This window comes from Polaribacter batillariae, from assembly GCF_017498485.1.
GTDB lineage: Bacteria > Bacteroidota > Bacteroidia > Flavobacteriales > Flavobacteriaceae > Polaribacter > Polaribacter batillariae.
In genome coordinates this window covers 1,787,415-1,902,757 of sequence record NZ_CP071795.1, presented here as the reverse complement: position 1 = coordinate 1,902,757, position 115,343 = coordinate 1,787,415, and the positions used below count along the sequence as shown (strand labels likewise).

Sequence of the window (115,343 nt, the reverse complement as noted above, 5' to 3'; positions counted from 1 at the left end):
CACCATATCCATATTTATCATATAAGATACTTTTTTGGTATTAATTGTGGGGTTTTTCACAAAGTAGTTAGAACCTAAAAGGCCCATTTCTTCGCCAGAAAATGCCATGAATAAATAGTTATTATTGGTGTTTTTCTTTTTCAATTTAGAAGCTAAATTTAGCAGAATTGCAACACCAGAAGCATTATCATCTGCACCATTATGCACCATTTTTATAGCATCTTTGTACAAAGAACCTTTGCCACCAAACCCCAAATGATCGTAATGAGCGCCAATAATTATGGTGTTTTCAGCTTTGTTATCAATATAACCAATCACATTATTACCAGTAATGGTTCCATCTCCATTTACATTAAACTTAACTTCGTCATGAGGATTTGTTTTTGGCTTAAAAGTAAAAGGTTGTAAATATTCTTGTGTTCCTTTAGGCTGTAAACCCAATTCTCTAAAACGGTTAGCAATATATTTGGCGGCTTTTTTTTCGCCTTGAGTTCCTGTTTGTCTTCCTTCTAATTGATCCGAAGCCAAAAAAGTAACATCTTCTTTAATTCGGTTTTTGGGGTCGATTTCTGATTTACAAGAAATTAAATAGCTTAAAAAGATTAAAAATAGAATGTTTCTCATGACAATAAATATTATTTCTACAAAGTTAAATAATAAAACAGAACACCAGAGTTGTTTACCTAATTGCATTAGGGCAAGCTCGTACTTTTATTTTTAACACTTTAAGCGAATCCTGATTATCTTAGTCTGCTTTTAGCCTTTTCCCTTTAATTCCCTGCTTCTTGGTTTTTTCATTTTTTTAAGAGATTTAAAGCGATTTTTAATAATAGAGGGTAGTTTTGCGAAGTGTTTGCTACTCTTTTTCTTGATGCAACTTCATTTCTCCCTGAAGATCTATCTGTTTCTTGATTGTTTAAGGTAAACTTTATGAATAAATCACTTGATTCTATGGCTACATGCCATTGCTCTAATAGTGCAGCCTCTGATTTCTTATTCTTTGCCATTTTTTTATTTTTTTTTAGCGTTTTCCTTCTTCTTTTTCTAACTTTTCTCCCTTACTCTTTGTTGGTTTTCTATTCCTACTTGTTTATTTTGTGTTCCTACTGGTTTGTTTTGTGTTCCTACTGGTTTGTTTTGTGTTCCTACTGGTTTGTTTGCTATTCCTACTCGTTCGTTTTGCATTCCTACTTGTTGGTTTTGTGTTCCTACTCATTAGTTTCGCGCTCCTACTGGTTGGTTTTGTGTTCCTACCAGCTTTTTTTGCTGTTTTGTTAGCCTATTTTACCTTTTTGCTTCTAAATAACTTTAGTGTTATGATGATGGAGGTGGTGGTATGATACTCTTGGGTTGTTTTGCTCCTCTTTTTTCTGTTTTTAAATTGGTTTTTATTAAACTCATATTTAATGTTGTTTTAATTTTTTATTCTTTCCTTTGTTTTTACTAGTAAGAAGTTCTCGCTATTAGAGAAATTAAGTAATCCATACAACTTGTACTCCATCTTGCTCTATAACTGTAGCCAAGTTTTGTAATTCTTGGTTATCTCTATTTTGGTTATATTCTAACTCTTCTAAGGTATGCCCTGTCCATCTAGAATGTACTTCTATATCATATCTTTTTTTATCTGTTAAATTATCGTAGTAGGTGCGATTTTTAAGATAAATCGATTCTATAGATACATTGATAGTAGCTAACTTATCTCGTATGTTTTGGTACCTTTCTATGGTACTTACTCCACCACTTATTTGAACATTTTCTCCTATATTGACTTCAATAAAACTTTTTATCAATTCTGGAATATCAACCTCTGTTGATGGGTTTTCTTGACGAAATTGCCTTTGTAAAATAGGTAACCTTGTTTTTATAAAACCTGTTAAAAAATCAAAATAGTTTTCTGACTCTCCACCTGATGTTAAAATTATTCTCATATAACTTATTCTTACCATCAAGAAATCATGAGGGAGGTGGGGGTATAATATTTATAAACTGTTTCATAATTGCTGTTTTAAAATTGATTTCTATATTTTTTGTTTTTCTGTTACAACTATTTTTAACTATTATAAAATAGAAAAGTTATTCTTCATCGTATAAATCATCACCTTCGATAAAATCTTCTAAAAACTGACTAAAAGTAGGAGACATATCTTGAAGTAACCCTTCTGAAAACATTACCTTAATATTACCATAACTATTATCATTTTCTAGAGACATTAATATTGTTCCCCTCCTCTAGTTCTACCTATTGGTATATGATTATTAGGTAAAGCAGAACCTAAAGCAGTCATAGCAGTTTCAATTGTTCCTGTACTATGATTTATAGGGAACAAATCTGATAAACCATAATCTGGATGTTCTGGAAAATTTATATGTTCTAAACTATCTTGAAGTACTATACCTCCATTCCAATCAAGCATATGTTGTCTATAATCATCAGGCAAAGTTTTGCCTATTTGTGTTTCAAAATCATTCAAATCTGTGTTTGTGGGTTTTTCGTTTGTTTCTAAATAAAATTCAATAATCATGTTTTAGTTACTTATTCCTCAATCTCTACCATATCATTGATAAGGTCAGTAAATGAGGGAGATAAATCTAAAATTGTACCATCTTCATACCAGGATTTTGTGTTCCCGTAAGTAGCATCATTATTAAGAGATATTATAATTTCACCTCCACCACTCATAACTCCAATAGCCAAATACCCCGAGGGTATTTTGTTATTCAAACTAGCATAAGTATTTTCCATTGTATCATACCCATACTTAATCGGATAGAAATAGCTAATACCAAATTCATCTCCTCGATAGTTAACATGCTCTATATCATCTTGTTCTACCACACCTCCATTGTTTGCAAGCATATGTTGACGATAATCCTCTGGCAATACAAGATTTATCATATCTTGAAAGACATCTAATTCTGTTAATGTAATCTTTTGTGAATCTGCATCCATATCAAATGTTAATTCCATATTTATTATATTTAAAAGTTATAAATCATTTATTAAGTCAAACATTTTTTTTGTTTGTCTTACACTACCAGAATGGTTTAGTGTAAGTTTATGTGCTTTACGAGTAATTAATTGCATTGTAGAGGTCATATTTTTATCTAAATCATCTACATGGTGCCAAGTTAACTTTAATTTTTTTAAAATTTTTTCACCATCTTTTGGATTAACTCCAATACTTATCCAGCTATTAGTAAAATCTGATTTTGTACTTTTCAATCCTGAAACAGGTATATTTGTTTGCGCATTAGCAGTATTTATTTTTGTAATAATATCATCTAAAGGTTCTGTTAGTTCTAAATTTAATGCATCTAATTCAATATCGGTTAATGAATTATCCCCTAATTTAAAAGGAGGTGTAGGTTGTTGCCAACGTAACCCCGTATTTTCAAAATCTGGAGATATACCATTTCCACCACGGGTTCTAGGCACTTCAATTTCTTCAAAAACCCTTAAAGGATCATCAATATAAGCATTACCAGCCGCATTGTCTACAAACTTTTGATATGCTGTAGTTAAATGTAGATTTTGTTGATCTGGAGAAAGTTTTTTAAATTTCACAAGATTCTCTATATTAATTGTAGGCGGTGGTATGATACTCCTGGGTTGTTTTGCTCCTCTTTTTTCTGTTTTTAAATTGGTTTTTACGATGTTCATATTGTATTAATTATTTAATGTCCACCTTAAAATTTTTGCGATGTTTTTTGCATCATCTACACCTCTGTGATGTGTACCTTCTAGTGGGATATTTAATTTTTGCAAGGCTTTGTCCATGCCTAAACCTCTTCTTATACCCAATTTTTTGGATAATGCTACCTTAACATTAGTATAGCTATGATGCATAGGGTAAAAAATATTCTTTTTTTTACACTGTTCTCTAAAGAATCTTTGATCGTAAGCACCATAACCTGCAAATTGATAATACTCTGATTGGTATTCTTTCATTAAAATATTACAAGCTTCTGTTAAAGAAACTCCTTCTTCTTCTATCATTTTTGGTGTTATAGAGGTAAGCTGTGTACAAAAAGGACTTATTTCTGAATGTTCTGGTTTTACCAATATGCCTATGCTTTTTGTTATTTCTCCTGTGGTTACTGATAGTTCACAAACACCAACTTCTATAATTTCTGAATGTTCTTTTTGATAATCTCCATCTACCTCCCAGCAGGTGGCTTCTAGATCTATGACTATAATTTTATCTATTAATTTATTTTTACTCATTTTATTTTTACTTATGTTATTTCAAAACCTGTAGGGTCTAAATCTACGGTTCTGAAATATTCTATTTTTATAGGCATTTCACTTTCTTCTGGAAACTCTATGTCTTCAAAAACCGTGTAATAACCTTCTTCTTCTCTACCCCAAGGGCTATCATCTACTACTCCACAATCATAAAAACTACCATCATCATTGTATCTAAAATAGTACTCTAAATCGTTGTATTCAAATTGTTTGTATTTTAAAATAGTATCTGGTTCAAAACCATCCTTGTCATAAATATGATGTTTATATAGGTTATAGAAAACATCTTCAATAAAAACTCTATCGCTTTCATAATATAGTTCTTCATCATAGTATGTTCTCTCTCTCTACAAAATAAGGGCCTGTGGTATTGCTAACTACCATAGATACTGAGTTATTTTGTTTGGTATATTCTTTTACCAAAGCCGCTTCATCATCACCATCTTTTAAGTAGTGACTTATATGAGATAATGTGCCATCGCTTTTGATTATCTCTTTCTTTACTCTTATATCATCGATATAATAAATTTTTCTATAACTACTTGATGAAATCAAAGCTTGTTGTTCGGTAATAATACCTGTGTAATTTCTATATTCTATACGTGTACTCATCTTTGTTAATTAAAAAAGTCAAACTTATATGTGGTTTCTGGCGGTATGCTACGCCCATTGCGTGCTTGTTCTTCTAGGAAAAATACCACATCCATTCTTTTTTCTATATTATCTGTTAAATTCATATCGTTTAAAATAGACATATTTTTATACTCTTTGTCTAAAAAATGTACCACTTTTTTACCATCTATTTCTACAATAGTAGCAATTTCATGGCTTTTAACAACTCTAGAACTCTTGTTACTTTTTTCATTATTCTATTTATAAAATTCCTCCTTAATAATTATCATCATCAACCTCACTATAATCCTCTAAAAATTGACTAAAGGATGGGGACATATCTATAATATAGCCATCCGAAAACATTACACTTATTTCTCCATAGTCATTATCTTTTAAAGACATAATAACCTTTGCAGCATTGGTGGAACCTATTAATATAAAATCCTTGGGCATGGCATCTCCTAAATATCCCATTAAAGATTCAATTGTAGTAACATCATAATCTATGGCATAAAAATATGATAAACTCATATCTCCATCATCCGGATGATTCTTGTGCTCCAAATTTAACTGGCGTACCCTCCCCCCATTCCATTTAAGCATATGTTGTTTATAATCTTCGGGCAAAATCTTACCAATACGCCCCTCAAAGGCTTCAATATCGGCAGAGGTAAGGGGCTGATTTGCTTCAAACTCAAAATCTATTATCATAATTATTATTTATTAATTTATTTTTACTCATTTTATTTTTACTTATGTTATTTCAAAACCTGTAGGGTCTAAATCTACGGTTCTGAAATATTCTATTTTTATAGGCATTTCACTTTCTTCTGGAAACTCTATGTCTTCAAAAACCGTATAAAATCCTGCCTCCTCTAAGCCCCAAGGGGTATCATCTACTACACCACAATTAAAAAAACTACCATCTTCATTATATAAAAAATTGTATTCTAGATCTTTATATTCTAATCTTTTGTACCTCAAAATAGTATTTGGTTCAAAACCATCCTTTTTATAAATATTATGTGTATATAAATCATAAAAAAAACCTTCTATAAAAACGCTATCACTTTCATAATACAATTCTCCATTATTATATTCTCTCTCTCTCTCTCTACAAAATAAGGATCTATGCTATTACTAACTAGCATGGATACTGAGTTGTTTTGTTTGGTATATTCTTCTACTAAAGCTACTTCATCATCACCATCTTTTAAATAATGACTTATATGAGATAATGTGCCATCTCTTTTGATAATCTCTTTCTTTACTCTTACATCATCGACATAATAAATTTTTCGATAACTATTTGATGAAATTAAAGCTTGCTGCTCTGTAATAATGCCCGTGTAATTTCTATATTCTATACGTGTACTCATCTTTGTTAATTAAAAAAGTCAAACTTATATGTGGTTTCTGGCGGTATGCTACGCCCATTGCGTGCTTGTTCTTCTAGGAAAAATACCACATCCATTCTTTTTTCTATATTATCTGTTAAATTCATATCGTTTAAAATAGGCATGTAATTATATTCTTCGTTTAAAAAATGTACTACTTTTTTACCATCTACCATTCCAACAAGTAGCTTCTACATCTACAACAATTATTTTATCTAATTTTTTCTTTGGCATAATTATTTTTTATTAAAAAGGAGGTACTAATGGTTCTAGGTTTGTAAAATAATTTAATACTGGTGTAGGCATCATATGATCTATAAATATTTCTTGTGCATCAAACTGAAAACTCGACAGGCTGTCCCAATTCTCATTATCCTTTATTGCATCTATATTAAAATAAATATGTTCTAACTGACCATTTTCATCAAATGTAAATTCTCCTTCTGCATCTTCTTGCCAATACACTGGAAAATCTGGACCATCAGAAGTAAAGGGATCTAACTGTCCGCCAAAAAGAAAGTATTTTACTCCAGTTATTGGTTGGTTCGTTTGTGGGTCAATATCTATGAGAGCTATTGTTTTTTCATCACTATTTATTACTTTTTTAAAAGTTTCTCTTGGAGTAAAATCTGAATGATAACTTCTATACTCTATAACTGTATAACCATTGATAATTTCTTGATTTACTATAAAAGTCCATGATAAATGTGTACCTAATTGTTGAAAAACTTCTATATCTACTTCTCCATCAGATAGAAAATACCCTCCCCCTATTAGTATATTACCTTTATAATACTCTCTCTTTTTTAAAAAATTATCTTCATAATATAGTTTTAAAAATTCATCTGAACTATTAGCTTGTTGTTCTGTAATAAATTGCTTTGATAAATTCTGATATTTTATGTTTGTACTCATGTTTTCTTTGGCATAATATTTTTTTATTTACGTTATTTCAAAGCCTGTTGGATCAGGGTTTCCTGTTTCAAAATATGCCGCTTTTATAGGCATCTCATTCTCAGGTGGAAACTCAATTTCGGTAAAAGAATTAAAACCTATATACTCATCTTTAGCAAACCCTCCCGTTATTTTTAGGCTGCAACTAGCAAAACTATCATCTTCATTATAAAAAAATGTATATTCTTGAAAACCGTCATATTCAAACTTTTTAACCTTTCTTGAAGGAACAATCTCTCCTTTTCTATTTTTTACTTCTCGGTAACTAAAAAAATTATAATTGTATAACAAATAATGAAGATTTTCGGGCCATACGTAGTCTCCTTCATACATAAGCCCTATTCCTTTTTTATACTCTCTCTCTACAAAATAAGGTTCTACGATAGTAGATTCTATTATACTTACCCTGTCTATTTGTTGCATTAATTGTTCTACCAGTTGCTCCTCGTTATCTCCGGGTTTTAAATAATAAGTTATGCTATGTAAATTACCTTTATAAAAAAGCTCTTTTCTTAACCTTATATCATTATCATCATAGTATATTTTGTAATACATATTTGAAAGCGAGGCTTGCTGTTCTGTAATTATGACATTAATATCTCTATACTCTATACGTGTGCTCATTTTTTTCTACTTTTTTCTTACTCATTATGTCACGAGCGTGATGCTCAAGTTAGCAGGGTATATTTTGTTTTTTTGTTAATGCATCTAATGTTTTTAGAATAGTTGGTATTCTATACTCTCCTTTCATACTTTGTATTTTCTTTGATGCAATACTATTATCTATACCTACTGATGATATATGTAAAGGTGTTTTACTTTTCCCTCTGAGTATTTCTATAACTGTTTCCTTATTGTTATAAAACCCTCTTTTTGCTACACCAATGATTGGAACTTTCTCTTTTAATGCCTGCCAAACATAACCGCCTAAACCAAATTTTTTATCATTATCTACATAGATATGCCCATCAATAATAATTACCTCAATTTCTCTTATATCTATTTTTTCTACTATTTTTAGAATACTTGGCAATTCTCTTTTATAAAATTGCCCTGACACATAAGGTTTCACATCTTCTATATATTCTATAATGATTTCTTTAGGTTCCTCATCTTCCCAATTACATAAAACACCTACAGCCTTAGCAGTACCAACTACTTCATTATATTTTACATCAATTGCTAAAATCATTCTTCTAAATTTGGGTCTGGATGTTTTATGATTCTTAACTCATTACCAAAATCATCATAGGTTATATAGTAAGTCAAATTACCTTCTTCATCCCATTCTTTAACATGCTTATAACCCCCCCTTGTCTCCTATACCATTCGCTTTGCTTTTTACCATTTGGCCAATACTCTATCTGTAAACCTTCTACTCGACCGTTTATAATCTGCGTTTCATGTTCAAGTACATCAGTACTTGGAAAATACGCATAAATTATTCCTGTAAACCATTCTCCATTATACGTATATATATTACCTCCATCTTCTGCTGGATAATCATCTATATCTATTTCATTGTCATCTACTCTTAACATAATTCTTTATATTCTATTACATCAAGATTACTATTTACTCGACAGCTTCTACTTGATCATTTAATAATTGTGTAAAAGAGGTAGATAAATCATTTATAGTTCCATCTGGATACCATTCTTTAGTATTACCATAAGTTCCATCATTATTTAGAGAGATAATAATTTTCCCTCCTCCTCGTGTTCTACCAATTATTAAGTATCCTAAAGGAATTATATCATTTAATATTTCATTTACCTCTTCAATTGTATTCCCTCCATACTTAATAGGATAAAAATCTGATATTCCACTTCCACCTTCTGGATTACTAATATGTGCTGCATCTAATTCAATAGCATCACCTCCATTGTAGATAAGCATATGTTGTCTATAATCTTCAGGTAATGGATTCCCAACTATGGCTTGAAATTCATTAAGCTCATCTACTGTGATGAGTTGTGAATCTAATTGTATTTCAAAGTTTATTTGCATATTATTATAAGTTATTAATTATATCGAAAAAAATCTCATTAAGCTTTACGCTACCAGAGTGATGTTTAGTAATATTATGTGCCTTATCACTCACTACTTGCAAAGTAGTATTTAAATTAAGGTCTACTTCACTATATTTTACATCTATTGCTAAAATCATTCTTCTAAATTTGGGTCTGGATGTTTTATGATTCTTAACTTGTTACCATAATCATCGTAGGTAACATGGTAAATTAAATTACCTTGTTCATCCCATTCTTTAAAATACTTATAAACTCCTCCGTTTTTACTATACCATTCTTTTTCTTTGTTACCATTTTCCCAAAACTCTACTTGTAAACCATCTATATAACCATCTATATAGCTATACTCAACTATAGGTTGTGTTGTTCCATTATAATTTTCATATTCTATGCCTGTAAAAGGAAGTCCATTAAATGAAAATCTCCCCCTCCCCATGGTGTAGGATAAGGCATAAGTTCTAAGTCATTTGTTTCTACTCTTAACATAATTGTTTTTATATTCCACTACATTGGATTTCTTCCATCTCTTACTCTATCAATTCCTATACTTATAAAACTACTTAATGTTTGCCCCAATGACCTATCTAAAGAAGTACCTCGCTCTAATGCACCAACATAATATTCATGAACTATAGGATCTATTTGATCTCCATCCAAATACACAAATAAAAACTGATATACACTTCCCCCAGCATAATTATCAATAATATAAAAGGGACGAGAGAATGAATGTCCTTTACTCTGCATTACATCTCTTAATTCTTCTTGCATTTCTTGTTGATCTTCCCAAAGATTATAATCTAAAACATAACAATAATCTCCAGCTAGAAATAATAGTTCACGTAATGCTTTAGGAAATGGATTGCCATTATTCCAATTTTGCTCTAATTGTTCTATATTAGAAAGTGAAATTCCTTCTATTGCAAATGAATTCCCTGTTCTGTTTGGAAATTTAGCTGGATTATTTCTTAATTTAGTTAAAACTTCTATGTTCATAATTAATTTAATTTTCTTAAATCTCGTAATTTAGTAACATCAGGATGTGCGTTAAACTTAATGTTTATTGTTTTACCATTTTCGACAAGCATTGCCAAATATCTTTGACATGAATGGCAAGCATAGAGCAATGAGTCTAACTCTATATCAAATTTATTCCCACGATGCCATTGGGTGTTCAAAAACCAATTTATAAACTTTACTTCAGTATCGTTCGATCTAAAGTAATTTTTGACACTATCATGAGCGGAATCCGTAAATGTTTTATAAGCATTCTGCTCCAAAACATCTGATGTATTATGAAACTTATTTTTTATATTCTGTGGAACCAAGGTATTGTTAAAAAAATCAGTATTTAGCTCTTCCATTTTACCAGAAATAAAATTGATATTACTTGTATCCACATCCTCAATCAAATCTGCATTATTAAACACTTTGCATTGTTTTGTATATAGTTTATTTGCCTGTTTGAAAACTCTTCTGGCACTTTTTGCTAGTGCAGTATTTCCCATTTGTTCCAAATCATCTATATATCTTGCACTTATTTCTAACACTTCTGAATTTGTAATAGATATTAAATCAGCATTTTGTCTATATAAACTTGTAATATCACTCCAAGCTACATTAGGTTTTTGAAGTTCAATAAGTAAACCTGTATGTACTGGATTATTATTAAAGACAACAAAATCAAAGACTTGATCATCTCTCATTAAATATAAAGCTCCTTCAGGCCTTCTATAAGAAGCTATATGCAAGTTAATTGCAACGGGGTTTAATTTTAGTTTATCAAAGTAAGAAGGATCTACATCTCCTCTTCTTACTAAAAACACCCACCTCTTTTCAAAACTTAATCCTTCTAATACATTTTTTAAAACGTCTTCTCCATAATACCTAACAATAGCATTAACTCTTGTAATATCTTCTAAAATATTAAGGTTTCTGCGTTCTGTAATACCTAATTCTGCCATTTGTTGCCATCTATTAAGCACATCTGTATTGTTAAGTCTATTCCAAAGATTTATGTCTGTTAACTCGTTAAAATCTCTGTAAAATAGGTCTTTAATTTCTGGTAAATTATTTAGAGCGTCGTAGAATGTTCCTAAAATATTTGGCGATGTTACTCCTAAACTATCTAAAGTTGTGCCAAAATTAAGTAAAAGATTTGTTTTCTTAGTTCTTAAATCTCTCAATATATCTATTACATCATCAGGAAATTGACTAAGTACACTTGGACTTGTGTTATCTAAAACATCATCTGCAATTTTATTTGCTTTTGCTCTTGAAAGCCCCGAACCAACCCCTGTAGCTATTGCCATATACATAAATACATTGGCTATTTTTCTGCACGCTTCAGCTTCAGCGGAATCATTTGTTTGTGCTTCTTTAAATGTAAAAAACGACATTAAAATACTTGCTGAGACTGATACTACTTCTGTAGCACTACTAAATGCTTTAAAAACAATTAAAGAATCATTTACAGTAACACCAGCGCTAGCAACAAATTCTAATGCTATTGGAAAACCCTCTGCATTAAGAGTTGGTCTTAAATGTCTTAGCTTGGTTAATTTTCTGAAGTGTTGTAGATGTCTTAAGGTTCCTGCACCACCAAATAAAAAGAAAAAACCAACCTCTAACACCACTTCTCCAACAAAGTTAATTGTAGCGTCTATATCGTAAATACGATCGAATTCTTCTGCATAGTAGAATAAAAATACTGGTATAGCATCTACATCAGGTACTTTTAAATTTAGGTTTTCTTCATAGCCTAATAAAGAAATGGGTTGGTATAAATGGTATTCTCCAAATTTTTGACTTGTTGTAAATTGACTAATGCCATCTCCTCCGCTATTTATACCAGTAAATGCATTAAACGTTTTTTCTGTTGTTAACTTATTTAAAGTGACAATATATCTATCTAAAGTTTCATTAGGTTTATAGCAAATCGTTGTTGACAAGTGTGTAGTAAGAATACTAGAACTTGTAGAACCTGGTAATGTTTTAAATTCTAACAGCGTTTCTGCTCCACGAGTTAATTCTCCTTCTTCATTATATTGAGGCATATATTGCTCTCCTCCATTAGTTCCGGTAGGAAGAAAAAAGCCATTGGGATTAAAACCTTCAAAAGTTGGTAATTCCCCATCTGGAACATACGAAAAATTATATTTAGATATTTTCCATGTTTCATATAATAGATATATGAAAAACTTTTTATTTTAGAACGACAAAGTTAAGAGTTGGATTTCGTAAAAATTATTTTTAAATTACATAAACTTGCATTTTTATAGAAAACAAGAATCTAAAAATTAAGAAAATGGGCACAAAAGAAAAAATATTACAAAAAATACACAATTTAATAACTACGAAATTTAAAAGTGCTCAAGAAGCCTTTTATTTTTATGATAAAGACAAAGATGGAAGTTTAAACAGAGACGAAATAAAAACCTTGTTAAAAGCTGCAGAAATAAGCGGACTTTTACGAGGTGTTGTTGCTGGAGAATTAATAAAAGGCTACGATAAATCTGGAGACGAAGCCATCAATTTAGAAGAATTTAAAGTTGCAATTACAGAGTTAGAAAGAGATTTGTAATTTTTTTACGAATACGATAAAATTCCCTTCATAATTTTAGGGACACACTTTTTGGTTTGATACCCTTTTAGTGTTTTTATTTTATAGGCTTTTGTTTTGTGCCTCGAAAGGTAATGATTTCTCGAACAGACATTTTTATTTTTATACACATCTTTTTTTTATTTGAGAAGGTTTGTAAATAGCATATCTTTGTCGATTGAAAGTAGTTAGAAAACGAAGTATGAAGAACATTAGAAACTTTTGCATTATCGCACATATCGATCATGGGAAAAGTACATTGGCAGATAGATTGTTAGATTTTACGGGTTCTGTAACTTCTCGTGAGAAAAAAGAACAATTATTAGATAATATGGATTTGGAGCGCGAACGTGGTATTACCATAAAATCGCATGCCATTCAAATGGATTATATTCATAATGGAGAACCATATATTTTAAATTTAATAGATACTCCAGGTCACGTAGATTTCTCTTACGAAGTTTCGAGATCGATTGCAGCCTGTGAAGGTGCTTTGCTAATTGTAGATGCTGCACAAAGCATACAAGCGCAAACTATTTCTAATTTATACTTGGCTTTAGAGAACGATTTAGAAATTATTCCTGTTTTAAATAAAGTAGATTTACCTTCTGCAAATCCAGAAGAAGTCACAGACGATATTGTAGATTTATTGGGTTGCGACCCAGAAGAAGTAATTCACGCAAGCGGAAAAACAGGTTTTGGAGTCGAAAATATTTTAGAAGCAATTATCGAGAGAATTCCTGCTCCAAAAGGAGATCCAGACGCCCCTTTACAAGCACTAATTTTCGATTCTGTGTATAATTCTTACAGAGGAATTGAAACGTATTTTAGAGTTTTTAATGGCGAAATAAAAAAAGGACAAGAAATTAAATTTGTTGCCACAGGTAAAAATTATTTTGCAGACGAAGTGGGTACATTAAAATTAAATCAAGTTGTAAAAAAATCTGTAAAAACGGGTGATGTTGGCTATTTAATTACAGGAATAAAAACCGCAAAAGAAGTAAAAGTAGGAGACACCATTACAGATTTTGCAAACCCCACCAAAGAAATTATTGGAGGTTTCGAAGATGTAAAACCAATGGTTTTCGCAGGAATTTATCCTGTAGATACAGAAGATTACGAAGAATTGCGTAGTTCTATGGAAAAACTACAATTAAATGATGCTTCTTTGGTTTTTCAGCCAGAAAGTTCTGCAGCTTTAGGTTTTGGTTTTCGTTGCGGATTCTTAGGAATGTTGCACATGGAAATTATTCAAGAACGATTAGAGCGTGAGTTTAATATGACTGTAATTACAACAGTTCCTAACGTTTCTTACTACGCATATACAAAGAAAAATCCAGATGATATTATCATCTTAAACAACCCAACAGATTTACCAGATCCATCTAGGTTAGATCGAGTAGAAGAGCCATTTATTAAGGCTTCTATCATTACAAAGGCCGATTTTGTAGGGCAAGTAATGAGTCTGTGTATCGAAAAAAGAGGACAAATTATCAATCAGACTTATTTAACAACAGAACGTGTAGAGTTAATTTTCGAAATGCCATTGGCAGAAATTGTATTCGATTTTTACGACCGTTTAAAAACTGTTTCTAAAGGATATGCTTCTTTCGATTACCATCCAATTGGCATGAAAGAGTCGAAATTGGTTCGTGTAGATATATTGTTAAATGGAGATCCTGTAGATGCACTTTCTGCACTTTTACATGCCGACAATGCGTATTCTATAGGTAAAAAAATTGTAGAAAAATTAAAGCAATTAATACCAAGACAACAGTTCGATATTCCTATTCAGGCTGCAATTGGTGCAAAAATTATTGCACGTGAAACTACAAAAGCCTTACGAAAAGACGTAACAGCAAAATGTTATGGAGGAGATATTTCCAGAAAACGTAAGCTGTTAGAAAAGCAGAAAAAAGGAAAGAAAAGAATGCGTCAAGTAGGTAATGTAGAAATTCCGCAAGAAGCATTTATGGCTGTTTTAAAGTTGAATGATTAATTTTTGTGATTATGAAAAAATATGATGTTATAATTATTGGTGGAGGTACTGCTGGCTTAATGTTAGCAAGAGAATTAGGTAAACAAAAACACGCTACGTTAATCTTAGATAGAAAAACCAATCTACTTGAATTTTCTTTTAATACTTTAGGTAGTTTTATGAAAGTAGAAGATTTTGGCTTGTCTGAAAATGTGATTGCACAAAAAATTGATTCGGGTATAATTCACTCAAAATCTTTAAAAGAAAATATAAAATTAGAGGCATGTATCTTAGACAAAAAGATTGTGCATCAAGAATTATTAGAATCTTTACATAAAGATTTTGTAGATATTGTTTTAGATGTACACATCAAAAATATAGTTTCAGATTCTAAAGAAAATTACACATCAATTACAGATAAAAACGGAAATGTTTACAAGGCTTCAATTTTTGTAGATGCTTCTGGAACAAATGGTGTTTTTAGTAAAAAAGTTGGTTTAACGCAAAAGAAACCAGCTCTAGCTGTTGGGGTAGAATATAATGTAAAGTATCTTGGAAAAGTTAATGAAGCCCACTTAATGATTGGTAAAGATTATAAAGGAGGTTATGGTTGGATTTTTCCTCTAAAAAACAACAGAGCTATTATTGGTTTCGGTTCTTTTGATGAAAGCATGGTAAAAGGGTTAAAAGACAAATTAAATAGTATATTAGAATTGCCCAAAATTAAAGCTTTAGTTTTAAAAGATAACGAAAATGTTGAAGGAGGTAGCATACCCATAACACCAGTTTTAGACAAATTTGTAGATAAAAATTTAGTTTGTGTTGGAGATAGTGTTTCTCAAGTAAATCCTATCGTCGGAGAAGGATATAAATTTATTTTTGAAGCTGCGATTATGGCAAGTAAAGCTATAGATAAAGCACTTAAAAATAATGATTTGAGTTTGCTTTTTGAGTATGAAGACAACTGGAAAAATAGATTTTTGTCTAACTATAAACGTTCCAAAATTGCTCAAACAAGAATTTTTAAATTATCTAAAAAAGATTTTTTAACAGATATTGGAATGATTTTACTAAAATTAAGATCCAATAAAAAGAATGTACAAACACTTTCTGGTGAATATAATTGATTTTAATTTTCTAACCACTTCCAAAAATCAGCAGTAATAGAAGAACGGGTCATTACTTTTTCTTTTTAATTTTGTAAAGAATTTAAGAATTGGTTTTTGAAATGAGATTCTATATTTTTCAATAAAATCGATATTTACAATTTCACTTCTATTGATTTTAAAAAAATCAGCAAGGTTTAATTGCAAGACAATACTTCCTAAATTTTGGGCAATAGGTTTTGGCTGTTGGAGTACTGGTAATATTACTGATAAAATGGTAAATGAGTATTTAGAACATCATCGTAAATCAAGTAATGATAATGATGATTTTATACTTGAGTAAATACGTTCAGACTTCGAACGGCTGCCTTTAGTCAGATTTTAAAAACCTATGGACTTCAAAGTCTATAGTGGTTTAGTCTTTCCAAAGATTTTCCATTTCCTCTAAAGTTTTCCCTTTTGTTTCTGGTACAAATTTTATAATAAATAACGTTGCTAAAATGCTCATAATACCATAAACCCAATAAGCAAAACCATGGTTAAATTGTTCTGTTAAATAAGAATTATCGTTCATCATTGGAAAAGTTAAAGATACCAAATAGTTAGAAATCCACTGTGCAGCTACTGCAATTGCCAAAGCTCTTCCTCTAATTTTATTCGGAAAAATTTCTGATAATAAAACCCAAGTTACAGGTCCCCAACTCATGGCAAAACTGGCCACATACAACATCATACAAAACAGTGCTAAATAACCTGTGGCTCCAGAGAAAAAGACGAAACCTAAAGAAATCATCGCCAATGCCATTCCTAATGCTCCAATAATCATTAGTGGTTTTCTACCATATTTATCGACTGTTCTTATTGCAATTATTGTAAATAAGAAGTTTACAACTCCAACAATAATTGTCATTAATAACGCACTATCTGTACCTGCAGAAATTGTTTTAAAAATTTCTGGAGCATAATATAAAACAACGTTTATGCCCACAAATTGCTGAAAAATGGAAAGCAATACTCCTATTATAATTACTAGCCAACCAAAAGACAAAAGATGCTCAGAAGTTTTTTCTTTAATGGAGCCTTCTATTTCTGCGAGCACTCTATTCCCTTCTTCTTTGCCATTTACTTTTATTAAAATATCTAAGGCTTTTTTAGGTTTGTTTCTTAACATTAGAGAACGAGGCGTGTCTGGTACAAAAAACAATAATCCTAAAAATAAACCTGCAGGCACTATTTCTGAAGCAAACATCCATCTCCATCCAATTTCATTCAACCATTCATCTGAACCACCACTTCTAGAAATAAAATAATTAACGAAATATACTACCATAAAACCACCAATAATGGCTAGTTGATTAAAGGAAACCAATTTTCCTCTACTTTTTGCCGGTGCAATTTCTGCAATATAAAGTGGAGATAGCATAGAGGCTAAACCGACTCCAATTCCTCCAATAATTCTGTAAATAATAAATGCAGTTGCATAGGTATGGTCTAACTCGCCAAAAGTTCCAATAAACATTTCTGGCATTGCAGAACCTAAAGCCGATATTAAAAATAGAATGGCAGCAAGTACCAACCCTTTTTTTCTTCCTAACTTTTTACTTACAATTCCTCCAAAAACCCCACCAATTATACAACCTATTAAGGCACTTGAAACTAAAAAACCTTTAAATGCACTAGCAGCTGTTTCCGACAATTCTTTTGGAATCACAAAAAAACTATCTAAAGAACTTACGGTTCCAGAAATAACTCCTGTATCGTACCCAAACAATAAACCGCCCAAAGTGGCTACTAATATAAGTTTAATTAAATATTTTGAGTTGGTTGCTTGTGCCATAACTATGTTTTTTTATTGGTTGATAATAATATATTATTAAGACGCTTCTGGTTTTTAAAACCCGAAGCGTCTTGTAATTTTAGATATATTGATTAATGATATTCTCAAATAACTCTTGTTTACCACTTTGTAGTGTTAATTCGCCATTTTCTTTTGCGATGTTATACAAATCTAAAAGCTCTAATTTTCCTGCTTCAAAATCTTTGCCTTTTCCAGAATCAAAAGAACGATACCTTTTTTCTCTTAACGATTTGTAGGCAGATGAAGTAATAATTTTATCTGCCGTAATTAAAGCTCTTGCAAAGGTATCTGCTCCTCCAATATGAGCAAGAAAAACATCTTCTGTATCTGTGGAATTTCTTCTAATTTTTGCATCAAAATTAATACCTCCACCTTGCAAACCTCCAGCTTCTAAGAACACCAACATTGCTTCTGTTGTTTCTTGAATGTTGTTTGGAAATTGGTCTGTATCCCAACCATTTTGGTAGTCTCCTCTATTGGCATCGATACTTCCTAACATACCTGCTTTGGCTGCAACCGCTAATTCGTGTTGCATGGTGTGTTGTGCTAAGGTTGCGTGATTAACTTCGATATTTAATTTAAAATCTTTGTCTAAACCATATTCTTTTAAAAAACCAATGGCTGTTGCAGCATCGAAATCGTATTGATGTTTCATGGGTTCCATTGGCTTTGGTTCTATAAAGAAAGTTCCTTTAAAACCTTGTGCTCTTGCATAATCTCTTGCCATGGTTAAAAACTGCCCCATATGATCTAATTCGCGAGCCATATTTGTATTTAATAAAGACATGTAACCTTCTCTACCTCCCCAAAAAACGTAATTTTCGCCACCCAATTTAATAGTTGCATCTAATGCCAGTTTTATTTGGCCGCCAGCTCTTGCAACTACATTAAAATCGGGATTGGTAGCAGCACCATTCATGTAACGTGGATTTGAAAAACAGTTGGCTGTACCCCATAATAATTTTACACCAGTTTCTGCTTGTTTTTGTTTGATGTAATTTGTAATTGTATTTAATCTTGTTTCAGATTCTGTAAAGGTTGCACCTTCTTGAATTAAATCGAAATCGTGAAAACAAAAATAATCGAACCCTATTTTATTAATAAATTCAAAAGCGGCATCTGCTTTGTCTTTTGCTGCCTGAATTGGATCTGCTGCTTGATCCCAAGGAAAGTTTTGTGTTCCTGGTCCAAAAGGATCCGATCCTTGTCCGCAGAACGTATGCCAATATGCAATTGCAAATTTAAAGTGCTCGCGCATTGTTTTTCCTGCTACTACTTGCTCTGGATTGTAATATTTAAAAGCCAATGGATTGTTTGATTCTTTTCCTTCGAATTGTATTTTGTTGATTCCTTTGAAATATTCTTTATTTGCCATGGTTTAAATGTGTAATTGTTTATTTGTGTAATCGTGTAATTGTTTTGAGTGCTGCTTTTGCGTTAGGGATTGCAGTGGAAATCCTTTTTATGAGGTACGAATAAAAAGATTGGAATGTAAAGCCCGACCTTTAGGGAACGCCCAAATTCTATTTATTTAAAACAAGTTCTAATTCTTTTTTCCATTTTTGATATGCTTTTAAGTACGGTTTTTTGTCTTTAAGAGGTGTAAAAGTTGTTATATAATCGTTGTTTATAATTGTTTTTCCGAAAGATTTAAAGTCGCCTTTGTGCAATTTTACTGCTCTTGCTGCGCCAATTGCACCAGTTGTGTTGTAAATTTCTATTTCTTGATTTATTAAAGTTGCGACTGTATTTGTAAAAATTTCTGAACGAAATAAATTATCATTTCCTGCTCTAATAACACTTGGTTTTACGCCATCTAGTTTTAAGATGTCCATACCATAAACAAATGAAAATGCGATGCCTTCTAAAGCGGCTCTACAGAGATATCCTTTGTGATGATTGTTTAGGTTTAGGTTTACAATTCGAGTACCAATTTCTTTATTATTTAGCATGCGTTCTGCTCCATTTCCAAAGGGAATTAAGCAAATGCCATCTGAACCTACTGGAATTTCTGAGGCCAAATGATTCATTTCTTCGTAAGAGTTTACGGCTAAATTTTTTAACAACCATCGATATTGAATTCCTGCGCCGTTTATATTTAGTAATTTTCCAATTTTTGGGTTCGATTTTGTGTAATTTACATGTGCAAAATTATTAATACGTGTGCTTTCTTTTCCAGATAAATTATCTGTAACTGCATACACCACTCCAGATGTACCACCAGTTGCAGCAACTTCTCCGGGTTTAAATACGTTTAAAGAAAGTGCATTGTTGGGCTGGTCTCCAGCTCTGTAGAAAATTGGGGTTCCTGCTGCAATGCCACTTTCTTTTTCTCCTTTTTTATTTACTTTAGATTGAATGCCAAAAGTATCGACAATGTCTGGAACTAAATTTTTGTCGATTCCGTAATATTCTAATAAAAAATGGGCAATTGTATCTTTTTTAAAATCCCATAAGATGCCTTCAGATAAGCCTGAGATTGTGGTATTTATTTTATCAGAAAATTTATATGCTATAAAATCTCCTGGTAACATAAATTTGTAAATTTTTTTGTAAATATTGGGTTCGTTCTCTTTTACCCATTTTAATTTTGAAGCCGTAAAATTGGCTGGTGAGTTTAAAAGATGCGATATACATTTTTTATTTCCAATTTCGTTAAAAGCATTATTGCCAATTTTTACTGCTCTACTGTCGCACCAAATAATACTTTTACGTAATGGATTTCCTTTTTTATCTACAATTACCAAACCGTGCATTTGGTAAGAAATACCAATTCCTTTTATTTGGGTTTTATTAATATTATATTTCTTTTTTAATTTTAAAATGGCATTGCAAACATGCAACCACCAGTCGTTTGGATCTTGTGTTGCCCATCCATTTTTTTGAGCAAACATGCCCATTTCTTCTTTGGGTTCTTGAATAACTCCTAAGCTTTTACCAGTTTCTATTTCTACAAGTGCGGCTTTTATAGAAGAACTTCCGATGTCTAATCCTAAATGATAATTCATTATAACGATGCTCTTAGTATTAATTTTGTAGGAACATAATATTGCATTGGCTGGTTGGTAAGAACAAACTCTGCTGCTTTAAGTCCTAATTTTTTAAAATCTGTTGATATAACAGAAATTCCTTTATAAATAAACTTTTTCATTGGTGTTTCGTTATAAGAAAGAAAACCTACGTTCGTTCCTGGTTCTAAATTTTTAACTTTGCACTGTTCTAAAAAAACACCCAACATTCTATCACTCGTGCTTATATATGCTACATTTTCTTCGGCAGAAAATAAACGAGGATTTGTAATTATTTTGTAGTTAAATTGATACTCTTTGCAAAATTTTTTAAAATATGTAATTGATTCTTTAGGATGATAGGTATATGTTGGATATAAAAAAACAAGCTTTTTATACTTTCTAAAAAGTTGTACAGCTTCTTTTAAGCCTTCATAAAAAGATTTCCCAAAATCTTGAAAAACATAATTGTTGGTTTTATTAGAATGAATGTTCCAATCTACTAATAAAAGTTTGTTGTTATCGATATCAGAAAGTATTGCTGGAACCTCTTCGTTTTGAAATGGCATTACAATATATTTATAGTATTTACCTTTGCTATTATTTAAAATAATTTTAAAATTATTAATATTATAATGATGAAATTGTACGTCTGTAATAATTGTATTGGGTAAATTATTTACAAAAGAATGATACAAAACCTCCTTATAAGCTTTAAAAGTATCTAAAACTAACAAAACTTTTTTGGTATCGTTCGCAACATAATATCCTTTATTGGGTACTGCGTTTATAGTACCATTTTCACTTAAAATGGAATAAGCCTTAAAAACAGTGTCTCTAGACACTTTGCAAGACTTACAGGTTTTATTAACAGAAGGTATGGCATCTCCTTTTTTTAAAATATTTTCGGCAATTGCATTGTTTATTTCATTTACTAATTGCTGATATTTTGGAATATCGCTCTCGTGATCGATTGTTAAAGAAATTTTATGCTTATAGGTTTCCATGCTGTTCTGTTCCGGTATGTAAATATATAAAAATTTTTTATTTTTTAAAGATTGGTCTTTTTAGCAATAGCAAGTGTTTTAGCAATAGCAAGTGTTAAATTAACATAGCTTTGTGGGTTTTTTAAAAGTATTCAAAAAATGTTAGTTCGAGTGATTTTGAGGAACGAAAAATGGTATCGAGAACTATTTAAAACCTAAAATTTGTATTCTCGATACAAATTTTATCCATTTTAATCGTAAAATTTACTCGAATTGATAGAATTTTATCAAAATACACAAAAGTTTAAAATTATTTTTTGTAGCAATTTCTAGAGTTTAAAAACGTTTATTTAATTAGGGTATAATCGTTCTTACACAGAAGAATTTTTTTCTTAAAAAAATCTTAATTTTTATGATATTTGTCATAAAAATTATTCGAATATGACAGTATTTTTGTCGTATATTAAACGATTTTAGAGTAATTTCATAAAAAACACAAAGTAAAATCCTTTTTTTAGAGAGAAGGTTGAGGGAAGAAAAACTATTTCAAAAAAAGACCTTGTATTTTTATTAAAATTTAAAGCATTGAAAACCAAATTTAAAATATTACCAAAAGAATCTAAATGGCGAAAAACCGCTCTATTTTTTATTGCGGTTATTATTGGTTTGGGTTTATTTATGGCAAAAGAAGCGAAAGTGTTTTCTTATCTTTCAGACGATCCGCAAGCCTGTGTAAACTGTCATGTAATGACGCCTGTTTACAATAGCTGGATGAAAAGTTCTCATAGAGAATGGGCAAAATGTAACGATTGCCATGTGCCACATAACAATGTTTTCGAAAAATATTATTTTAAAGCAAAAGATGGTTTGTATCATGCATCAGTATTTACAGCACGTGCAGAACCCGATGTTATCGAAATGAAAGAAGCATCACAAAAAGTGGTTCAAGAAAATTGCATTCGTTGCCATGTTCAACAAGTTACACAAACAAAATATGTTGGTTTTATCGACGATCATAAAAACAATAGAACACAAAGAAAATGTTGGAGCTGTCATCAACATGTTCCTCATGGAGATATTCACGGGCTATTAACAATCAAATACAACCTAGCACCATTACCAACAGATCAAGAAGAAACCGTAATTCCTTCTTGGTTAGCAAAAGAAATTAAAAAATAATAAATTTAAATAAGATGAAAAACAAAGTACTATTCGTTATTACAATTGTTGTCGTTTTTCTATTAGGACTTCTAGCATCAAGTATTGTAAACAGAAAATCTGAAGCAAAATATAAATATGTTCCACAGGTAAATATTTCTGAAAATGAACCACGAAATGAAGTTTGGGGGCAAAATTTCCCATTAGAATATCAATCTTCGCTTCAAACTTTAGACACTACTTTTAGCTCTTTTCAAGGAGGTTCCGAAATGCGCGATGTTTTAGAAGAAGATCCTAATTTAGTAATTCTCTTTGCGGGTTATGGTTTTTCTAAAGATTACAACCAAGGAAGAGGGCATGCTTATGCGATAGAAGATATTCAAAATACATTAAGAACTGGTGGTCCAAAAGGAAAAGGAGATGGGCCAATGCCAGCCACTTGTTGGACCTGTAAAAGTCCAGATGTACCACGTTTAATGAACGAAATTGGGGTTGCCGAATTTTATAAGGGAAAATGGGCAGACAAAGGTTCGGAAGTTGTAAATAATATTGGTTGTGCAGATTGCCACAATCCAAAAACAATGAAACTTACCATTACAAGACCTGCTTTAGTTGAGGCCTTTGATGCCATGGGTAAAGATATTAACAAAGCAACACACAACGAAATGCGTTCTTTAGTTTGTGCACAATGCCACGTAGAATATTATTTTGATAAAAATAAACCAGGAAAAGAAGGAATTGCTTATTTAACATTTCCGTGGAAAGATGGAATGTCGGTTGAAGCTATGGAAAATTATTACGATAATTTAAAATTTAAAGATTGGACACACAAAATTAGTAGAGCACCAATGTTAAAAGCACAGCACCCAGGTTACGAAACTTTTGTAACAGGAGTCCATGCAGATAGAGGAGTTTCTTGTGCAGATTGTCATATGCCTTACAAGAGCGAAGGTGGGCAAAAATTTACAGATCACCATATTCAATCGCCTTTAAATAATACTTCTAATGCTTGCCAGGTTTGTCATAGAGAAGATTCTAAAAAGCTAATTGCAAACGTGTATGAAAGACAAAGCAAAGCAAAAGAAAACAGACTAAAATTAGAAGATTTATTAGTAAGAGCACATTTAGAAGCTAAAAAATGTTGGGATTTAGGTGCAACAGAAACACAAATGAAAGACATCTTAACAGACATTCGTCATGCACAATGGCGTTGGGATTATGCTGCAGCATCTCATGGAGCATCTTTTCATTCGCCAGTTGAAACAGCAAGAGTTATTGGTAGTGGTTTGGTAAAAGCACAAGAGGCAAGAGTAAAACTAGCTAGATTATTAGCAACACTTGGTTTTAACAAACCAATAGATATGCCAGATATTTCAACAAAAGAATTGGCACAAAAATATATTGGCTTAGATATCGAAAAATTAAAAGCAGAAAAAGAAACTTTTAAAAAGAACCTGCTGCCAAAATGGTTAGAGGAAGCAAAAAAAAGAGAAGATAAAATGGACATTAAAACAACTGCTTCCTTAGAAAAATAATACTTAAAAATAGTTTATAAAATAAAGATGTCTTTTTCTATTGTGCAAAAGACATCTTATTTTTTTAATCAAATACAAATTCAGATGAACAAACTATATCGTTTCTTATCTTCCTCTAAATTAGCCTTATTATTACTACTCGTTTTTGCGATTTCTATGGCTGTTGCCACATTTGTAGAAAACGATTATGGAATTACCACTGCTTGGAAATTAATTTACAATGCTTGGTGGTTCGAAATGGTAATGTTAGGTTTGGCAATTAGCTTTCTTTTAAACATTTCTAAATATAAATTACTTCGTAAAGAAAAATGGCCGATTTTACTTTTTCACGTTTCTTTTATCATTATTTTATTAGGAGCAGCAATTACCAGATATACTTCAGATAGCGGAATAATGCGAATTCGAGAAGGCGCCTCTTCTAATGTTGTAATTTCTAGTGATAATTATTTACACGTTCATTTAACCGACGGAAAAACAAATAAATCAATAAAAAAACAATTGAGTTTTTCTCCAATTAGTAATAATAATTTTTCCATACAAACAAACTTTAATAACAAATCTGTAAAAATTTCTTATGCTAAATTTATTGCAGATGCTGTGCCACAAATTATCGAAGACGAAACAGAAGGAAAACCCATAATACAAATGGTGGTTTCTGCAGGTGGAGGAAGAGAAACCATCTTTTTAGAAAGAGGCGAAGTAGAAGCAATTGGAGCACACAAACATAAAGTTGGTTTCGATTCTAATGAAAAAGGAATTATAAACATTACAGAAGAAAATGGGGGCTTTAAAATCTTTTCTCCAAGAGATTTAAGTGCTTTTGTAATGGCTACAGAAACGGCTAGTACAATTGTAAAAGATTCTTTACAAAGCATTCAATTAAAAACATTGTATAGAGATGGCGATATTTCTTTTGTACCACTTTCTTATCATCCTAAAGGAAAAATTGCTTTAGTGAGTGGTGCCGAAAAAATAAAAGATAACGACGAATTAAAAGACGACGCTTTAGTAGTAAATGTCGATGTTGGCGAAACATCCAAACCTATAAAACTTCTTTACAGGCAAGGCTTTTTACCAACAAAACACGAGCTAAAAATCGACGATATACACCTTACTTTATCTTACGGATCGGAACCTATAATTATTCCTTTTTCTATTCATTTAGACGATTTTCAATTAGAACGTTATCCTGGTTCTACCAGTCCTTCTTCGTACGCGAGTGAAGTGCAAGTTATTGATAATGATAATCGTTTTTCTCAAAGAATTTTTATGAACAATGTACTCGATTACAAAGGATATCGCTTTTTTCAAGCAAGTTACGATACAGACGAATTAGGAACCGTTTTAGCAGTAAATTACGATTGGTTAGGAACCAATGTTACCTATTTAGGCTATCTTTTATTAATCATTGGAATGTTTTTTACCCTATTTTGGAAAGGTTCACGTTTTACAGTGATTAATAAAAAATTGAAAAAGCTTAAAAAAACTGCACCAATATTGCTATTATTCTTGATGTCCACGGTTGCTTTTTCTCAACAAAAATCTCCTGAAATAACAGTCAACACCATCAAACAACAAACTATAGACAAACAACATGCAGATTTATTTGGGCGTTTAATGGTACAAGATTTAGATGGAAGAATTAAGCCGATAAATACATTGGCTTCAGAATTTTTAAGAAAATTAACCAGAAAACCGTATTTCGAATTCTCAAAAGAAGGCCAAACGGTTACGCTAAATGCGAATCAGACTTTTTTAGCGATGCAAGCCGCCGCAAATGTTTGGCAGTATATTCCTTTAATAAAAGTTGATAAACAAAAAGGGGAGAATTATTTTCGACATTAAATATAAGTGAAAACGATTTGGTGGCTTTTGTGAGTTTTTTAGATAAAGACAGAAATTATATTTTAGAAAGCGCTGTAGAAGAAGCAAATAAAAAGAAACCTGCAGAACGAACCGAATTCGACAAAGAGGTTTTAAAGGTCGATGAGCGTTTTAATATTCTTTACAACGTTTTTTCTGGAAATTATTTAAAAATTTTTCCTAATAGTAATGATGAAAATAACAAATGGCATAGTCAAACCCACGATTTTAAAGACTTTCCAGTAGAAGATGGTAATTTTGCAAAAAGTATTATTCCTACTTATTTTAAAGATGTAAACGATAAAAATTGGGTTGCAGCCAGCGAAAAATTAGAATATATTAAGAAATTTCAAGATGTTTTAGGAAAAGAAATTATTCCGAGTAGAAAACGTATTGAAGCAGAGCTTTGGTACAACCAATTAAACTTAAATTTCTGGCTATTTCAAATGCTATTTGTAGTAGGTTTAGTTCTTTTAATCATTTCTATCATTAAAATCTTTGCTCAAAATAAAGTGTTAGAAATTCTTTGGAATTTAAGCATTATTATTACTCTAATTAGTTTTATTTTCTTTACTGGAAACATCATTTTAAGGTGGTATGTATCTGGGCACGCACCTTGGAGTAATGGATACGAAATGCTTGTTTTTGTAGCTTGGGTTTTACTCTTGTGCGGTTTAATTACTTTTCGAAAATCCGATTTTTCGCTACCCTTAGCAACACTTTTTGCAGGCGCATTATTATTTGTAAGTTATTTAGATTGGTTAAGTCCAGAAATTACCAATTTAATGCCTGTGTTAAAATCATTTTGGTTAAAAGTACACGTTGCCACAATTGTAAGTAGTTATGCACCTTTGGCATTGTCTGCAATTTTAGGTTTTATGGCGCTTTTATTAATTATTTTTAGAACGAAAAAAAACAAAGATGTCATTAATATTAGAATTAAAGAACTTACTTACATTAACGAAATTTCGATGGCCATTGGATTGTTCGTACTAACAGTTGGAACATTTTTAGGAGGTGTTTGGGCAAACGAATCTTGGGGACGTTATTGGGCTTGGGACCCCAAAGAAACTTGGGCATTAATTAGTATAATTATTTACGCAATTGTGTTGCATTTACGCTTTGTTCCTGCTTTAAAAAGCAGGTTTGTATTAAATGCAGCAAGTGTGTTTGCATTTGGTTCTATTATTATGACTTCTTTTGGCGTAAACTACTATCTCTCTGGTTTACACAGTTATGCTGCAGGAGATCCGCTGCCAGTTCCAACTTTTATTTATGTGTTAATTGCCATTGTAGTTTCAGTTTCTTTATGGGCTTATTTTAGAAATAAAAAAAACGTTTAGAAAGCGAGTTTTACAAATTCTAAAGGAAATTCTACGAATTCTAATTTATATTAAATTCTTAGGCTTTATCTTATATCTTTGAGATGTAAAATCAAAGACATTTCTTATGAAGCTCAAAAAAATACTTCCATTTATACTTACTTTCTTTTTAGTTTTTTCTTGTAAAAAAGAAGCAATAAAAACCAATAACATCTTTAAATTTAAAGAATACATTAGCTACACAACTTCTGGTGTGGTTTCTGTTACAGAAAAAATAAACATTAACCTTGCAAAAGAGGTAGAAAGTTGGCAAGCAAACCAAGAAATTTCTACAGATATTTTATCGATAAAACCATATGTAAATGGGCAAATTAAAACCGTAAATAAACATGCTTTTGTTTTTATTCCTGATGAAAATTTACAAGCAGATACAGAATATACGGTTACAGTAAAATTGAGTAAAATTTATAAAAATACTGCTAAAAAGTTCGAAGAATATACCTTTCAATTTAAAACCTTAACACCTAATTTTAGCATTCAAACCCACAATTTGCAATCGTATTCTAAAGAATTTCAATATTTAGAAGGAGCTGTAAAATCTGCAGATATTATCTCTTTAGAAAATGCAAAAAAAATAATAAAAGCCTCACAAAATGGAGTTTCAAAAAATATTGTGTGGAACGAATCTGTAAAAAAAGGAAAATATTTTGAGTTTAAAATCGATAGCATCAATCGTTTTGTAGAAGATTCTAAATTAAAAATAAGTTGGAATGGAAAACCCATAAACGCAAATTCTAAAGGAGAAGATGCTATACCAATTGCGGGTAAAAATAACTTTACAGTTGCCAGTATAAATATTGTAAACCAAACAGAGCAATATATTTCTATTAATTTTTCTGATGCACTAAAAAAGCAACAAAATTTTGATGGTTTGGTTACCATTCAAAATGAAAAAAAACCACGTTTTATAGTCAATGGAAACGAATTAAAAGTTTTTTCTAACAATAGATTTGCTGGAAGTGTTTTGGTAAATGTTTTTCAAGGCATTAGAAATTCAGACAATTACCAATTAAAAAAAGCCCACAAAGAAACCGTTACTTTCGAGCAAAAAAAACCAGAAATAAGAACAGTTAGCAATGGATCGATTCTGCCAAATTCTAACAATTTAAAATTTAATTTCGAAGCCATAAATGTAAGACAAGTAGAGGTTCGAGTAATTAAAATTTTCGAAGACAATATCTTACAATTTTTACAAGAAAACAATCTAAATAGTAACAATAGTTATGCAATTAGAAGAGTAGGAAGAAGAATTGCAAAAAAAAACATTACCTTAATTAATCAAGAAGAAAACAATACCCAAAAATGGAAAGCATATAGTGTAGATTTATCAAAATTAATAGAAACAGAACCAGGTGCAATTTACAGAGTAGAGGTAGGTTTTAATAAAAATCAAGCATTTTATAACTGTTTAGAAAATACAAATTCTACTATAGGGGATAAGAAACTAGAAGAAGAATTTAGCGATTTAAACGACATCGAAAACGAAGAAGCAAGAGAAGAATTGTATTGGAACAATCAGTTGTACAACTACAAAAATTACAGTTACAATTGGCGAGAAAGAGAGAATCCATGTAGCGATGCTTATTATAACGAAGATCGAATTATCGCTCAAAATTTGTTGGCTTCCAATTTAGGTATTATCGCCAAAAAAGAAACCAATAATAATTACTTTTTTGCGATTACAGATATTTTAACCACCCAACCAATTGTCGATGCGAAAGTTACATTATTCAACTATCAGCAACAAGAAATACTCTCTACAAGAACAGCTTCAGACGGATTCGTAAATGTAGCATCACCTAAAACAGCTTCATTTGCAGTGGTTTCTAAAGGAAATAATTTTGGGTATGTAAAACTGTTTGACGGAAATTCTTTGTCTTTAAGTAAGTTTAATGTTGCAGGCAGCAAAACCCAAAAAGGGCTAAAAGGATACATTTATGGCGAACGTGGTATTTGGCGACCTGGAGATTCCATTCACTTAACTTTTGTGCTAAATGATGCCGAGAATAAGTTGCCACAAAAACATCCCATAAAATTAGAAGTTACAGACCCAAGTGGAAAATTAATGTACAGAAAAGTAACATCAGAAAATGTAAATAACTTTTACAAATTTACAGTGGTTACATCTTCGGAAGCAAAAACAGGTAATTATGCTGCAAAAATTTCGGTTGGTGGCGCAAAGTTTTACAAGACGCTAAAAGTAGAAACGGTAAAACCAAACCGACTTAAAATTAAAGTAAATTTTGATGAAGAAATTCTAACCAGCGAAAAATCAATCAACGGAACATTAGACGTAAAATGGTTGCATGGAACGCCTGCAAAAAGCTTAAAAGCAGAAGTAAAAGCGAAAATTAGTTCTACGAATTTTAGTTTTAAAAATTATAAAGACTATGTGTTTTTAGACCCTTCTAAAAAGTTTTCTTCCGAAGAAATAAATGTATTTGAAGGAAAGTTAAACGAAAACGGATTTGCAAAAATTAGCAGTAAATTAAAAGTGGGCAAAAACGCTCCAGGAATGTTAAATGTTCAGTTTTTGGTAAGAGCTTTTGAAAACGGGGGAGATTTTTCCATAGATGCTTTCTCTAAAAAATATGCACCTTTTTCTTCGTTTGTAGGTTTAAAATCTCCTGAAGGAAATAGATATGGCTCGTTTTTTACAGATGAAAATCAAACTTTTTCTGTCGTTTCTGTGGACGAAAAAGGAAATCCAATTCAAAGAGATCAAATTGAGGTAGAAGTCTATAAAATCGAATGGCGCTGGTGGTGGAGTTCTTCTGAAGATAATTTATCGAGATACACATCAAGCAGTTATCATAATAAATACAAAACCTTTAAAATTAGTACAAATTCCAAAGGAAAAGGAAGCTTCAATTTAAATATTCCAGACAGCGATAAAGGGCGTTTTTTAATACGAGTAATCGATAAAAAAAGCGGTCACGCAACCGGAAGAACAGCTTATTTTTACAAAAATTGGTGGCAAAACACTACTTCTACCGATAAAGAAGCTGCTAAAATGTTGGTATTTTCTGCAGATAAAGAAAGCTATACCATTGGCGAAACTGCAAAAATTACTTTTCCTTCTGGAAAAGAAGGAAATGCCTTGGTAAGTATCGAAAACGGAACACAAGTTTTGGAAACAAAATGGGTAAAAACAACAAAAGGAACCACTTCTGTAGAAATTCCAATCAACAAAAATATGGCGCCAAATGTATTTGTAAACATCTCGTTATTGCAACCACATCAGGTGTCAGAAAACGATTTGCCTTTGCGTTTGTATGGTGTAATTCCTATTTTGGTAGAAGACAAAAATACCAGATTAGAACCACAAATTTCCATGCCTAATGAACTGCAACCAGAAAAAGAATTTACCGTAAAAGTTTCTGAGAAAAACCAAAACCCAATGACTTATACTTTGGCTGTTGTAGAAGAAGGTTTGTTAGATTTAACACGATTTAAAACGCCAAATGCACATGATGTTTTTTACGCAAAAGAAGCTTTGGGCGTAAAAACATGGGATATTTTTGATGATGTTATAGGCGCCTATTCAGGAAGTATCGACCAAGTTTTTGCAATTGGTGGAGATGGAAGTATTGCCAAAGGAAAAAACCAAAAAGCAAACCGATTTAAGCCTGTTGTAAAATATTTAGGACCATTTGAGTTGGAAAAAGGAGCGACCAAATCACATAAAATTACCTTACCAAATTATATTGGTTCTGTAAGAACAATGGTTATTGCTGGAGATGTAAATAAAGAAGCTTTTGGAAATACAGAAAAAACAGTTCTTGTTAAAAAACCATTAATGGTTTTGGCAACTTTACCAAGAAAACTCTCTCCAAAAGAGAAAGTAACACTACCAATTACCATTTTTACGATGGATAAAAAAGTAAAAAATGTTACGGTTCAAGTAAAAACTTCTAACGGAATTTCTGTAATTGGAAATTCTAAAAAAACATTAAATTTTAATAAACCAGATGAAAAAATGCTGTATTTCGAATTAGATGTTTTAAAAGAAAATGGCGTAAATACAGTTGAAATTATTGCGACTGGCAATGGAGAAAAATCTACCTATAAAGTAGCGATAGATGTGGTAAATCCGAATCCGATTACTTTAAGAGTTATAGATAAAACCGTAAAAGGAAAAGAAACACAAAAATTTACTTTTAATACTTTTGGAGTGGAAGGGTCTAACAGTGCAATTTTAGAGTTATCTACCATTCCGTCGATTAATTTTACAGGCAGATTGCAATATTTAATTCGCTATCCTCATGGATGTTTAGAGCAAACGACGTCTAGCGTTTTTCCACAATTATTTTTGAACGACCTTTTCGATTTAACTCAAAATAAGAAACAAGAAATTCAAAATAATATAGAAAAAGGAATCAAAAGATTAAGCCATTTTCAGCAAGCAAATGGAGGCATGAGTTATTGGATAGGAGAAAATTATGCGAACGATTGGGGCACAAGTTATGCTGGTCATTTTCTGTTAGAAGCAGAAAAAAAAGGATTTGTTTTACCCTTAACCTTTAAAAGTAATTTTATAAAATACCAGAAAAATGCGGCAAGAAATTGGCGCCCAAATTACGAGAATTACCAAACAGGTTTAGCGCAAGCCTACAGATTATATACACTAGCTTTGGCAGGAAGCCCAGATTTATCTGCGATGAATAGGTTGCGAGAATTCAAACAAATTTCTAACGAAGCAAAATGGCGATTGGCAGCAGCTTATGCTTTGGTTGGGCAAAAAGAAGCCAGCGAAGAAATTATGCAAAAAGCCAATTTAAATTTCGAAGGTTACAATTATTATACCTACGGTTCTGTAATAAGAAACCAAGCAATGGCATTAGAAACGATGGTTTTAACAAACCATAACAAAGTAAAAGATTTAGCAAAATCAATCTCAAAAAAATTATCAAGTAACCAATGGATGAGCACACAATCTACCGCATACAGTTTGTTGGCGATTGGAAAAATGGTGGTTAAAAATGGCGGAAAATCCATTAAGGTAAACTATACAAATAAAGGAAAAACAACGACTGTAAATACGCAAAATTCTTTTATTCAAAGACCCATAACTGTAAATGAAGGCGAAAATTTCATCAGCATAAAAAATAATGATAATAATGTTGTTTTTGCACGAATTATCAATTCAGGGAAATTGCCTTTAGGAAAAGAAATCGAAGAAAAAAGCGGATTGAGTGTTTCTGTAATTTATAAAAATTTAAAAGGAGAAACAATCGACATTAATAATTTAAAACAAGGTCAGGATTTTGTGGCAGAAATTTTGGTAAGCAATCCCCAAAACGAAACCGTAAAAGACATTGCTTTAACCCAAATTTTTCCATCAGGATGGGAAATTGTAAACACGCGATTTACCGATTTTGGTTCAACCACCAAAAGCGAAGCACGTTATACAGATATTAGAGACGACCGTGTAAATTTCTATTTCGATTTGTATAAAAATCGAAAAAAACCAGAAACCAAAACCTTTAAAGTATTGCTAAATGCTGCGTATTTAGGAAACTATTACTTACCAGGAATTCAGGTAGAAGCAATGTACGATAACGATTATTTGGTAAGAACAAAAGGGCGTTGGGTAGAAGTGGTAAAGTAGGGAAGATGTTTTATTCTGAGATATTTGATCTTGCAAAATTATTCTATCCTGCAAGGTCTCAAAGACATTCCTGCAAAGTCTTAAAGACCTTGTAGGTATAACTCAAAATACCTAAGGTTGCTAAAACCTTTCAGGAAACAAAATACCTACAAGGTTTTAGAAACCTTGCAGGAGAATACACAAATATGAAAAAAATAAACAATAACAAAGGGTTTAAACCCCTTATTGCAAAGCACAAAAAGAAAACAATACTCTTTGTTATTCTGTTGCTTTTCTATGTTTTTTGTTTACCAAAAGAGTTGTTTACAAAACCAACATCAACTGTAATTACGAGTAAAAACAATCAATTATTGGGTGCTTTAATAGCAGAAGATGGTCAATGGCGATTTCCAAAAAACGATTCTGTTCCACAGAAATTTAAAACCTGTTTAATTCAGTTTGAAGACGAATATTTTTACAAGCATCCTGGTTTTAATCCGATTTCGATATTGAAAGCTTTAAAACAGAATATACAAGCAGGAAGTGTAAAAAGAGGAGGCAGTACCATTACGCAACAAGTTATTCGATTGAGTAGAGACAATAGAAACAGAACCTATTTCGAAAAGTTGAAAGAACTTATTTTGGCAACACGTTTAGAAATAAGAGCAAGCAAAGAAGAAATTATTGCTTTTTGGAGTTCAAACGCACCTTTTGGAGGAAATGTTGTGGGTTTAGATGCTGCTTCTTGGCGGTATTTTAATAGAAAATCTACAGATTTATCTTGGGCAGAATCTGCAACTTTAGCAGTGTTGCCAAATGCACCTAACTTAATTTATCCAGGAAAAAATCAGCATAAATTATTAACCAAAAGAAATCGATTGTTAAAGAAGTTACTCGTAAAAAAAATTATCGATTCTTTAACGTACGAATTGTCAATTCTCGAAGAATTGCCTCAAAAAGCGTATCCAATTCCGCAAATAGCACCACATTTGTTGCAAAAAATCAATCAAACAAATAAAGGTAGGTTTGTAAAAACAACAATCAATCAAAAATTACAAAATCAGGCAAATGAAATTGTAAAAAATCATTACAATGTTTTAAGTAAAAACGGAGTTTATAATATTGCTATTTTGGTGTTAGATGTAAAAACAAGACAAGTTTTAGCTTATGTTGGCAATTCGCCAACAGACAAAAAACACCAAAAAGACGTAGATATTATCGATAAGCCCAGAAGTACAGGAAGTGTTTTAAAACCTTTTTTATATGCAGCGATGTTAGACTCTGGAGAACTGTTACCCAATACTTTGGTAGCAGATATTCCAACGCATTTTGGAAGTTACACACCAGAAAATTTCGATAAAAAATACGCTGGCGCAGTTTCAGCAAAAATGGCATTATCGAGATCTTTAAATGTGCCAACAGTTAGAATGTTACAGCATTTTGGATTGGAAAAATTTCATCATTATTTACAGCAACTAAAGTTAAAAGACCTTCGAAACAATGCCAATTATTATGGCTTAACGTTGGCTTTGGGTGGTGCAGAAAGTAATTTGTGGGATTTATGCAAAAGCTACGCTTCTTTAGCTTCTACAGTAAATCATTACAACCAAAACTCTAGCAGATATTTTACAAACGAATTTTTAGAGCCTACTTTTTTTGCTGATAAGACTGTCGATTTCGGAGAAAAAATACCCGAAAAAATAATTTTTGATGCAGCTTCCATTTACTTAACTTTCGAAAGTTTAAAAGAGGTTAACAGACCAAATTCCGAAGAAAACTGGGAGTTTTTCGATTCATCTAAACAAATTGCATGGAAAACAGGCACAAGTTTTGGTTTTAGAGACGCATGGGCAATTGGCACAACCAAAGATTTTGTGGTGGGCGTTTGGGTAGGAAATGCAGATGGAGAAGGAAGACCAGGTTTGGTGGGTGTACAGACAGCAGCGCCGATTTTGTTCGATATTTTCGATAAATTGCCCAATTCTAACTGGTTCGAAAAACCTTTTGATGAAATGACCGAAGTTGCAATTTGTGCCAAAAGTGGCTACAGAGCAACCGAGATTTGTGAAGAAAAAAAACAAGAATTTATTCAAAATTCAGGATTAAAAACAGCTCCTTGTCCATATCATATACTTATAAATGTAGGTAATTCAGAAAATTATCAAGTAAATACCTCTTGTGAGAATTTGAGCCACATACAACAAAAATCTTGGTTTGTGTTACCACCTTTAATGGAGTATTATTACAAAGAAAATAATCCGTTTTACAAACCCTTACCAAAATTTAGAAACGATTGTTTGGGCGAAACAAAAAACACGATGAAGTTTATATATCCCACAGAAAAAAGTAGCATTTTTTTACCTAAAAATTTCGATGGAAAAAAGAACGAACTTATTTTAAAAGTAGCACACTCTAACAAAGAAGCAATGTTGTTTTGGTATGTAAATAGCGAGTTTATAACTTCAACAAAAGAGATTCATAATGTAGCCATTAAATATAAAGTAGGAACTTACACCATTTCTGTAACCGACAATTTAGGAAATGAAATACAGCAAGAAATAATTATAAAAGAGTAAATGGTTTAAAGTTAGCAAATGGCCTTTTAACGAAATAAGAAGACCATTTATCGAAAAATAAAATTTTTAATTTTAGTCTCTAGTACTTTTGGTACACCAATCTTTAAAGCTACAAACCATGTTTTTACAAATTTTACCACCAGATTCTATTGCAACAACAGAAAACTTTTTAGATATTCAATTAATATTGGTAATTGCAGGGCTTGCACTAAGTGTTTTTTTGATTTTAAAACTATCGAAATTTTTAAGTAAGATTAAAATTAGTAAAACCACAAAAAAACCTAGTTATACATCTTAAAGTATTAGATATTTCTTAACAGAAAATCATTAAATTTTCTTCATCTTTGTAGGTCGCAAATTTTAAGAGTTTGTGTTTTACGATTTTATAGATCATTAAATTTTTATTTTTATAAATAATTTTTAATGATTTTTAGTTTTATAGTATGAAGATTTATCCCATAGAAACAGGAAATTTTAAGTTAGATGGAGGCGCCATGTTTGGCGTCGTTCCAAAAACAATTTGGCAAAAAACGAATCCTGCAGATGCCAACAATTTAATAGACATGAGTATGCGTTGCATGCTTATTGAAGATAAAAATCGATTAATTTTAATCGACACAGGTTTGGGTTCGAAACAATCAGATAAATTTTTTGGATACTATTACCTGTTTGGCGATTTTTCTTTAGAAACGTCTTTAGCAAAACTTGGGTTTCATAAAGACGATATTACAGATGTTTTTCTAACCCATTTGCACTTCGATCATTGTGGAGGAGTTATCGAAAGAAACAAAGACGGTTTGTTAATTCCGGCTTTTAAAAATGCGAAAGTTTGGTCTAATGATAAGCATTGGAAATGGGCAACAGAACCAAACCCAAGAGAAAAAGCGTCGTTTTTAAAAGAAAATATTAATCCTATAAAAGAAAACGGACAATTACATTTTATTCACAGAAATGCAAAAGATCAAATAGGTTTCGATGTTTTGTTTATGGACGGTCATACAGAAAAACAAATGTTGCCAAAACTAACCTACAAAGGCAAAACCATTGTTTTTATGGCAGATTTATTACCAACAACTGGGCACATTCCTTTGCCTTATGTAATGGGGTATGATACCAGACCTTTGCTAACCCTTAAAGAAAAAGAAGTTTTTTTAAAGGAAGCTGCAGACAATAATTACTTCCTTTTTTTAGAACACGATGCACACAACGAAATTTGTACTGTACAGCATACAGAAAAAGGTGTACGATTAAAAAACACACATAAATTTACAGATATATTTTAATTATAGACAAGAGAGATGAGAGTACTAAAACCAATTATTTTTACAGCTGCAGCTGGTATTTTTTTAGCAAGTTGTAAAACTTCAGTAACCACAATTCCTGTTCCTAGTGGAACAAATAATGGTATTAATATTCCTGCGAAAAAAGCAGCATTATTAGAACCTGAAAGACAAACGTGGAGTCACTTAGATTTGTTAACAGATTCTATTCCTGGAATGAGTATCGACAAAGCGTACCAATTTATTCAAAATAAAAAAGGAGTTCCTGTAATTGTTGCCATTGCAGATTCTGGTGTAGATGTAGAACACGAAGATCTAAAAGATGTGGTTTGGACAAACCCAAAAGAAATTGCTGGAAACCATAAAGATGATGACAAGAATGGTTTTACAGACGATATACATGGTTGGAATTTCTTAGGTAGCAAAGATGGTAGAATTGTAAATGCAGACCAGTTAGAACTAACAAGAATTGTTAAAAACGGAATGGATAAATTCGGCAATAAAAAAGCTTCTGAAATTGCAGAAGAAGATAAAGCAGAATTTGAACAATATTTAAAACTAAAAGAAAAATACACAAAATCTGTTGAAGCTCACAAGAAAGAATTAATCAATTTAGCACAAACAGCAGAACGTATCAATCAAATAGAACAAAACTTTAAAGATGTTAAAGCTTTTCTTGGAAAAGATAATTATACAATAGACGATTTAAAGAATGCAAAACCTACAGATCCAAAACTAGCTGCAAAAATTGCAGACATTACCAACCTTTTAAGTAGAGGTGCTACCGAAAAAGAATTGCTAAACTATAAAAAGCAATTAATGGACTATAAAAAAGGAAAAGAAGCCTCTAAAAGCTACGATTTAGACTTTAACGCTCGTCAATCTATGGGAGACGATTTAAACGATATTACAGATACAAATTATGGAAACAACAACGTAATTGGGTCTAAAGAATTAGAAAGCCATGGAACACATGTTGCAGGTATTGTTGCAGCTTCTAGAAACAACAACAAAGGTGTAAATGGAGTTGCCAATAATGTAAAAATTATGGCTGTAAGAGTTGTTCCAGATGGAGATGAGCACGATAAAGATGTTGCTTTAGGAATTAGATATGCAGTAGATAATGGCGCAAAAGTAATTAATACAAGTTTCGGAAAACCATATTCGCCTCACAAACAATGGGTTTATGATGCGATTAAATACGCAGCAAAAAACGATGTTTTAATCGTAAACGCGGCTGGAAACGATGGTAATAATATCGATGAAATAAGAACATACCCAAACGATTCCGACGATTTAATTAACGAAATTTCAGACAATGTACTAACCGTTGGTGCAATGAGTTTAAATTATAACGAAAACTTACCAGCCTCTTTTTCTAATTACGGAAAAAAGAATGTAGATGTTTTTGCTCCAGGAGTAGATATTTATGCGACAATGCCAGCAGATAAATACGCATTTAATAGTGGAACTTCTATGGCAGCGCCTTCTGCAGCAGGTGTTGCAGCTTTGGTTCGTTCTTATTACCCACAACTATCTGCAAGCCAAGTAAAACATATTTTAATGAACTCTGGAATTAAAATTAATTTCGATGTTATCAAACCAGGATCTCAATCAAGAGAAAAACCAGATGGCGAGAAAGTACCGTTTTCAGAACTATCGGTTTCTGGTAGAATTGTAAACGCTTACAATGCTTTAAAAATGGCAGATAGAATTGTAAACGGAAAGAAATAATTAGAAAACAGCGATAATTACATCGCTGTTTTTTATTTTTATAGCAAACTAAATAATTTACATATGAAAAAATTACTCTTTTTATGGAGCTTCTTACTGTTGTTAACCTCTTGTGCAAACTCTAAAGAAGTGCATAATACTAAAGATAAAAACAGTGCAAAGTTTACCACATATTGGCAACAGCATATAGATTATAAGATGGATATTGATATGGACGTAAACAACTATCAATACAAAGGAATACAAAAAGCTGTTTATACAAATAATTCTCCAGACGAATTAGACAAAGTATATTACCACTTGTATTTTAATGCATTTCAACCAGGCTCTCAAATGGATGTAAGATCTTTAAACATTAAAGACCCAGATGGAAGAGTAAGAGATAGAATTAGCAAGTTGCAACCTAATGAAATTGGTTATATAAAAGTAAATTCTTTAAAACAAAATGGGGCTGCAGTTTCTTATAAAACTGTGGGTACAATTTTAGAAGTAACCCTAAATAAACCTATTAAATCTGGAGAAAGTGTAACTTTCGATATGGATTTCGAGGCACAAGTTCCTGTTCAAATTAGGCGTTCTGGAAGAAATAATAAAGAAGGTGTTGCTTTATCGATGTCTCAATGGTATCCAAAAATGGCAGAATACGATTTTGAAGGTTGGCATACACCACCTTATATTGCTCGCGAGTTTCATGGAGTTTGGGGAAATTTTGATGTAAAATTAACGATTGATAGAAATTATGTGGTTGGTGGAACAGGATATTTACAAAATCCGCAAGAAATTGGTCATGGTTATGAAGATACATCGAAACCTTTAAATGTACCAAATACAAACAAATTAACATGGCATTTTAAAGCACCCAACGTACACGATTTTATGTGGGCTGCAGATCCAGATTATAATCACGATATTTTAAAAATGCCAGTTGGTATCGATTTACATTTCTTATACAAAAAAACCTTAGATGCAGAATATTTAAAAAACTGGAAAGATTTGCAAGAACCAACAGCCGAATTAATGGCGTATTTTAGCAAACATATTGGCAAATATCCATACAAACAATACTCTGTAATACAAGGTGGAGATGGTGGAATGGAATATGCAATGTCCACATTAATTACAGGCGAAAGAAAATTTGGAAGTCTTTTTGGCGTAACTGCACATGAAATGGCACATACTTGGTTTCAGTTTTTATTAGCCTCTAACGAAAGTGAGCATCCATGGATGGACGAAGGTTTTACAAGCTATATTTCTGCCAAAGCCACTCACGAAATTTTAAAGAAAGGTAAAGGAAACCCAAATGCGGGTCCTTACAGAGGTTACAACTACGTAGTAAATAACAATATCGAAGAACCACTTACAACACATGCAGATAGATACAATTTAAACACAGCTTACAGTGTTGCTAGTTATGTAAAAGGAAGTATGTTCTTGTCTCAATTAGAGTATATAATTGGTGAAGAAAATGTTGCAAAAGGTCTAAAAAAATACTTTAACGATTTTAGTTTTAAGCACCCAACACCAAATGATGTAAAACGTTCTATGGAAAAAGTTTCAGGAATTCACTTAGGCTGGTATTTAAACGAATGGACACAAACGATTCACACAATCGATTACGGAATTAAATCTGTAGATGGAAAAACAATAACTTTAGAAAGAATTGGAAAAATGCCAATGCCTATAGATTTAGAAGTTATTTATACAGATGGTTCTAAAGAAAATTTTAACATTCCTTTACGTATGATGAGAGGTCATAAACCAACAACAGCAACAGTTTTAGATGCTTGGGGTTGGGCAATGCCAACGTACTCTTTAACAACTTCTAAAACAGTAAAATCTGTAGAAATAGATAAAAGTAAATTAATGGCAGATATTAATTTAGAGAACAACGTTTACAAATAGCCTAAGATTTTTTTATAACATTTTAATTAAAGCCCTCACAGATATTTAAAATTTGTAAGTTTTTTGTTTGTTAGGCATCTTCCGAAAACATAAAACCCTTGTAAAATCAAGGGTTTTGTTGTAAATTGTAGTAGAGGTCAGTATTAAAAATCTTTAAATTATAAGATTTATATACGGTTACATTATTTGCAATTGATAAATTAATTATGCTTATTTGTAATTTAAATCTGCTATTAATTATGTAGTTCTTTTTTTCTTAAATACTCCAATAGCATTTTGGGTCTATCTGTACAAATTAAATCTGCTCCTAAATCAATGACTTTTCCCCAATTAGCTTCTGGATTATTTACAGCTGCATCATCTGTATAGCCAGCACAAGTGTTACCCCAAAGTGTTGTAAGCATAATTTTTTTGTTTTTACTCTTTATTTTTTGAATGAATGGTTTTGCGTAACTTACTTCAGCACTATCCACCGAACAAATAAATATCCGAGCATCTGATTTTAAAAACGGAAACACATAATTTTTAAACTTTGCTGTATCTCGATTTACTTTTGCACGGGGCATATAATTACGATCCTTTAACATTGTGCCATATCGTGATTTTATTGTGGAGTAATTATGTTTGCCTTCAAAAAATATTTGATTTTGCATATTTAATTTTTGCACTATAAACATAACCTCCGGAACATACTCATAGCCTTTATCTAAAAAAACAAGAATCTTATCTTTACACAACTTGAGCACTTTTTCTAATGTAGGTATTTTGTGTTTGGTTGGCATACCATATTGTACTCCGTAGTACTTCTTCAGTTCGTTTAGTACATTTGCGAGAGGTTCTTTTCCAAAATTGGCATTAAATTTCTTTTGGGATAATGTTTTGTTTTTGTTTACTATGTTAACATTGTAATGTCTTTCTAATTTTTTAAGGATGTTTTCAAAAGTCATATTTCTAAAAACCAATTTACCGTTTACCCAAGAGGTATAAGTACTTGTAATAACCTTATTTTTAGTTATGCCATGATTTTGTTTATTAAAACGCCCTTTAAAACCCGGTTCTAAAAGCACAGAGGCTTCTTTATTGAATTTTTCTTTTTTACCATACATGGCCACAGAACCTTCGACAAGAACAATTTCAGAAACGTTATCTTCTGGATATGCCGAAACATTAAATTGTGTTCCCAAAACACGAACGTTTAAATCATTCAAACTTACAATAAATGGGTGCAAAGAATCTTTAGTTACATTTACATAAGCTTCGCCTGTAATGGAAACTTGCCTGTTTTTTCCTTCAATAAACTCCACAGGGTATGTTATTGAAGAGCCTGCATTTAAATGAACTACTGTTCCATCAGATAATCTTAATTCAAAAGTTTTTCCATAAGGCACATTAAGTGTATTATATGCCAACTCCTTTTGAGATCTCCCTTTTTATATATAAGTTGTTTTCCTTCTTGCTTTCCTAAAACTTTTTTGTTTTTACCTAAAATTATAAGTGTTCCCTCTTCATCAATAATTTTCTTGGTTCCATCTTGCAACTCAAGCGTTACAACATTATCTGGAATGATGAATTCTTTAGTTCTTGATTGATTTATATAAATAAAATAACTTGAGGTTAGAAGAATCAAGAAAACAGCGGCATATTTTAAAACAGAAACATAATGTCTTGACTTAACTGATTTTGGTTTGATGTGTTTAGATTTAAAAACCTGATAAGATTTGTTAACGGAAACTTCTTTAGATGTATTTTCAAAAGTATTTATTATAAACTCAGTCTTAATTTGGTTAAAATAAGACGTGTTTTCTTTGGATTGAAGAATCCACTCTTCTACCCATTTTGTTTCCTCTGGTGAAGACGTTCCTTTAAGGTATTTATGTAGTAATTGCTTGTTCATGAAATCGGTATATAAATAAAGACGATTCAAGAACAATTTATACCTAGTCGCTTATAAAAAAGATTAAAAATACAGTGATAAAATCCTTTAGATGAAGCCTCATAAGCCTAATTCCATTCGATAAAGGTTATCTACCGTTTTTTTTGAAATAGAATAAATCTCTGCTATTTCTTTACTTTTACGCCCATTAACCCGACTTTCAATAAATATTTTTTTGCATTTTTCGGGAAGCTTGTCAATAGCCTCAACTATTCTTTTTTGAAGTTCATTTTCCAAAAGTAAAGCAGCTGTAGAATCTTTAATATATTGAGTTTGAATAATTGATTTCTTATCCTCAACATATTTTAACTTCACTTTTTTATGCTTGATAATGTCTAGGCAGTGGTTTTTAGTAAGGGTAAACAAATAGGCATTTATATTTATTATCTCTTTAATGTTATCCATTTGCACCCAGAGTTTTAAAAAAACATTCTGAATAACACCTTCTGCTTCTTCTTTAGACCTCAAATAGCTTATGGCTATATGCAGGAGTTTATTGTAATAAAGTTTGTAGATAACCTCAAAAGCATACCTATGCCCTTTATCTAAAAGAACATTAAAATCTTCTTTGGTAATATCTTCTTTCTTTAACAAATTATTGTTTGGTTTAGCTTTAAAATTGTTTCTTTAGATGAGATGAAGAATTTTAGACAAACATAATAGCAAAATTAAAACTTAAAAAACCTTATCTTTTAATTAATTGTTATCAAATTATCAATTCAACCACCATTAAATTTACTAAAAACCTGAGTTCGACGCAAGAAATCCTATTTTTTTATTTTAAAAAAAGTAGAAAATTAGTATATTTAAGTATTGTATATCAATTATTTAACTAATTTTCTACTTATGATTTCCATAGATAAAATTACTACAATTTTTTTTGATATTGACGATTTTTGTTAAGTTTTTGAGCCTGCTTTTCAAAAAAGAACGATTTCAGACGGAAAAAAGAAAAGAAATCGTTCTTTTAAAATGTTAACAAGTGAAGTATTAACCATATACTGTTCTTTTTCATACCAGTAATATTAGAACATTCAAACATTTTTACCTTTTCTATGTTCAAAAGCATTCAACTGATGAAGGGCATATTTCAAAAGAAATCACTCAATTACTTTTTGAAGATGGACTGCATTTAGTTACCGGGATGAAAAATAATATAAAAAATGTGCTAATGACAATGCGTGACAAAATATTACTGCGCAAAAGATTAATTATAGAAACAATTAATGACCAACTTAAAAATATCGCCCAAGCTGAACATTCTAGACATAGAAGTTTTGGTAATTTTATCACAAATTTAGTAGCTAGTCTTATTGCTTATTCTTTTCAAGAAAAGAAACCATCTATTAAATTTTAAACAAAAAGTACAGCGCAATTAGCTCTGTTTTGCTAAATCCTTAGATCGAACTCAGGTTAATATTTAAATATGCTATTTTTTCCATATGTAAATAATTATTTAGATGAAAAATTTCTCGATCGATTTTTTAATTTTGAATATAATGAGGTCTTTACAGCAATAGCAATTAAAGTGTTTTTTTATTTAGGAAGCTATTATATTTATACATTAAAATTAGTGCAAAAACTCATCAATTCTTTCGTTCGGAATAAACCCTTTTAGCATTAATAAAAAACCAAAAACAATTAAAAGAATGCCCATAATTTTTTTTACTTTGTAAACAACTAAAGGTGTCATTTTACTTTTTAGTTGTTTTGCCAAAAGAATTTTACCAATATCTGTAACAAAATATCCCAGTAAAATAACGCCAAAATAAGAAAAAATAGCATTTTGGTCCATATCTAAAGTAGGCCCAATAACCAAGACAGTTCCTAACCAGAAAGCCAAAACACCAATATTTATAAAGTTTAAGAAAAAACCTTTTATAAATAGCTTTACATAGTTGTTTTTTATGGGTACATCTACCATTTTAGAGGTTTCAATTGCTTCTTTTTTGTTAGATTTATCTAAATAAGTAATCAGCCCATAAATGATTAAAACCAAACCGCCAATAAAAAATAAACGAGGGTCGTCTTTTATTTTTTCTAATAAAGATCTACTGCCATAATAAGCAATTAAAATAAAAGAAACATCACCTAAAAGAACGCCTAAATCGAAAGCAATTGCGGCTCTTGCACCTTTTAAAATACTAGTTTGAATGAGCATAAAAAAAACAGGTCCAATCATAAAAGCCATGAAAAAACCTATTAAAAAAGCATTTTTAAAATCGTAAAAATCCATAGTTTACAAAAATACGGAATTTTATATACGATTAAAATCTATTTCTTTTTTTTGATTTGGTATTTAGAATTGAATCTAGATGTAAAAAATAAATATGTTATTGTGGAAGTGGGATGTGAATTATTTATTAACTTTTTAAGAAATCCATCTACTAATTATTTTGTTAAACTTCCACTCACCGTTTATTTTTTGATACTTACAAGTGTAGCCACCTCCACTTAAATATATTTTCTTTGAATGTTTGCTTACTTTCCAAGTATTATTAATTTTAATGGTTGCAGTTTCTTTTTCAATTTTTATCATACTAAAAGAAAGAAATAGAAAATCTTCCCGAGTTTTGTCTGCAATTTTTTGTAATTCCGATTTAGATTTAAGGCAAAAAGCTACATTTCCTATTTCATTTGGAATTTCATCTAATTTTAAATATTTATAATCCTTCTTTGAATTTATTTCATAAGCATTCTTTACCGAATCAAATTTAGATAGAACTAAAGTTTCGTTTAGTTGAAATCGATTTAGTACATATATTCTATTTTTTTTCCAAATAGATTGGTATTCTTGTATATCTTTTTCAACTACAACTGCTCTTTGAAGTGATTTGTAAACCAATTCTTTTAAATCAGAATCCATTTTGTATTTCACATTATTGCAATTAAAGCGTTTATCTTTTATGTATAATGGTCGTGAACAGCTTGTTAGAATTATTGTTAAGAGAAGTATTATTTTTTTCATATTCTAAAATCTGAGGCTATTCCTTTATATTTTTTAGTATTCAACCAAAATAATTGTCCAATTCAAAAAACAGTAAAAACGTTTTAAACATCATCAAAATCAATTGTAATTTTTGCAGTTGTTGGGTGTGCTTGGCAAGCTAAAATAAAACCTTCTTCAATTTCACCGTCCGTTAAAATAGAATTTTTAACCATTACCGCTTTTCCCTCGGTAACTTTACACATACAAGAACTACAAACACCACCTTGGCAAGAGTAAGGTGCATCTAAATTGTTACGCAAACTGGCCGCCAAAATATCGTCTGTTTGTTGCATTGTAAAAGTAGTTTCTTCATCATCTAACAGCACTGTAATTTCTGTAGTTCCTTCTTTTACTTCAGATAGAGCTTCTTTATCTTCGGAAGTTGTAAACAATTCAAAATAAATATTTTCTTTCGAGATATTGTTGTTTTCTAAAGTTTTAGAAACCTCATGAATCATTTCTTCTGGTCCGCATAAAAAAGCAGCATCAAAAGAAGTTTCTTTGTATCTATTTTTAACGAAATAATTTGTTACGCTTTTGTCGATTCTACCTCTTAATTGATTTTTTACTTCTTCTCTACTGAAAATATAATGCAGTTTAAATCTGTTAGAAAACGATTCTTTTAGGGCGTTTAATTCATCATAAAAAATAGTGTCTGCAACTGTTTTGTTTCCGTAAACCAATGTAAAGTTAGAAGTTGGTGCTGTTTCTAAAACTGTTTTTACCATAGACAAGATAGGAGTAATACCAGAGCCAGCAGCAAATGCGATGTAATTTTTATTTGCAGCTGTATTTAACAAAAAGCGCCCTTCTGGTTCAGAAATTTCGAGAACATCACCTGCTTTTAAATGAGTGGTTGCGAAAACAGAAAATGTTCCATTTTCAACGGCTTTAATGGCAACTCTAATTTCGCCACTATTTGGCGTAGAACAAATGGAATATGCTCTTCGAATTTCTTCGCCATTAATTTGTGTTTGAAGCGTTATATATTGCCCAGCAGTAAAATGAAAGGCTGATTTTAAATTTTCGGGAATCTCAAATACAACAGAAACCGCATTTGCGGTTTCGTGTTTTATTTCTTGTATGTTTACTTTGTGAAATGTTGCCATTTTGTGTTTTTAAAAAATTAATTCTTAAGATTTCTCCACAAGATCGAAAATGACAAATTATAGTGTTATTTCGAGCGAAACGAAGTGAAGTTGAGAAATCTTTTAAATTAAACCAAATTATTTTCTACCAAATATTCAGCTATTTGAACTGTGTTTGTAGCAGCACCTTTTCGTAAGTTATCTGCAACAATCCACAAATTTAAGGTATTTTCTTGAGATTCGTCTCTTCGAATTCGTCCAACAAACACTTCATCTTTATCGTGCGCATTAATTGGCATTGGATATACGTTATTCGCCAAATCGTCTTGTACAACAACACCTGGAGTTTCATTTAAAATTTTGCGAACTTCATTTAAATCGAAATCATTTTCAAACTGAACATTTACAGCTTCAGAATGCCCGCCAGCAGTAGGAATTCTAACTGCAGTTGCAGTTACAGAAAAAGAATCGTCACGTAAAATTTTCTTTGGTTCTTTTACCAATTTCATTTCTTCTTTTGTGTAGCCATTTTCTAAAAAAATATCGCAATGTGGCAATGCATTTCTACCAATTTTGTGTGGGTACGCCATTTCGCCGTCAACACCAGCTTCTTCATTATCTAATTGTTGAACTGCTTTTACCCCAGTTCCAGAAACAGATTGATAGGTAGAAATAACCACACGTTTCATCTTATATTTATCATGTAAAGGTGCCAAAGCCATTACTAATTGAATGGTAGAACAATTTGGGTTTGCAATAATTTTATCATCTGCAGTTAAAACATCGCCATTAATTTCGGGAACCACTAATTTTTTTGTGGGATCCATTCTCCAAGCAGAAGAATTATCGATAACAGTAGTGCCAACTTCTGCAAATTTTGGTGCCCATTGCAAAGAAGTCTCGCCACCAGCAGAAAATAAAGCCACATCTGGTTTCATGTTTACGGCATCTTGTAAAGTTACAACCGTATATTCTTTACCATTGTACGATAATTTTTTTCCGGCAGATTTTTCTGAAGCTACAGGAATTAATTCTGTGATTGGTAAATTACGTTCTTCTAAAACCTTTAACATTACTGTGCCAACCATTCCAGTTGCGCCAACTACAGCTATTTTCATTTTTTTTAAATTTAAATTCTTGCTTTCGCAAAAAAGACAGTTTATTTGTTTTTTCTTGAAAAATTTTAAAAAGAATTTTTCACTACGCAAAGATGCTAACAAAATAAATTCTAACCATTCTTTTTATAAATATTTACCGAAATATTTTGTATTGTTTAATTTTTAACAAATTGATATAAAATTATTAAATTAGTGCTTTGTTTTCTGTAGGTTTATTGCTTTAAATAAGGATTATAGAAAAATTTGAAGGGCAAGATATGCTAAACTTTCTCGAAGAATTACCCAATAACAAAGCTTCTTTTGACGATTTTTATGTTAGAATTCTTTGTTCTTAATTTAAATCCATTATTTTTTTTATCAATAGTATATAACAACAAATATAAAATAGTACTTTAGAAGCCTGAATTTTAAGTTTATGATTACACAAGTTAGAGGAAGATTGGTTGAGAAAAGTCCGACAGAAGTTGTTGTCGATTGCAATGGTGTTGGGTATTTGTTGCATATTTCTTTAAATACCTTTTCTAGTTTGCCAGAAAACGAAAACGTTGTTTTATACACACATTTGTCTATTAGAGAAGATGCGCACACGTTGTTTGGTTTTATCAGTAAAAAAGAAAGAGAGGTTTTTAAATTGTTAATTTCTGTTTCTGGTGTTGGGCCAAGTATTGCTAGAACCATGTGTTCTTCGATGACTTCAGAAGAAATACAAAACGCAATTGCATCCGAAAATGTAGCTTTAATTCAATCTGTAAAAGGCATTGGTGCAAAAACAGCACAAAGAGTTATAGTAGATTTAAAAGATAAAATCTTAAAGACCTTTCATATGGATGAAGTTTCTCTTTCTGTAAGCAATACAAATAAAGATGAAGCGTTATCTGCTTTAGAAGTTCTAGGTTTTAACAGAAAACAGTCAGACAAATTGGTGTCTGCTATTTTAAAGGAAAATTCAGATGCTTCTGTAGAGCAAATCATAAAATTAGCCTTAAAAAGTTTATAATCAATTGAGTACGTTTTTTAAAAATACTTTCTTATTTCTAACAGTAACCTTCGCTGTAAGTTTAACCACATACGCACAAACCAAAGCAAAAAAAGATACCATTGTTGTTAAAAACGATTCTATAAAACTTCGTTACGATTTTAAAAGTAACCAAAAAGGAGGCTTGTTTTTAGACGATTTGGCAGAAAAAGTAATTGTTTTCGATAAAACATTAAATAGGTATGTTATTGTTGAAAAAATAGGAAACTATTACACAAAAACACCTATTTATTTAACGCCAAAAGAATACGAACAATATCGCCTAAGGCGAGATATGACCCAGTATTTTAAAGACAAAGTAAGTGCAGCAAGTGGAAAGAAAAAAGGCGCGAAAGACGCACAAAAAGATTTATTACCAACCTATTATGTAAACTCTAAATTTTTTGAATCTATTTTTGGAGGAAACACCGTAAAAGTAACACCAACAGGAAACTTAAACCTAAAGCTTGGTTTTATTTATCAAAATACAGACAATCCGCAAATTTCTGAAGAAAACAGAAGTAACTTTACGTTCGATTTCGACCAACAAATTAATGCAAGTATTCGTGCAAAAGTGGGTGAGCGCTTAGAATTTACTGCAAATTACGATACACAGGCTTCTTTCGATTTTCAAAATTTAGTTAAAATTGGATATACGCCAACAGAAGACGATATTATTCAAGGAATTGAAGCCGGTAACGTTTCTATGCCCATAAAAAACTCGTTAATTAACGGAGCACAAAGCTTATTTGGGGTAAAAACAGATTTAAAATTCGGGAATACAAACATAACAGCCGTGTTTTCTCAACAAAATTCCGAAAGTAAAACAGTTGTTTCAGAAGGTGGTGCTTCTATTCAGCAATTCGAATTAAGAACTACAGATTACGATAACGATCGCCATTTTTTCTTATCTCAATATTTTATCGATAACTACTCAAATTCGCTAAAAAACTATCCATTAATAAGTAGTCCTATTAACATTACAAGAATCGAAGTTTGGATTACCAACAGAAATGCAAGTACAGAAGATTTTAGAAGTATTGTGGCAATTGCAGATTTGGCAGAATCGGACCCAGATGTGTTTGTAGATCAAAATGGAAACATTGTTCCGAGTGCAAATCAGGCTGTGGTTTCTGGAAAAAATTTACCCTTTAACGGAGCTAATAACATTTACGAACCCAATATTTTAAATGGCATTAGAGATGTTTCTACAGTAGAAAGTACCTTAAGAAACCAATTAAATATGGAACAAGGTACAGATTATTCTATGTTAGAAAATGCAAGAAAACTAGACCCCAACGAATTTAAATTAAACGCTCAATTAGGTTTTATTTCTTTAAATAGAAGATTAAACGATGGCGAAGTTTTAGCAGTTGCTTACGAATATACAGTGGCTGGAAATGTAACAGGAAGCACCAAAAATTCTTTTAAAGTGGGTGAATTTTCTAACGATGGTGTGCAAGCACCCAATAATTTAGCGGTAAAGTTATTACGTAGCGAAATTTTACAAACCAAAAGATCAGATGGAAATGGTGGTGAAGAATCTTTTCCAACATGGCGTTTAATGATGAAAAACGTGTATGCTTTAGGTGCTTTTCCTTTAACGCAAGATGGTTTTCGGTTTGAAATTCAATATAGAGACGATCAAACAGGAATTCCTTCTAACGTTTTACAAAATGCGCAAACAGCCGGTCTTGCCAACAAACCTTTATTACAAGTTTTAAATTTAGACCAATTAGACCAAAGCCAATCTAGAAATCCAGATGGTTATTTCGATTATGTCGAAGGAATTACCGTAAATTCCGAAAACGGATTTATCTTTTTCCCAGAACCAGAACCTTTTGGTAATGATCTTGTTCAAATGAGTCCTAATGACAATGGTTTAGACCCAAGTACTTCAGACGTAGAAAGATACGCTTTTAAAGAATTGTATTTAAATACGAAAATTAATATTAAGAACAACTTTCAAAATAAAGACAAATACTTTTTAAAAGGATACTTTAAATCGGAAAACGCAGGTGGCATTCCCATAGGTGCTTTTAACGTTCCAAGAGGTTCTGTAAGAGTTTCTGCTGGAGGAAGACAGCTGGTAGAAGGTGTAGATTATGTAGTAGATTACAACTTAGGAAGAGTGCAAATTATAGATCCAGGTTTACAAGCTTCTGGAACTCCCATAAGTGTTTCCACAGAAAATAATGCTGTTTTTAATCAGCAAAGAAAAACCTTTATAGGTATAGATGTGGAACATAAATTTTCTGAAGATTTCGTAGTGGGTGCCACTTATTTAAATATTGAAGAAAGACCTTTAACACCAAAAGTTAATTTCGGGTCAGAACCTATAAACAATACCATGTTAGGTTTTAATTTTAATTATGCTACAGAAGTGCCTTATTTTACAAAACTGGCCAATAAATTGCCTTTTGTAGATACAGATGTGCCTTCTAATATTTCTGTAAGAGGAGATATGGCTTATTTAATTCCAGGAACCCCAAGTGGAATTGACGTAACAGGTGCAGCAACCTCTTATATAGACGATTTTGAAGCTTCGCAAGTTCCTATTAGTTTGCTTTCTCCCTTAGATTGGTATGAAGCAAGTACCCCTAAATATTTTCCGAATTTTAATGGAGAAAAAGACGATTTATCTTACAATTACAAAAGAGCAAAATTGGCTTGGTATAGTGTAGATCAAATATTTTATGGCGCAGGCGAAACACCAGCAAGTATAGATGCAGATGAGCTTTCGAGAGCAGAAACAAGACAAATTAATTACCAAGAATTGTTTCCAAATGTTCAGTTAGATATTACTCAGAATTCTTTAGTAAGAACCTTAGATTTGGCTTATTTCCCACAAGAAAGAGGTTCGTATAATTTCGATCCAAACGCAAACATTATCGACGGAAAAGTAATTTTACCAAACCCAGAAACAAGATGGGGAGGTATTATGAGACCTTTAACGACCAACAATTTCGACCAAGCAAATGTCGAGTACCTTCAATTTTGGATTATGGATCCTTACGAGAACTATTCCATTACAACCGAAGAAGGTTTGCCACAAGGTATCAACCCAAACAATCCTATAAACCAAGTAGGAGATTTGTACATCAATTTAGGAAATGTTTCTGAAGACGTGCTAAAAGACAACCGTAAAATGTACGAAAACGGTTTGCCAGAAGATGGTTTAAAAGTTCCTGGAAATAATGTAAACAGAACAACTTGGGGCGATGTTCCAAGAAACCCTTCTATAATTTATGCCTTTAACGAACAAGATGGTGCAAGAACAAACCAAGATTTAGGTTTTGATGGTTTAAATGACGATGAAGAAAAGAATTTAGCAGGAATTGGACAATTTGCAACTTTACCAGACCCTGCAGCAGATAATTTTCAGTTTTTTAGAGGAGGAAATTTAGATGCTATAGATGCTTCATTAATTACAAGATATAAAGATTATAATAACACACAAGGCAATTCGCCAACCTTAAACCAATCTCCAGAATCTTTTCCAACATCTTCTACCACATATCCAGATGTAGAAGATATCAACAGAGACCAAACCATGAATACTGTAGAGAGTTATTACGAATATAAAATCTCTTTAGATAAAAACAATTTACAAAAAGGGGTTGGATATATTGTAGATGAAAAAGTAACGACAGTAACCTTAGAAAACGGTTCTACACAACAAACAAAATGGTATCAATTTAGAGTTCCTGTAAGAAGCGGAACACCCATAAATAATATTTCAGACTTTAACAGCATTCGTTTTGTAAGAATGTTTTTAACCAATTTTAGAATTCCAGTGGTAATTCGTTTTGGAGAATTAGATTTGGTTCGTGGAGATTGGAGACGTTACGTAAAAACTTTAGACCCAGCTGTAAATCCAGATAGAGATTTAACACAAGACGAATTGAACGATTTTGAAGTAGGTGTAGTTAGTATCGAACAAAATGAAGGAAGCTATGTACAGCCTCCAGGAATTGAGCGTGAACGTTTGCAAGGAAGCACAACTGTACAATTACAAAACGAACAATCTGTAACTTTAAAAGTAAACCAATTAGAGCCAGAAAAAACAAGAGCAATCTATAAAAACATTAGTGTAGATTTAAGACGTTTTAAGCGTTTAAAAATGTTTATGCACTTGCAAGAAAACCAAGGAAGTCCAGGTTTAGCAGATAACGATTTTTCTGCAATTATTCGATTGGGAACAGATTTAAACGAGAATTTTTATCAAGTTGAAATTCCTTTAAAAGTTACCAAAAATGGTACTTCGCAGTTAGATATTTGGCCAGAAGCCAATAATTTAGATGCATTTTTAGAAACGTTCGGAAAAATAAAATTAGAAAGAGATGCTGCAGGTTTTCCAATTGTAGATATTTTTACCTCTACACAACAAGATGCAAGTTTACCTTATAAAATTAGCGTAAAAGGAAACCCAACTTTGGCACAATTAAGAACCATAATGTTAGGTCTTAAAAATACTTCTTTAACTCCAAAAAGTGGAGAAATTTGGTTTAACGAGTTGCGTTCTGCAGGTTTCGACAACAAAGGTGGTTGGGCAGCCGTTGTAAATGCCGATGCTAATTTTGCAGATGTTGCCAATGTTTCTTTAGCAGGAAGCATGTCAACCATTGGTTTTGGTAATGTAGAAGATCGAGTAAACCAACGCAGTTTAGACGAAACAAAACAATACGACGTTGCGACCACTATAAACCTAGGAAAAGTTTTAACGCCTAAAAAGTGGGGCATTCAGTTGCCAATGAGTTATAGTATTGGAGAGAAATTTATAGACCCAAAATACGACCCTCAATACCAAGATGTAACCTTAAAAGATGCTTTGGGGCAAAATCCAAATAGCGAATTTTCTAGAGACTATACAAAACGTACAAGCATTAGTTTTCTTAATGTTAAAAAGAACAGAAATCCAAACTCAACCAAAAAACCAAAGTTTTACGATATAGAAAATATCTCTGTTTCTTATGCACACAACAAAGAGTTTCATAGAGATTACAATATTCAAAAATTTATAAACGAAAACGTAACTGCTGGCGCAAGTTACAATTACAGCTTTCAGTCTAAACCAATAGAACCTTTTAAAAATGTAAAGCTTTTCGATAGCAAATATTTAAAGTTGATTAAAGATTTTAACTTTAACCCTGTTCCTAAAACATTTGTAGTAAACTCTCGCATCAATAGAAATTATACAGAGCAACAATCTCGAAATTTGGTGGCAGGTTTATCGCCTCAACCAGAATTAAAACAACGTAGATTTTTGTTTGATTGGGATTATACAATTGCTTTCGATTTAACAAAATCGTTTACTTTAAACTTTAATGCAACCAATAGTTATATTTACGATACGTTCGATACGACAGAAGACATTCAAGTTTTCGACGATTTTTTTAACACGGGTAGAGCCAATCATTATCATCAAAAATTAAACGGAACGTATCAATTACCAATCGATAAAATTCCTTTTTTAAGTTGGATAAAAGCCGATTATGCATACACAGCCGATTTCGATTGGCAAGCTGCTGCACAAAGTACCATTAATGTAAATGGAGTAGATGTACCTTATGTAGATTTGGTGGGTAATGTAATTCAGAATGCCAATACACACAATTTAAACACTACTTTTAGTTTCGACAAATTTTACAAAGGCCTTGGTTTCGAAAAACTATTGCTCAGCAAAAACCAAAGAAGAAACTCTAAAGGATTAAAAGGTGTTGGTTTACCTCCTTCACCAAGAAAAACAAATCAGAAAAAGAAGCTTCCTTTAGGAAAACAAATTTTAAAAGGAGTTTATGATGTGGTAACTTCTGTTAAACAAGCTAAAGTGAGCTATTCAGAAAATAACGGACAATTATTACCAGGTTATACAGAAGGTGTTGGCTTTTTAGGTGGTGCACCCACTTCTTTTGCTTTTGGTAGCCAAGTAGATATTAGAACAAAAGCGTTGGAAAATGGTTGGTTAGTTGGGCCGAGAAACCCTAATGAAGAATATTACAACAAAACATACAGTAGAACCCATTATAACAAGTTAGATTATACATTTACGCTAAAACCGTTTACAGATTTAAATATCGATGTAAGAGGAAATAAAATAAAAACCAGAGATATCTCGCAACAAATAGATGTTGTAGAAAATGGAACGCCAACAGGAGCTTTAGATAATAGTGCACCAGCTTTCGAAAACGGTAACTTTAGCACCAGTTACTCTATGATTTCTACTGCTTTTACAGATGCAGATGTACTTTTCCAAAACATGCGAGATTTTAGAAGTACCATCGCAAACAGATTGGCAACAGAAAGCGGAAATCCAGTTTCTGGTTATGGAGAAAACAGTCAGCAAGTTTTGCTACCAGCTTTCTTGGCGGCATATTCTGGTAAAAGCGCAGAGAGTGTAAGTACATCTTTGTTTAGAAACATTCCTATACCTAACTGGACGTTGCGTTACAATGGCCTAATGAAATTTAAATGGTTTAAAAAGAACTTTAGCAATTTTGTAGTTTCACACGGGTATAATTCTTCTTACACAGTTTCTAGTTTTACAAACAATTTACAATTCGACCCTACAAACCCAACAGCAGCAAATACTGCTGGAAATTACGAGCCAGAATTGTTAGTTTCTGCAGTAACCTTGGTAGATGAGTTTTCTCCATTGATAAAAGTAGATATGAAAATGAGAAATTCTTTTTCATTTAGAGGCGAAGTAAAAAGAGATCGAACATTAACCATGAATTTTAATAACAGTACCTTAACAGATATTAAAGGAACTGAGTATATTTTTGGGTTGGGTTATGTATTTAAAGATGTAAAAGTAAGTACTCGATTTACAGGCAAAAAACAAACCTTAAAAGGCGATATTAATTTAAGAGCAGATGTTTCTCTAAGAGATAATTTAACACAAATTAGATCTGTAGATGAAGATAATAATCAAATTAGTGGTGGTCAGAAATTATTTTCTGTTAAATTTACTGCAGATTATAGATTAAATAGTAATTTAACCGCGTCGTTTTATTACAATCATCAAACGTCGAAATATGCGATTTCTACCACATTTCCAAGACAGGCAATTAATGGTGGATTTAACATCGTTTATAATTTAGGAGGAAATTAAAAATTAATAACAATAAATAATTAAAGAAATGAATATTCCATCAAACTTAAAATACACGAAAGATCACGAGTGGATTAAGATAGAAGGCAACATTGCAACTGTTGGTATTACAGATTTTGCACAAAGCGAATTAGGAGACATTGTTTACGTAGATGTAGATACTTTAGACGATTCTGTAGAAGAAGGAGAAGTTTTTGGCTCTGTAGAAGCAGTAAAAACAGTATCGGATTTGTTTATGCCTTTAAGTGGAGAAGTAATTGAATTTAACGAAGCTTTAGAAGATGCACCTGAATTGGTAAATTCGGACCCGTATGGAAAAGGCTGGATGATTAAAATCGATATTTCAGACAGTTCTCAAATAGACGACTTATTAGATGCGGAGGCGTATAAAAACCTTATTAAAGGATAAAATAGTAATAATAGCAGTAGTAGTTACACTTAGTATTTTATACTTAAGTTTAATGAAAATGCCAAAATATGAAGCCCCAATTAGTCATATAGATAAATGGCAACACAGTTTTGCTTATTTTACACTATCTATTTGTTGGTTGCTTTCATTTTTTAGAAAACCACATAAAAAATACTTAATTGTTTTTTTATGCATTCTTTTTGGCATAATTATTGAGATTTTACAAAGCGAATTAACTTCGTATAGAACAGGAGATTATTTAGATGTTCTTGCAAATACGACTGGCGTTTTTTTAGGATTAGTGGTTTTTAATCAGATTTATAAAAAAAATCGATATAATTAGCCCTAATACTTGTATTTGATACATTTTTTTAATTAAATTAGCGAACTATTAAAAACTCTTTACAATGGAAATAAAGAAAAATCCGAAATCGAATTTAGAAAATTACAGTAAAATATTTATGCAAATAGGGTTGGTTTTAGCACTATTTATAACCTACGCTGCAATTGAGAAAAAGACTTACGACAAAACTATTGGTGACTTAGGTGTTGTAAATATGAATGCTTTAGTGGAAGAAGATATTCCAATTACAGAAAGAGTAGAACCCGTAAAACCCAAAACTCCACCACCACCAGCTCCAGAAAAAATTGAGGTTGTAGAAGATGAGAAAGAAGTAGAAGAAACTGTAATTGAAACTACAGAAACAGATGAAACAGAAGCTGTTGAAGTAGAAGAAATTGTAGAGGTAGCAGAAGTAGAAGAGGTAGTAGAGGACGTAAGTTTTATGATTATTGAAGACGTACCTGTATTTCCTGGATGTAAAGGAGATAAGAAAGAATTAAAAGACTGTTTTAGTAAAATGGTGCAAAAACATTTCTCAAGAAAGTTTGACGCAGAACTTCCAAACGAATTAGGCTTGTCTTCTGGTAAAAAAAGAGTTTTTATTGGTTTTAAAATTGATAAAAAAGGAAACGTAGTAGATATTCAAGCAAGAGCACCACACCCAAAGATTAAAGACGAGGTTGTAAAAGTAATGAAATTATTACCTAAAATGAAACCTGGTAAACAAAGAGGAAAACCAGTTGGTGTAAAATATAGTATTCCATTTACTTTACTTGTAGAATAATAAGTAAAGAAAACAAAATTAAATTAAGTGTTTAGAAGATTTTTTCTAAGCACTTTTTTTCTGGTCTTATCTTTAGCTTTTTTGTAACCTCATTTCCGGTATAAAAAGCATCTATAAAGCACATTGTTATTTTAAAATCAAATATTTGCGAGTTAGAGCATTCTTATTCTTGAAATAAAAATATGTTTTTCAATTTAAAAGTAGCAAACAAAGTTTAGAGAGCAGCCGTAAAACTAGAATTTAAAATCATAACTGGTATAATCACAATCAGTTAGAAAAATTACAAAAAAAGAGAGACTGCCTTTTCTAAGACAGTCTCTCTTTTTATATATAATTTATGAAGCTTATTCAGTAGCAGTTGCTTCTGTAGCTTCTTCTGTTGTTTCATCTTCATCTTCGTCTATAACGCTAGTTGCATTACGAGAAGTTCTAACTTGCACCACTACAGTATTTTCTGGGTGCATAAAAGTATAGTTGTCATTAAATAATGATTTTATAACTAATTTACTTCCAATTTTTAATTTAGAAATATCTGCAGAAATAAAATCTGGTAAATTTGCAGGTAAAGCTTTTACTTTTAATTTACGGTTTGTAAAACGTAAAGAACCACCATTTAAAACTCCAGGAGAAGTTCCTACTAATTTTACGGGAATGTTCATTGTAACTTCTTTATCATCAAATAACTGATAAAAATCTACATGTAAAATTTTATCTGTTACTGGGTGAAATTGAATGTCTTGCAAAATTGCAGCAATTTTTTCTCCATCAACATTAATTGTAGCAGTATATACGTTTGGAGTATATACCAACTTTTTAAATGCGATTTCTTCTGCCGAAAAATGCACTGGCTTATCTCCTCCGTATATAACGCAAGGAACCATACCAGCATTACGTAAGGTTTTGGTAGCTACCTTGCCCACGCTTTCTCTTTTTGATCCTTTAATTGTAATTGATTTCATTACTTTTTTATTAATTTATTTACATTAAAAATTGTCCACTAATTGAAGTATTGTCTTGCACTTTATGCATAACATCTGCAAATAATGGCGCGCAAGATACAACTTTTATTTTAGAAGTTTCCTTCTTTAATGGAATTGTATCTGAAACTATTAATTCGGTTAATCCTGAATTTTCTATTTTTTCGTAGGCTCCTCCAGAAAGTATTGGGTGTGTACATATGGCACGTACACTTAAGGCTCCTCTTTCTACCATTAAATCGGCTGCGTGTGCTAATGTTCCTCCTGTGTCGATCATATCATCTACCAAGATAACATTTTTACCTTTTACGTCTCCAATTAACTCCATGTGAGAAATTACATTGGCTTTTTTGCGTTGTTTGTAACAAATTACAACGTCGCAATGTAAGTGTTTAGAATATGCATATGCTCTTTTTGAACCTCCCATATCTGGAGATGCAATTGTAAGATTCTCTAATTTTAAGTTTTTTATATAAGGCATAAAAATGGTAGATGCGAATAAATGATCTACTGGTTTTTCGAAAAAGCCTTGAATTTGATCTGCATGTAAATCCATTGTCATAATTCTAGTGGCGCCTGCAGATTGCAATAAATTGGCAACTAATTTTGCTCCAATTGCAACTCTTGGTTGGTCTTTACGATCTTGTCTTGCCCAACCAAAATATGGCATAACAGCTGTAATATGTCTTGCAGATGCTCTTTTTGCTGCATCTAACATTAAAAGCATTTCCATTAAATTATCGGCATTTGGAAATGTAGAACCAATAATAAAAACACGTCTTCCTCTTACAGATTCTTCGAAAGCTGGCTGAAATTCTCCATCGCTAAACTTTGTTGTTTTAACTTTTCCTAAAGTAGTATTGTATTCTTTTGCAATTTTTTCTGCTAAAGTAATACTCTGTGAGCATGCAAATAGTTTTGGTGCAAGTTGATTTGTAGGCATTTAGTGATGATTTTTTGTTGTGTTGTTGTAAGGTTGCAAAAGTAGAAATTATTTATTGACTTTGAAATTAATTTTTTGACTTTAAAATAAAATATTTTAATACATTTGTACTCGCTTTATGGTTCGAGGCGAAAAGTCTAAATTGCTCAAGTGGCGGAATTGGTAGACGCGCTGGATTCAAAATCCAGTTCTTTCGGGAGTGTGGGTTCGATTCCCACCTTGAGTACTGCAAACCCTTTAAAAACCTTGTTTTTAAAGGGTTTTTTAATTTTTAGGGCTACATATAGGGCTACTAATTTTTTAACTCTTGTTTATCAATTCGCTTTTAAGCCAGTTAAAAGCTTCTTCTTGATTATGTCCTATTCCTGTTCTTAAAAGCGCTTCCATATCTCCTGTGAAGTCTCGGTCTTGCTCTTTCTCTTCAATATTTAATAAAAACTCTTTCTGACTTGGTGGTCAGTTTCCTGTAGAAAATTTTGTGTATGCTTTGAAACATTTAACTATCTCGTCTATATCCAATTTCATATTTAACCTAGAATAATCTAAATCGAATAAATCTCGCCCTTTACTGCATTGGTATAAGGCTCGTAATTTTGTGCCTAATAATTCTTTAATGCTATAGGTTTTAATTTTAGCACTTCCAGAAAACCATTCGCTTTCTACTTCAAAAGGAAAATCTACCCAATCCAAAACATTAAAATGTTCTTTACAATTAATTTCTAATTTTAAGCGCAATCTAATATCTTCGTATTCTGATGTAAAACGATAGGTTGCTTTTGCTCCGTGTCCTTTTACTTGTATTCTTATTGGCTTTTCAAAAAAGGTAACAACCTCTTTAATTCATTCCATTATTGGCTTTATAGTCCTGGTTTAATTTGAACCAAATCAATATCTTCAGAATATCTCGTAGCAGGATTTAAATACAACTTATGCAAAGCTGTACCACCTCTAAAAGTTAAGTTTTCACGTAGGAAATCATCAGAAAAAATTTCTACTAAAGCACGACTAATTACAAGGTCTTGTTCTACTTGATAAAACTGTTTCCAAGGCGCTTTCTCTTGCCACTTTGCTATATATGATTTAGGAATCATAAATCGCTTTCTAATTTAACGTTTATATCCACTTTCCACTCGTTATCTACTGCGCCTGCTTTCTGTTTAGATTTTGGGCTTAACAATACCGGAAAGTATTTTGCTTTTTTTAAGTGCTGCATTATCGGTTTTAAAAGAATTTCTTCTACTTCCAATTCTTCTAATAAAAAAACAAATCTTTGTAAAGTACATTTATGCGGATACCAACTCAATAATTCTTCGATGTCATTTTTAGTGAGTTCTTCGGATAATTCTTCCAAAATAGCTAACATTCTATTAATTCCGCCTAACTTATTTTGATGATGAATTAAATCTACTGCTGTAAGTGCTGGACTTGAAATTTTAAAAATTCCTGCATCAGATTTTTTCTCTACAATGTTTTTTGATGGCCATTTTGAAGTTGTAAAAAAATGAATATCTAAAGACGATTTTTTAATGTTAGAAAATGCTTTGTCGGTCATTACATAATCTCTTTGCACTTGCTGCTGCCCAGCTCCGTGAAACTTGGCTGCAGAATAAAAACATAAATAATAATCTCTTTTTAAATATTGAAACAATTTACTAGAAAACAATTGAACAGGTATTTCATGGCAAACGCATCTAAAAAAGTTTAATTTTTTTAGTTAATCTATTGATTTTAATTTTTTTACGTGAATATTTTTATGTATATTATACTGATAATCAATATTTTATACATTTTAAAAATGACAAACAAATTAGTTTCTATTTTTGATAAAATAGATGACCCTAGACGTGATTTAACAAAACTTCATCAATTAAACGACATCCTTCTTATCGGAATTATATCTGTTATCTGTGGCGCAGATTCTTGGAATGAAATGGAACTCTATGCTAAAGAAAAAGAAGATTTTTTACGTACCTTTTTAGAATTACCAAATGGCATTCCCTCACATGATACTTTTAACCGTGTATTTTCAGCTATAGATAGTAAGCAGTTTGAATTATGCTTTATAGAATGGGTAAAAACCTTGGCGCAATTAACAGATAAAGAAGTGATAGCCATAGATGGTAAAACCATTAGAGGAGCAAAGCATAAAGGTAAAAAATCTCCTATACATATGGTTAGTGCCTTTGCTTGTGAAAACAATCTTGTTTTAGGTCAAGTAAAAACTGATGAAAAATCTAATGAAATAACTGCGATTCCAAAATTATTAGAAATCTTATCTATTCAAAATACTATTATAACCATAGATGCTATGGGATGTCAAACAGCTATAGCTGAAAAGATAGTGACAAAAGAAGCTGATTATATTTTAGCCGTAAAAGGCAATCAAGAACAACTTCTTGAAGATATTGAAGATGAATTCAAATTTGCTAAAAACACAGAGATAAACATACAGCATACTTTAGACCATGGAAGAATAGAAACACGTACTTGCAGTTGTATCACAGATTTTAAATTCATTGCCAAAAATAATCATTGGGCAAATTTAAATACCCTTGTTAGGATAGAAAGCATACGTGAATTTAAAAACTCGGATAGACCTATAGAAAAAGCTACACGATATTATATATCTAGTTTGAAAGCTAATTCTGAAGTCTTTCAAAAAGCAATACGATCGCATTGGGCAATAGAAAACAAACTTCATTGGACTTTAGACGTAGCTTTCTGCGAAGATGCATCACGGAAAAGAACAGGAAATGCTTCTCAAAACTTTTCAATACTTACCAAAATTGCTCTAAATATTCTTAGAAAAGACTCAAAAAATAAAATTGGTATTAAAAGCAAAAGACTCAAAGCAGCTATCAATAATCAATATATGCTGAAAATACTAAAGTTATGATGCGTTTGCCCTGACAGGTATTTGTCCTTGCTTTGAATACCTAGGTGGAATTATTAAATAAAATCCTTTTCTTAGGTTTACAATTTCCTTTTTTGCAACCAGTCTCGAAAGTTTACTTTTTAAAGCAGTTTCTGTTTTATCGCATTTTTGCACTAACTCATCCCAAGAAAAAGCATATTCTTCAACAGATTGTAGTTGTTTTATGTAATAAGAAATACCCAATTTTATAGTAAATTTTCGAGAAAGACACCATTTTAAGGTAATTATCTCATTATTTTACTATACTATTTTTGTAATTATTCTATTTTTATAAACCTGATTTTTAAATCATTATAAACTGGAATGTCTAGTTTTGTTGGTACGAATTTATATGATTAAATTACATTTGTAGGACGGAAAAAATCATTTACAATCAAGAATTTAAACAAACTATTGTTTCTTTATTAGAATCTGCTTTAAAATAAAGGCATTAGAGAAAAAATTAAAAGATATCAAACTAGAAAGAGATGTCTAAAAAAAGTTGGTAAGCATCTTTTTCGTATTTTCGAGCGCTCTGCCATTTCTGTTCAGGCAATAATCTTATTATAAAAAATAAAATGAACTGGGAACAACTTCTTTCTTTAAAACGCTTTGGCGATACACAAAAACGCCCAAGAGTAGCACAAGACGAAACACGTTTAGGTTTCGATGTAGATTTCGATAGAATTATATTTTCATCTGCATTTAGAAGCTTGCAAGACAAAACACAAGTAATTCCGTTATCAGAAACCGATTTTGTACACACCAGATTAACACACAGTTTAGAAGTATCTGTAGTAGGTAGAACTTTAGGAAGAAGAGTTGGAAAAGAGTTGTTAGAACGGCATCCAAATTTGGCGAAATTAGGTTACACTTTTAACGATTTTGGGGCAATCGTAGCAGCCGCTTCAGTAATGCACGATATTGGGAATCCGCCTTTTGGGCATTCAGGAGAAAAAGCAATTGGCGAATATTTTAAAACAGGAAATGGCGTAAAATATAAAGCCGGTTTAACAGATAAAGAATATCAAGATTTAATAGATTTTGAAGGAAATGCCAACGGATTTAAAATTTTAACAGAATCTAGAGAAGGTATTTCTGGCGGATTAAGGTTAAGCTACGCAACATTGGGTGCATTTTTAAAATATCCAAAAGAAAGCTTACCTAAAAAACCTACAAAACATATCGTAGATAAAAAATATGGCTTTTTTCAATCAGAAAAAACAGCATTTTTAGAAGTAGTTGAAGATTTAGGTATGAAACAAAAATCGACAACCCAAGATATTTCTTTTTACAGGCATCCATTAGCGTATTTAGTAGAAGCCGCAGACGATATTTGCTACACCATTATCGATTTTGAAGACGGAATTAATTTAGGGCTAATAGAAGAAGATTACGCTTTAGAATATATGATAAAGCTAGTAAAAGATACCATTGATTCTAAAAAATACCATTCTCTAAAACACAAAACAGATAGAATAAGTTACTTGCGAGCCCTAGCAATTGGCGTGCTAATTAACGAAGCTGTAGCTATTTTTCTAAAAAACGAAGAAGCCATTTTAAATGGAACTTTCGAAAAATCTTTATTAGATAAATGTAAGTATGAAGCACAAATTAACGACATCATAAAAATAAGTGTAGATAAGATTTATAAAAGTACAGAAGTTATAGAGAAAGAGGTTGCAGGTTATCGAATTATAGCAGATTTGCTAGATGTGTTTGTAACTGCTTTCAATAACAAGTTCGATGGTAATCCTTCGAATTTCGATAATTTGGTGCTAAACTTACTACCTGCAGAATACAAAGTAGAAACGAATAGTTTGTACAATAGAATTATGCAAGTATGTAGCTATGTATCTAGAATGTCAGACAGTTACGCAATTCGAATGCATAAAAAATTAACAGGAAATATTATTTAAGAAAAATAATTAGCCTTTAAACGTAATCGTTTTTTTTTAAACACAAAACTTATGAACAAAAAAATACCAATTCTACCAGTAGTTACTCTGCTAGTAGCGTGTTCTATATTTATAATATCTCAAAAATGGAATAAGTCAGAAGCAGAAAAAATTAGAGAAAATCATGCAAATTTTATAAAAAATCATCCTTTTACGAAAACAAACTCATTATCTAAAAAAGAAAGGCTAAAAAAAGGGTTGCCACCAAATCAATACTTCGAGCAAGAATATTTAAATGAGTTAAATCCAAGAACAGGAACTACAGATAAGGTAGAATTGCTAGCACTTCAAAAAAAAATAAATGAAGAAAGATTTCTAAGAAAAGTTCCTGGAGATGCAGTTGATAATGGTTGGGAAGAACGTGGGTCAAACAATGTTGGAGGAAGAACAAGAGCACTAATTTTCGACCCTAATGATACAACAAATGAAACTGTTTTTGCAGGTGGTGTTAGTGGTGGTTTATGGAAAAATACAAATATATCTAATCCAGCTTCTCAATGGACAAAAGTAAATATTCCAGAAAATTTAGCCATTTCGTCTATTGCAATAGATCCTAACAACTCAAAAATTTGGTATGTTGGCACAGGAGAATCTTATGTATCTGGAGATGTAAATGGAACAGGCGTTTGGAGAAGTGTAGATGGAGGAAATTCTTGGAACAATGTTTTTGGTGGAGTGGAAGGAAAATCTATTTTCGAATCTAATGCTAAAATAACTATAAATTCTCCTGCAAATATTTCTGGAGATATTGCTGCTGTTTTAGCTACAGATTTTGGTGGCAATTTAAATGTAAGTGTTTCAGGCAATTTAGTGTTGGTAAATGACGGTATATTACCAAATGACGATGCTTGTACAGCAATTATTAATGCTCCAGAGGTAAATGGTAATATTGCATTTTTAAGAAGAGGAAGCTGTACATTTGTAGAAAAAGCAAACGCAGCACAATCTGCAGGTGCCAAAGCAGTAGTTATTATTAATAACGAAACAGGAAATGCAGTCGGAATGGCAGGTACAGATGCAGGAATTACAATTCCTGTTTTAATGGTTTCTAAAAGAGATGGAGAAAAAATCGTAGATAATTTAGCCGCAGGCGTTACGATAACTTTGTCAAATTCCGATAACAATTCAGGTTTTAACGTTTCTAATGGAATACAACATGTAAATGATGTAATTGTAAGAAATAACAATGGCATTTCAGAAGTTTTTGTTGCTGCAGGAGAATCTTCTTACAGGGCTGCAGACCCAAGAACACTCATTGGTGTAAATGATGTTGGTTTGTATAAATCTAACGACGGTCTTAATTTTGTAAAACTAGCAATTCCTAAAGCAGGTAATGGCGACGATTTTCAACCAAATAATTTAGATATTGCTGCAGATAATTCGATATTTTTATCTACAACTCCAAATGTTTTTGGTGTTGGAGGAGGTGCAATTCTTAAATCTACCAATGGAACTACTTTTACAAAAGTGCACCAAGTTCCTGGAGGTTTAAGAACAGAAATCGTTTGCTCTAAAAGCAATTCTAATGTAGTTTACATACTAGCTCATTTAAGTGGCAATTTAGTAGGTATTTATAAAACTGTAGATAATTTCTCTAAAGTAAACACATTAGCTTTACCAAATGATGCAGACGAAGAGATACCCGCTAATGATTTTACAAGAGGACAAGCTTTCTACGATTTATTATTAGGCGTGGATCCTAATAACGATAATATTGTTTACGTGGGTGGAATAGACTTATTTAAAAGTACAAATGGAGGAACTAATTGGGCACAAATATCTAAATGGTCCAACAATAATAAGTTGGCAAACTTAAAAGCACCTTTAGTTCATGCAGACCAACATGGCATTAGTTTTTCATCATCTTCTAGAATCGTTTTTAGTAACGATGGTGGTGTTTATTTTTCTAATGATGGGGCAAGTAGTATAAACTCAAGAAATTTAGGGTATAATACACTACAATTTTATACTGTTGGTGTTGCGCCTACAAATATTCTTCCTGGAGATAATTTTATTGCGGGTGCGCAAGATAATGGAACTCAGTTATTTGAAAATTTAAGCCCTGGAATAGGTAGTTCTAGAGATGTCTCAGGTGGAGATGGTGCTGCATCTTTTTTCGATCAAGATGGTGTAGATAAGTATGTTATTGTAAATTTTGTATATAATGCTGGTATTCAATTAATCGATTTAAATACAGGAATTTATAGAACAATTCATCAAGAAAGTTCCGAAAACGGAGACTTTATTAACCAACAAGACTTAGACTCGAATTTAGATATTCTATATTCAAATTACTCTAACGGATCTAATTATGTGATTAGAAGATATTCAAACTTAAAATCTGGCACAGTTTCAAAGGTTAATTTAACAAATGCTTTAATGGATGCTTTTCCATCTGCACTAAAAGTGTCTCCTTACACCACAACTGCAACAAATTTGTACGTAGGTTTAAGAAATGGTAGAGTTTTACTTATTACGAATGCCAATGGATCTACTAGTATATGGTCCGAGATTACTGGGCCAGATTTCTTTGGTACAGTTTCCGATATAGAATTTGGTGCCACAGAAAATGAAATTTTTGTAACCATGCATAATTATGGCGTCGAAAGTATTTGGTATTCAAATAATAGAGGGGCTACTTGGGCGTCTAAACAAGGCGATTTACCAGACATTCCTGTAAAAGCAATTTTACAAAACCCTTTAAATAGAAATGAGGTAATTATAGGAACAGAACTAGGGGTTTGGAAAACTAGTGATATCACTACAGCATCTCCTAAATGGGTGCAATCTTATAACGGAATGTCTAATGTTAAAGTAACAGATTTAGATTTAAGAGATGATAATACCGTATTTGCCGCTACTTATGGTAGAGGGGTTTTTTCTGGTAAATTTACAGCAGCTGTTGCCTCTGTAAACGATGTTTTAGTCGATAAAAAAGCATTTACAGTGTATCCAACAATATCAAATGGAAATTTTACAGTGTTTGCTAAAAATGGTTCAGGAAAATCGAAAATAAACATCTTTGATATTTCTGGAAGACAAGTTTACAAAACCCATGCAGACTTTTCTTCTCAAGAAAAACAAAAAGTTTCTGTAAACTTAAATGCGGGAATTTACATCGTAAATATTGTGGATGAAAACAATAAAAAATCGTCAAGTAAAATTATTATAAAATAGTGTATAAACTTCATAAAAAGGTCGTTTTTTTAGCGTCTTTTTTATGAAGAAGCTCTTAATAAATTAAATAAACTTTGTACATCTAAACCAATTTTATGTTGCAGTTTAGAAACACTTCCATGTTCTACAAATGTGTCTGGAATACCTACTGTTTTTATTTTATGTCGATAGTTATTTTCTGATGCAAACTCTAAAATAGCCGTTCCAAATCCGCCTTTTATAGTGCCATCTTCCACCGTAATTATTGAAGTGTGAGTCGCAAAAATTTGCTTCAAAAGATTTTTATCCAAAGGTTTTACAAAACGCATGTCGTAATGAGAAAAAGTTAATTTTGCGGAAACTAATTTTAAGGCTTCTATTATATTTTCGGCAATAGTTCCCACAGTTAAAATTGCAGTTTTAGTGCCTTTTTGCAAACAAACCCCTGTACCCATCTCAATTTTTTCGAAAGGTTTTTGCCAATCTAAAATTTTTCCAGTTCCTCTTGGGTAACGAATTGCAATTGGGTTTTTTAAACCCTTTTGAGCAGTATATAAAATATTTCGTAGTTCAATTTCGTTTCTAGGTGCAAAAACAATTAAATTAGGAATGCAGCGTAAATACGCCAAATCGAAAACCCCATGATGCGTAGCACCATCTTCGCCCACCAAACCAGCTCTGTCTAAACAAAAAATTACAGGTAAGTTTTGCAAAGCCACATCGTGTATTACTTGATCGTAAGCACGTTGTAAAAAAGTAGAATAAACATTACAAAACGGAATTAAACCCTGAGTTGCCATTCCCGCAGCCAAAGTAACCGCATGTTGTTCTGCAATGCCAACATCAAAAGTTCTTTCGGGAAATTTTTCAAGCATAAATTTTAAAGAACTTCCAGTTAACATGGCAGGCGTAATTCCTACAATTTTATCATTTTTTTTGGCCAATTCTACCAAAGTTTTACCAAAAACATCTTGGTATTTTGTGTATAAATTTGTTGCCTTTTTAATGCGTTCTCCAGAAATTTTATCAAATTTTCCTGGAGCATGGTAGGTTACTTGATCTTCTTCAGCTTGCTGTAAACCTTTTCCTTTCGTTGTTATTACATGTAAAAATTTAGGGCCTTTTACCGATTTTAAACGGTTTAATTCTGATAGTATTTTCGGTAAATTATGCCCATCAATAGGACCAGAATAATCGAAATTTAATGCCTTTATAATATTGTTTTGAGCCGCTAATTTTCGATCTGTTTTTACCTTTGTTAAATACTCTTTTAAAGCACCAACAGAAGGGTCTATTCCAATCGCATTGTCATTTAAAATAATTAGTAAATTTGCGTTAGAAACCCCTGCATGGTTTAACGCTTCAAAAGCCATTCCGCTTGCGATAGAAGCATCGCCAATCACAGCAATATGATGTTTTTCTTTTTCGCCTTTTAAATTCGATGCAATTGCCATTCCTAAAGTTGCAGAAATAGAAGTAGATGAATGTCCTACTCCAAATGCATCAAATTTACTTTCTTTTATCGAAGGAAAACCTGCAATGCCACCCAATTGTCTATTGGTATGAAAAATTTCTTTTCTGCCAGTTAAAATTTTATGTCCGTAAGCTTGATGCCCAACATCCCAAACCAGTAAATCGTTAGGAGTATCGAATAAATAATGCAGTGCAATTGTAAGTTCTACAACACCTAAACTTGCTCCTAAATGCCCTTCTTTTGTCGCAACAATATCAATAATAAATGCACGCAATTCTTTGGCTAATTGTGGCAGTTGTTCTCGATTTAATTTTCTTAAATCTTTTGGAGTTGATATGTTCTCTAGCAAATTCTTCATTTAGCTACAAAAATACAATAACAAATTTTGTGTCTGTAAAAAATTACAAATCTATCGTAAAAAAAATACTTAATTTTACTAAAAAATGTAAATAACAAATGATACAACCTTTCGACGATATTTATTTTATGAAAAAAGCCTTACAGGAAGCAACAATCGCTTTCGATAAAGGAGAAATTCCTGTGGGTGCCATTATTGTTTTAAAAGGTCAAGTAATTGCGAGAGCGCATAATTTAACAGAAACTTTAAATGATGTTACTGCACATGCAGAGATGCAAGCATTTACGTCTGCAGCCGATTTTTTAGGCGGTAAATATTTAAAAGATTGTGTTTTATATGTTACTTTAGAGCCTTGTCAAATGTGTGCAGGCGCTAGTTATTGGACGCAAATTGGTAAAATTGTATATGGCGCTTCTGAACCTGAAAGGGGTTTTATGAATTTAAATACAAAGTTACATCCAAAAACAAAAGTAGTTCAAGGAATTTTAGAAAACGAATGCGCTCTATTATTAAAACGTTTTTTTATTGAAAAACGAAATTTAAATTAAAACTGTTAAATATTTAACAATTATGATTCTTTAAATTTGATATGTTGTTTGTTTTAAAGAACTTTAGCTTTTTAATTTACAACAGCCACTTTTTTAAAATGAAAAACTTTACCTTATTTACATTACTTGTATTTGCAACATTTGCAAATTTCGCACAACAAACACCCAAACCCAATTACAGAGCAGCTGCTAAATACTCTCCAACAAACTTAGCAAAAATGGTGCACTCAACTTCTGTGTATCCACATTGGTTAAAAAAAGGAAACCGTTTTTGGTATGCCTACAAGACCTCAGAAGGTTCTAATCACTACATTGTAGATGCAGATAAAAAATCTAAAAAACCACTTTTCGACAATGTAAAAATGGCAAAATGGTTAACAGAAATTACAAAAGACCCATATGATGCCAAACATTTGCCAAGATTAAATATTAAGTTTAACGAAGCAGAAAATGCCATTCGTTTTCGAGTAACTTCTACGGAAGAAGTAGAGGTAGAAGAAGAAAAAAAAGATGTTAAAAAAGATACGACTTCTACCCAAAAAGCAAAAAAGAAAAAGCCTAAAATGGAGAGAAAAGTGTACCACTTAGAATATAAGTTAGGTGGAAATGGTTTAACAATTATTGATACTAAAAAACCTAAAAAAAAGCCATGGAAAAGCTGGGCAAACATTTCTCCAGACAGTACAATTGTTTTATATTCTAAAAATTACAACTTGTATTGGATGGACAAAAAGAACTTTAAAAAGTTTATTAAAGACGAAAAAGATAGTACGGTTGTAGAAAATCAGTGGACAAAAGATGGCGAAGAAAATTATGGTTATGGAGGTGGTAATAGAGGGCAAGATAACGAAGATGTAGAAAAAAATAAAGACAAAAGAAAAGGTGTTTGGGGAACTTGGTCTCACGATTCTAAAAAGTTTGTTTTTCAAAAATCAGACGCTAGACATATAAAAGATTTATGGGTAATTAATTCGACAGGTAAAAAAAGACCCACATTAGAGACTTATAAATACCATATGCCAGGAGAACAAGAATATTACAAATCGGAGTTGTTAATTTTCGATATTCCAACAAAAACACACGTAAAAGTACCTTTAGATACGGTTCGTCAACAAAGCATTTCTGTATTTAGAGCCCCAAGAAAAAAGTCGAGTTTCGATGACGATTTTACACCACCTTTATTACTTTCGAAAAAAGGAAAAGTATATTTTAGTGTAATTTCTAGAGATCGTAAAAAGTATGATGTTTGTGTTGCAGACATTAATACTGGAGAATATAAAACATTAATTGAAGAGCGTTTTAATACCTATATAGAATCTCGTCCGCTAATTTTATTTAATAACGAAACAGAAATGCTGCATTGGGCAGAACGCGATGGTTGGGCACATTTTTATTTGTATGATGCTGATGGAAACCTAAAAAACCAAGTTACAGAAGGCGATTATCATGTAGATGGTTTCGAAGGTTTAGACGAAAAAACAAGAACACTTTATTTTACAGCAAATGGAGTAAATAAAAAACAAGACCCATATTATTTGCACAGTTATAAAATCAACTTAAATGGAAGTGGAATGAAAACACTAAATCCTGGAGATTTTACAACAAATACAAGCATGTCTGACTCTAATAAGTATTTTGTAAATAATTATTCAAGAGTAAATACGGTTCCAAAATCAAATTTAATGGATTCTAATGGAAGAGAAGTTATGGAGTTAGAAACTGCAGATTTATCGCAATTAATGGCTTCAGGTTATAAATTTCCAACACCATTTAAAGTAAAAGCAGATGATGGAATTACAGATATTTATGGAGTAATGTACACCCCTTTTGAAATGGATTCTACAAAAGTATATCCACTATTAGAATACGTATATCCAGGACCGCAAACAGAAGCTGTAAACAAATCTTTTTCTTATAGAATGGATCGTTTAGATAGAATGGCACAAGTTGGTTTTGTAGTAATTACCTTAGGAAACAGAGGTGGTCACCCAGACAGATCTAAATGGTACCACAATTATGGTTATGGAAACTTACGCGATTATGGTTTAGCCGATAAAAAATACGTAGCACAACAGTTGGCAAATAAATACAAATTTATTGATATTGAAAAAGTAGGAATTTACGGTCATTCAGGAGGTGGTTTTATGTCCACAGCTGCAATGTTGGTATATCCAGATTTTTTTAAAGCCGCTGTTTCATCCGCAGGAAATCACGATAATAATGTCTATAATTCCTGGTGGAGTGAAACGCATCATGGAGTAAAAGAAGAAATTGACGAGAAAGGAAAAATTTCTTATAAGTATAAAATTGATGACAATCAATCTTTGGCAAAAAACCTAAAAGGACATTTAATGTTAATTCATGGAGATATGGATAATAATGTACATCCAGCAGGAACTATTAGAATGGCGAACGAATTAATTAAGGCGAACAAACGTTTTAAATTTATGATTATGCCAGGACAAAGACATGGTTTTGGAAACATGACAGAATACTCTTTCTGGTTAAGAGCAGACCATTTTAGCAAATATTTGTTAGATGTAGAAGCCACAGACGTAGATTTAATGTTTATGAATTTAAACAAACCCATGAATAGATAATTTAACAACAATGGTTTTAACCCATTGTAAACTGAAAATAGAATTTTTAATATCGAAAACTCTGAAGTAAAATTTAGAGTTTTTCTTTTTTAAATTTGAATCGTTTATTTTTGATAAAAATTCAATAATATGACTACAAATAGAAAAAACGGAAGTTTATACACCCACATTAATAACAAAATAGCCACCATAGAATTTGGGCATCCTGCAAGCAATTCTTTTCCAAGTGAATTGTTAGAAAGATTGCGAAAAGAGTTAATTTTAGTTGGGCAAAATAATGAAGTCGCTATCATTATTTTAAAGTCAGAAGGAGAAAAAGCCTTTTGTGCAGGCGCTTCTTTTGATGAATTAGTAGCTATTTCTAACTTAGAAGAAGGTAAAGAATTTTTCTCAGGTTTTGCAAATGTGATAAATGCCATGAGAACTTGTGGAAAACTAATTATTGGAAGAATTCAAGGAAAAACAGTTGGTGGTGGCGTTGGTTTAGCCTCTGCTTGCGATTATGTGTTGGCAACAGAAAATGCTGCTATAAAATTGTCAGAATTTACCATAGGAATTGGACCTTTTGTAATTGAACCTGCTGTAACTAGAAAAATAGGAGTTTCTGGAACAGCAGAATTAACTTTAGATGCCACCAATTGGAAAAATGCGTATTGGGCAAAAGAAAAAGGGTTGTATGCAAAAGTTTTTGAAACGATAAAAGAGTTAGATAAAGAAGTAGAAATACTTTCAGAAAAATTGGCTTCTTACAATCATACAGCTTTAGCCGAAATGAAAAAAGCGTTGTGGAAAGGAACCCAAAATTGGAACAACTTATTAACAGAAAGAGCAGCAGTTTCTGGAGAATTGGTGCTGTCTGATTTTACTAAAAAAGCGTTAGAGAAATTTAAAAAGTAAACTTTGTAAAAACTATGTTTATCTGTCATCTCGACTTTATGGAGAGATCTTAAAGTAATTCGTAATAAAGATTTCTCTGTTTCGCTTTGCTTCAATCGAAAAGACATTTTATATATGTTTCACATTGTAAGATTATATTTTAAAATATGAAAATTATTTCAACAAATATTGGCGAACGTAAAGAAATTGATTGGAAAGGGAAAAAAGTAACCACAGGAATTTTTAAATTTCCAGTTACAGAACCTATTTTTTTAGATACAGAAGATGTAAAAGGTGATGAAATTTCCGACAGAAAAAATCATGGAGGAGTTTTACAAGCAGTTTATGGGTATTCTTTAAAACACTATGCTTTTTGGAAAGAAAAATACCCAAATTTAAACTGGGAAAACGGAATGTTTGGTGAAAATTTAACGGTTGATGATTTAGACGAAACGAAAATTCATCAAGGAGATACCTTTAAAATTGGAGAAACCATTTTAGAAGCAACTGTGCAAAGAAACCCTTGTTACAAATTAGGCATTCGTTTTAACGATGTAAAAATTGTAAAACAGTTTTGGAATACTACAATGTGTGGCGTTTACTTTAAAGTTCTACAAACAGGTTTTATAAAAGCAGGCGATGAATTTACAAAGATAAAAAGTTGTCCAGAAAACCCAACCATTGCAGATTTGTACGTGGCCAAACGTGTTGAAAAAGGAGTTTAATTCAGTTTGTCATTTCGACTCAGTTTGTCATTTCGACCTTGTGGAGAAATCTCAACAAAATTATAATGTGATGTAATTTTTTTTCAATATTAAGTTATAATAAGAGATTTTTCGATTCCACTGCGTTTCACTCAAAATGACATTCGTTTGTCATTTCGACCTTGTGGAGAAATCTCAACAAAATTATAATGTGATGTATTTTTTTTTCGATATTAAACTACAATAAGAGATTTTTCGATTCCACTGCGTTTCACTCAAAATGACATTCGTTTGTCATTTCGACCTTGTGGAGAAATCTTAACAAATTTAAAGCGTGATGTAATTTTTTTTTCAATATTAAACTACAATAAAAGATTTTTCGATTCCACTGTGTTTCACTCAAAATGACATCTGTTTGTCATTTCGACCTTGTGGAGAAATCTTAACAAATTTAAAGCGTGATGTAATTTTTTTTCAATATTAAGTTACAATAAGAGATTTTTCGATTCCACTGCGTTTCACTCAAAATGACATTCGTTTGTCATTTCGACCTTGTGGAGAAATCTTAACAAATTTAAAGCGTGATGTAATTTTTTTTTCAATATTAAGTTACAATAAGAGATTTTTCGATTCCACTGTGTTTCACTCAAAATGACATTCGTTTGTCATTTCGACCTTGTAGAGAAATCTTAACAAAGTTAAAAAGTGACGTATTTTTTTCAATATTAAACTACAAATAAGAGATTTTTCGATTCCACTGCCTTTCACTCAAAATGACATTCGTTTGTCATTTCGACCTTGTGGAGAAATCTTAACAAATTTAAAGCGTGATGTAATTTTTTTTTCAATATTAAACTACAATAAAAGATTTTTCGATTCCACTGCGTTTCACTCAAAATGACATTCGTTTGTCATTTCGACCTTGTGGAGAAATCTATAATGCAAACCTGATTCTTAAGGTTTCTCAATTCCACTGCGTTTCACTCAAAATGAGAAATACCTCTTTTTAAAGTAGCAAACTTTTTTTCTTCCTCTCCAAAAATTCCTTTTCCAAGTTATTAGAGACTTTCTCTAAAGCAATATTAATAAATTTTAAAGCTTCTTTTTTATTGTTGGTTTTGGCAAAATAATCTGCTTTTGCGCCATAAAATAAATACGAACGTTGTGCTAAATCATCAGGATTTATTTGCTCGAGATAATAATTAGCTTTTGTATAATTTTCGTTTTGTAAACAGACAACAGCCATTGTTAATACATAAGAAGTGGAAGGCTGTAATTTGTGTAAACACTTGTAATAATTAAGAATTTTGTGCCAATTGGTTTGCTTGAAATTTGGAGCTTTTATATGTTCTGCAACAATTGCTGCTTCATAATGATAGCTTGAAAAATGTTCTGTTTCAACAGCTTTGTTCATCATCATATTTCCTAATTGAATCAAAGGAAAAGACCATTTACTTCTATCTTGATTTTTTAAATCCAACAACTCATTTTCCGTATTAATTTTTGCATTTAATCTTGCAGAATGAAAGCACATGAGGGCAAACAAAGCATAACTTTCAGGAATTTGAGTATGTTTATTTTTCAATAACATTTTACACAAACGAATGGCTTCGCCACACAATTCTTTTTGCACTAAAATTTCTTTTTTGTTGGAGTGAAAACCTTCATTGAAAATAAGATAAATAACATTTAAAACGCTATCAATCCTTTCTGGAAGTTCTTTTCCTTGTGGAATTTTGAAGGCTAATTTTGTCTTTTTAATCGTTTTTTTAGCTCTTAACAAGCGTTTTTTAATGGTTTCTTCTTTGGTTAATAAAGCCGATGCAATTTCTTTGGTGCTAAAACCAGCAATGGTTTTTAGGGCAAATACAATTTGGTCTTTAGCGTCTAATTTTGGGTGACAAGCAGTAAAAATCATTCGAAGTTGTGCATCTTCGATTTCCGCATCTAAAAAAAGTTCATTTGTTGTAATAGATTCAAAATTTGCTTTAATTTCTGGAAAGTGTTTTTGTTCTGATTTTAGTTTTCTAAAAATATCTAAAACTCTGTTTTTTGCAGCTTTTGTTAACCAAGCTTCAGGATTTTCTGGTTGTTTTTTTCGCCAAGAAATGCTGGCTTTTAGAAAAGTATCTTGCACAGCATCTTCAATAATTTCCAGATTTGAGAGTCCGAAAATTCGAGTTAAAACAGAAACCATCTTTCCACTATGATATCGAAAAAGATGGTCTATAAGTTTCGTTTCCATTAATGATCAAATACCATAATTTCTCTAATTTCTACAAACGAGCCTAAATCGTAATCTGGAAAATCTTTGGCAATTTCTTCAACAGCATCAAAATCTTTGGCAGAAACTGTGTAATAACCACCAACAATTTCCTTTAATTCTGTAGATGCAATGTCTTTAGCTGTTCTTTCAACACCAGAAATACGTCTTATTTTGGAAGTTAAGGCTTCACCTTCATGTTTAATTCCTGCAGCATCCATTTTTTGACTCCAAGCAAACCATTTTTCCATTCTGTTTTGCATTTCTTCTGGAGAAAGCCCTAAATCAGCATAATCTTCGCCAATAAAAATCATCATAAATTGTTTCATAATCTAAAGTTTTTAAGTTTATACTATTAAGACGTTTGTTAAAAATAAAAAGGGGACACTTTTTTAGTTTTTTTTAAAATCATATAAATATAAAATAAAAAAAGCTGTTTTTTTAAAAACAACTTTTTTAATCAAAAAACTATAAGGTTTAAAATTTATTCATTTAAAGTTTTTGTAAACTCTTTTTCAAAATTTGGTAGTATATCATCAGTCCATTGAACACTTAAAGCATTTTTAGCAAAAAGAACAGCTTCATCGTATTTTAATTGATTTTTCTCAGAAATTGCTCTACTAAATTTTCCAGAAGTTAAGAAATACATCAGTATTTCAACATCATTATTACCATAGAGTTCTTTGTATGCATTTATATTTTTTAATGTTTTGTTTGCAACATTATCAGAAGCATCTCGTGCAAAATAAATGAGTGTAGAAAAATATTGTTCAGATAAAACATTTTTATTTGAGCTCCAATACTCATTTAATTCTAAAGGATTAATTTTAGTATTAGTTCTGTTCACATAATCAATATAAAATTGTGGATATTTGGCTTCATCAATTTTATTGGAATACCCTTTTATTATTTTATTTTTGTTGTTTAACAAAATACTTTCATTGGTAAATTTTAGTACAATTTTACTTAACGATAAAAAATCTTCTCCAGGAAAACCATACTTTCTATTTAAAACGTACCCTTTTTTATTTAAAATAAGTCCAGTAGGATAACTACTTATATGGTGTTTTTTCGACAAGTGAAAAACGGTATCATTTTCTGCGTTGTATTTTAATAGTATAAAATCTTTTTTAAGAATTTTTTTTATAGAATCGTTTTTAAAAACTAATTTATCTAATTTTTTACAAGGTGCACACCAAGTTGTATAAAAGTCAATAAAAATTAGCTTATCTTTTTCTGAAGCTATTTTTAAGGATTCTTTATAGTTTTGGTCAATTACTATTAAATCTTGATATTCATTTGTGCTTTTATTGTTTTTACAGCTCCAAAAAATAAAAATAATTGCAATTAATTTAAGATGTTTCATAATAATCTCTACTTAAGTTGGTTACCAATTTTAAAACCTCAAGTTTTCAAAAAGGTTACATTTTTAGGTAGAATTTTTTATAAAGAAAGAATTATTTTAAGATAAATGAGTTAAACAGTCTCTTCCTTTTTATGCAAAAACCTCGTTAGTTTCATCGATAAATCTAACAAAATAATTTTAGCATTTCCATTTCTTTCTATATGATAGATGGCATCGTTCAGTTCTTTTTCTATTTCTAAAATATTACCTGCATGTACAAAAGGCGCAAATTTAGACAAATCGAAACGGGTTTTTGTTTCCATAAAAACTAAATTTTCAGATTTGTAATTTAGTAATAAAGCTTGTCTAAAAAATTGCAAACAATATTCTAAAAAACGTTTTTGAGTTTCACGTCCGGTTTTGGCAATCGTGTCGGACCAAGAAATTAATTGTTGCACCACAGAAGCATTTCCTTTGGCTTTAAACGCGGTTCTTATCCATGCAATAAACCATTCTTCAAAAACCAAATCAGAAGCATCGTTGTGTAATAAATGAACGGCTTTGTTATAATTTCCCTCTGCTTGATGTGCAATGCTTGCAGCCTCACTCTCTGAGCAATTTTCTCTCTCAACCAAAGTTTTTGCAATATCTTGTTCTGCCAAAACAGGAAAATGTAAGGCTTGGCAACGCGATTTTATGGTATTGATAATTTGCTCTTCATTCTCGGTAATTAAAATAAAAACCGTTTTATTTGGTGGTTCTTCGATTAATTTTAACAATTTGTTGGCGGCAGCAATATTCATTTTTTCTGCCATCCAAATAATCATTACTTTAAAACCTCCTTCGTAACTTTTTAGTTGTAGTTTTTTTACAACATCTTCAGCTTCATCAACCCCAATATTTCCTTGTTTATTTTCTACACCAATAAATTGCAACCAATTAAATAAACCTCCATAAGGTTGTGTAGTAACAAAATCTCGCCAATCTTCTAAAAATAAATTACTAACAGGATGCTTTTTTACAGCATCATTAGTAGTTACAGGAAATGCAAAATGCAAATCTGGATGCTGTAATTTTTCGCATTTTAAATTACAGGCATTACTATTTTCAGAAAAATTACATAATAAAAATTGTGCGTAGGCGATTGCCATTGGCAAAGTGCCACTTCCTTCTTTTCCTACAAATAGTTGCGCATGCGGAATTCTACCATTTTCTGCAGAAACTTGCAAATGGTTTTTAATGTGTTCTTGACCTATAATTTGGTTGAAAAGCATGTACAAATATAAAATTTGTTATGCAGAATCTCATCAATTTTAGATGTCAAAAATTATATTTTATAAGAATGGTAGATTGATTGCAGTCGAAACCGAATTCTTTAATAGATAATTTACGCAAACGTTAACTTAACTTTTTAAATTTCAACTTTCTAAAAACTAAAGAAAAAGGTATTTTTGTTAAAAATAGAAAATACCAAAAATGAAAACACTAAAAGATTTTAATTTCGAAAATAAAAAAGCGATTATTCGTGTAGATTTTAATGTGCCTTTAAACGATAAATTTGAAGTGACAGATACTACCAGAATTCAAGCTGCAAAATCAACAATAATCGATATTTTAGAACAAGGAGGAAGCTGTGTGTTAATGTCTCATTTAGGTCGTCCAAAAGGTTTTCAAGAAGAATTTTCTTTAAAACACATTGTAAAATCGGTTGTAGATATTATTGGTTGTAATGTAAAATTTGTGGAAGATTGTGTTGGAGAAAAAGTCGAAGCAGCAGTGGCTAATTTAGAATCGGGCGAGATTTTATTATTAGAAAACCTTCGTTTTTATGCCGAAGAAACCAAAGGAGATGTAGCATTTGCAGAGAAATTATCGAAATTTGGAGATATTTATGTAAACGATGCTTTTGGAACCGCTCACAGAGCACATGCATCTACCACAATTATTGCACAATTTTTTGAAGAAAATAAATGTTTTGGAAATTTATTAGCAAGAGAAATAGAAAGTATCGATAAGGTTTTAAACAATTCAGAAAAACCAGTATTGGCAATTTTAGGAGGTGCTAAAGTATCGTCTAAAATTACAGTTATCGAAAATATTTTAGATAAGGTAGATCATTTAATTATTGGAGGTGGAATGAGTTTTACGTTTATAAAAGCTCAAGGTGGAAAAATAGGAAATTCTATTTGCGAAGACGATAAACAAGACTTAGCATTAGATATTTTAAAACAAGCAAAAGAAAAAGGAGTAGAAGTTCATATTCCTGTAGATGTGGTTGCTGCTGATAATTTTTCTAACGATGCAAATACACAAATTTGCGATATCAATGCAATTCCAGATGGTTGGGAAGGTGTAGATGCTGGACCAAAATCAAGAGAATTTTTTGATGAAATTGTAAACAAATCGAAAACAATTTTATGGAACGGACCTTTAGGGGTTTTCGAAATGGAATCTTTTGCTGCAGGAACCATTGCATTAGGACACTCTATAGACAAAGCCACTAAAAACGGCGCATTCTCGTTAGTTGGTGGTGGAGATTCTGTGGCAGCAGTAAAACAATTTGGTTTTGCAGATAAAGTAAGCTATGTTTCTACAGGTGGTGGTGCCATGTTAGAAATGCTAGAAGGAAAAAGCTTACCAGGAATTGAGGCTATTCTAAAATAGGTGTAATTGTTGAATTGTGTAATTGTTGAATTGTAAGAATTCAATTATTATTCAGAAAACATAATTATAAATCAAAATGTCAAACTGAGCTTGTCGAAGTTCAATTATAACATATTCTTATAAGCGTATAATTTTTTAAATTATACGCTTTTGTTTTAAGATTAAATTAGTTTTAATTTAGCAGTCAGTTTAAAAACAGTTACACAATTCAACAAATAAACAATTACACAAAAAATGAAATACACAAAACTCCCAAATACCGATATAAAAGTTAGTAAAATATGTTTAGGAACCATGACTTGGGGAAACCAAAATACACAAGAAGAAGGTTTCGAACAAATGGATTATGCACTGGAACAAGGTGTAAACTTTTTTGATACTGCAGAATTATACGCAGTTCCTGCTTCACCAGAAACCTATGGTTCTACAGAAAAAATTATTGGGAATTGGTTTAAAAAATCAGGAAATAGAGATAAAGTTGTTTTGGCAAGTAAAATTGCAGGTGGTGGAGATTATACCAAACACATTAGAGAAGGTGGATTGAATAAAAAAAATATCCTAGAAGCTGTAGAAGGAAGCTTAAAACGTTTACAGACAGATTATATCGATCTGTATCAATTACACTGGCCCAATAGAGGTGTAAATGTATTCGGAACAAGAGATTTTCCAACAGATGCTGCAAAAGATGCAACTGAAAATTATTTAGAAATTATTAAAACTTTAAATGATTTAATTCAAGAAGGAAAAATAAGACAATATGGTTTGTCGAACGAAACTCCTTGGGGAACTCTACAATACCTACAAACTGCAGCAGTAAATAAATTGGCAAGACCAATAACCATTCAAAATTCATATTCTTTGATTCACAGAAGTTACGAAGCAGGAATGAGCGAAGTTTCTTTAAGAGAAAACATTGGTTTGTTAGCTTACTCTCCTTTGGCACAGGGTGTTTTATCTGGAAAATATTTAGACGGAAACAAACCAAAAGGCGCAAGAGGAACCTTATTTCCACGTTTTATTGCACGTTATATGGGCGATGGTTCTTTGGAAGCTGTAAAAAGATACGAAGCAATTGCAAAAAAAGCAGGAATTACATTATCGGAAATGTCGTTGGCGTTTATCAATCAATTACCATTTGTAACGAGTAATATTATTGGGGCAACAAAAGTGAATCAATTAAAAGAAAATATCAATTCTATCAACATCGATTTATCCGAAGAAACTTTAAAAGAAATTGAAGAAGTTCATACAGATATTCCTAATCCTGCTCCGTAATTGAGTGGGCAATTTTTCAGTATTCAGTTGGCAGTCATAAAAAATCCGATGAATTTAAATTCATCGGATTTTTTATGGGAATAATTTATAAATATCTTCTCGTTTTAAAAAAACGGGCAATTGTAATTTTTTCTTCGGAATAAAAAATTCCTAATCTATAATCACCAATTCTAATTCTATAAGCTTCAGAATGACCTGACATTGCTTGTACATTCTTAATTTCTGATAAGTTTTCTGCTATTTTTAAATTAGCTACAACTTTAGCTAATTTTAGTTTTAACTTACTGTTTTTAATTTTGTTTACATCTTTTAAAGCTTGACGTAAATAAATAATTTCCATTATTTTAAAGCATTTAAAAACTCTTCCTCACTAACAGTATCAGTTTTATCTGCTTGTTGCATTAAAAGTAAAAGACCAATATCTTCTTTTTGTTCTTGGGTTAAACTATCTAATTGTTCTTTTTCTTTCGATTTTACAAACAATTCTATAGCTTTTTCCATTAAGGCTTTTACACTTAATCCTTCAAAAGCAGATAATACTTTCAGTTTTGTGAGAATAGAATCATCTATTTCTATTAATTTTTTCATAATTCTTCAATTCTCTAATTTTTCAAAATATTAAACTCCCGATACAAATATATAATATATATAGTATATAATATATAAAAAATATAAAAAAAATTGATGAAAGTTTAAATCTTCATCGGATTTTTTAATTTTAAGAAAAAGTTTTTCTATTCAGAATCCAACAACTTCAAAGAACTCGCAACAAATCTTCCTTCTACAACTTTACCTGTAATTTCTCCTTTTCTAACCACTTCGCAAAAACCAGTATGCTCGTCGTGCGCATCACCAAAATCGTCGATATTAAAACCATCTACAAAATAAGCTTTGTTATCAATTCTTACAGCCAAACTACAACCGTCTTCAGAATCTAAATCGAATTTGCATTGTCCGCAAGAAACTTCTACCATTTGTGTTACCTCTTTTTTGTTTCCACAAGAAAAAGCCATCATAAATACCGATAATAAAAGAATTTTTTTCATAATTATAAATTTTTATTAGTTCTCGACCGCGCTCGAACAGACATTTTTTAAAAACTTCCAACTCTCAACTTCTAACATCTAACTCTCAACTTCCAACTTATTTTCCTCCCCAAGAATCTCGTAAGCCAACCGTTTTGTTAAATACAAGTTTTTCTGCAGTAGCATCATCATCTACATTAAAATATCCCAAACGTTGAAACTGAAAACGATCTCCAATTTTGGCCGATTGTAAACTTGGTTCTACAAAAGCATTAATTACTTCTAACGAATTCGGATTTAAAAACTCCATAAAATCTTTGTCTTTATGTGCATCTGGAGCTTCATCTAAAAACAATCTATCATAAGCTCTTACTTCTGCATTTACAGCGTGTTTTACAGAAACCCAGTGCAAAGTTCCTTTTACTTTTCGTAAACTTTCTTCGGTACCACTTCCAGATTTACTCAATTTATCATAAGTACATTGTATTTCGGTAATGTTTCCGTTTTTGTCTTTTGTACAGCTTTCTGCTTTTATAATATAGGCATTTTTTAAACGCACTTCTTTACCTAATTTCAATCGAAAAAACTTCTTATTCGCTTGCTCTCTAAAATCTTCTTTTTCGATATAAATTTCTCTAGAAAAAGGCACTTCTCTATACCCAGCAGATGCATCTTCTTGATTGTTTTCTGCTTGTAACATTTCTTCTTTTCCTTCAGGGTAATTGGTAATTACCACTTTTACAGGGTCTAAAACAGCCATTACTCTGTTGGCGGTTTTGTTTAAATCTTCACGAATTTTAAACTCTAAAAGGGCTACATCAATTACGTTTTCACGTTTAGAAACACCTACAGTTTCTACAAAACTTCTAATCGATGCAGGTGTATAACCACGTCTTCGTAAACCAGAAATTGTGGGCATTCTTGGGTCGTTCCAACCAGAAACAATTCCGTTTTCAACCAAAGTTAATAACTTGCGTTTGCTCATAATAGTGTAACTCAAATTCAAACGAGAAAACTCACGTTGTTTTGGTGCTAAAGGATATTCATCTGCACTATATTCGTAAACATTTTCTTTAAACCAATTGTACAACTCTCTGTGAGGTTTAAACTCTAAAGAACACAAAGAATGCGAAATTTGCTCTATATAATCGCTCTCTCCATGCGTCCAATCGTACATTGGGTAAATACACCAATCTGTGCCAGTTCTATGGTGCGCTTTGTATAAAATTCTGTACATTAAAGGATCTCGCATTAACATATTTGGCGAACTCATATCTATTTTTGCACGCAACGTATGCTCGCCCTCTTTAAATTTTCCATCTTTCATTCCTTGGAACAGGGCTAAATTTTCTTCCACAGAACGATTTCGAAAAGGACTATTGGTACCCACTTGAGTTGGCGTTCCTTTTTGAATACGCATTTCTTCAGAAGATTGCGAATCTACATACGCTTTACCATCTTTTATCAATAAAACTGCCCAATCGAATAATTGCTGAAAATAGTCCGAAGAGTAGCATTCTTTTGCCCATTTGTAACCTAACCAAGAAATATCTTTCTTAATCGCATCTACATATTCTTGTTCTTCTTTTGCAGGATTTGTATCGTCGAAACGTAAATTTACAGGCGCATTATATTTCTGCCCCAAACCAAAACTAATGCCAATGGCTTTGGTATGGCCAATGTGTAAATATCCATTGGGTTCTGGCGGAAAACGAAAACGCAAACTTTCTTTTGGCATTCCGTTTGCCAAATCCTCTTCAATAATTTGCTCTAAAAAATTAAGCGATTTTTTTTCTTCAGACATCGTTTTATATGAAAAAATTAAGCTACAAAATTACATAAAATACTTCATTGCTATTGAGAGTTTTGTAACAAAAATGCAAATTCTGCAACGAATTATTAAACATTAATTATTATAAGCAATTAAATTAGAATTTATACCTGTCTCAAATGCAATCATAAAACCTATAAATTAGCAGAAATGAGAGCAACAGGTGGCATCTTATCAAAAATTTTCGATATCCAAAACCAAAAATTCACCAATGTAGCTTGCGAGCGCTGTACAAATGCAGAGTTTTACAAAACCAAAACAAGTGCAATTAGAAATGTTTTCGACTTTTTTACAAGTTGTTTTTTTTGGGCGCGCCCTTTCAGGTCAGGCTTTACACTATAGTTTTTTAAGGTTTTAGAACCTTAAAAAAGCTGCCGTTTCAATCCTTCGCGCAGGCATTTTTGCCAGTTAAAGTTTTTTAAAAGAAAGTTTTACTACTTATTTATTGTTGTATTTTTACAACATTATTATAAGTATGGCTTCTTTTTTATTAAATCACATAGCACTCTCTGTAAAAAATGTTGATGCATCTGTTGCATTCTATCAAAAAGTATTTCAATTTAAAGAAATAGAAAATACCGCATCCAACTCTAAAACAAGATGGTTGTCACTTGGTCAGGGAAAGCAATTGCATTTAATTCCTCGTCCAAATCTAGAAGTAAAAACAAATAAAGCAGTTCATTTTGCTTTGTCAACTTCAAGTTTAAAAGAATTTGTAAAACACCTTGTTCATCTAAAAATTGAATATTCAGACTGGACAAATACGATAAAAAAAGATTACGTTCGAAAAGACGGGATTCAACAATTCTATTTTCAAGACCCAGATGGATATTGGATTGAAGTAAATAACGCAGAGTAATAAAAACAATCGTAAATTTGTATTCAATGAAAAATGATGATAAAAAACCAGATTTAGTTGTTTTTAACGAGGAAAGTCAAAAATATGACGCTGCATTAAAACCCTATGGAACTTCTGCAAGTTCTCCAGTAATTAAACCACTAAATACGGCAAGTTGGAAAAACGATGGAATTCAACGTGTAAACAAACAATTAAAATCGAAATTCGACGAGGTTAAAAAACAGTACGAAGATTTGATGCAAAAATTTAAGTATAACGATTTAATTTACAATGCAAAATTTAGTTTTGAGCCCAATATTGGAGAAAATTATCATTTATATAACAATAAAAACGGCGAACCATTTTTGTCTATCATTTCTCCAGAGCAGTGTAATTTCGAGTATTTAGGCTCTTTTAGATTAAATACAGATAAAATGTGGGAGAAAATAGAATCGTAAAATTAGGCATATAAAATGTCACCTTTAGCGTAGTCGAAAGGTTTTAAAATTTCAAAATAAGTAATTAGTTCTCGACTGCGCTCGAACTGACAAATTAATAATTATGGGAATCATAAAAGTAAATAACATAAAACTCTACGCTTTTCACGGTTGTTTAGAGGAAGAAGCAAAAATAGGCTCAGAATATAGAATAGATGTAGAGGTAAAAGCAGATTTAAAAAAGTCTGCAAAAACAGATAATTTAGCAGATACTGTAGATTATGTACATTTAAACCATATTGTAAAAGAAGAAATGGCCATTCGTTCTGAATTATTAGAACAAGTTGCACAACGAATTTTAGATCGTTTTTTCAAAGAAATAAAATTAATTAAAAAAGCAACAGTTTCCGTATCAAAAATTAACCCACCAATTGGTGGAAATGTAGAAGAAGTAATTATTATTCTCACAAAAAAGCGATAACACAAAAAAATACTTGCAATACTTGTAAATTTGCGTAAATTTGCAATCCAATTACAAAAGGTGTCTTGGCCGAGTGGCTAGGCAATGGTTTGCAAAACCATGTACAGCGGTTCGAATCCGCTAGACACCTCTACATTCATTTCTAAAACCTTAATTTTTTTTTAAAATTAAGGTTTTTTATTTTTTATATAAAGAAAAAAATCATCAATTTCAATATCAAATCTTTCGCTAAAAATTAACGATAAACCTAAAAAAACTTGTATTGTTTGTAAACGAATTCTAATTCAATCTGTACAAACTCTAAAAATCGCAAAAACCAATAAGCTTTCAAAAGTATATTTGCGGTGTAATTTCGTAGTAAATAGAATTTTATTTACTTTTATGTACCTGTTTTCTCATTCTTCGAGAATGTGTATATTTACAGATTAGTGAAGATAAGATTGTGTATTTGTATCAATCTGATAATCAAAATTATGAACAGTAAAAAGCTTCGAGCTTTTCTAAAAATATAAAATTACATGGCATGTGGAAATTGTGGTACAACAGAAAATGGCGTACCAAAAGGCTGTAAGAGTAATGGTAATTGTGGGTCAGGAACCTGTGGAAGTGGCAGTAAATTAGCCGTTTTCGATTGGTTATCGAATATGACCTTACCAAGTGGACAAGAAAGATTTAATATTTTCGAAGTTCGTTTTAAAAACGGAAGAAAACATTTTTATAAAAACACAAACAATTTACCCATAACAATGGGCGATATTGTTGCAGTAGAAGGTTCGCCAGGACACGATATTGGTACGGTTTCTTTAGCAGGAGAATTGGTAAAAGTGCAAATGAAAAAGCGTAAAATTACCGAAGATCACGAAGATGTAAAGAAAATTTACAGAAAAGCCAGTCAAAGAGATATCGATATTTGGCAACAATCTAGAGCCAAAGAAGAAGAAACACAAAGAAGAGGAAGAGAAATTTTAGGACGTTTAGGTTTGCAAATGAAACTGTCTGATGTAGAATATCAAGGAGATGGAAACAAAGCCACTTTTTATTATACCGCAGATACTCGTGTAGATTTTAGGCAATTAATTAGAGATTTGGCAAGTGCATTTTCTATTCGTGTAGAAATGAAACAAGTAGGTGCAAGACAAGAAGCTGCAAGGTTAGGTGGTGTTGGTTCTTGTGGAAGAGAGCTGTGTTGTTCTACTTGGTTAACAGATTTTAGAAAGGTAACTACATCTGCAGCTCGTTACCAACAATTGTCTCTAAACCCATTAAAATTGGCAGGACAATGTGGCAAATTAAAATGCTGTTTAAATTTTGAATTAGATACCTACTTAGATGCGTTAAAAACATTTCCAAAACAAGACATCGTTTTAAAAACAGAAAAAGGAGAAGCTGTTTTTGTAAAGATGGATATTTTTAAACAACATCTTTGGTACACCTACAAAGAAGAACGTTTTAAGTGGTTTCGTTTAACGTTAGATCAAGTTTTAGAAATTATAGAACTGAATAAGAATAACGAGAAATCTGCAACGTTAGAAGAATATGAATCGGATGTAGAGGTTGCTATAAAAGTAGATTTCGAAGACGCAGTTGGGCAAGATAGTTTAACACGTTTCGATGTTCCAAAAACAAGCAAAAGAAGAAGAAACAATAGAAATAAAAACAAGAAAAAATCGGTTGGTGTAGTTGCAAACAAAACACAATCAAATTCAAATCAAAAAAGAAAACCAGTTGCAAAACAACAAAATAAGCAACAGCAAAAACCAAAATCGAGACCCAACCCTAATACCAAACCAAAACAGCCAAAAGCAGAAAATGGGGTATCAAAACCAAAACCAAGAAGAAAAAATAATAGAACTCGAAAAAATAACAAACCAAATAATGCTGGCAATTCCGAAAAGAAATAAAGTTTTTTTCTTAATTTTAGTTGCGGTTATTTTTATTTCTTGTGATAAAAAAACGGAATTTAATCAATATAAATCACTAGAAAATAGTTCTTGGAAAGCAAACGAAAAGGTGTTTTTTAATTTCGAAATAAAAGATACCCTTCAGGCTAAAAATTTGTTTATCAATATACGAAATAATAACGATTACGAATTTAGTAATTTGTATGTAATTACAGAATTAAAGTTTCCCAATGGTACAAAAGTGGTAGATACATTACAATACGAAATAACAGATGCTGCTGGGCATTTTTTAGGAGATGGTTTTACAGAAATAAAAGACAATAAATTATTTTACAAAGAGCATAAAGTGTTTCCTATTTCTGGAGAATATGAGTTTACTATTCGACAAGCAATGCGAAAAAATGGAGAAATACATCCAATGCCTCATTTAAAAGGCATTACAGATGTTGGTTTAAGTATCGAAAAAATAAAATAGATTCCCGTTTCTACGGAAAAAGCAAATTAATAAAATCTCTACAACATTAAGAGACAAGATTTATGATGGCAAAAAAGAAAACAACAAATTTTAAGAAATATATTAAATGGTTCTGGGGAATCGTTTTAGGAGGTTTTGGTTTCTTAATACTACTATTTTTATTCGCTTCTTGGGGTTGGTTAGGAGCTTTACCCACTTTCGAAGAATTAGAAAACCCAGAAACAAATTTAGCAACCGAAGTTATTTCTATCGATGGAAAAACCATTGGTAAATATGCTACAGAAAACAGAACACCAATTCATTACGACGAACTGCCTCAAAATTTAATAAATGCTTTAGTAGCAACAGAAGACGAACGTTTTTACGAACATTCTGGAATCGATTTTAGAGGAACAGCAAGAGCCGTTTTAAAACCAGGTAGTGGAGGTGCAAGTACCATTACACAGCAACTAGCGAAAATGCTGTTTACAGGAAGAGCTTCAAGCAATATCTTCTTAAGAATTGGGCAAAAAATGAAAGAATGGGTTGTTGCCACGAAGTTAGAAAGACAATATACAAAGCAAGAAATTATTGCGATGTATTTAAATAAGTACGACTTCTTAAATCAGGCTGTTGGTATTCGATCTGCAGCAAGAATTTATTTTGGGAAAGAACCAAAAGAATTAAAAATAGAAGAGTCTGCAATGTTGGTTGGCATGTTAAAAAACTCCTCTTATTTTAATCCTTTAAGAAGAGAAGCAAAAGTAAAACAACGTAGAAATGTTGTTTTAAAACAAACCAATAGAAATGGGTTTATTACAGAGGCTGAAAAAGATTCTTTACAACAATTACCATTAGATATTAATTATACTCCAGAAAGTCATAACGAAGGGTATGCCACTTATTTTAGAGGACACCTACAAAAAGTAATGCGAAAATGGGTACAGAGTCATCCAAAACCAAGTGGCGAAGAATACGATATTTTTAAAGACGGCTTAAAAATTTATGTAACCATAGATTCTCGAATGCAACAATATGCAGAAGAAGCTGTACAAGAACATATGGCAAATTTGCAAAACTATTTTTTTAAAGAGCAAAAAAGAAACAAAACAGCGCCTTTTTACGATATCGAACAAAGCGATATCAATGCAATTTTAGAGAGAGGAAAGAAAAATTCCGACAGATACAAACGCTTAAAAATTGCAGGAAAATCAGAAAAATACATCAATGAAGTTTTCAAGAAGAAAACTAAAATGAGCGTGTTTTCTTACAAAGGAGATATAGATACAATTATGTCGCCAATAGATTCTATTAAATATTATAAATATTTTTTAAGATCTGGTTTGTTATCCATAGAACCGCAAACAGGTCATATAAAAGCATGGGTGGGAGGTGTAAATTACAAGCATTTTAAATTCGATGCTGTAGAGCAACAAAAGCGTCAAGTAGGTTCTACTTTTAAACCCTTTGTGTATGCAACAGCAATTAATCAATTAAAATTGTCTCCTTGCGAGATGTTTCCAAATATACCTTACACAATTCCAAAGGGAAAATACGGCATTCCAGAAGATTGGACTCCAGAAAACTCGAATTTAAAATATGGAGGAATGTTAACCTTAAAAGATGGTTTGGCAGGATCTATAAATACCATGTCTGCGAGATTAATAGATATGGTTACACCAGAAAATGTGGTGCGTTTGGCAAAAGCTGCAGGCATCGAAAGCGATGTTCCAGCAAATCCATCCATTGCTTTAGGAGCTGTAGATTTGTCTTTATTAGAAATGGTAAGTGCCTATTCTACTTTTGCAAACAGAGGTTTGCGAGTAAGCCCAATGATCATTACAAGAATCGAAGATAAAAACGGAACCGTTTTAGAAGAATTTACGCCACAAACAAAAGAGGTTTTAAGTGAAGAATCTGCTTATGTAGTTTTAAACTTATTAGAAGGCGTTACACAATCTGGTTCTGGAGTTCGTTTGCGTTCTGGGTGGAGTTCTGGAGGAGATGCTGTTACAGGTTTTCCTTATAAATTCACAAATGCCATTGCAGGTAAAACAGGAACCACTCAAAATCAATCAGATGGTTGGTTTATGGGAATTGTACCCAATTTAGCAACAGGCGTTTGGACGGGTGGAGAAGATAGAGCAACGCATTTTGCAGGCATTGCAAAAGGGCAAGGAGCCACCATGTCTTTACCTTCTTGGGCGTTGTATATGCAAAAATGTTATGCAGATAAAACCTTAAAAATTAGTAAAGAAGCTTTCGAAAAGCCAGATAATTTATCTATCAATATCAATTGTAAGGACGAGAAAAAAGAAGGAGATAAAAAACAAATACCAGAAGAAGATACCGATTTCTAGTTCTGAACTTGTTTCAGAATCTCAATATAAAAAAGGGAAGATTTTATTGTAAAATCCTTAAAACACAAATATATGATTCACAAAAAAGTAGAGAACGTTCAAGAAGCATTAAAAGGCGTTAAAAGTGGAATGACTTTAATGTTAGGTGGTTTTGGATTGTGTGGAATTCCAGAAAATGCCATTGCAGAATTGGTAAGACTAAATGTTAGAGACGTAACTTGTATTTCGAACAATGCAGGCGTAGATGATTTTGGTTTAGGTCTTTTACTTCAAGGAAAACAAATTAAAAAAATGATTTCTTCTTACGTAGGAGAAAACGACGAATTTGAAAGACAAATGTTGTCTGGAGAATTGGAAGTAGAATTAACGCCACAAGGTACTTTGGCCGAAAAATGTAGAGCAGCACAGGCTGGTTTTCCTGCTTTTTATACACCTGCAGGTTATGGAACCGAAGTTGCAGAAGGCAAAGAAACACGAGAATTCGATGGTAAAATGTATGTATTAGAACCAGCATTTAAAGCCGATTTTGCCTTTGTAAAGGCTTGGAAAGGAGACGCTGCAGGAAATTTGGTTTTTAAAGGAACCTCAAGAAATTTTAATCCGAATATGTGTGGAGCAGCAACAATTACAGTAGCAGAAGTAGAAGAATTGGTAGAAGTTGGCGAGTTAGACCCAAACAATGTTCACATTCCTGGAATATTTGTACAAAGAATATTCGAAGGAAAAAATTACGAGAAAAGAATAGAACAACGAACGGTTCGTAAGCGCAATTAATTAATATAACAGTTTATTAATGTAACAATAAAAAATCCAGTAATAGATAAATCAACTGAAGTTGCATTATTAATCATTGAATATTGAGAGCATTTACAATCCATCAAAAAGTTTGTAAGATCTCGTCAACTATTAAAATCTGGAACAAGCATAGGAGCAAATGTTCATAAAGCTCAAAATGCTGAAAGTAAAGCAGATTTTATTCATAAAATAAAAATTGCTACTAAAGAATTAGAGGAAACTAAATATTGGTTAATTCTATGTGAGAAATCAAACTCTTATCCAACTCATAAAAATTTGAGTTCAAAAGTGAATGAATTAGGATTGATTTTATATAAAATATTAAGTACAAGTGTTAAATTTCGAAAAGAGAATTGATACATTTTTAAATTATTTAATTGACACATTGATATGTTAGACAAAAACGGAATTGCAAAAAGAATTGCACAAGAAGTTCAGGATGGTTTTTACGTAAACTTAGGCATTGGCATTCCTACCTTGGTTGCCAACTATGTTCGAGAAGATATAGAAGTAGAATTTCAAAGCGAAAATGGCGTTTTAGGCATGGGACCTTTTCCTTTTGAAGGAGAAGAAGATGCAGATATTATAAATGCTGGTAAACAAACCATTACAACCATGCCAGGCGCAAGTTTTTTCGATTCTGCAACCAGTTTTTCTATGATTCGTGGCAAACATGTAGATTTAACCATTTTAGGAGCCATGGAAGTTGCCGAAAATGGAGACATTGCCAACTGGAAAATTCCTGGAAAAATGGTAAAAGGAATGGGTGGAGCCATGGATTTAGTGGCTTCTGCAGAAAATATTATTGTAGCAATGATGCACACAAACAAACGTGGCGAATCTAAAATTTTAAAAAAATGTTCACTTCCATTAACTGGTGTTGGTTGTGTAACAAAAATAGTAACGAATTTGGCTGTTTTAGAAGTAAAAAACAATGCATTTTATTTGCTAGAAAGAGCACCAGGTGTTTCTGTAGAAGAAATTCAAAAGGCAACAGAAGGTACTTTAATTATTGATGGAGAAATTCCAGAAATGGTTCTATAATCTTTTCCAAAGGAAAAAAACTTTTTTGATAAAATTTGAATAAATAGTACAATTTCCATCAGTTTTGCTTATATTTTATCTCTAAAAACAATAATGGCAAACAAACAATATGGAGAAGAAGAGGAAGTAAAGAGGTTGTTTTTTTAAATAATAATAAAATAAGAGTATTTTCTCCCTTTGGGGAAATTAAAAGAGGTTAATGAAAATAATATCATACAACGTAAACGGAATTAGAGCAGCGATAAAAAAAGGCTTTTTAGATTGGTTAGAAGCTGCAAGTCCAGATGTAATTTGTATTCAAGAAACAAAAGCAAATAAAGACCAATTAGATATCGAAGCTTTTGAAAAAGCTGGTTACCCTTACAATTACTTTTATTCTGCACAAAAGAAAGGGTATTCTGGAGTGGCCATCTTCAGCAAAAAAAAACCGAATAAAATAGTATATGGAACAGGAATTGAAACCATGGATTTCGAAGGAAGAAATCTTAGAATCGATTTTGATGAAGTTTCTATTATGAGTCTCTATTTACCATCTGGAACAAATTTACAGAGATTAGACTTTAAGCTTAATTATATGGCAGAATTTCAAGAATACATTAACGAACTTCGTCAAGAAATTCCGAATTTGATTATTTGTGGTGATTACAATATTTGCCACGAAGAAATAGACATACACAACCCTAAAATGAAAGGAGTTTCTGGGTTTTTACCAGAAGAAAGAGAATGGATTGGAAATTTTATAAACTCTGGATTAATAGATAGTTTTAGATATTTAAACAAAGATTTGCAGCAATATTCTTGGTGGAGTTACAGAGCAAATGCAAGAGCAAATAACAAAGGTTGGCGTTTAGATTATGCCATGGTTACAGAACCTTTAAAAGACAAAATTTCGAGAGCATATATTTTATCTGAAGCAAAACATTCCGATCATTGCCCAATTGCAATTGAGTTAGATTTCAATTAAAAAATGTCTCATTGAGCATTGTTAAAAATTAAAATGTATTTTAATTTAAAGATAAAAGCGTAGCCAACAAGAGCTTATATTTAGGTCTCGACTGCGTTCGACCAGACATACCAATTTTATGAAAAAACAAATAATATTTTTACTGTTTTCTGCAAATATTTTTGCACAAGCACCTATAGATTCAATTCCTAAAAAAATAACTCAAGAAGATTTATTTTCAGATTACGATATTGTTTTAATTGATAGTTTGTTAATGGAATCTAAATACAAGTCTCCACTATACGAAACCACAACCTATATTCTTAAAGATGCCGAAAATAAAGAAGTGGCCTCTGTAGAATTATCTACAGAAATTTTAAAAGAAAGACTTCAAAAAATTGACGCCAAAACACCATTTCATTTAGCATACAATCCTGCATTAGAAAAGGTAATTAAATCGTATTTAAAATACCGAAAAAAATACTACCCAGCATTAATGGCAAAAGCCGAATATTATTTTCCAATGTTCGAAAAATATTTAGATCAATACGATATTCCTTTGGAAATGAAATATTTAGCCATTGTAGAATCTGCCTTAGACCCAACTGCAAAATCGAGAGTTGGAGCTACAGGTTTGTGGCAATTTATGTACACTACAGGAATACAATACAAATTAAAAGTAAGTTCTTATGTAGATGAACGCCAAGATCCATTAAAATCTACGATTGCTGCTTGTCAATATTTATCCGATTTGTTTACTGTTTTTGGAGACTGGGATTTGGTATTGGCTGCCTACAATTCAGGTCCAGGAAACGTTGCAAAAGCCATAAAACGTTCTGGCGGTTACCGAAATTATTGGAACATTCGCCCGTTTTTACCAACAGAAACCGCAGGTTATGTACCAGCTTTTTACGCAACAATGTATTTGTTTGAATATCAAAAAGAACACGAATTAATTGCAGATGCACCTCAAATTCGCCATTTCGAAACAGATACCATTCATGTTAAAAAAACAATAACTTTCGATCAGGTTTCAGAAACAACTGGAATTAGTTCAGAGTTAATTCAGTTGTTAAACCCGTCTTACAAATTAGATGTAATTCCTTTTATAGAAGGAAAAAATTATTCGATTACATTGCCTAGAAAAAACACATTTCAATTTTTAGATAAAGAGCAAGAGATTTATGCTTTGGCAGAAGCAGATGCTTCCAAAAGAGAAAAACCACTTCCAAAATACTTCGAGATGGATAAAAGAATCCGTTATAAAGTAAAAAGTGGAGATTTTTTAGGAAAAATTGCCAATAAATTTGGAGTAAGAGTAAGCGATTTAAAAAGATGGAATCGTTTAAAAACAAGTCGTTTAAAAATTGGCCAAAGATTAAGTGTTTATCCTAAAAAGTTAGCAATAGCAAAGAGTTCTGCGAAAAAAACTTCTACGAAAGTGGCTTCAAATAATAATAAAAAAGCAAATTTTGAAACTTATACAGTTAAAAAAGGAGACTCTTTATGGATAATTTCTAGAAAATATAAGAATGTTTCTATCGATCAAATTAAAAAATGGAACAATATTTGGAGTGTTAAAAGTTTAAAACCTGGAACAAAACTTAAAATTTACAAAAGCTAAATCATGAAAAAAATTTTTACACTTTTTGCAATTTCAATATTTTTATTTTCCTGCACAGGAAGCGATAAATTCGTCTTAAGAGGCTCTGTAGGAAAAATTAACAAAGTGATGGTCGTTGCAAAAGCTAGCGATTGGAACGGAGATTTAGGAAAAGAAATTAGAAACTCTTTTGGAGAGTTAATGATAGGTTTACCTCAGCCAGAACCCATATTATCGGTGTCTCAAATTTCCCCAAACGGTTTTGGTACGATGATGAAAATTACCAGAAACATTTTAATAATTGGCGAAAGCGATCAAGAGAAGTTTTACATTAAAAAGAACGTTTACGCACAGCCGCAAACCATTATCTATGTATATGGAACAGATGATGCAAGTGTACTTAAAATGTTTAAAAAGTACGAAAAGCAAATTATAGATGCCTATATCGAATCGGATATAGAAATGACGCAAAGTGTTTTTAAAACCAGAGAAATAGACAATTCTAATTACAAAACGTTAACCAATTTAGGGGTTTCTTTTGTTATTCCAGACAATTTTAAAACGGTAGATGATACTGGAGAATTCTTGTGGTTAAGACAACATTTAACAAGTGGCATTGCCAAAACAGGTAGTAATAATATCTTGGTATATTCTATACCTTTAATAAACGAAGAAAAAGTTGCGGAAAATATTGTGGCAGTAAGAGATAGTATTGGCGAAAAATACATTCCAGGTTCGGATCAAGAAACCATGCACATGATTACAGAAGAAGCGTACACCCCTTTTACAACAGAAATAAAATTAGCAGGAAAAAAAGCGTACGAAACAAGAGGTAAATGGGAAGTTAAAAACGATTTTATGGCAGGACCGTTTGTAAATTACTCTGTAATTGATAAAAAAAACAACAGAGTTATTGTTTTTGAAGGATTTACTTATGCACCTTCTGTAAACAAAAGGGCGTTTCTTTTTGAGTTAGAAGCGATTGGAAAATCGATGCAGATCAAATAAACTTCCTGTAATTTTTAAAAATTAAATAAAGAATTTTTTGAAACCAACGATCCTCAGAGCAAATCTACAGAGGTATTTCGTTGGTTTTATTTTGACCTAAAAAAGTCAAAAAACCAAAATCCTCTATTTATACCCTTTTCCATTTGAAATTACTATAGCAAATCGCTTTTTTTCCTTTTCTATTTCAGAATAAAAAAAACGCAGCTAAGGCTATGCTTTGGTTTTCTTCTTTATATAAAGAAAAAAATCATCCATTTCTTTTCCAGTAATTTCAAACAATAACTGGTATTAGATTTCATTTTTATGGGATGACAATTTCAACGCAAACCCCGAGGCAAAGCCTGGAGAAACTCTTTTTCGATTAAAACTCAAAAAGATTTTATTTTGCGTTTTTTTATGTAACCAATTTAGTATCAAAAACTTATTTCCTATATTTGATATTCAACCAAAACTTTTTTATCATGGAAATGAATTTTTACATCTTTTTTGTAGCGGCATTAGTGCCTATGATTGTTGGCTTCGTTTGGTACGGTCCTTTATTTGGAAATGCTTGGATGGCTCAAATGGGGTTTACCAAAGAATCTTTAGAAGGAACAAATATGGTTAAAACCCTTATTATTTGTTTTATTTTAAGTGTTTTAATAGCATTTGCCTTAATGCCTATGGTAATACATCAAATGGGCGTTTTTTCTACTTTAGCAGGAGAGCCTGGTTTTAACGAACAAACAGGAGAGGCATATTCTTATTTCGAAAATTTTGTGGCTACTTATAGCGATCGATTTCGAACTTTTAAACATGGTGCTTTTCACGGAGTTTTATTTGGTTTCTTTTTAATTGTACCAATTTTAGGAATTCAAGCAATGTTCGAAAAAAAATCATTTAAATATGTAGCAATAAATGCAGGTTACTGGATTGTAACTTTAGCAATTATGGGAGGCATTATTTGTGAATGGGTGTAATGCCATTTATCATTTGAAACTATCGTAATAAGCCCTTTTTCCTTTTCACTTCATTGTAAAAAGAGATTGTAACGAAGGCTATGCGCTATTGTTCTAATTTATATAAAGAAAAAAAGTTGTCATTTTCTTTTACAGTAGTTTCAAACAAGAAACGGTATAAAGTTGCATTTGCACAGAATACAAAAGCTCATTTCTAACTTTAGAAATGAGCTTTTTTTTATCTAGTTGCTCCTTATAAAAGTATTTATATTTTTCAAGAAATAAATTTGCAAAAGAAATTATACCATCAGTAAATTGAATTTACCATAATAAACCTTTTTTACTTAATGCTTCAAAATAAAGTTGGTAAACATCAGTAAGGAATAGTCACATTTTAATCGTTTTGTGTAGGTAAAAATTATTTTTTATTAAAAATGAAGAAAATGCATACAGTATTTGCAGAAAAAACCTACTTAATTTTTTGTTAAAAAAGATATTTTTGTATTAATAAAAAGAGTTACGGGCAAATAACGAAAACCTAATAACGGTCGGAATAAGCTGAAAAAGGCACAAAATAATGAAGGTGCATAAAAAAATGTTAAAACAGTTAATTCCGTTTTCGCCTCTTATGGACTTTATGATTTCAGCTCGAATTTAATTTCGAAAGGAAAATTAAGCAACCAAACTGATATTAATGTATCTAGATATAAAAAAGGAATCTATTTCTTAAAAATTACATCTGAAAAAAAACAGAAACGCATCAAATCATAATCGAATAATAATAAGCATTATGAAAAAAATATTTTTAATTACAACAGTTTTTTTCTTCTTTACAGGATGTGATAAAGAAGTAGCAAAACAAGAAAAAAAATCAATTTATGGGTCTTGGAAATTAACTTCATTCGTTAATCAGTCAACCAATAACGTTCTTGTAAAAAGTGATTTTTCAAATTCTAATAATATTACAATAATTTTCAATCAAGAATTAAATTTTACAGGAAGTACAGTTATTAATGATTTTTTAGGAAATTTTTCCTTGGAGGATAGAAATGGACAACTTACGTTTTTAGAGTTTTCAACAACAGAAGTAAATGAAACTGAATGGGGGAATTTATTTTATCAAAGTTTAAACTCAAATTATAATCAACAAACTGGAAATTGGGAAAACCCCTATAAAATAATGCAAGAGAACATATTAAAAATCTTTTATTCAGAGCAAGAATATATGACTTTCGAAAAACAGTAACTATTCATAACAAGTTAAAACTTAATAAGAGCTAAAGCTTAAAACTAGGCAATTTTGTATTTGTAAAGACTATATACAAACAGAAACTAATAGTTTAAAAATCCCTTACTAAGTTTATACATTACCGATAAGTTTAATTATCTTTTTTAGAAACGTAAATTTGGTCTCTGTAAATTATTTTTAAAACAACTAAACAGTTTTTATAAAGTTTAAAAAACTTCTAATTTTCTAAAATTATTTATATCAAAAATTTAATATCAATCAATCAAATTTTTTAAGTATGAATGTAAAAAACCTCAATCCTTTTAAAATTCCATTTTTAGGAATTTTTAAATTACTTACAGCTTTGTTATTATACTTAGCTACTGCGACAACCTTTGCAGAGACTTTCTTTAAAACCTATTCTTCTTTAGATGGAAAAAGTCTAAATACGGCTGTTTCGGTTAAAACACAAAGTAGAGTTACAGGTAAAGTTATTGATAAAAACGGTACTCCTTTAATTGGTGTAACTATTTCTATAAAAGGCACCACAAAAGGTACTTCTACAGATTTTAATGGAGACTATTCTTTAAATGTACCAAGTACAGATAGTGTTTTATTGTTTTCTTATATTGGGTATGCAACTCAATCTATAGAGGTTAATAATCGAAGCATTATCAATGTAACACTGCAAGAAGATGCTTCAGAATTAGACGAGATTGTTGTCGTTGGTTACGGTACTCAGAAAAAAGTAAATTTAACAGGGTCAATTGCTTCAATAAAATCAGACGATATTGTAAAAAATAGTACTTCAAATTTAAGTAGTGCACTATCAGGAAGGCTAGCAGGTGTTGTAACAATACAAAGTTCTGGAGAACCAGGTAGCGATACATCGTCGATTAACATTAGAGGTCTCAGTTCATTAAATTCGAATGCACCTTTAATTTTAGTTGACGGAATTCCACGAGATTTAAATAATATAAACTCTAACGATATCGAAAGCATTAGTGTTTTAAAAGATGCAGCAGCAGCAGCAATCTATGGTATGCGAGCGGCAAATGGAGTTGTTTTAATTACAACGAAAAGAGGTAAAGGTAAAACAAAATTAAATGTAAATGTATATTCGGCGCTTCAACAGCCAACGAGAATGCCTAATTTTTTAGACTCTTACAATTATGCTACACTTTTAAATGAGGCAAATACCAATGATGGAGTTCCTGTAGGTTATAGCGATGAAGACTTGAGAAAATATAGAGACGGTTCGAGCCCAAATACGCATCCAAACACAGATTGGATTGATGAAACCTTAGATGATATCGCAGTAATGCGCTCTTTAGATGTGTCTGCTAGCGGAAGTAACACAAGTAATACAATTAAATATTATACATCGTTAGGATATTTGTATCAAGATGGTATTTATGATAATAACAATTATAACCGATTTAATTTTAGATCTAATATTGATGTAGAAATTAATCAAAGCTTAAAACTTACTGCAGACATTGCTGGAGCTATCGAAAACAGAAATCGACCTGGAATAACCGCTAGCACTTTGTTTTCTAATATTATGCGTTTACCTCCAACTGAAGTGAATCAATATTCAAATGGTGCTTATTCAGAATTTAGTCAACAACCTTGGATTGATAATGGATTTATAAAAGAAGAAGATTTCGATTTTCAATCTAAAATCGCTCTAGTCATAGATTTTCCCTTCCTAGAAGGTTTAAGCCTTACCACCCAAATAGCGTACGACAGATCTGCTGGTGGAAATAATGCAGGTAGTAGAAAAGTTTTTTCTGTGCCTAGAACTTACACAACATTCAATGCTAATACGGGTGTGTTTTCTCTGAGTACACCTTCAGACAGAGGAGAAACTGCTAGTTATTCTGAATCTAGATCAAAAGGATATCAATTAACGACAGAAGCAATTTTAAACTATTCTAAAGTAATAGATAAGCACGATTTTGGAACAAAACTTGTTTTTTCGAGAAGAGATACTAAATATAGTGTTTTAAATGCTGGTATTAGCAATCTTCTTGGAACGACAACACCTTTATTTATTGCTGGTGATGCTGGAACAAGATCTATTAGCAATGGCGAATTTGAAACTGCAATTCTAGGATATGCAGGTCGATTTACATATGCTTACGATAGCAAATATCTATTTGAATTTAATGGAAGGTATGATGGATCTTATAAATTTAGTAAAGAATCTAGATTTGGGTTCTTTCCATCATTTTCATTAGCTTGGAGAGCTTCTGAAGAAGATTTTTTAAGCGATTCTAAAATTATTAACAATTTAAAATTTAGAGCTTCTTATGGAGAACTAGGAAGTGATGCAGGTGTAGGTTCATTTAGGTATTTAGAATTCTTCGGGTTTGGAAGCCCTTTCATAGATAATTCTAATGTTTCTCAAACTATCGCAAGTAGTGGCTTAGCCGATACTTCTACAACTTGGGAAAAAGCAAAAACGGTTAACTTTGGTCTAGAACTTGGCTTATGGAATAATTTATTTACTTTAGAAACAGATCTTTTTTACAAAAGAACAAAAGATATACTTACAACCAGAGCATTAGAGATTCCAAATACTTTTGGAGCGAATTTACCTGCAGAAAATATTGGTATTGTAGATAATAAGGGTTTAGAGGTTATCTTAAATCATAGCCATAATATAAATGATTTTAATTATTTTGTAAATTTTAATCTTGGGTATTCAAAAAATAAAGTTATAGATATAGCTGAAGCCGCTGATACAGACCCGTTAAGAAAACGAACTGGACGAGCATTAAGAACTCGATTTGGTTTCGTAGCAGAAGGGCTATTTTTAACACAAAAAGAAATAGATGATTTAAACGCTAGCGCACCAGAAGGTGTTTATCAAACTCAAAACCCTAAACCAGGGGATATTAAATATGCTGATATAAATGGAGATGGTAAAGTAAATAACGACGATAGAACAGTTATCGGTAGAGGCAATGTTCCAGAAATTACCTTTGGTTTAAACCTTGGGTTTAATTACAAACAGTTTGACTTCTCTGCATTATTTCAAGGAGCTGCAAATTTTGATATGTACCTATCACAAGAAGCTTCTTGGGCATTTTTTAATGGAGGTAAAGTATTTGATAAACACCTAGACCGTGCACAGATTGGCTCAGATGGTAATGTAATTAATACAGATGCAACTTACCCACGATTATCGTTAACCAACAATACCGTAAATGAACGAGTTTCATCTTATTGGGTAGAGGCTGGTGATTATATTCGTTTTAAAAACATTGAAGTTGGGTACACCTTCCCAGATGAAGTTACAAATAAAATTGGTATAGATAGATTAAGAATTTATGTAAATGGTCGAAATTTAGCGACATGGTCGAAAATTAAGAACTTAGACCCTGAAAATCCTCAAGCAAGAGGATGGTTTTATCCTCAACAAAAAGTATATAACATGGGTTTCAACCTACAATTTTAAAAAATATTAAAACATGAAAAATATTAAAATATTATTTTCTATACTTTCGTTAAGTATCATTCTAATTTCGTGTGATAGTGATTCTATAGAATTAGAACCTCAAGGCAGTATTTCTTCAGAGATAGTATTTAAAGATCCAGCTTTTGCTGAAGCTTTTTTAAATGCAATATACAATAACATACCTAATGGGTATTCAAGAGGATGGTATATGTTGGCCTCAGCTACTGATGATGCTGAGAATTCATATCCTTGGCCAGCTTCAAATACTATTTTCAATACTGCAAACATTACCCCTAACAATTCTCGTTTTAATGGTTTATGGAACAATTCTTACTTTCAAATAAGAAGGTTAAATAACTTTATTAAAAATTACGATCAACTAGAAGGTACAGATCCAGTAAAAAATAGATTAAAAGCAGAAGCACATTTCTTAAGAGGGTATTTTTACTCATTACTGTTAAGAACCTTTGGAGGAGTTCCTATTATTACTGTTCCTCAAGAGTTAACAGATGACTTATTAGTTTCAAGAAATACTGAAGAAGAAACATTAGCATTTATCATATCTGAATTAGATACATCTGCAGATCTTTTTGCAAATGCTTCTGAACGATCTTCTACAAGAGGATCTTGGGATGCTGCAATGGCATTAAAAGGACGTGTACTTCTATACCAAGGCAAATATAGTGAATCTGCAATTGCCTCTAAAAAAGTATTAGACAACACTTCAAAAACACTTGATAGTGATTATGAGAGTGTATTTGTTACAGACGGTGCATCTGAAGTAATTTTCGACACTCAATTTAGTGATCCAGATAAAATACATTGGGCAAACTTATTTAATACCCCAAAATCTTCAACTTCTATATCTGGATGGGGAGGTACAGGACCAACACAAAACTTAATAGACCAATATGAGATGAAAGATACTGGTTTATTACCAGAAGAAGCAGGTTCTGGCTATGATTCTAGTAAACCATATGAAGGAAGAGACCCAAGATTTGAAGCCTCGATTTTATATGATGGAGTTGAATGGAAGGGGCAAACATGGGAATTTAGACCAGAAGGAAATGCAAGTATTGCATCTAGTGGCGATTGGACTAGAACTGGATATGGAATGAGAAAAATGATTCAAGAAGACAGAAACCATAATGAGCGTAGTACACAACATTGGATTCATCTTAGATTAGCAGAAGTATATTTAAATTATGCAGAAGCCTTAATTGAAGCCGGTACAAATTTAGATTTGGCCGTAGATGCAATAAATACTGTTAGAAACAGAGTAAGTATGCCACCTATTTCTTTAACTAATCAATCGGAATTAAGAAAAAGAGTAAAACGAGAACGTAGAATTGAACTTGCTTTTGAAGAGCATCGTTTTTGGGATATAAGGCGATGGGGAATAGCAGGAAATAGTGAAGTTTTAACTATTTACAGAGTAGATATGGATACCGATGGTAACCTAATAAATGATGGAAAAGAAATTTGGGAAACCAGAAGTTGGAACGACGCAAATTATAAATTTCCTATTCCACAAGGAGAGATGGATAAAAACCCTAATTTAACTCAAAATCCAGGCTACGAATAGTATTTTAAATTAATTTATTTTTAATAGAACCAATTTTTAATTTAAAGAATTGGTTCTATTTTTTTAAAATTTAAAATAATACGAATAAAAACGAGTACAAATTTGGCTGTTTTTTAGTAGTTTAATAGTATTTTTAAGAAGAATTCAATAGCTAAATAATATATTTGACTTATCCGATACTTAAAAATCGAAAATTAGTGCTTTTAAATAACACTTTTATTCAATTAAAATTATAAATACATGAAAAAAATAACATTTTATTTATTAGTTGTTATGTTGGCTTATGCTTGTAAAAAAGATAATACTTCTAAAATAAAACAAATTTTACCTATAAATAAAAAATCAGAAGACCTTTTTACTGTTCTTCCTCCCGATAAAACAGGTATTTTCTTTTTAAATGAACTTAAAGAAAATTTAAATAATAACGGATTATTTTACGAATACTATTATAATGGAGGTGGTGTAGCTGTAGCAGATTTTAATAATGATAATTTAATAGATATTTATTTTGTAAATAGCACAACTACAAATAAATTATATCTAAATGTTGGTAATTTCCAGTTTAATGATGTTACAACAATCGCTAATGCTGGTGGTGGTTATGGATTTGGAACCGGCGTTACTTTAGTAGATATCAATAACGATGGTTTAATGGATATTTACTATTGTAAGTCTGGAAAATTAAAAGATCCTAATAAAAGAAGAAATGAATTATTAGTAAATTTAGGAGTTGACAGTAATGGCAATCCTAAATTTGAAAACCAAGCACAAAAATACGGTTTAGATATCCCCAATTTCACAACACAAGCTACTTTTTTTGATTATGATAAAGACGGCGATTTAGATATGTTTTTACTAAATCATGGTATTGATACCTACGATGAGAATAATTTAAAAAGACTTATTACTCAAAAATCTGAACATAGAGGAAATCGACTTTATAAAAATAATAACGGAAAATTTATTGATGCTACAGAAGAAGCACAAATAATTAATAACATGATTGGTTATGGATTAGGTGTAGGAATTGCAGATTTAAATAACGATGGTTGGCCAGATATATATATAGGTAATGATTTTTCTGAAAAAGATTTTTTATATATCAACAACCAAAATGGTACGTTTAGAGAAGCTTCTCTTGAAGCATTTAAACACATTTCTAATTTTTCTATGGGTAATGATATCGCAGATATAAATAATGATGGTCTTTTAGATATTATGGCAGTTGATATGATGGCAGAAGATAATTTTTCTCAAAAAACGAGTATGAGTGGAATGGCGCCCGAAAAATTTTATAAAAACACGAATCTCGGTTTACACCATCAATATATGTACAATACCCTGCAACTAAATAACGGAATTAGTAAAGAAACAAATACCCCTTTGTTTTCTGAAATAGGACAAATTGCTGGAGTTTCAAGTACAGATTGGAGCTGGGCACCTCTCTTTTTTGATATGAATAACGACGGTAATAAAGATTTATTCGTTTCAAATGGAATAAAAGGTGATTTTAGAAATAACGATTTTGTGAACTATCGAAAAGCAAAACAAGCTGAAGTTATTAAAAATAAAAGTATTGAACCAAAAAGTTATATTGCCGATATTTTATCCAAAATGCCATCTCGTAAAAAGAAAAATTACTTTTATATAAATAATGGAGATTTAACATTTAAAAAAATAGACATAAAGCAAAACCTTACAAACTCTAATGGAGCTGCTTACGCAGATTTTAACAACGATGGTGCCATTGATATCGTAGTGAACAATTCTTCAGGTATCTCTTTTATCTATAAAAATAATGCAACCTCGAACAATTATTTAAAGGTAAAATTAAAAGGGACTAAAAAAAACATGAATGCTTTAGGCGCACGTATTGAATTATATTCAAAATCTAATCAACAAACTATAGAAAATCATTTCACAAGAGGTTTTCAATCGGCTATGGCAGACGCTATTCATTTTGGATTAAATAAAGATGATATAGTAGATAGCTTAAAAGTAATTTGGCCGAATAATAAAGTTCAAATTGTAAAAAAGATCAAACCAAATCAAATAATCACAGTTTCTTACCAAGAAAATAATACGAAAGAAAACTTTAAAAAAATACAGTCTAAAGACTTATTTGTAGATATAACTCGAGAGTGTGGAGTAAATTTTATTCATAAAGAAAATAATTTTAACGACTTTAAAAAAGAAACTCTATTACCACATAGAATGTCTCAGTTAGGCCCTGCATTAGCTGTAGCAGATGTTAATGGAGATGGTTTAGAAGATTTCTTTGTTGGCGGAGCAAAAGGATATACGAGTAATTTATATATACAAGATACGTCCGGAAAATTTTCAAAAAATAGCAGTGCATTTTTTAAAGATAAATCTCACGAAGATGTTGGTGCCATTTTTTTTGATGCGGATAATGATGGAGACAACGATTTATATGTAATAAGTGGAGGCACAGAAGAAAAACCAAATAGTAACTACTACATCGATCGTTTTTATGAAAATACAGGCAAAGGTAATTTTATTAAAAATTCGAACGCGATTCCAAAAATTTTGTCAAGTGGATTAAGCGTTTCTGCTTCCGATTTCGACAATGATGGAGATATAGACCTTTTCGTAGGTGCCAGAGTAAAACCAGGGTTTTATGGCCAGCTTGTTAAAAGTCATTTGTTAGAAAACATTTCTTCAAACGGAAAAATACGTTTTAAAGATGTTACAAATCATAAAATACCAGAAATGATAGAACATAATATGGTAACTGCATCTACGTGGGCAGATATAAATAAAGACGGTCTAAAAGACCTCTTGATTGCCAATGAATGGGGTAACATTGAACTGTTTATAAACAAAAATGGTGTTTTTAAAAACAACTCTGAACAATATGGATTATCAAAACATACTGGTTGGTGGAGTTCTATCGAGGTAAATGATATTGATAATGATGGCGATTTAGATATAATTGCAGGAAATTTAGGCTTAAATTATAAATATAAAGCAAGTTTTGAAAAACCTTTTTTTATGTATATAAATGATTTTGACGATAATAATACCGATGATATTGTTTTAGGTTACAGCCAAGAAGACCAAGTGTATCCATTAAGAGGCAGGCAATGTTCATCTGGACAGATGCCTTTTATAAAGAAAAAATTTAAAACTTACGAAAGCTACGGGTCTGCAACTATAAATGATATTTATGGAGAAAAACTTAAAGAAAGTTTAAAATATACGGCTACATTTTTTGCCTCTGCTTTGTTAGAAAATAAAGGAGATACTTTTAATTTTCAAGCTTTTGAAAACAGAGCACAATTATCGTCTGTAAACAAAATATTAATTGATGATTTTAATAAAGATAAGAACAAAGATATTTTACTCTTAGGCAATATGTATGGTTCTGAAGTTGAAACACCAAGAAACGACGCTAGTTATGGTTTTTTACTTCAAGGAAATAATAGTAATAAATTTAAATCTATTCCTAATAACCTTTCGAATTTATGGGCAGATGGAGACATTAAAAATGCCGAATTTATTTCTATCAATAACTCTAAATCTATTATAATAGCAAGAAACAACGGAAGACTTTCAATTATTAAAATACAATAAATATAGTTTTATCCCAAAATAAATATTTTTTTAGACTAATATTTGGTTTTAATTATTATTTTTCGTAAATTAGACTATTAATTAATTCATTATAAAAAGATGGCATTACCAAAACAAATTATAGTAAAAGAGAGTATTAAAGAATTAAAATCATTACAAAAAAAGAGTAAAGCTTTATTTATTCCACGACTTAGAATGCTACAAGTCATTAAAGAACATAAAGAGCCACTATCTAAAAACGCTTTAGCTAAATTAGTTGGGGTAAATCATAACAGTATTCAAAGATGGCGAACGATGTATCTTAATGGTGGTTTAAAAGGATTACTTGCTCATAAGACCACAGCCTCTGCTCCCTTTATGTTTACCAAGCAAGAACGAGAGAAAATTTATGCTAAGCTAAGTGATCCCAAATCAGGTATTCGCGGTTATAAAGAATTGTTGATTTGGGTAGAAGAAGAATTTGGAAAAACAGTGAAATATAATAGTCTTATGGTATTCTGTCGTAATCAATTTGGTACCAAGATAAAAGTAGCTCGTAAATCACACATCAAAAAGGATGCTAAAGCTGTGGATGCTTTTAAAAAAACTTTGGTCGTATCTGCCAACAAGCCGTAAAAGAAAAACGAGATTCTTACAAAAGCATCAATCTTTATTTTCAAGATGAGAGTCGTTTTGGGATGTTTACCAAAAATGGGCGCGCTTTAACAGTGAAAGGCGTTAAGCCAATTTGCCCTTTTCAACAGGTGTTTAAATCGACCTATCTCTTTGGTGCATTTTCTCCAATTACCGGGGATAAGTTTTTACTGGAATACCCAAACTGTAATGCCGATATTTTTGAGTTGTTTTTGAATGAATTATCCAAAGAAAATCCAACCGAACTTAAAGTCATGGTAGTGGACAATGCGGCTTTTCATAAGGCTAAGAAAATTAAAATTCCTGATAATATCGTCTTAATATTTCAACCTCCATACTCTCCAGAAGTAAACCCTGCAGAACAAATATGGGCTTGGTATAACTACTTGTTTTTATGGTTTAATAGCCAAATACCCCTAAACTAAAAAACTTTAGTTTAGGGGTATTTTTAATATTAAGGATTGAAACTTTATTTTATTATTATTCGTCTTCTTTCCTTCCATAGATCAGAAGTCGTTTCTAAAATATAAATCCCGTCCGATAACTGACTTGCATTAATTTCCCATCTGTGATTACCTACCCTGTTAAAGACTTTTCTTTCTGATAATAAAAGTTGACCAGAAAGATTATAAATATTATAGGTAACATCGGTTACTTTGGAAATGCCAAAATCAATATTGAAATGTCCATCAGAGGCATTCGGATAAATTATCAAATCCTTTAGAGGTATTTCTTCAACATTATTTACCACTCCCTTATCTATCTCTAAGGCAAATTTGGCTAAGCTAGAAACAAATTTTCCAAATACCTGTACTTCTGCTAAAGTTAAATAATTAGTTCCTTCTAATTGAACACGCACATAACGCCCAGTGCGGTTAACATCATTTCTAGTCGGGAAACTGGCTTGTCCAGTTTTATGATAATCACTCACGCCAACTTGGTTTTGAGTATCCGACAGGGTATTACTGGTAAAAGGGACATCAGAAACAAAAATGTGATAATTGGTTAATCGGTCAGAGCAACAATCTAAACGATTAAAAATTTTTATGTGACTAATGTCTGCCAGTTGGCCTAAATCTACTTCCCACCAAGCTTGAGCATCTAAATTTGTATGGGTTACCGAGTTGTTGGTATATTTTACATCAATGTTTCCATCAACAGCTCTGGAAGCCTCAGCAGAAGTATAAGTAGAGGATTGCGTAGCTGGTTTGTTCAAGGCTAAATTCTCCCCAAGATTTAAGCGTGTGTCTTGATACTCGTTATACACTTCCGATCTACTTAGTGCTTTCTTCCAAATCTTTACATCATCGATATAACCTTTATAGTTTTTACTATAATCTTGGGACCACTTACCAATTAATGATTTTACCTCTCTTTTTCTAAATGGAAGGCTAACATTATTTGCACCTACAAAAGAACCATCAATATAGATTTCTTTTAAAGTAGCTCCATTGCCATTAGGTTGCATAACTATGGTAATATGATGCCAATCGTTATTTGCTAAGTTTACTAAGTTCAAATCAAGAGGGTTAGGATTGTATTTTAACCAATAATAGAGTCCATCCGTATTATTATGATAAGTATAAAAACGGACCCCGTTATCTCTAAAAGCTCTGGTCATGGACCAAGAATCTGCATCTAAAAGACGGGCATAGGCATCACCCCAATCATCGGTTCTCATCCAAACAGAAGCAGTTAACTCGCCTTCATAATCATCTGGATGGAAATCAAAGTTCGTATCTATATAATCGTCAACACCATCAAATTTTGCTACTTTACCGCGCTCCCCATCATTTACGTAGATAACCCCGTTATTGATTCCGTGACGTTTATAACCTGATGCGTCTTCTGCATTGTCGTTAAACTCGTAATGCACCAATAAATCCGAACCAACATAATTGGTTTCAATTTCTCGTGGGCTTAGTGCTTTGCTCCAAATTTTCATATCATCAAGATAGCCTCTAAATGTTCTATCTACATTGCCATAGTTGGAATGTCCAATAAACATATTGGTATCGTTATTGGCAACTGATTGAAGCTCTACGATCTCTGTTTTAACTGTATTTATAATTTCTTTTCCGTCAAGATATACTTTTATATCGACTAAACCTCTATTTTGGGTATCAATAACTACGGCAAAATGATGCCAATTGTTGTCAATTACCCCTGTGTTAGATACTGTTGTTCTTTCATCATAAATCCCTCCTATATTATTTCTCTTTTTTACAGCTAATTCTACCCCTTGTGTATGTACAAGTTCCAATCTAAATGTCGAAAAATTAAATAGTACTTTTCCATATTGCGGGATGTTGGTTTTCATCCAAATTTCAGCTGTTAAATCACCTTCATAGGTGTTGGGATCAAAGTTATATGGGACTTCAACTTGATGATCCTCTGTACTATAATGGGCAACCATACCTCTTTCTGGATCGTTAACATAGTCTGGATTAAAATATCCGAAAAGAGGCATGCCATTATAGGCATTTCCCGAACTGTCCGTTGAGCCATCATCTAGTTTATAATGTGCCAATAAATCTATCTTACTGCCTTTATCCGATAATTTGAAATGGTATCTATAGTCTGTCAAATCAGGCGATTCATTGGTGTCTAAACTTAAATTAGTAGCTGAAGACTGCCCGTTAAAAAGGGGCTGGTTTTTTGATATTAATGTAAAGAAATCACTTGCTGCGTCTAACTTATTCAATGAAAATACAGTAGCCTTGTCCTCATGCCATTGCAGTAAACCCCTATCATTGTACAAGAATTCTTTGGTACTTGTAGCTTGTATAGCATAGGTTAAACAACCACTGTATACTATATCGAGCTTTTGATTTGTAATCGGCTCATTATCAGCTACCTCTAATTTGGCTACATTCCTTTTATTGCCTCCAAGAACACGGTTGTTATGTCTATTGACCAACCATACCTTTTTATCTACATAAACAGGCTCTGCAGCTGATACACGTTCCAAATAAAACGTATTACCTTTACTGAAATTGAAAACAAGATCGGTTTCTCCTTGTTGTACACTATGTCCTGGTGTTGCTAAATAGGCTTGTTGGCTGCTATTTATAAGTTTTATTGGATAATTACCTCGTATATCTTTATTCTCAAATTCTATTTGCCAATACAATGCTTCATTATCTGGATTCCAGTTATAAACACCTATCTGACCGTTAACAATACCCAATGCTTTCTTACTATTTTTATCCATAACAGCATAAAGGCCATCGGCTTGATATTCTACCAGCCATTCAGGTTTTAAATCTTGAGAGCTTGTACTTTGCTTAAAAACTTTTACACCCTCTTCATCTGTTTTTAAGAAATGATTTGCAGGGCTATAAATACCATGGGATTCTTTAATATGGTAATAGCCTCGCTTTACTATATTGTTAGTCACGGCATTCATCTTAACCAATTTTCTGGAAAAAGAATTATTGGTATAAAATGTTTTAACATCTACTAAATCACCTCCGGTTATAGGAACATTTAACAGCATAAAGCTAGCATCTTCACCTGCTACACCAAAAGAAATTATATTGTTATTAACAATATGTTGTTCTTCATAAGAAGTCCCCCTATAGTGCACATTAACTCCTTTAACTACCAACGTGTTATTTGTGGATGTTTTACTATTCACATATGCATCAATTACATTTGTTGTTTCACTATTTACATCTCCCTTAAAATCAATAATTATGGTATGTGGATGATTTAACACCTCCAACTCTATAAAATCGATATCTTTTTTGGGACCTATTGTGTAAGGAATATCAAAATGAAGGTTCGATTTTCCAGGCTCAGGAGCAATTACTGAACCTGAGGTAAACTGCGTTTGCGATGTAGTATAAATCTCAGGGAATACGTTTACATCTGCTTCCTGACCCTGTGCCTCTTTTTCAGCAATACTTTCCTCTGTATCCCTGGCTTGGTAATCAAGTAATCTAACAAAAAATAGACTACCCTCAAAATGCGTATGTGGACTAACTCCTCCAGGTCTAGGATTAATCGGGTCGTTACTATCTGTATCCGGGTAAAAAACAGAATCTTCTTCACTAAGAGCTGCATCATGACTTACGGTTACCAAACCAGGGGTGTCCGAGTCAGGCCCCCACGTTTTGGTTAAAGTAAATCGGTTATCACTTCTGGCTGGATCATAATTTTCAGGGAAAGTCCTACCTCTTCCTAAGTAATACTGTCCAAATGTACTTCCTATAAAATGAAATGGCTTTTCAATATTGAATATTAAATACCACGGAGTTTCTGGCCTGCCTAGGGATAAGTCTTTTATCCTTATTGCTAATCTACCCCCGACATCCTCTACATGTAACGTGCTAGGTAATAGTGGACCATCTACTGTATAATACGTGCCGTCTTCCTCTAACCTAGCGACCCAAACCTGTACCTCTCCTTCAAAAAGCTTACTATGCCCCGTATCCATTTTATAGTTATGAAAAACTGTATAATAATCGTCACTATCAGAATCATATGTACGATAGGATCTATTCCATGTATAATTCTGTTTATGTTTCCACGAAGCAGTATATCTATAATAAAGTCTGTTGTTTTCTGTATAAAATGTAAAATCAGGGACATTATACTTATATGTAATTACATTATCCTTTATCCCTTCTGGTCCCGTAATGGTATCTTTAAACGTTGAAAAAGCATACGAGGTATGCGTATTGAAATTAGAAATATTATATACTTCATTTACATGTCGGTCTGCTTTATTTTCCTTAAGATACGTAAGCACGTTCTCACTTCCCATATGTTTTTCAAGATAAAACATTCCGGAAAAACGGTTTGAGTCTGCATTTAAGTCTTCTACTGAAATATGCATGGAAGGTATCATAGGAAATTCAAAGTCTCCTCCGTGCATAATCTTTGCTACATTATGGTCATAATGAATTTGTGACATACGCTCTCCTTCGAATATTGAGAAAGCCTCAAATGCTATAAACCCCAATGCCCCTACAGCTCCAGTAACACCTGACACTAAATCTGTAACACCTATTGCGGCCAAGGCTTCAGTTTCTATATCTACTGCAACTCCTAGACTTCCTTCAACAGTTCCTTCTATTTCCGCTCCTAGTATTTCTCCTTCGGAAAAACCCATTTCGCCACCTTCTTCTCCAATATCAACTGAAAACTTCGTATTTGATTCTCCTTCACATTCGCAACTTGTACAGAGTTCCTGCCCGAAGACTGAAGTACTCATGGCACATAACATAGTCAAAAAAACGATGAGACTAATTTTTATTTTATTTTTTTTCATTTTTGTATATTGTATAGTTGATTATTTCTGTTTAATTATATTATAACTCGGTTTCACAGGACTCTTCTATATTGGTTTTGGTTGATTTTACTCTCTGCCTGAGTTCTGTACCTTGTGTTCCCGTACTTTCTTCTCGATCTGGAATTAATTGCTGGCGATCTTCCAACTCTATGTTTTCTTCTCTGCCTATGCCTCTAACTGTACCCCTTGGCTTATTAACTTTCTGAAAAATACCATAGGCCGTTAAACCAGCTACTATACTACCCGCTGACATTGAACCTGCTAAAAGGGCATTGGCATTGATTGAATGAGCTATTTTTTTACTTTGCTCCCCTGACGACGGGGCTAACCCTGATACAGGCAGTAATCGGTAAGGTAAGGATGCCTCTTTATTGTATAGATCTTCAAAACCATAATAAGTGATTGACTGGCCTGATTCGGTTTTTGTAAAACTATAAAGCTTTAACGCTACTGTATCTGAAACTACTCTAAGGCTTTTAGATAAAATTGTATTGGTATTGAATGTTGATAAAGTATTTGGGCTTAGATGGTCTATACTCAAGTATTTTTTCTTCTTAAAAAAGTTTACGGTATATCCTTGATTATTAGAAGGTTTATCTACCAATACTTGATTGCACGCCGAATAGTTTACTGTTCCTTCTGCGTCTTGATAAGAGAGCCATTGTAGCCTGTCTCCGCTTACCGCTGCACATTGCCCTTTGGTATTGACCAAAACGGCTGGACTGGAGACATCTGATGTTACTGCCGTGGCTAACAGAGCAGAATTGTTATTCTTAGGGTAGATTACTACTGTATAGTCTTCTACTTCACCAATATCATAGGTACCTGATCCATCAGAAGGTGGCGGAGCATTTTTTCGCATGGCTATACGTATCCTTGTCTTGATTCCTTCAACAGGTGCACTAAAATCATCAGGAATAAGAAAACTTGTTGTCAGTTCTTCTTGGTGAGTGCCTGTAATATCTGTAATGACATGTTCTCCCAACCCATCAAACTTGTAATCTTTGTTGTAATCAACCCAGATACTGTAATGCATGGTACTACCTTCTTCTGCCCTAGGGGAGAATGTAATTTCTACTTCTGAGCCTGGTTGTAGATAAGGAAAATGATGCTGTATTAAATTGACATAACCTCCATTGTTTTCTGTTTTAAAAGAAGCTGTTTCTGTATAGCCACCTTGAGGCATAGACACTTCTATTGCTAGAGAATCGATATAAGTTTGACGACTTTCCAGCCCTCGATTTTTAGGATAATCGGGGTTTCTATACAATGCCTTAAACTCTTCAGGCTTGAACAGTTCGACGGCATTACGGAAACCCGATCCTGGGATCTTTAAAGCGCGGATATTGGCTTCATCATAGGGAGATATATTCTTAAGCTCTATAACTACTGGCAAATCGTACTTATAATCTTCTAAAGATTCTATCGTTTGATTGCGAGCCTGAAGGATCTCGTTAAATACATCCTGACTCAGCATCTGATTTTTTTCTTCAAAATCCCCTGTACGTAAACCGGTATGATCTGCCTCTGAAGAGTAAAGTATCTGAGGATTATTGGGGTCATCTCCTATATAAGTCTTAATAGTAAAACTAACCATTCCATCTATTAGATAGACACCTCCTACAGGGCCATCTTTTGATAACAATTTTTTAAATTCTGCCAAATCAAGTTTCATCATCTGACTTGTCGCACCACCTTCTCCAATATCTGGAGTTTTTAAAACTTGGGAAGGGGCAATATTTAGATTAAAACGATCGCTATTGATTTGAAACTCTCCCCTTTCAAATCCATATCCTCCAGGAATGGTTGAAGCATAAGTATGATCTGGATCTAATGAATTCTGAAAAGGAGTATCCCCTTCATCATAGGAATCCCATGCATTAGCTAATAAAGAATATACATCAGGATCATGCGTTTCGCTGTCACTGCCGAGTTCGCTTCCATCTTCGTCATCATCGCCATCACCAAATGAATATACCCCAATTACTTGATTTTCATTATTGAAAAGACCAGAACCACTAGCTCCTTCTTCTATTTTTTCAATATTGTCTTCATAATGGGTCACATACCACCCAAGATAATCATAAGAAAAATCATGTTCTGGTTCTTCCCTAAGAAAATTTTCTTGATATGCAGCGCCGTCAGGAATTTTAAATATTTTCTTTACATCGCCTTTAGGATGGCCAATTACGGATATCGGTAAGAAAGTTTTGTCTCTTGACCACCC

General features: G+C 31.8%; 98 protein-coding genes, 2 tRNA genes and 4 pseudogenes (2 of these 104 cut by a window edge). 52 read left to right on the top strand and 52 right to left on the bottom strand.

Annotated elements, in window-relative coordinates:
• From JL193_RS08150 to JL193_RS08035, 24 genes and pseudogenes are all read right to left on the bottom strand, one after another.
• A protein-coding gene (locus tag JL193_RS08150) for a M28 family peptidase (protein ID WP_207973306.1) crosses the window boundary here: on the bottom strand, positions 1-624 show its 5' portion. Its footprint begins 600 nt before the window's first position; the window shows 624 of its 1,224 coding nt (coding positions 1-624); it begins with the start codon at positions 622-624; its stop codon lies off the left edge, out of view.
• Positions 625-794: 170 nt separating this feature from the next.
• Positions 795-1,007 (bottom strand): hypothetical protein, encoded by a 213-nt coding sequence (locus JL193_RS08145; RefSeq protein ID WP_207973305.1) that lies wholly within the window; start codon positions 1,005-1,007, stop codon positions 795-797.
• 37 nt (positions 1,008-1,044) lie between these two features.
• Positions 1,045-1,185, bottom strand: a complete 141-nt coding sequence (locus JL193_RS08140) for a hypothetical protein (protein WP_207973304.1) — start codon at positions 1,183-1,185, stop codon at positions 1,045-1,047.
• Between the two features lie 287 nt (positions 1,186-1,472).
• Entirely contained in the window at positions 1,473-1,928 is a 456-nt protein-coding gene (locus tag JL193_RS08135; RefSeq protein ID WP_207973303.1) for a hypothetical protein, read from the bottom strand.
• 145 nt (positions 1,929-2,073) lie between these two features.
• A complete protein-coding gene (locus JL193_RS08130; RefSeq protein WP_207973302.1) occupies positions 2,074-2,211 on the bottom strand; it encodes a hypothetical protein in 138 nt (45 codons plus the stop codon).
• A complete protein-coding gene (locus JL193_RS08125; RefSeq protein WP_207973301.1) occupies positions 2,211-2,522 on the bottom strand; it encodes an SMI1/KNR4 family protein in 312 nt (103 codons plus the stop codon). Before JL193_RS08125 ends, JL193_RS08130 begins: the two co-directional genes overlap by 1 nt.
• A gap of 11 nt (positions 2,523-2,533) precedes the next feature.
• On the bottom strand, positions 2,534-2,968 hold the full coding sequence (locus tag JL193_RS08120) for an SMI1/KNR4 family protein (RefSeq protein ID WP_207973300.1): 435 nt from the start codon (positions 2,966-2,968) through the stop codon (positions 2,534-2,536).
• Positions 2,969-2,986: 18 nt separating this feature from the next.
• Positions 2,987-3,661: an HNH endonuclease gene (locus JL193_RS08115; RefSeq protein ID WP_207973299.1), complete on the bottom strand. Its 675-nt coding sequence runs from the start codon at positions 3,659-3,661 to the stop codon at positions 2,987-2,989.
• A 6-nt stretch (positions 3,662-3,667) separates the two neighbouring features.
• The gene (locus JL193_RS08110) at positions 3,668-4,225 is read right to left on the bottom strand and encodes a 3'-5' exonuclease (protein ID WP_207973131.1); all 558 of its coding nucleotides are present in this window, start codon (positions 4,223-4,225) and stop codon (positions 3,668-3,670) included.
• Between the two features lie 348 nt (positions 4,226-4,573).
• A complete protein-coding gene (locus JL193_RS08105; protein WP_207973298.1) occupies positions 4,574-4,858 on the bottom strand; it encodes a hypothetical protein in 285 nt (94 codons plus the stop codon).
• 5 nt (positions 4,859-4,863) lie between these two features.
• Positions 4,864-5,034: a hypothetical protein gene (locus tag JL193_RS08100; protein WP_207973297.1), complete on the bottom strand. Its 171-nt coding sequence runs from the start codon at positions 5,032-5,034 to the stop codon at positions 4,864-4,866.
• Between the two features lie 100 nt (positions 5,035-5,134).
• Positions 5,135-5,572, bottom strand: a complete 438-nt coding sequence (locus JL193_RS08095) for an SMI1/KNR4 family protein (protein WP_207973296.1) — start codon at positions 5,570-5,572, stop codon at positions 5,135-5,137.
• 42 nt (positions 5,573-5,614) lie between these two features.
• Positions 5,615-5,845 carry a hypothetical protein gene (locus JL193_RS08090; RefSeq protein WP_207973295.1) on the bottom strand — a complete coding sequence of 77 codons (231 nt, stop codon included), beginning with the start codon at positions 5,843-5,845 and terminating at the stop codon, positions 5,615-5,617.
• A gap of 68 nt (positions 5,846-5,913) precedes the next feature.
• A complete protein-coding gene (locus tag JL193_RS08085; protein ID WP_207973294.1) occupies positions 5,914-6,240 on the bottom strand; it encodes a hypothetical protein in 327 nt (108 codons plus the stop codon).
• A gap of 5 nt (positions 6,241-6,245) precedes the next feature.
• The gene (locus tag JL193_RS08080) at positions 6,246-6,434 is read right to left on the bottom strand and encodes a hypothetical protein (RefSeq protein ID WP_207973293.1); all 189 of its coding nucleotides are present in this window, start codon (positions 6,432-6,434) and stop codon (positions 6,246-6,248) included.
• A 70-nt stretch (positions 6,435-6,504) separates the two neighbouring features.
• Entirely contained in the window at positions 6,505-7,173 is a 669-nt protein-coding gene (locus JL193_RS08075) for a hypothetical protein (RefSeq protein ID WP_207973292.1), read from the bottom strand.
• A gap of 27 nt (positions 7,174-7,200) precedes the next feature.
• A complete protein-coding gene (locus tag JL193_RS08070) occupies positions 7,201-7,836 on the bottom strand; it encodes a hypothetical protein (protein WP_207973291.1) in 636 nt (211 codons plus the stop codon).
• A gap of 49 nt (positions 7,837-7,885) precedes the next feature.
• Positions 7,886-8,413 (bottom strand): annotated as a pseudogene (locus tag JL193_RS08065) (endonuclease V); the annotation flags it as partial.
• A gap of 64 nt (positions 8,414-8,477) precedes the next feature.
• Complete coding sequence (locus JL193_RS08060; RefSeq protein WP_207973289.1) at positions 8,478-8,753, bottom strand: hypothetical protein; 276 nt, start codon at positions 8,751-8,753, stop codon at positions 8,478-8,480.
• 34 nt (positions 8,754-8,787) lie between these two features.
• Positions 8,788-9,222: an SMI1/KNR4 family protein gene (locus JL193_RS08055; protein WP_207973288.1), complete on the bottom strand. Its 435-nt coding sequence runs from the start codon at positions 9,220-9,222 to the stop codon at positions 8,788-8,790.
• A 4-nt stretch (positions 9,223-9,226) separates the two neighbouring features.
• Positions 9,227-9,382 carry a hypothetical protein gene (locus tag JL193_RS08050; protein WP_207973287.1) on the bottom strand — a complete coding sequence of 52 codons (156 nt, stop codon included), beginning with the start codon at positions 9,380-9,382 and terminating at the stop codon, positions 9,227-9,229.
• Positions 9,379-9,681, bottom strand: coding sequence for a toxin-antitoxin system YwqK family antitoxin (locus tag JL193_RS08045; RefSeq protein WP_207973286.1), 303 nt, complete (start codon positions 9,679-9,681; stop codon positions 9,379-9,381). Before JL193_RS08045 ends, JL193_RS08050 begins: the two co-directional genes overlap by 4 nt.
• Positions 9,682-9,749: 68 nt before the next feature.
• Positions 9,750-10,241 carry a hypothetical protein gene (locus tag JL193_RS08040; RefSeq protein WP_207973285.1) on the bottom strand — a complete coding sequence of 164 codons (492 nt, stop codon included), beginning with the start codon at positions 10,239-10,241 and terminating at the stop codon, positions 9,750-9,752.
• A gap of 2 nt (positions 10,242-10,243) precedes the next feature.
• Positions 10,244-12,301 (bottom strand): hypothetical protein, encoded by a 2,058-nt coding sequence (locus JL193_RS08035; RefSeq protein ID WP_207973284.1) that lies wholly within the window; start codon positions 12,299-12,301, stop codon positions 10,244-10,246.
• 251 nt (positions 12,302-12,552) lie between these two features.
• Between JL193_RS08035 and JL193_RS08030 the strand changes: the two genes are divergently transcribed.
• The 4 genes and pseudogenes from JL193_RS08030 to JL193_RS17165 form a co-directional block, all read left to right on the top strand.
• A complete protein-coding gene (locus tag JL193_RS08030; protein ID WP_207973283.1) occupies positions 12,553-12,828 on the top strand; it encodes an EF-hand domain-containing protein in 276 nt (91 codons plus the stop codon).
• Positions 12,829-13,048: 220 nt separating this feature from the next.
• Entirely contained in the window at positions 13,049-14,845 is a 1,797-nt protein-coding gene (lepA, locus tag JL193_RS08025; protein ID WP_207973282.1) for a translation elongation factor 4, read from the top strand.
• A gap of 11 nt (positions 14,846-14,856) precedes the next feature.
• Entirely contained in the window at positions 14,857-15,951 is a 1,095-nt protein-coding gene (locus JL193_RS08020; protein WP_207973281.1) for an NAD(P)/FAD-dependent oxidoreductase, read from the top strand.
• 202 nt (positions 15,952-16,153) lie between these two features.
• Positions 16,154-16,273 (top strand): annotated as a pseudogene (locus tag JL193_RS17165) (IS200/IS605 family transposase); the annotation flags it as partial.
• A 72-nt stretch (positions 16,274-16,345) separates the two neighbouring features.
• Here the strand turns inward: JL193_RS17165 and xylE are convergent.
• The 4 genes from xylE to JL193_RS08000 all read right to left on the bottom strand — a co-directional run bounded on the left by xylE (position 16,346) and on the right by JL193_RS08000 (position 21,803).
• Positions 16,346-17,767 carry a D-xylose transporter XylE gene (xylE, locus tag JL193_RS08015; protein WP_207973280.1) on the bottom strand — a complete coding sequence of 474 codons (1,422 nt, stop codon included), beginning with the start codon at positions 17,765-17,767 and terminating at the stop codon, positions 16,346-16,348.
• A gap of 79 nt (positions 17,768-17,846) precedes the next feature.
• Entirely contained in the window at positions 17,847-19,163 is a 1,317-nt protein-coding gene (xylA, locus tag JL193_RS08010; RefSeq protein ID WP_207973279.1) for a xylose isomerase, read from the bottom strand.
• A 148-nt stretch (positions 19,164-19,311) separates the two neighbouring features.
• A complete protein-coding gene (locus JL193_RS08005) occupies positions 19,312-20,796 on the bottom strand; it encodes a xylulokinase (RefSeq protein ID WP_207973278.1) in 1,485 nt (494 codons plus the stop codon).
• The gene (locus tag JL193_RS08000) at positions 20,796-21,803 is read right to left on the bottom strand and encodes a GntR family transcriptional regulator (RefSeq protein WP_207973277.1); all 1,008 of its coding nucleotides are present in this window, start codon (positions 21,801-21,803) and stop codon (positions 20,796-20,798) included. The genes JL193_RS08005 and JL193_RS08000 overlap by 1 nt, the downstream gene beginning before the upstream one ends.
• A 564-nt stretch (positions 21,804-22,367) precedes the next feature.
• Between JL193_RS08000 and nrfH the strand changes: the two genes are divergently transcribed.
• From nrfH to JL193_RS07950, 10 genes are all read left to right on the top strand, one after another.
• Positions 22,368-22,961 (top strand): cytochrome c nitrite reductase small subunit, encoded by a 594-nt coding sequence (nrfH, locus tag JL193_RS07995; RefSeq protein ID WP_207973276.1) that lies wholly within the window; start codon positions 22,368-22,370, stop codon positions 22,959-22,961.
• Between the two features lie 14 nt (positions 22,962-22,975).
• On the top strand, positions 22,976-24,475 hold the full coding sequence (nrfA, locus tag JL193_RS07990) for an ammonia-forming cytochrome c nitrite reductase (RefSeq protein ID WP_207973275.1): 1,500 nt from the start codon (positions 22,976-22,978) through the stop codon (positions 24,473-24,475).
• Between the two features lie 84 nt (positions 24,476-24,559).
• Entirely contained in the window at positions 24,560-26,320 is a 1,761-nt protein-coding gene (locus JL193_RS07985) for a cytochrome c biogenesis ResB family protein (protein ID WP_207973274.1), read from the top strand.
• A gap of 29 nt (positions 26,321-26,349) precedes the next feature.
• Positions 26,350-27,681 (top strand): cytochrome c biogenesis protein, encoded by a 1,332-nt coding sequence (locus tag JL193_RS07980; protein ID WP_207973273.1) that lies wholly within the window; start codon positions 26,350-26,352, stop codon positions 27,679-27,681.
• 106 nt (positions 27,682-27,787) lie between these two features.
• Entirely contained in the window at positions 27,788-33,331 is a 5,544-nt protein-coding gene (locus JL193_RS07975; RefSeq protein ID WP_207973272.1) for an alpha-2-macroglobulin family protein, read from the top strand.
• A 185-nt stretch (positions 33,332-33,516) separates the two neighbouring features.
• Positions 33,517-35,886, top strand: a complete 2,370-nt coding sequence (gene pbpC / locus JL193_RS07970) for a penicillin-binding protein 1C (protein ID WP_207973271.1) — start codon at positions 33,517-33,519, stop codon at positions 35,884-35,886.
• Positions 35,887-36,004: 118 nt separating this feature from the next.
• Positions 36,005-36,184, top strand: a complete 180-nt coding sequence (locus JL193_RS07965) for a hypothetical protein (RefSeq protein ID WP_207973270.1) — start codon at positions 36,005-36,007, stop codon at positions 36,182-36,184.
• A gap of 145 nt (positions 36,185-36,329) precedes the next feature.
• The gene (locus tag JL193_RS07960) at positions 36,330-37,169 is read left to right on the top strand and encodes an MBL fold metallo-hydrolase (protein ID WP_207973269.1); all 840 of its coding nucleotides are present in this window, start codon (positions 36,330-36,332) and stop codon (positions 37,167-37,169) included.
• 15 nt (positions 37,170-37,184) lie between these two features.
• Complete coding sequence (locus JL193_RS07955) at positions 37,185-38,900, top strand: S8 family serine peptidase (RefSeq protein ID WP_207973268.1); 1,716 nt, start codon at positions 37,185-37,187, stop codon at positions 38,898-38,900.
• Positions 38,901-38,963: 63 nt separating this feature from the next.
• A complete protein-coding gene (locus JL193_RS07950; RefSeq protein ID WP_207973267.1) occupies positions 38,964-40,802 on the top strand; it encodes a M1 family metallopeptidase in 1,839 nt (612 codons plus the stop codon).
• A 233-nt stretch (positions 40,803-41,035) separates the two neighbouring features.
• On the opposite strand, the gene JL193_RS07945 is transcribed toward JL193_RS07950, so the two are convergent.
• From JL193_RS07945 to JL193_RS07935, 3 genes are all read right to left on the bottom strand, one after another.
• Positions 41,036-42,211 carry a FecR domain-containing protein gene (locus JL193_RS07945; protein WP_207973266.1) on the bottom strand — a complete coding sequence of 392 codons (1,176 nt, stop codon included), beginning with the start codon at positions 42,209-42,211 and terminating at the stop codon, positions 41,036-41,038.
• A complete protein-coding gene (locus tag JL193_RS07940; RefSeq protein ID WP_207973265.1) occupies positions 42,163-42,696 on the bottom strand; it encodes a hypothetical protein in 534 nt (177 codons plus the stop codon). The genes JL193_RS07945 and JL193_RS07940 overlap by 49 nt, the downstream gene beginning before the upstream one ends.
• Positions 42,697-42,795: 99 nt before the next feature.
• Positions 42,796-43,329 carry an RNA polymerase sigma-70 factor gene (locus JL193_RS07935; protein WP_207973264.1) on the bottom strand — a complete coding sequence of 178 codons (534 nt, stop codon included), beginning with the start codon at positions 43,327-43,329 and terminating at the stop codon, positions 42,796-42,798.
• A 252-nt stretch (positions 43,330-43,581) separates the two neighbouring features.
• Between JL193_RS07935 and JL193_RS17160 the strand changes: the two are divergent.
• Positions 43,582-44,092, top strand: a pseudogene (locus JL193_RS17160) (transposase).
• A gap of 213 nt (positions 44,093-44,305) precedes the next feature.
• Here the strand turns inward: JL193_RS17160 and JL193_RS07925 are convergent.
• From JL193_RS07925 to JL193_RS07910, 4 genes are all read right to left on the bottom strand, one after another.
• Positions 44,306-44,971 (bottom strand): LysE family translocator, encoded by a 666-nt coding sequence (locus JL193_RS07925; RefSeq protein ID WP_207973263.1) that lies wholly within the window; start codon positions 44,969-44,971, stop codon positions 44,306-44,308.
• Between the two features lie 135 nt (positions 44,972-45,106).
• Complete coding sequence (locus JL193_RS07920) at positions 45,107-45,601, bottom strand: hypothetical protein (RefSeq protein WP_207973262.1); 495 nt, start codon at positions 45,599-45,601, stop codon at positions 45,107-45,109.
• 185 nt (positions 45,602-45,786) lie between these two features.
• Positions 45,787-46,833, bottom strand: coding sequence for a ferredoxin--NADP reductase (locus JL193_RS07915; protein ID WP_207973261.1), 1,047 nt, complete (start codon positions 46,831-46,833; stop codon positions 45,787-45,789).
• 107 nt (positions 46,834-46,940) lie between these two features.
• Positions 46,941-47,930, bottom strand: a complete 990-nt coding sequence (locus JL193_RS07910; protein WP_207973260.1) for an aspartate-semialdehyde dehydrogenase — start codon at positions 47,928-47,930, stop codon at positions 46,941-46,943.
• Positions 47,931-48,345: 415 nt separating this feature from the next.
• On the opposite strand from JL193_RS07910, the gene ruvA reads away from it, so the two are divergent.
• From ruvA to JL193_RS07885, 5 genes are all read left to right on the top strand, one after another.
• Complete coding sequence (gene ruvA, locus JL193_RS07905) at positions 48,346-48,927, top strand: Holliday junction branch migration protein RuvA (protein WP_207973259.1); 582 nt, start codon at positions 48,346-48,348, stop codon at positions 48,925-48,927.
• A gap of 4 nt (positions 48,928-48,931) precedes the next feature.
• Positions 48,932-56,059, top strand: a complete 7,128-nt coding sequence (gene sov / locus JL193_RS07900; protein ID WP_207973258.1) for a T9SS outer membrane translocon Sov/SprA — start codon at positions 48,932-48,934, stop codon at positions 56,057-56,059.
• Between the two features lie 28 nt (positions 56,060-56,087).
• Positions 56,088-56,468: a glycine cleavage system protein GcvH gene (gcvH, locus tag JL193_RS07895; protein WP_207973257.1), complete on the top strand. Its 381-nt coding sequence runs from the start codon at positions 56,088-56,090 to the stop codon at positions 56,466-56,468.
• 52 nt (positions 56,469-56,520) lie between these two features.
• Entirely contained in the window at positions 56,521-56,811 is a 291-nt protein-coding gene (locus JL193_RS07890; RefSeq protein ID WP_243456871.1) for a VanZ family protein, read from the top strand.
• Between the two features lie 64 nt (positions 56,812-56,875).
• Positions 56,876-57,595, top strand: a complete 720-nt coding sequence (locus JL193_RS07885) for an energy transducer TonB (protein ID WP_207973255.1) — start codon at positions 56,876-56,878, stop codon at positions 57,593-57,595.
• Between the two features lie 344 nt (positions 57,596-57,939).
• Here JL193_RS07885 and JL193_RS07880 read toward each other — a convergent pair whose 3' ends face one another.
• Complete coding sequence (locus JL193_RS07880; protein WP_207973254.1) at positions 57,940-58,554, bottom strand: 50S ribosomal protein L25/general stress protein Ctc; 615 nt, start codon at positions 58,552-58,554, stop codon at positions 57,940-57,942.
• Between the two features lie 19 nt (positions 58,555-58,573).
• On the bottom strand, positions 58,574-59,515 hold the full coding sequence (locus JL193_RS07875; protein WP_207973253.1) for a ribose-phosphate pyrophosphokinase: 942 nt from the start codon (positions 59,513-59,515) through the stop codon (positions 58,574-58,576).
• A 144-nt stretch (positions 59,516-59,659) separates the two neighbouring features.
• On the opposite strand from JL193_RS07875, the gene JL193_RS07870 reads away from it, so the two are divergent.
• Positions 59,660-59,741, top strand: a tRNA-Leu gene (locus JL193_RS07870).
• A 230-nt stretch (positions 59,742-59,971) separates the two neighbouring features.
• Here JL193_RS07870 and JL193_RS17365 read toward each other — a convergent pair.
• The 3 genes from JL193_RS17365 to JL193_RS07860 are packed head-to-tail and all read right to left on the bottom strand — an operon-like array spanning position 59,972 to position 61,178.
• Positions 59,972-60,316 carry a nucleotidyl transferase AbiEii/AbiGii toxin family protein gene (locus JL193_RS17365; protein ID WP_254712891.1) on the bottom strand — a complete coding sequence of 115 codons (345 nt, stop codon included), beginning with the start codon at positions 60,314-60,316 and terminating at the stop codon, positions 59,972-59,974.
• Positions 60,317-60,372: 56 nt separating this feature from the next.
• The gene (locus tag JL193_RS17360; protein ID WP_254712890.1) at positions 60,373-60,606 is read right to left on the bottom strand and encodes a nucleotidyl transferase AbiEii/AbiGii toxin family protein; all 234 of its coding nucleotides are present in this window, start codon (positions 60,604-60,606) and stop codon (positions 60,373-60,375) included.
• Entirely contained in the window at positions 60,603-61,178 is a 576-nt protein-coding gene (locus tag JL193_RS07860; RefSeq protein WP_243456870.1) for a type IV toxin-antitoxin system AbiEi family antitoxin, read from the bottom strand. Before JL193_RS07860 ends, JL193_RS17360 begins: the two co-directional genes overlap by 4 nt.
• 90 nt (positions 61,179-61,268) lie before the next feature.
• Between JL193_RS07860 and JL193_RS07855 the strand changes: the two genes are divergently transcribed.
• Positions 61,269-62,411 (top strand): ISAs1 family transposase, encoded by a 1,143-nt coding sequence (locus JL193_RS07855; RefSeq protein ID WP_207973252.1) that lies wholly within the window; start codon positions 61,269-61,271, stop codon positions 62,409-62,411.
• Here the strand turns inward: JL193_RS07855 and JL193_RS07850 are convergent.
• A complete protein-coding gene (locus JL193_RS07850; RefSeq protein ID WP_243456869.1) occupies positions 62,406-62,633 on the bottom strand; it encodes a hypothetical protein in 228 nt (75 codons plus the stop codon). The genes JL193_RS07855 and JL193_RS07850 overlap by 6 nt on opposite strands.
• A 374-nt stretch (positions 62,634-63,007) precedes the next feature.
• On the opposite strand from JL193_RS07850, the gene JL193_RS07845 reads away from it, so the two are divergent.
• On the top strand, positions 63,008-64,348 hold the full coding sequence (locus JL193_RS07845; RefSeq protein ID WP_207973251.1) for a deoxyguanosinetriphosphate triphosphohydrolase: 1,341 nt from the start codon (positions 63,008-63,010) through the stop codon (positions 64,346-64,348).
• 51 nt (positions 64,349-64,399) lie between these two features.
• Positions 64,400-67,564 (top strand): PA domain-containing protein, encoded by a 3,165-nt coding sequence (locus JL193_RS07840; RefSeq protein ID WP_207973250.1) that lies wholly within the window; start codon positions 64,400-64,402, stop codon positions 67,562-67,564.
• A 41-nt stretch (positions 67,565-67,605) separates the two neighbouring features.
• Here JL193_RS07840 and dxs read toward each other — a convergent pair whose 3' ends face one another.
• Positions 67,606-69,375, bottom strand: a complete 1,770-nt coding sequence (dxs, locus tag JL193_RS07835; RefSeq protein WP_207973249.1) for a 1-deoxy-D-xylulose-5-phosphate synthase — start codon at positions 69,373-69,375, stop codon at positions 67,606-67,608.
• A gap of 98 nt (positions 69,376-69,473) precedes the next feature.
• Between dxs and JL193_RS07830 the strand changes: the two genes are divergently transcribed.
• The 4 genes from JL193_RS07830 to JL193_RS07815 all read left to right on the top strand — a co-directional run bounded on the left by JL193_RS07830 (position 69,474) and on the right by JL193_RS07815 (position 74,124).
• Positions 69,474-69,923 (top strand): nucleoside deaminase, encoded by a 450-nt coding sequence (locus JL193_RS07830; RefSeq protein WP_207973248.1) that lies wholly within the window; start codon positions 69,474-69,476, stop codon positions 69,921-69,923.
• Positions 69,924-70,021: 98 nt separating this feature from the next.
• Positions 70,022-72,523 carry a S9 family peptidase gene (locus tag JL193_RS07825; RefSeq protein WP_207973247.1) on the top strand — a complete coding sequence of 834 codons (2,502 nt, stop codon included), beginning with the start codon at positions 70,022-70,024 and terminating at the stop codon, positions 72,521-72,523.
• 129 nt (positions 72,524-72,652) lie between these two features.
• Entirely contained in the window at positions 72,653-73,420 is a 768-nt protein-coding gene (locus JL193_RS07820) for an enoyl-CoA hydratase/isomerase family protein (protein WP_207973246.1), read from the top strand.
• 146 nt (positions 73,421-73,566) lie between these two features.
• Complete coding sequence (locus JL193_RS07815; RefSeq protein ID WP_207973245.1) at positions 73,567-74,124, top strand: MOSC domain-containing protein; 558 nt, start codon at positions 73,567-73,569, stop codon at positions 74,122-74,124.
• A gap of 985 nt (positions 74,125-75,109) precedes the next feature.
• Here the strand turns inward: JL193_RS07815 and JL193_RS07810 are convergent.
• The 4 genes from JL193_RS07810 to JL193_RS07795 form a co-directional block, all read right to left on the bottom strand.
• The gene (locus JL193_RS07810; protein WP_207973244.1) at positions 75,110-76,348 is read right to left on the bottom strand and encodes an RNA polymerase sigma factor; all 1,239 of its coding nucleotides are present in this window, start codon (positions 76,346-76,348) and stop codon (positions 75,110-75,112) included.
• The gene (locus tag JL193_RS07805; RefSeq protein ID WP_207973243.1) at positions 76,348-76,695 is read right to left on the bottom strand and encodes a YciI family protein; all 348 of its coding nucleotides are present in this window, start codon (positions 76,693-76,695) and stop codon (positions 76,348-76,350) included. Before JL193_RS07805 ends, JL193_RS07810 begins: the two co-directional genes overlap by 1 nt.
• Before the next feature lie 155 nt (positions 76,696-76,850).
• Complete coding sequence (locus tag JL193_RS07800) at positions 76,851-77,732, bottom strand: thioredoxin family protein (RefSeq protein ID WP_207973242.1); 882 nt, start codon at positions 77,730-77,732, stop codon at positions 76,851-76,853.
• Between the two features lie 110 nt (positions 77,733-77,842).
• On the bottom strand, positions 77,843-78,985 hold the full coding sequence (locus JL193_RS07795; RefSeq protein WP_207973241.1) for a DNA polymerase III subunit: 1,143 nt from the start codon (positions 78,983-78,985) through the stop codon (positions 77,843-77,845).
• A 202-nt stretch (positions 78,986-79,187) separates the two neighbouring features.
• Between JL193_RS07795 and JL193_RS07790 the strand changes: the two genes are divergently transcribed.
• Positions 79,188-80,375, top strand: coding sequence for a phosphoglycerate kinase (locus tag JL193_RS07790; RefSeq protein WP_207973240.1), 1,188 nt, complete (start codon positions 79,188-79,190; stop codon positions 80,373-80,375).
• Positions 80,376-80,609: 234 nt separating this feature from the next.
• Positions 80,610-81,650: an aldo/keto reductase gene (locus JL193_RS07785; RefSeq protein ID WP_207973239.1), complete on the top strand. Its 1,041-nt coding sequence runs from the start codon at positions 80,610-80,612 to the stop codon at positions 81,648-81,650.
• A gap of 85 nt (positions 81,651-81,735) precedes the next feature.
• Here JL193_RS07785 and JL193_RS07780 read toward each other — a convergent pair whose 3' ends face one another.
• The 4 genes from JL193_RS07780 to JL193_RS07765 form a co-directional block, all read right to left on the bottom strand.
• A complete protein-coding gene (locus tag JL193_RS07780; protein WP_207973238.1) occupies positions 81,736-81,990 on the bottom strand; it encodes a type II toxin-antitoxin system RelE family toxin in 255 nt (84 codons plus the stop codon).
• Positions 81,990-82,238, bottom strand: coding sequence for a hypothetical protein (locus JL193_RS07775; protein ID WP_207973237.1), 249 nt, complete (start codon positions 82,236-82,238; stop codon positions 81,990-81,992). The genes JL193_RS07780 and JL193_RS07775 overlap by 1 nt, the downstream gene beginning before the upstream one ends.
• 146 nt (positions 82,239-82,384) lie before the next feature.
• Positions 82,385-82,696: a DUF6370 family protein gene (locus JL193_RS07770; RefSeq protein WP_207973236.1), complete on the bottom strand. Its 312-nt coding sequence runs from the start codon at positions 82,694-82,696 to the stop codon at positions 82,385-82,387.
• 97 nt (positions 82,697-82,793) lie between these two features.
• Entirely contained in the window at positions 82,794-84,479 is a 1,686-nt protein-coding gene (locus tag JL193_RS07765; protein WP_207973235.1) for a glutamine--tRNA ligase/YqeY domain fusion protein, read from the bottom strand.
• A gap of 123 nt (positions 84,480-84,602) precedes the next feature.
• On the opposite strand from JL193_RS07765, the gene JL193_RS07760 reads away from it, so the two are divergent.
• The 22 genes and pseudogenes from JL193_RS07760 (at position 84,603) to JL193_RS07655 (ending at position 108,242) form a co-directional block, all read left to right on the top strand.
• Positions 84,603-84,848, top strand: coding sequence for a zinc ribbon domain-containing protein (locus JL193_RS07760; RefSeq protein WP_302849927.1), 246 nt, complete (start codon positions 84,603-84,605; stop codon positions 84,846-84,848).
• 133 nt (positions 84,849-84,981) lie between these two features.
• Entirely contained in the window at positions 84,982-85,365 is a 384-nt protein-coding gene (locus JL193_RS07755; RefSeq protein WP_207973234.1) for a VOC family protein, read from the top strand.
• A 26-nt stretch (positions 85,366-85,391) separates the two neighbouring features.
• Positions 85,392-85,802, top strand: a complete 411-nt coding sequence (locus tag JL193_RS07750; protein ID WP_207973233.1) for a DUF2452 domain-containing protein — start codon at positions 85,392-85,394, stop codon at positions 85,800-85,802.
• Positions 85,803-85,905: 103 nt separating this feature from the next.
• On the top strand, positions 85,906-86,262 hold the full coding sequence (gene folB, locus JL193_RS07745) for a dihydroneopterin aldolase (protein WP_207973232.1): 357 nt from the start codon (positions 85,906-85,908) through the stop codon (positions 86,260-86,262).
• A gap of 59 nt (positions 86,263-86,321) precedes the next feature.
• A tRNA-Cys gene (locus JL193_RS07740) sits at positions 86,322-86,392 on the top strand.
• Positions 86,393-86,780: 388 nt separating this feature from the next.
• Positions 86,781-88,163 carry a PSP1 domain-containing protein gene (locus tag JL193_RS07735; RefSeq protein WP_207973231.1) on the top strand — a complete coding sequence of 461 codons (1,383 nt, stop codon included), beginning with the start codon at positions 86,781-86,783 and terminating at the stop codon, positions 88,161-88,163.
• Positions 88,138-88,638, top strand: a complete 501-nt coding sequence (locus tag JL193_RS07730; RefSeq protein ID WP_207973230.1) for a gliding motility lipoprotein GldH — start codon at positions 88,138-88,140, stop codon at positions 88,636-88,638. Before JL193_RS07735 ends, JL193_RS07730 begins: the two co-directional genes overlap by 26 nt.
• Before the next feature lie 65 nt (positions 88,639-88,703).
• Entirely contained in the window at positions 88,704-90,977 is a 2,274-nt protein-coding gene (locus JL193_RS07725; protein ID WP_207973420.1) for a penicillin-binding protein 1A, read from the top strand.
• 72 nt (positions 90,978-91,049) lie between these two features.
• Positions 91,050-91,751: a CoA transferase subunit A gene (locus JL193_RS07720; RefSeq protein WP_207973229.1), complete on the top strand. Its 702-nt coding sequence runs from the start codon at positions 91,050-91,052 to the stop codon at positions 91,749-91,751.
• Positions 91,752-91,853: 102 nt separating this feature from the next.
• Positions 91,854-92,129: a four helix bundle protein gene (locus JL193_RS07715; protein WP_243456891.1), complete on the top strand. Its 276-nt coding sequence runs from the start codon at positions 91,854-91,856 to the stop codon at positions 92,127-92,129.
• Between the two features lie 33 nt (positions 92,130-92,162).
• Positions 92,163-92,816: a CoA transferase subunit B gene (locus JL193_RS07710; protein ID WP_207973228.1), complete on the top strand. Its 654-nt coding sequence runs from the start codon at positions 92,163-92,165 to the stop codon at positions 92,814-92,816.
• Positions 92,817-93,015: 199 nt separating this feature from the next.
• Positions 93,016-93,780 carry an exodeoxyribonuclease III gene (locus JL193_RS07705; RefSeq protein ID WP_207973227.1) on the top strand — a complete coding sequence of 255 codons (765 nt, stop codon included), beginning with the start codon at positions 93,016-93,018 and terminating at the stop codon, positions 93,778-93,780.
• Positions 93,781-93,898: 118 nt separating this feature from the next.
• Entirely contained in the window at positions 93,899-95,383 is a 1,485-nt protein-coding gene (locus JL193_RS07700; protein ID WP_207973226.1) for a LysM peptidoglycan-binding domain-containing protein, read from the top strand.
• Between the two features lie 3 nt (positions 95,384-95,386).
• Positions 95,387-96,370, top strand: a complete 984-nt coding sequence (locus JL193_RS07695) for a DUF4837 family protein (RefSeq protein ID WP_207973225.1) — start codon at positions 95,387-95,389, stop codon at positions 96,368-96,370.
• 461 nt (positions 96,371-96,831) lie between these two features.
• Positions 96,832-97,329 (top strand): DUF1761 domain-containing protein, encoded by a 498-nt coding sequence (locus tag JL193_RS07690; RefSeq protein ID WP_207973224.1) that lies wholly within the window; start codon positions 96,832-96,834, stop codon positions 97,327-97,329.
• 591 nt (positions 97,330-97,920) lie between these two features.
• A pseudogene (locus tag JL193_RS17500) lies at positions 97,921-98,079 on the top strand (T9SS type A sorting domain-containing protein); the annotation flags it as partial.
• Positions 98,080-98,098: 19 nt separating this feature from the next.
• Entirely contained in the window at positions 98,099-98,554 is a 456-nt protein-coding gene (locus tag JL193_RS07680; RefSeq protein ID WP_207973223.1) for an META domain-containing protein, read from the top strand.
• Positions 98,555-98,834: 280 nt separating this feature from the next.
• Entirely contained in the window at positions 98,835-102,002 is a 3,168-nt protein-coding gene (locus JL193_RS07675) for a SusC/RagA family TonB-linked outer membrane protein (RefSeq protein WP_207973222.1), read from the top strand.
• A 13-nt stretch (positions 102,003-102,015) separates the two neighbouring features.
• Positions 102,016-103,587: a RagB/SusD family nutrient uptake outer membrane protein gene (locus tag JL193_RS07670; protein ID WP_207973221.1), complete on the top strand. Its 1,572-nt coding sequence runs from the start codon at positions 102,016-102,018 to the stop codon at positions 103,585-103,587.
• A 240-nt stretch (positions 103,588-103,827) separates the two neighbouring features.
• Positions 103,828-107,184, top strand: coding sequence for a VCBS repeat-containing protein (locus JL193_RS07665; protein WP_207973220.1), 3,357 nt, complete (start codon positions 103,828-103,830; stop codon positions 107,182-107,184).
• Between the two features lie 99 nt (positions 107,185-107,283).
• Positions 107,284-107,799: a helix-turn-helix domain-containing protein gene (locus tag JL193_RS07660; RefSeq protein ID WP_207971278.1), complete on the top strand. Its 516-nt coding sequence runs from the start codon at positions 107,284-107,286 to the stop codon at positions 107,797-107,799.
• On the top strand, positions 107,781-108,242 hold the full coding sequence (locus tag JL193_RS07655) for an IS630 family transposase (RefSeq protein WP_207973419.1): 462 nt from the start codon (positions 107,781-107,783) through the stop codon (positions 108,240-108,242). Before JL193_RS07660 ends, JL193_RS07655 begins: the two co-directional genes overlap by 19 nt.
• Before the next feature lie 44 nt (positions 108,243-108,286).
• On the opposite strand, the gene JL193_RS07650 is transcribed toward JL193_RS07655, so the two are convergent.
• Both JL193_RS07650 and JL193_RS07645 read right to left on the bottom strand, forming a co-directional pair.
• On the bottom strand, positions 108,287-113,095 hold the full coding sequence (locus JL193_RS07650; RefSeq protein WP_207973219.1) for a LamG-like jellyroll fold domain-containing protein: 4,809 nt from the start codon (positions 113,093-113,095) through the stop codon (positions 108,287-108,289).
• Between the two features lie 40 nt (positions 113,096-113,135).
• Positions 113,136-115,343: the 3' portion of a GEVED domain-containing protein gene (locus JL193_RS07645; RefSeq protein ID WP_207973218.1), read on the bottom strand. Its footprint extends 549 nt past the window's final position; the window shows 2,208 of its 2,757 coding nt (coding positions 550-2,757); its start codon lies beyond the right edge, outside the window; it ends in the stop codon at positions 113,136-113,138.

Excerpts from the sequence above, each read along its gene's own strand:
- JL193_RS07780 (WP_207973238.1), bottom strand. The coding sequence starts at position 81,990 with ATGGAAATTATTTATTTACGTCAAGCTTTAAAAGATGTAAACAAAATT.
- JL193_RS07965 (WP_207973270.1), top strand. The coding sequence starts at position 36,005 with ATGTTTTTACAAATTTTACCACCAGATTCTATTGCAACAACAGAAAAC.
- JL193_RS07735 (WP_207973231.1), top strand. The coding sequence starts at position 86,781 with ATGGCATGTGGAAATTGTGGTACAACAGAAAATGGCGTACCAAAAGGC.
- JL193_RS08030 (WP_207973283.1), top strand. The coding sequence starts at position 12,553 with ATGGGCACAAAAGAAAAAATATTACAAAAAATACACAATTTAATAACT.
- JL193_RS08050 (WP_207973287.1), bottom strand. The coding sequence starts at position 9,382 with ATGATTTTAGCAATAGATGTAAAATATAGTGAAGTAGACCTTAATTTA.
- JL193_RS07670 (WP_207973221.1), top strand. The coding sequence starts at position 102,016 with ATGAAAAATATTAAAATATTATTTTCTATACTTTCGTTAAGTATCATT.
- JL193_RS08115 (WP_207973299.1), bottom strand. The coding sequence starts at position 3,661 with ATGAACATCGTAAAAACCAATTTAAAAACAGAAAAAAGAGGAGCAAAA.
- JL193_RS07665 (WP_207973220.1), top strand. The coding sequence starts at position 103,828 with ATGAAAAAAATAACATTTTATTTATTAGTTGTTATGTTGGCTTATGCT.
- JL193_RS07790 (WP_207973240.1), top strand. The coding sequence starts at position 79,188 with ATGAAAACACTAAAAGATTTTAATTTCGAAAATAAAAAAGCGATTATT.
- JL193_RS07700 (WP_207973226.1), top strand. The coding sequence starts at position 93,899 with ATGAAAAAACAAATAATATTTTTACTGTTTTCTGCAAATATTTTTGCA.
- dxs (WP_207973249.1), bottom strand. The coding sequence starts at position 69,375 with ATGAAGAATTTGCTAGAGAACATATCAACTCCAAAAGATTTAAGAAAA.
- JL193_RS07840 (WP_207973250.1), top strand. The coding sequence starts at position 64,400 with ATGAACAAAAAAATACCAATTCTACCAGTAGTTACTCTGCTAGTAGCG.
- JL193_RS08125 (WP_207973301.1), bottom strand. The coding sequence starts at position 2,522 with ATGATTATTGAATTTTATTTAGAAACAAACGAAAAACCCACAAACACA.
- JL193_RS07705 (WP_207973227.1), top strand. The coding sequence starts at position 93,016 with ATGAAAATAATATCATACAACGTAAACGGAATTAGAGCAGCGATAAAA.
- JL193_RS08035 (WP_207973284.1), bottom strand. The coding sequence starts at position 12,301 with ATGCCTCAATATAATGAAGAAGGAGAATTAACTCGTGGAGCAGAAACG.
- JL193_RS07985 (WP_207973274.1), top strand. The coding sequence starts at position 24,560 with ATGAACAAACTATATCGTTTCTTATCTTCCTCTAAATTAGCCTTATTA.
- JL193_RS07795 (WP_207973241.1), bottom strand. The coding sequence starts at position 78,985 with ATGCTTTTCAACCAAATTATAGGTCAAGAACACATTAAAAACCATTTG.
- JL193_RS08145 (WP_207973305.1), bottom strand. The coding sequence starts at position 1,007 with ATGGCAAAGAATAAGAAATCAGAGGCTGCACTATTAGAGCAATGGCAT.
- ruvA (WP_207973259.1), top strand. The coding sequence starts at position 48,346 with ATGATTACACAAGTTAGAGGAAGATTGGTTGAGAAAAGTCCGACAGAA.
- JL193_RS07800 (WP_207973242.1), bottom strand. The coding sequence starts at position 77,732 with ATGAAACATCTTAAATTAATTGCAATTATTTTTATTTTTTGGAGCTGT.
- pbpC (WP_207973271.1), top strand. The coding sequence starts at position 33,517 with ATGAAAAAAATAAACAATAACAAAGGGTTTAAACCCCTTATTGCAAAG.
- JL193_RS08110 (WP_207973131.1), bottom strand. The coding sequence starts at position 4,225 with ATGAGTAAAAATAAATTAATAGATAAAATTATAGTCATAGATCTAGAA.
- JL193_RS07910 (WP_207973260.1), bottom strand. The coding sequence starts at position 47,930 with ATGAAAATAGCTGTAGTTGGCGCAACTGGAATGGTTGGCACAGTAATG.
- JL193_RS07690 (WP_207973224.1), top strand. The coding sequence starts at position 96,832 with ATGGAAATGAATTTTTACATCTTTTTTGTAGCGGCATTAGTGCCTATG.
- JL193_RS07765 (WP_207973235.1), bottom strand. The coding sequence starts at position 84,479 with ATGTCTGAAGAAAAAAAATCGCTTAATTTTTTAGAGCAAATTATTGAA.
- JL193_RS07820 (WP_207973246.1), top strand. The coding sequence starts at position 72,653 with ATGACTACAAATAGAAAAAACGGAAGTTTATACACCCACATTAATAAC.
- JL193_RS08005 (WP_207973278.1), bottom strand. The coding sequence starts at position 20,796 with ATGAATTATCATTTAGGATTAGACATCGGAAGTTCTTCTATAAAAGCC.
- JL193_RS08080 (WP_207973293.1), bottom strand. The coding sequence starts at position 6,434 with ATGGTAGATGGTAAAAAAGTAGTACATTTTTTAAACGAAGAATATAAT.
- JL193_RS07955 (WP_207973268.1), top strand. The coding sequence starts at position 37,185 with ATGAGAGTACTAAAACCAATTATTTTTACAGCTGCAGCTGGTATTTTT.
- JL193_RS07695 (WP_207973225.1), top strand. The coding sequence starts at position 95,387 with ATGAAAAAAATTTTTACACTTTTTGCAATTTCAATATTTTTATTTTCC.
- gcvH (WP_207973257.1), top strand. The coding sequence starts at position 56,088 with ATGAATATTCCATCAAACTTAAAATACACGAAAGATCACGAGTGGATT.
- JL193_RS07755 (WP_207973234.1), top strand. The coding sequence starts at position 84,982 with ATGGCTTCTTTTTTATTAAATCACATAGCACTCTCTGTAAAAAATGTT.
- JL193_RS07680 (WP_207973223.1), top strand. The coding sequence starts at position 98,099 with ATGAAAAAAATATTTTTAATTACAACAGTTTTTTTCTTCTTTACAGGA.
- JL193_RS07950 (WP_207973267.1), top strand. The coding sequence starts at position 38,964 with ATGAAAAAATTACTCTTTTTATGGAGCTTCTTACTGTTGTTAACCTCT.
- JL193_RS07925 (WP_207973263.1), bottom strand. The coding sequence starts at position 44,971 with ATGGATTTTTACGATTTTAAAAATGCTTTTTTAATAGGTTTTTTCATG.
- JL193_RS07890 (WP_243456871.1), top strand. The coding sequence starts at position 56,521 with ATGAAAATGCCAAAATATGAAGCCCCAATTAGTCATATAGATAAATGG.
- JL193_RS08040 (WP_207973285.1), bottom strand. The coding sequence starts at position 10,241 with ATGAACATAGAAGTTTTAACTAAATTAAGAAATAATCCAGCTAAATTT.
- JL193_RS07660 (WP_207971278.1), top strand. The coding sequence starts at position 107,284 with ATGGCATTACCAAAACAAATTATAGTAAAAGAGAGTATTAAAGAATTA.
- JL193_RS07920 (WP_207973262.1), bottom strand. The coding sequence starts at position 45,601 with ATGGATTCTGATTTAAAAGAATTGGTTTACAAATCACTTCAAAGAGCA.
- JL193_RS07675 (WP_207973222.1), top strand. The coding sequence starts at position 98,835 with ATGAATGTAAAAAACCTCAATCCTTTTAAAATTCCATTTTTAGGAATT.
- JL193_RS08140 (WP_207973304.1), bottom strand. The coding sequence starts at position 1,185 with ATGCAAAACGAACGAGTAGGAATAGCAAACAAACCAGTAGGAACACAA.
- JL193_RS08070 (WP_207973291.1), bottom strand. The coding sequence starts at position 7,836 with ATGAGCACACGTATAGAGTATAGAGATATTAATGTCATAATTACAGAA.
- JL193_RS07845 (WP_207973251.1), top strand. The coding sequence starts at position 63,008 with ATGAACTGGGAACAACTTCTTTCTTTAAAACGCTTTGGCGATACACAA.
- JL193_RS07830 (WP_207973248.1), top strand. The coding sequence starts at position 69,474 with ATGATACAACCTTTCGACGATATTTATTTTATGAAAAAAGCCTTACAG.
- JL193_RS08060 (WP_207973289.1), bottom strand. The coding sequence starts at position 8,753 with ATGTTAAGAGTAGATGACAATGAAATAGATATAGATGATTATCCAGCA.
- JL193_RS08020 (WP_207973281.1), top strand. The coding sequence starts at position 14,857 with ATGAAAAAATATGATGTTATAATTATTGGTGGAGGTACTGCTGGCTTA.
- JL193_RS17360 (WP_254712890.1), bottom strand. The coding sequence starts at position 60,606 with ATGATTCCTAAATCATATATAGCAAAGTGGCAAGAGAAAGCGCCTTGG.
- JL193_RS07650 (WP_207973219.1), bottom strand. The coding sequence starts at position 113,095 with ATGAAAAAAAATAAAATAAAAATTAGTCTCATCGTTTTTTTGACTATG.
- JL193_RS08085 (WP_207973294.1), bottom strand. The coding sequence starts at position 6,240 with ATGAGTACACGTATAGAATATAGAAATTACACGGGCATTATTACAGAG.
- JL193_RS07720 (WP_207973229.1), top strand. The coding sequence starts at position 91,050 with ATGATTCACAAAAAAGTAGAGAACGTTCAAGAAGCATTAAAAGGCGTT.
- JL193_RS08135 (WP_207973303.1), bottom strand. The coding sequence starts at position 1,928 with ATGAGAATAATTTTAACATCAGGTGGAGAGTCAGAAAACTATTTTGAT.
- JL193_RS07750 (WP_207973233.1), top strand. The coding sequence starts at position 85,392 with ATGAAAAATGATGATAAAAAACCAGATTTAGTTGTTTTTAACGAGGAA.
- JL193_RS08075 (WP_207973292.1), bottom strand. The coding sequence starts at position 7,173 with ATGAGTACAAACATAAAATATCAGAATTTATCAAAGCAATTTATTACA.
- JL193_RS07710 (WP_207973228.1), top strand. The coding sequence starts at position 92,163 with ATGTTAGACAAAAACGGAATTGCAAAAAGAATTGCACAAGAAGTTCAG.
- JL193_RS07940 (WP_207973265.1), bottom strand. The coding sequence starts at position 42,696 with ATGAACAAGCAATTACTACATAAATACCTTAAAGGAACGTCTTCACCA.
- JL193_RS07785 (WP_207973239.1), top strand. The coding sequence starts at position 80,610 with ATGAAATACACAAAACTCCCAAATACCGATATAAAAGTTAGTAAAATA.
- xylE (WP_207973280.1), bottom strand. The coding sequence starts at position 17,767 with ATGGCACAAGCAACCAACTCAAAATATTTAATTAAACTTATATTAGTA.
- JL193_RS07875 (WP_207973253.1), bottom strand. The coding sequence starts at position 59,515 with ATGCCTACAAATCAACTTGCACCAAAACTATTTGCATGCTCACAGAGT.
- JL193_RS07855 (WP_207973252.1), top strand. The coding sequence starts at position 61,269 with ATGTATATTATACTGATAATCAATATTTTATACATTTTAAAAATGACA.
- JL193_RS07815 (WP_207973245.1), top strand. The coding sequence starts at position 73,567 with ATGAAAATTATTTCAACAAATATTGGCGAACGTAAAGAAATTGATTGG.
- JL193_RS07960 (WP_207973269.1), top strand. The coding sequence starts at position 36,330 with ATGAAGATTTATCCCATAGAAACAGGAAATTTTAAGTTAGATGGAGGC.
- JL193_RS07770 (WP_207973236.1), bottom strand. The coding sequence starts at position 82,696 with ATGAAAAAAATTCTTTTATTATCGGTATTTATGATGGCTTTTTCTTGT.
- folB (WP_207973232.1), top strand. The coding sequence starts at position 85,906 with ATGGGAATCATAAAAGTAAATAACATAAAACTCTACGCTTTTCACGGT.
- JL193_RS08105 (WP_207973298.1), bottom strand. The coding sequence starts at position 4,858 with ATGAGTACACGTATAGAATATAGAAATTACACAGGTATTATTACCGAA.
- JL193_RS07915 (WP_207973261.1), bottom strand. The coding sequence starts at position 46,833 with ATGGCAACATTTCACAAAGTAAACATACAAGAAATAAAACACGAAACC.
- JL193_RS07725 (WP_207973420.1), top strand. The coding sequence starts at position 88,704 with ATGGCAAAAAAGAAAACAACAAATTTTAAGAAATATATTAAATGGTTC.
- JL193_RS07810 (WP_207973244.1), bottom strand. The coding sequence starts at position 76,348 with ATGGAAACGAAACTTATAGACCATCTTTTTCGATATCATAGTGGAAAG.
- JL193_RS07880 (WP_207973254.1), bottom strand. The coding sequence starts at position 58,554 with ATGAAATCAATTACAATTAAAGGATCAAAAAGAGAAAGCGTGGGCAAG.
- JL193_RS07805 (WP_207973243.1), bottom strand. The coding sequence starts at position 76,695 with ATGAAACAATTTATGATGATTTTTATTGGCGAAGATTATGCTGATTTA.
- JL193_RS07825 (WP_207973247.1), top strand. The coding sequence starts at position 70,022 with ATGAAAAACTTTACCTTATTTACATTACTTGTATTTGCAACATTTGCA.
- JL193_RS07975 (WP_207973272.1), top strand. The coding sequence starts at position 27,788 with ATGAAGCTCAAAAAAATACTTCCATTTATACTTACTTTCTTTTTAGTT.
- JL193_RS08095 (WP_207973296.1), bottom strand. The coding sequence starts at position 5,572 with ATGATAATAGATTTTGAGTTTGAAGCAAATCAGCCCCTTACCTCTGCC.
- JL193_RS07885 (WP_207973255.1), top strand. The coding sequence starts at position 56,876 with ATGGAAATAAAGAAAAATCCGAAATCGAATTTAGAAAATTACAGTAAA.
- JL193_RS08045 (WP_207973286.1), bottom strand. The coding sequence starts at position 9,681 with ATGGGGAGGGGGAGATTTTCATTTAATGGACTTCCTTTTACAGGCATA.
- xylA (WP_207973279.1), bottom strand. The coding sequence starts at position 19,163 with ATGGCAAATAAAGAATATTTCAAAGGAATCAACAAAATACAATTCGAA.
- lepA (WP_207973282.1), top strand. The coding sequence starts at position 13,049 with ATGAAGAACATTAGAAACTTTTGCATTATCGCACATATCGATCATGGG.
- JL193_RS07730 (WP_207973230.1), top strand. The coding sequence starts at position 88,138 with ATGCTGGCAATTCCGAAAAGAAATAAAGTTTTTTTCTTAATTTTAGTT.
- JL193_RS08000 (WP_207973277.1), bottom strand. The coding sequence starts at position 21,803 with ATGGAAACCTATAAGCATAAAATTTCTTTAACAATCGATCACGAGAGC.
- JL193_RS07775 (WP_207973237.1), bottom strand. The coding sequence starts at position 82,238 with ATGAAAAAATTAATAGAAATAGATGATTCTATTCTCACAAAACTGAAA.
- JL193_RS08055 (WP_207973288.1), bottom strand. The coding sequence starts at position 9,222 with ATGCAAATAAACTTTGAAATACAATTAGATTCACAACTCATCACAGTA.
- JL193_RS08130 (WP_207973302.1), bottom strand. The coding sequence starts at position 2,211 with ATGTCTCTAGAAAATGATAATAGTTATGGTAATATTAAGGTAATGTTT.
- JL193_RS08120 (WP_207973300.1), bottom strand. The coding sequence starts at position 2,968 with ATGGAATTAACATTTGATATGGATGCAGATTCACAAAAGATTACATTA.
- nrfA (WP_207973275.1), top strand. The coding sequence starts at position 22,976 with ATGAAAAACAAAGTACTATTCGTTATTACAATTGTTGTCGTTTTTCTA.